This window comes from Bradyrhizobium diversitatis (genome assembly GCF_016031635.1).
GTDB classification, from domain to species: Bacteria; Pseudomonadota; Alphaproteobacteria; order Rhizobiales; family Xanthobacteraceae; genus Bradyrhizobium; species Bradyrhizobium diversitatis.
Genome location: NZ_JACEGD010000004.1, coordinates 1 through 113,376, shown reverse-complemented (window position 1 = coordinate 113,376; position 113,376 = coordinate 1). Strand labels below are relative to the sequence as shown.

At 64.0% G+C, this 113,376-nt stretch carries 109 protein-coding genes and 1 pseudogene (1 of these 110 only partly in view); 70 read left to right on the top strand and 40 right to left on the bottom strand.

Annotation, left to right across the window (positions count from 1 at the left end; genetic code table 11):
- Both H1B27_RS04825 and H1B27_RS04820 read right to left on the bottom strand, forming a co-directional pair.
- A protein-coding gene (locus H1B27_RS04825) for a Bug family tripartite tricarboxylate transporter substrate binding protein (protein ID WP_061883312.1) crosses the window boundary here: on the bottom strand, nt 1–93 show its 5' portion. The gene continues 915 nt to the left of window position 1, outside the view; only the first 93 of its 1,008 coding nucleotides appear in the window; its start codon is at nt 91–93; its stop codon lies beyond the left edge, outside the window.
- A 463-nt stretch (nt 94–556) separates the two neighbouring features.
- The gene (locus H1B27_RS04820; protein ID WP_197488824.1) at nt 557–694 is read right to left on the bottom strand and encodes a hypothetical protein; all 138 of its coding nucleotides are present in this window, start codon (nt 692–694) and stop codon (nt 557–559) included.
- A gap of 260 nt (nt 695–954) precedes the next feature.
- Between H1B27_RS04820 and zigA the strand changes: the two genes are divergently transcribed.
- Nucleotides 955–2,160, top strand: coding sequence for a zinc metallochaperone GTPase ZigA (gene zigA / locus H1B27_RS04815; protein ID WP_197965189.1), 1,206 nt, complete (start codon nt 955–957; stop codon nt 2,158–2,160).
- A 122-nt stretch (nt 2,161–2,282) separates the two neighbouring features.
- Nucleotides 2,283–3,596, top strand: coding sequence for an Hsp70 family protein (locus tag H1B27_RS04810; protein WP_197965188.1), 1,314 nt, complete (start codon nt 2,283–2,285; stop codon nt 3,594–3,596).
- Between the two features lie 41 nt (nt 3,597–3,637).
- On the opposite strand, the gene H1B27_RS04805 is transcribed toward H1B27_RS04810, so the two are convergent.
- From H1B27_RS04805 to H1B27_RS04790, 4 genes are all read right to left on the bottom strand, one after another.
- Entirely contained in the window at nt 3,638–3,976 is a 339-nt protein-coding gene (locus H1B27_RS04805) for a hypothetical protein (RefSeq protein ID WP_246515184.1), read from the bottom strand.
- 248 nt (nt 3,977–4,224) lie between these two features.
- Nucleotides 4,225–5,511: a serine hydrolase domain-containing protein gene (locus tag H1B27_RS04800; protein WP_061883308.1), complete on the bottom strand. Its 1,287-nt coding sequence runs from the start codon at nt 5,509–5,511 to the stop codon at nt 4,225–4,227.
- Between the two features lie 403 nt (nt 5,512–5,914).
- Nucleotides 5,915–6,358 carry an SRPBCC family protein gene (locus H1B27_RS04795; protein WP_061883307.1) on the bottom strand — a complete coding sequence of 148 codons (444 nt, stop codon included), beginning with the start codon at nt 6,356–6,358 and terminating at the stop codon, nt 5,915–5,917.
- Between the two features lie 118 nt (nt 6,359–6,476).
- Entirely contained in the window at nt 6,477–7,178 is a 702-nt protein-coding gene (locus H1B27_RS04790; RefSeq protein ID WP_197965187.1) for a hypothetical protein, read from the bottom strand.
- On the opposite strand from H1B27_RS04790, the gene H1B27_RS40955 reads away from it, so the two are divergent.
- Nucleotides 7,177–7,623 carry a hypothetical protein gene (locus H1B27_RS40955; protein WP_197965186.1) on the top strand — a complete coding sequence of 149 codons (447 nt, stop codon included), beginning with the start codon at nt 7,177–7,179 and terminating at the stop codon, nt 7,621–7,623. The two genes, H1B27_RS04790 and H1B27_RS40955, sit on opposite strands and share 2 nt — an antisense overlap.
- A 46-nt stretch (nt 7,624–7,669) precedes the next feature.
- Here the strand turns inward: H1B27_RS40955 and H1B27_RS04780 are convergent, their stop codons facing one another.
- Genes H1B27_RS04780 through H1B27_RS04755 form a run of 6 tightly spaced genes read right to left on the bottom strand, consistent with a single transcriptional unit; the run spans nt 7,670 to nt 12,180 of the window.
- The gene (locus H1B27_RS04780; RefSeq protein ID WP_197965185.1) at nt 7,670–8,731 is read right to left on the bottom strand and encodes an ABC transporter substrate-binding protein; all 1,062 of its coding nucleotides are present in this window, start codon (nt 8,729–8,731) and stop codon (nt 7,670–7,672) included.
- 5 nt (nt 8,732–8,736) lie between these two features.
- Nucleotides 8,737–9,060: a hypothetical protein gene (locus H1B27_RS04775; protein ID WP_246515182.1), complete on the bottom strand. Its 324-nt coding sequence runs from the start codon at nt 9,058–9,060 to the stop codon at nt 8,737–8,739.
- A 3-nt stretch (nt 9,061–9,063) separates the two neighbouring features.
- Nucleotides 9,064–9,822, bottom strand: a complete 759-nt coding sequence (locus tag H1B27_RS04770; RefSeq protein WP_197965184.1) for an ABC transporter ATP-binding protein — start codon at nt 9,820–9,822, stop codon at nt 9,064–9,066.
- Complete coding sequence (locus tag H1B27_RS04765) at nt 9,819–10,628, bottom strand: ABC transporter permease (protein WP_197965183.1); 810 nt, start codon at nt 10,626–10,628, stop codon at nt 9,819–9,821. Before H1B27_RS04765 ends, H1B27_RS04770 begins: the two co-directional genes overlap by 4 nt.
- The gene (locus H1B27_RS04760; protein ID WP_061883381.1) at nt 10,625–11,398 is read right to left on the bottom strand and encodes an ABC transporter permease; all 774 of its coding nucleotides are present in this window, start codon (nt 11,396–11,398) and stop codon (nt 10,625–10,627) included. The genes H1B27_RS04765 and H1B27_RS04760 overlap by 4 nt, the downstream gene beginning before the upstream one ends.
- On the bottom strand, nt 11,398–12,180 hold the full coding sequence (locus H1B27_RS04755) for a FadR/GntR family transcriptional regulator (RefSeq protein ID WP_197965182.1): 783 nt from the start codon (nt 12,178–12,180) through the stop codon (nt 11,398–11,400). The genes H1B27_RS04760 and H1B27_RS04755 overlap by 1 nt, the downstream gene beginning before the upstream one ends.
- A 156-nt stretch (nt 12,181–12,336) precedes the next feature.
- Here H1B27_RS04755 and gbd point away from each other — a divergent pair, with 156 nt between their 5' ends.
- Nucleotides 12,337–13,464 (top strand): 4-hydroxybutyrate dehydrogenase, encoded by a 1,128-nt coding sequence (gene gbd / locus H1B27_RS04750; protein WP_197965181.1) that lies wholly within the window; start codon nt 12,337–12,339, stop codon nt 13,462–13,464.
- Nucleotides 13,465–14,350: 886 nt separating this feature from the next.
- On the opposite strand, the gene H1B27_RS04745 is transcribed toward gbd, so the two are convergent.
- From H1B27_RS04745 to H1B27_RS04730, 4 genes are all read right to left on the bottom strand, one after another.
- A complete protein-coding gene (locus H1B27_RS04745; RefSeq protein ID WP_246515180.1) occupies nt 14,351–15,283 on the bottom strand; it encodes a hypothetical protein in 933 nt (310 codons plus the stop codon).
- Between the two features lie 546 nt (nt 15,284–15,829).
- Nucleotides 15,830–17,107: a formyl-CoA transferase gene (gene frc, locus H1B27_RS04740; RefSeq protein WP_197965180.1), complete on the bottom strand. Its 1,278-nt coding sequence runs from the start codon at nt 17,105–17,107 to the stop codon at nt 15,830–15,832.
- A gap of 154 nt (nt 17,108–17,261) precedes the next feature.
- Nucleotides 17,262–18,995 (bottom strand): oxalyl-CoA decarboxylase, encoded by a 1,734-nt coding sequence (gene oxc / locus H1B27_RS04735; protein ID WP_197965179.1) that lies wholly within the window; start codon nt 18,993–18,995, stop codon nt 17,262–17,264.
- Between the two features lie 73 nt (nt 18,996–19,068).
- Nucleotides 19,069–19,764, bottom strand: a complete 696-nt coding sequence (locus tag H1B27_RS04730; protein ID WP_162131044.1) for a GntR family transcriptional regulator — start codon at nt 19,762–19,764, stop codon at nt 19,069–19,071.
- 351 nt (nt 19,765–20,115) lie between these two features.
- Between H1B27_RS04730 and H1B27_RS04725 the strand changes: the two genes are divergently transcribed.
- The 11 genes from H1B27_RS04725 (at nt 20,116) to H1B27_RS04675 (ending at nt 33,392) form a co-directional block, all read left to right on the top strand.
- Entirely contained in the window at nt 20,116–22,245 is a 2,130-nt protein-coding gene (locus H1B27_RS04725) for an acetate--CoA ligase family protein (protein ID WP_197965178.1), read from the top strand.
- Between the two features lie 178 nt (nt 22,246–22,423).
- Nucleotides 22,424–23,266, top strand: coding sequence for an IclR family transcriptional regulator (locus H1B27_RS04720; protein WP_197965279.1), 843 nt, complete (start codon nt 22,424–22,426; stop codon nt 23,264–23,266).
- 104 nt (nt 23,267–23,370) lie between these two features.
- Complete coding sequence (locus H1B27_RS04715; protein WP_197965177.1) at nt 23,371–24,339, top strand: Bug family tripartite tricarboxylate transporter substrate binding protein; 969 nt, start codon at nt 23,371–23,373, stop codon at nt 24,337–24,339.
- Entirely contained in the window at nt 24,336–24,821 is a 486-nt protein-coding gene (locus H1B27_RS04710) for a tripartite tricarboxylate transporter TctB family protein (protein WP_197965176.1), read from the top strand. The genes H1B27_RS04715 and H1B27_RS04710 overlap by 4 nt, the downstream gene beginning before the upstream one ends.
- Nucleotides 24,821–26,320, top strand: coding sequence for a tripartite tricarboxylate transporter permease (locus tag H1B27_RS04705; protein ID WP_197965175.1), 1,500 nt, complete (start codon nt 24,821–24,823; stop codon nt 26,318–26,320). Before H1B27_RS04710 ends, H1B27_RS04705 begins: the two co-directional genes overlap by 1 nt.
- Nucleotides 26,321–26,373: 53 nt before the next feature.
- Nucleotides 26,374–27,174, top strand: coding sequence for an NYN domain-containing protein (locus tag H1B27_RS04700; protein WP_061883300.1), 801 nt, complete (start codon nt 26,374–26,376; stop codon nt 27,172–27,174).
- Between the two features lie 85 nt (nt 27,175–27,259).
- The gene (locus tag H1B27_RS04695) at nt 27,260–29,062 is read left to right on the top strand and encodes an adenine deaminase C-terminal domain-containing protein (RefSeq protein ID WP_197965174.1); all 1,803 of its coding nucleotides are present in this window, start codon (nt 27,260–27,262) and stop codon (nt 29,060–29,062) included.
- A 152-nt stretch (nt 29,063–29,214) separates the two neighbouring features.
- A complete protein-coding gene (gcl, locus tag H1B27_RS04690; protein WP_061883298.1) occupies nt 29,215–31,005 on the top strand; it encodes a glyoxylate carboligase in 1,791 nt (596 codons plus the stop codon).
- 11 nt (nt 31,006–31,016) lie between these two features.
- Entirely contained in the window at nt 31,017–31,802 is a 786-nt protein-coding gene (gene hyi, locus H1B27_RS04685) for a hydroxypyruvate isomerase (protein WP_061883297.1), read from the top strand.
- Between the two features lie 205 nt (nt 31,803–32,007).
- Nucleotides 32,008–32,895 carry a 2-hydroxy-3-oxopropionate reductase gene (locus tag H1B27_RS04680; RefSeq protein WP_197965173.1) on the top strand — a complete coding sequence of 296 codons (888 nt, stop codon included), beginning with the start codon at nt 32,008–32,010 and terminating at the stop codon, nt 32,893–32,895.
- A 113-nt stretch (nt 32,896–33,008) separates the two neighbouring features.
- On the top strand, nt 33,009–33,392 hold the full coding sequence (locus H1B27_RS04675) for a DUF1236 domain-containing protein (RefSeq protein ID WP_061883295.1): 384 nt from the start codon (nt 33,009–33,011) through the stop codon (nt 33,390–33,392).
- A 44-nt stretch (nt 33,393–33,436) separates the two neighbouring features.
- On the opposite strand, the gene H1B27_RS04670 is transcribed toward H1B27_RS04675, so the two are convergent.
- The 3 genes from H1B27_RS04670 to H1B27_RS04660 all read right to left on the bottom strand — a co-directional run bounded on the left by H1B27_RS04670 (nt 33,437) and on the right by H1B27_RS04660 (nt 35,062).
- Nucleotides 33,437–33,814 (bottom strand): VanZ family protein, encoded by a 378-nt coding sequence (locus H1B27_RS04670; RefSeq protein ID WP_197965172.1) that lies wholly within the window; start codon nt 33,812–33,814, stop codon nt 33,437–33,439.
- A 76-nt stretch (nt 33,815–33,890) separates the two neighbouring features.
- A complete protein-coding gene (locus tag H1B27_RS04665) occupies nt 33,891–34,487 on the bottom strand; it encodes a thiamine pyrophosphate-dependent enzyme (RefSeq protein ID WP_197965171.1) in 597 nt (198 codons plus the stop codon).
- 8 nt (nt 34,488–34,495) lie between these two features.
- Nucleotides 34,496–35,062 (bottom strand): thiamine pyrophosphate-binding protein, encoded by a 567-nt coding sequence (locus tag H1B27_RS04660; protein ID WP_197965170.1) that lies wholly within the window; start codon nt 35,060–35,062, stop codon nt 34,496–34,498.
- Nucleotides 35,063–35,303: 241 nt separating this feature from the next.
- Between H1B27_RS04660 and H1B27_RS04655 the strand changes: the two genes are divergently transcribed.
- From H1B27_RS04655 to H1B27_RS04645, 3 genes are all read left to right on the top strand, one after another.
- The gene (locus tag H1B27_RS04655; protein WP_061883291.1) at nt 35,304–36,353 is read left to right on the top strand and encodes a hydroxyacid dehydrogenase; all 1,050 of its coding nucleotides are present in this window, start codon (nt 35,304–35,306) and stop codon (nt 36,351–36,353) included.
- A 124-nt stretch (nt 36,354–36,477) separates the two neighbouring features.
- Nucleotides 36,478–36,927 carry a flagellar basal body rod protein FlgC gene (locus tag H1B27_RS04650; protein ID WP_197965169.1) on the top strand — a complete coding sequence of 150 codons (450 nt, stop codon included), beginning with the start codon at nt 36,478–36,480 and terminating at the stop codon, nt 36,925–36,927.
- 390 nt (nt 36,928–37,317) lie between these two features.
- On the top strand, nt 37,318–37,530 hold the full coding sequence (locus tag H1B27_RS04645) for a hypothetical protein (protein WP_028177182.1): 213 nt from the start codon (nt 37,318–37,320) through the stop codon (nt 37,528–37,530).
- A 3-nt stretch (nt 37,531–37,533) separates the two neighbouring features.
- On the opposite strand, the gene H1B27_RS04640 is transcribed toward H1B27_RS04645, so the two are convergent.
- The 6 genes from H1B27_RS04640 to H1B27_RS04615 all read right to left on the bottom strand — a co-directional run bounded on the left by H1B27_RS04640 (nt 37,534) and on the right by H1B27_RS04615 (nt 44,905).
- On the bottom strand, nt 37,534–38,109 hold the full coding sequence (locus H1B27_RS04640; RefSeq protein ID WP_197965168.1) for a GNAT family N-acetyltransferase: 576 nt from the start codon (nt 38,107–38,109) through the stop codon (nt 37,534–37,536).
- A gap of 5 nt (nt 38,110–38,114) precedes the next feature.
- Nucleotides 38,115–40,472 carry an Orn/Lys/Arg family decarboxylase gene (locus tag H1B27_RS04635; RefSeq protein WP_197965167.1) on the bottom strand — a complete coding sequence of 786 codons (2,358 nt, stop codon included), beginning with the start codon at nt 40,470–40,472 and terminating at the stop codon, nt 38,115–38,117.
- A gap of 100 nt (nt 40,473–40,572) precedes the next feature.
- Complete coding sequence (locus H1B27_RS04630) at nt 40,573–42,774, bottom strand: xanthine dehydrogenase family protein molybdopterin-binding subunit (RefSeq protein ID WP_197965166.1); 2,202 nt, start codon at nt 42,772–42,774, stop codon at nt 40,573–40,575.
- A gap of 7 nt (nt 42,775–42,781) precedes the next feature.
- A complete protein-coding gene (locus H1B27_RS04625) occupies nt 42,782–43,798 on the bottom strand; it encodes an FAD binding domain-containing protein (protein WP_061883286.1) in 1,017 nt (338 codons plus the stop codon).
- Nucleotides 43,795–44,286, bottom strand: a complete 492-nt coding sequence (locus tag H1B27_RS04620; RefSeq protein WP_197965165.1) for a (2Fe-2S)-binding protein — start codon at nt 44,284–44,286, stop codon at nt 43,795–43,797. Before H1B27_RS04620 ends, H1B27_RS04625 begins: the two co-directional genes overlap by 4 nt.
- A 139-nt stretch (nt 44,287–44,425) precedes the next feature.
- Complete coding sequence (locus H1B27_RS04615) at nt 44,426–44,905, bottom strand: Lrp/AsnC family transcriptional regulator (protein WP_197965164.1); 480 nt, start codon at nt 44,903–44,905, stop codon at nt 44,426–44,428.
- Nucleotides 44,906–45,049: 144 nt separating this feature from the next.
- On the opposite strand from H1B27_RS04615, the gene ald reads away from it, so the two are divergent.
- Nucleotides 45,050–46,165, top strand: a complete 1,116-nt coding sequence (gene ald, locus H1B27_RS04610) for an alanine dehydrogenase (protein WP_197965163.1) — start codon at nt 45,050–45,052, stop codon at nt 46,163–46,165.
- Between the two features lie 169 nt (nt 46,166–46,334).
- Here the strand turns inward: ald and H1B27_RS04605 are convergent, their stop codons facing one another.
- Genes H1B27_RS04605 through H1B27_RS04595 form a run of 3 tightly spaced genes read right to left on the bottom strand, consistent with a single transcriptional unit; the run spans nt 46,335 to nt 50,376 of the window.
- Nucleotides 46,335–48,248 (bottom strand): flavin-containing monooxygenase, encoded by a 1,914-nt coding sequence (locus H1B27_RS04605; protein ID WP_197965162.1) that lies wholly within the window; start codon nt 48,246–48,248, stop codon nt 46,335–46,337.
- The gene (locus tag H1B27_RS04600; RefSeq protein WP_061883282.1) at nt 48,245–48,886 is read right to left on the bottom strand and encodes a TetR/AcrR family transcriptional regulator; all 642 of its coding nucleotides are present in this window, start codon (nt 48,884–48,886) and stop codon (nt 48,245–48,247) included. The genes H1B27_RS04605 and H1B27_RS04600 overlap by 4 nt, the downstream gene beginning before the upstream one ends.
- On the bottom strand, nt 48,883–50,376 hold the full coding sequence (locus H1B27_RS04595; RefSeq protein ID WP_197965161.1) for an AMP-binding protein: 1,494 nt from the start codon (nt 50,374–50,376) through the stop codon (nt 48,883–48,885). Before H1B27_RS04595 ends, H1B27_RS04600 begins: the two co-directional genes overlap by 4 nt.
- A gap of 173 nt (nt 50,377–50,549) precedes the next feature.
- Here H1B27_RS04595 and H1B27_RS04590 point away from each other — a divergent pair, with 173 nt between their 5' ends.
- The 7 genes from H1B27_RS04590 (at nt 50,550) to H1B27_RS04560 (ending at nt 56,968) form a co-directional block, all read left to right on the top strand.
- Complete coding sequence (locus tag H1B27_RS04590; RefSeq protein ID WP_131870132.1) at nt 50,550–51,809, top strand: ABC transporter substrate-binding protein; 1,260 nt, start codon at nt 50,550–50,552, stop codon at nt 51,807–51,809.
- An 87-nt stretch (nt 51,810–51,896) separates the two neighbouring features.
- On the top strand, nt 51,897–52,799 hold the full coding sequence (locus tag H1B27_RS04585) for a branched-chain amino acid ABC transporter permease (protein ID WP_061883279.1): 903 nt from the start codon (nt 51,897–51,899) through the stop codon (nt 52,797–52,799).
- On the top strand, nt 52,796–53,815 hold the full coding sequence (locus tag H1B27_RS04580) for a branched-chain amino acid ABC transporter permease (RefSeq protein ID WP_061883278.1): 1,020 nt from the start codon (nt 52,796–52,798) through the stop codon (nt 53,813–53,815). The genes H1B27_RS04585 and H1B27_RS04580 overlap by 4 nt, the downstream gene beginning before the upstream one ends.
- Before the next feature lie 132 nt (nt 53,816–53,947).
- Entirely contained in the window at nt 53,948–54,703 is a 756-nt protein-coding gene (locus H1B27_RS04575) for an ABC transporter ATP-binding protein (RefSeq protein ID WP_061883374.1), read from the top strand.
- The gene (locus tag H1B27_RS04570; RefSeq protein WP_197965160.1) at nt 54,700–55,413 is read left to right on the top strand and encodes an ABC transporter ATP-binding protein; all 714 of its coding nucleotides are present in this window, start codon (nt 54,700–54,702) and stop codon (nt 55,411–55,413) included. The genes H1B27_RS04575 and H1B27_RS04570 overlap by 4 nt, the downstream gene beginning before the upstream one ends.
- 166 nt (nt 55,414–55,579) lie before the next feature.
- The gene (locus tag H1B27_RS04565) at nt 55,580–55,798 is read left to right on the top strand and encodes a hypothetical protein (protein ID WP_061883276.1); all 219 of its coding nucleotides are present in this window, start codon (nt 55,580–55,582) and stop codon (nt 55,796–55,798) included.
- Between the two features lie 111 nt (nt 55,799–55,909).
- Complete coding sequence (locus H1B27_RS04560; RefSeq protein WP_061883275.1) at nt 55,910–56,968, top strand: YeiH family protein; 1,059 nt, start codon at nt 55,910–55,912, stop codon at nt 56,966–56,968.
- 132 nt (nt 56,969–57,100) lie between these two features.
- Here the strand turns inward: H1B27_RS04560 and H1B27_RS04555 are convergent, their stop codons facing one another.
- The 5 genes from H1B27_RS04555 to H1B27_RS04535 form a co-directional block, all read right to left on the bottom strand.
- Nucleotides 57,101–57,973 (bottom strand): ABC transporter ATP-binding protein, encoded by an 873-nt coding sequence (locus H1B27_RS04555; protein ID WP_197965159.1) that lies wholly within the window; start codon nt 57,971–57,973, stop codon nt 57,101–57,103.
- A complete protein-coding gene (locus H1B27_RS04550; RefSeq protein WP_376708966.1) occupies nt 57,970–58,878 on the bottom strand; it encodes an ABC transporter permease in 909 nt (302 codons plus the stop codon). Before H1B27_RS04550 ends, H1B27_RS04555 begins: the two co-directional genes overlap by 4 nt.
- Complete coding sequence (locus H1B27_RS04545; RefSeq protein WP_197965157.1) at nt 58,875–60,296, bottom strand: ABC transporter substrate-binding protein; 1,422 nt, start codon at nt 60,294–60,296, stop codon at nt 58,875–58,877. Before H1B27_RS04545 ends, H1B27_RS04550 begins: the two co-directional genes overlap by 4 nt.
- Nucleotides 60,297–60,477: 181 nt before the next feature.
- Entirely contained in the window at nt 60,478–61,251 is a 774-nt protein-coding gene (locus H1B27_RS04540; RefSeq protein ID WP_197965156.1) for a Crp/Fnr family transcriptional regulator, read from the bottom strand.
- Nucleotides 61,252–61,441: 190 nt separating this feature from the next.
- Nucleotides 61,442–61,738, bottom strand: a complete 297-nt coding sequence (locus H1B27_RS04535) for a gamma-butyrobetaine hydroxylase-like domain-containing protein (protein WP_197965278.1) — start codon at nt 61,736–61,738, stop codon at nt 61,442–61,444.
- A gap of 205 nt (nt 61,739–61,943) precedes the next feature.
- Here H1B27_RS04535 and H1B27_RS04530 point away from each other — a divergent pair, with 205 nt between their 5' ends.
- The 17 genes from H1B27_RS04530 to H1B27_RS04450 all read left to right on the top strand — a co-directional run bounded on the left by H1B27_RS04530 (nt 61,944) and on the right by H1B27_RS04450 (nt 80,795).
- On the top strand, nt 61,944–62,717 hold the full coding sequence (locus H1B27_RS04530) for a ferredoxin--NADP reductase (protein ID WP_061883371.1): 774 nt from the start codon (nt 61,944–61,946) through the stop codon (nt 62,715–62,717).
- Nucleotides 62,718–62,819: 102 nt separating this feature from the next.
- Nucleotides 62,820–64,562: a fumarate reductase/succinate dehydrogenase flavoprotein subunit gene (locus tag H1B27_RS04525; protein ID WP_061883271.1), complete on the top strand. Its 1,743-nt coding sequence runs from the start codon at nt 62,820–62,822 to the stop codon at nt 64,560–64,562.
- Nucleotides 64,563–64,590: 28 nt separating this feature from the next.
- Entirely contained in the window at nt 64,591–64,824 is a 234-nt protein-coding gene (locus H1B27_RS04520) for a 4Fe-4S dicluster domain-containing protein (RefSeq protein WP_007593252.1), read from the top strand.
- Between the two features lie 2 nt (nt 64,825–64,826).
- Nucleotides 64,827–65,804, top strand: coding sequence for a HEAT repeat domain-containing protein (locus tag H1B27_RS04515; protein ID WP_197965155.1), 978 nt, complete (start codon nt 64,827–64,829; stop codon nt 65,802–65,804).
- A 111-nt stretch (nt 65,805–65,915) separates the two neighbouring features.
- Complete coding sequence (locus H1B27_RS04510) at nt 65,916–67,088, top strand: fumarylacetoacetate hydrolase family protein (protein WP_061883269.1); 1,173 nt, start codon at nt 65,916–65,918, stop codon at nt 67,086–67,088.
- A gap of 407 nt (nt 67,089–67,495) precedes the next feature.
- Entirely contained in the window at nt 67,496–68,461 is a 966-nt protein-coding gene (gene ytfQ / locus H1B27_RS04505; RefSeq protein ID WP_197965154.1) for a galactofuranose ABC transporter, galactofuranose-binding protein YtfQ, read from the top strand.
- A 119-nt stretch (nt 68,462–68,580) separates the two neighbouring features.
- Nucleotides 68,581–70,125, top strand: coding sequence for a sugar ABC transporter ATP-binding protein (locus tag H1B27_RS04500; protein ID WP_197965153.1), 1,545 nt, complete (start codon nt 68,581–68,583; stop codon nt 70,123–70,125).
- Complete coding sequence (locus H1B27_RS04495; RefSeq protein WP_197965152.1) at nt 70,122–71,114, top strand: ABC transporter permease; 993 nt, start codon at nt 70,122–70,124, stop codon at nt 71,112–71,114. Before H1B27_RS04500 ends, H1B27_RS04495 begins: the two co-directional genes overlap by 4 nt.
- Nucleotides 71,111–72,091: a galactofuranose ABC transporter, permease protein YjfF gene (gene yjfF / locus H1B27_RS04490; RefSeq protein WP_197965151.1), complete on the top strand. Its 981-nt coding sequence runs from the start codon at nt 71,111–71,113 to the stop codon at nt 72,089–72,091. Before H1B27_RS04495 ends, yjfF begins: the two co-directional genes overlap by 4 nt.
- Nucleotides 72,088–72,864, top strand: a complete 777-nt coding sequence (locus tag H1B27_RS04485) for a FadR/GntR family transcriptional regulator (protein WP_197965150.1) — start codon at nt 72,088–72,090, stop codon at nt 72,862–72,864. Before yjfF ends, H1B27_RS04485 begins: the two co-directional genes overlap by 4 nt.
- Nucleotides 72,861–73,787 (top strand): Gfo/Idh/MocA family protein, encoded by a 927-nt coding sequence (locus H1B27_RS04480; protein WP_197965149.1) that lies wholly within the window; start codon nt 72,861–72,863, stop codon nt 73,785–73,787. The genes H1B27_RS04485 and H1B27_RS04480 overlap by 4 nt, the downstream gene beginning before the upstream one ends.
- A 2-nt stretch (nt 73,788–73,789) precedes the next feature.
- Complete coding sequence (locus H1B27_RS04475; protein ID WP_197965148.1) at nt 73,790–74,866, top strand: aldose epimerase family protein; 1,077 nt, start codon at nt 73,790–73,792, stop codon at nt 74,864–74,866.
- Nucleotides 74,866–75,744, top strand: a complete 879-nt coding sequence (locus tag H1B27_RS04470; RefSeq protein WP_197965277.1) for an SMP-30/gluconolactonase/LRE family protein — start codon at nt 74,866–74,868, stop codon at nt 75,742–75,744. Before H1B27_RS04475 ends, H1B27_RS04470 begins: the two co-directional genes overlap by 1 nt.
- A 72-nt stretch (nt 75,745–75,816) precedes the next feature.
- Entirely contained in the window at nt 75,817–76,887 is a 1,071-nt protein-coding gene (chvE, locus tag H1B27_RS04465) for a multiple monosaccharide ABC transporter substrate-binding protein (protein WP_197965147.1), read from the top strand.
- Between the two features lie 170 nt (nt 76,888–77,057).
- A complete protein-coding gene (gene mmsA / locus H1B27_RS04460; RefSeq protein ID WP_197965146.1) occupies nt 77,058–78,635 on the top strand; it encodes a multiple monosaccharide ABC transporter ATP-binding protein in 1,578 nt (525 codons plus the stop codon).
- Nucleotides 78,632–79,822, top strand: coding sequence for a multiple monosaccharide ABC transporter permease (gene mmsB, locus H1B27_RS04455; protein WP_197965145.1), 1,191 nt, complete (start codon nt 78,632–78,634; stop codon nt 79,820–79,822). The genes mmsA and mmsB overlap by 4 nt, the downstream gene beginning before the upstream one ends.
- 142 nt (nt 79,823–79,964) lie before the next feature.
- Nucleotides 79,965–80,795: a helix-turn-helix domain-containing protein gene (locus tag H1B27_RS04450; RefSeq protein WP_246515176.1), complete on the top strand. Its 831-nt coding sequence runs from the start codon at nt 79,965–79,967 to the stop codon at nt 80,793–80,795.
- A 16-nt stretch (nt 80,796–80,811) separates the two neighbouring features.
- Here the strand turns inward: H1B27_RS04450 and H1B27_RS04445 are convergent, their stop codons facing one another.
- Together H1B27_RS04445 and H1B27_RS04440 are read right to left on the bottom strand one after the other, a co-directional pair.
- A complete protein-coding gene (locus H1B27_RS04445; protein ID WP_061883257.1) occupies nt 80,812–81,432 on the bottom strand; it encodes a response regulator transcription factor in 621 nt (206 codons plus the stop codon).
- Nucleotides 81,433–81,625: 193 nt separating this feature from the next.
- Nucleotides 81,626–81,781 carry a hypothetical protein gene (locus H1B27_RS04440; protein WP_085965373.1) on the bottom strand — a complete coding sequence of 52 codons (156 nt, stop codon included), beginning with the start codon at nt 81,779–81,781 and terminating at the stop codon, nt 81,626–81,628.
- A 172-nt stretch (nt 81,782–81,953) separates the two neighbouring features.
- Here H1B27_RS04440 and H1B27_RS04435 point away from each other — a divergent pair, with 172 nt between their 5' ends.
- The 15 genes from H1B27_RS04435 to H1B27_RS04365 all read left to right on the top strand — a co-directional run bounded on the left by H1B27_RS04435 (nt 81,954) and on the right by H1B27_RS04365 (nt 97,136).
- Nucleotides 81,954–82,529, top strand: coding sequence for a cytochrome c oxidase subunit 3 family protein (locus tag H1B27_RS04435; protein ID WP_197965143.1), 576 nt, complete (start codon nt 81,954–81,956; stop codon nt 82,527–82,529).
- A 2-nt stretch (nt 82,530–82,531) separates the two neighbouring features.
- A complete protein-coding gene (locus H1B27_RS04430) occupies nt 82,532–82,792 on the top strand; it encodes a cytochrome C oxidase subunit IV family protein (RefSeq protein WP_197965142.1) in 261 nt (86 codons plus the stop codon).
- Nucleotides 82,793–82,888: 96 nt separating this feature from the next.
- A complete protein-coding gene (locus H1B27_RS04425) occupies nt 82,889–83,341 on the top strand; it encodes a c-type cytochrome (protein ID WP_197965141.1) in 453 nt (150 codons plus the stop codon).
- A gap of 40 nt (nt 83,342–83,381) precedes the next feature.
- Entirely contained in the window at nt 83,382–84,728 is a 1,347-nt protein-coding gene (locus H1B27_RS04420; RefSeq protein ID WP_197965140.1) for a cbb3-type cytochrome c oxidase subunit I, read from the top strand.
- A 62-nt stretch (nt 84,729–84,790) separates the two neighbouring features.
- Entirely contained in the window at nt 84,791–85,600 is an 810-nt protein-coding gene (locus tag H1B27_RS04415) for a CbbQ/NirQ/NorQ/GpvN family protein (protein WP_197965139.1), read from the top strand.
- Between the two features lie 5 nt (nt 85,601–85,605).
- Nucleotides 85,606–87,522: a nitric oxide reductase activation protein NorD gene (locus H1B27_RS04410; RefSeq protein WP_197965138.1), complete on the top strand. Its 1,917-nt coding sequence runs from the start codon at nt 85,606–85,608 to the stop codon at nt 87,520–87,522.
- Between the two features lie 76 nt (nt 87,523–87,598).
- Nucleotides 87,599–88,261 carry an HAD family hydrolase gene (locus H1B27_RS04405; RefSeq protein WP_197965137.1) on the top strand — a complete coding sequence of 221 codons (663 nt, stop codon included), beginning with the start codon at nt 87,599–87,601 and terminating at the stop codon, nt 88,259–88,261.
- A gap of 7 nt (nt 88,262–88,268) precedes the next feature.
- On the top strand, nt 88,269–89,219 hold the full coding sequence (locus H1B27_RS04400; protein ID WP_197965136.1) for a sugar-binding transcriptional regulator: 951 nt from the start codon (nt 88,269–88,271) through the stop codon (nt 89,217–89,219).
- Between the two features lie 353 nt (nt 89,220–89,572).
- Nucleotides 89,573–90,883: an ABC transporter substrate-binding protein gene (locus tag H1B27_RS04395; protein WP_197965135.1), complete on the top strand. Its 1,311-nt coding sequence runs from the start codon at nt 89,573–89,575 to the stop codon at nt 90,881–90,883.
- A 93-nt stretch (nt 90,884–90,976) separates the two neighbouring features.
- Nucleotides 90,977–91,849, top strand: coding sequence for a carbohydrate ABC transporter permease (locus tag H1B27_RS04390; RefSeq protein WP_197965134.1), 873 nt, complete (start codon nt 90,977–90,979; stop codon nt 91,847–91,849).
- A gap of 3 nt (nt 91,850–91,852) precedes the next feature.
- A complete protein-coding gene (locus H1B27_RS04385; RefSeq protein ID WP_197965133.1) occupies nt 91,853–92,683 on the top strand; it encodes a carbohydrate ABC transporter permease in 831 nt (276 codons plus the stop codon).
- 15 nt (nt 92,684–92,698) lie between these two features.
- Nucleotides 92,699–93,706, top strand: a complete 1,008-nt coding sequence (locus H1B27_RS04380) for an ABC transporter ATP-binding protein (RefSeq protein WP_035669757.1) — start codon at nt 92,699–92,701, stop codon at nt 93,704–93,706.
- A gap of 31 nt (nt 93,707–93,737) precedes the next feature.
- Nucleotides 93,738–94,511, top strand: coding sequence for an SDR family NAD(P)-dependent oxidoreductase (locus H1B27_RS04375; protein WP_197965132.1), 774 nt, complete (start codon nt 93,738–93,740; stop codon nt 94,509–94,511).
- A 40-nt stretch (nt 94,512–94,551) separates the two neighbouring features.
- Complete coding sequence (locus H1B27_RS04370; protein ID WP_197965131.1) at nt 94,552–96,195, top strand: FGGY-family carbohydrate kinase; 1,644 nt, start codon at nt 94,552–94,554, stop codon at nt 96,193–96,195.
- A 5-nt stretch (nt 96,196–96,200) separates the two neighbouring features.
- Entirely contained in the window at nt 96,201–97,136 is a 936-nt protein-coding gene (locus H1B27_RS04365; RefSeq protein ID WP_197965130.1) for a carbohydrate kinase family protein, read from the top strand.
- 6 nt (nt 97,137–97,142) lie between these two features.
- On the opposite strand, the gene H1B27_RS04360 is transcribed toward H1B27_RS04365, so the two are convergent.
- Nucleotides 97,143–98,030 carry a LysR family transcriptional regulator gene (locus H1B27_RS04360; protein WP_197965129.1) on the bottom strand — a complete coding sequence of 296 codons (888 nt, stop codon included), beginning with the start codon at nt 98,028–98,030 and terminating at the stop codon, nt 97,143–97,145.
- 124 nt (nt 98,031–98,154) lie between these two features.
- On the opposite strand from H1B27_RS04360, the gene H1B27_RS04355 reads away from it, so the two are divergent.
- The 6 genes from H1B27_RS04355 (at nt 98,155) to H1B27_RS04330 (ending at nt 105,080) form a co-directional block, all read left to right on the top strand.
- Nucleotides 98,155–99,576: an amidase gene (locus tag H1B27_RS04355; RefSeq protein ID WP_197965276.1), complete on the top strand. Its 1,422-nt coding sequence runs from the start codon at nt 98,155–98,157 to the stop codon at nt 99,574–99,576.
- Nucleotides 99,577–99,675: 99 nt separating this feature from the next.
- A complete protein-coding gene (locus H1B27_RS04350) occupies nt 99,676–100,626 on the top strand; it encodes an ABC transporter permease (protein WP_197965128.1) in 951 nt (316 codons plus the stop codon).
- A complete protein-coding gene (locus H1B27_RS04345) occupies nt 100,623–101,510 on the top strand; it encodes an ABC transporter permease (protein ID WP_061883244.1) in 888 nt (295 codons plus the stop codon). Before H1B27_RS04350 ends, H1B27_RS04345 begins: the two co-directional genes overlap by 4 nt.
- 2 nt (nt 101,511–101,512) lie before the next feature.
- Complete coding sequence (locus H1B27_RS04340; protein ID WP_197965127.1) at nt 101,513–102,526, top strand: ABC transporter ATP-binding protein; 1,014 nt, start codon at nt 101,513–101,515, stop codon at nt 102,524–102,526.
- Nucleotides 102,523–103,533 (top strand): ABC transporter ATP-binding protein, encoded by a 1,011-nt coding sequence (locus H1B27_RS04335; protein WP_197965126.1) that lies wholly within the window; start codon nt 102,523–102,525, stop codon nt 103,531–103,533. The genes H1B27_RS04340 and H1B27_RS04335 overlap by 4 nt, the downstream gene beginning before the upstream one ends.
- Before the next feature lie 50 nt (nt 103,534–103,583).
- Nucleotides 103,584–105,080, top strand: a complete 1,497-nt coding sequence (locus H1B27_RS04330) for an ABC transporter substrate-binding protein (RefSeq protein ID WP_197965125.1) — start codon at nt 103,584–103,586, stop codon at nt 105,078–105,080.
- A gap of 319 nt (nt 105,081–105,399) precedes the next feature.
- Here H1B27_RS04330 and H1B27_RS04325 read toward each other — a convergent pair whose 3' ends face one another.
- A complete protein-coding gene (locus tag H1B27_RS04325) occupies nt 105,400–106,038 on the bottom strand; it encodes a cation efflux transmembrane domain-containing protein (RefSeq protein ID WP_197965124.1) in 639 nt (212 codons plus the stop codon).
- Between the two features lie 443 nt (nt 106,039–106,481).
- Between H1B27_RS04325 and H1B27_RS04320 the strand changes: the two genes are divergently transcribed.
- On the top strand, nt 106,482–107,456 hold the full coding sequence (locus H1B27_RS04320) for a magnesium transporter CorA family protein (RefSeq protein WP_197965123.1): 975 nt from the start codon (nt 106,482–106,484) through the stop codon (nt 107,454–107,456).
- A gap of 174 nt (nt 107,457–107,630) precedes the next feature.
- Here H1B27_RS04320 and H1B27_RS04315 read toward each other — a convergent pair.
- Together H1B27_RS04315 and H1B27_RS04310 are read right to left on the bottom strand one after the other, a co-directional pair.
- Nucleotides 107,631–107,771: pseudogene (locus H1B27_RS04315) on the bottom strand (alpha/beta hydrolase); the annotation flags it as partial.
- 20 nt (nt 107,772–107,791) lie between these two features.
- Nucleotides 107,792–108,661, bottom strand: coding sequence for a LysR substrate-binding domain-containing protein (locus H1B27_RS04310; RefSeq protein ID WP_197965122.1), 870 nt, complete (start codon nt 108,659–108,661; stop codon nt 107,792–107,794).
- A gap of 148 nt (nt 108,662–108,809) precedes the next feature.
- On the opposite strand from H1B27_RS04310, the gene H1B27_RS04305 reads away from it, so the two are divergent.
- From H1B27_RS04305 to H1B27_RS04285, 5 genes are all read left to right on the top strand, one after another.
- Entirely contained in the window at nt 108,810–109,823 is a 1,014-nt protein-coding gene (locus H1B27_RS04305) for a zinc-binding alcohol dehydrogenase family protein (RefSeq protein ID WP_197965121.1), read from the top strand.
- A gap of 54 nt (nt 109,824–109,877) precedes the next feature.
- The gene (locus tag H1B27_RS04300; RefSeq protein WP_197965120.1) at nt 109,878–110,399 is read left to right on the top strand and encodes a cupin domain-containing protein; all 522 of its coding nucleotides are present in this window, start codon (nt 109,878–109,880) and stop codon (nt 110,397–110,399) included.
- Between the two features lie 64 nt (nt 110,400–110,463).
- Complete coding sequence (locus H1B27_RS04295) at nt 110,464–110,901, top strand: GlcG/HbpS family heme-binding protein (RefSeq protein ID WP_197965119.1); 438 nt, start codon at nt 110,464–110,466, stop codon at nt 110,899–110,901.
- A 35-nt stretch (nt 110,902–110,936) separates the two neighbouring features.
- Nucleotides 110,937–112,142 carry an L-dopachrome tautomerase-related protein gene (locus tag H1B27_RS04290; protein WP_246515174.1) on the top strand — a complete coding sequence of 402 codons (1,206 nt, stop codon included), beginning with the start codon at nt 110,937–110,939 and terminating at the stop codon, nt 112,140–112,142.
- Nucleotides 112,143–112,195: 53 nt separating this feature from the next.
- The gene (locus tag H1B27_RS04285; protein WP_197965118.1) at nt 112,196–113,149 is read left to right on the top strand and encodes an L-dopachrome tautomerase-related protein; all 954 of its coding nucleotides are present in this window, start codon (nt 112,196–112,198) and stop codon (nt 113,147–113,149) included.
- 36 nt (nt 113,150–113,185) lie between these two features.
- Here H1B27_RS04285 and H1B27_RS04280 read toward each other — a convergent pair.
- Nucleotides 113,186–113,376, bottom strand: a 191-nt coding sequence (locus H1B27_RS04280) for a transposase (protein WP_197965117.1), incomplete at its 5' end; no start/stop codon positions are given.

Genomic DNA, 113,376 nt, shown 5'->3' with positions numbered 1-113,376 from the left:
ACGGACCGGCTCCCAGGCTGCCCGGCTTGCGGTGCTGCTCGCGCACGACATCGCGATTGCCGCCAAAGCGACACTCAGAACGGATGGCTTCATTTGCTTCTCTCCCTGTCGAACCCTCAACGCAGCCGCTCTTTGTCGACTTGCGTCAGCCCATCTCGATTCAGATGCCTGGTGTCACCCTTGCGGTCGATCTCCCATGGCAGTCCCGATAGAAACTGTATGAGGAGGGACGACGCGCGGCATCCGCTCCTTTCGGCTAAGGTTCCGCCAAGGCTCGCGGTGCGTGTGCCCTCGGCTGTTCCCGTCTTGCGTTATGTTTCCTCGCCTTACACCTTGGATTGTGCAATCGTTCCTGCTTGTCCAATGGTATGCGCGATGCCAGCAAACAAACAATCGGATCGGCAGCCAGTCCGGCGGACGAATCGTCGCAGCTGAGGTCGCAAGCCCGGGCAAGGAGGCAAAAGAAAATGGCCCCGAACGTGCGGGGCCATTTGACCGAACCTGGCGTCTGCGGGGTCTGTCAGCTCCGCCGTTAGGCGGGCGGACAAGGCCTTTCTTACAGGCCGAAACGCGGCAGGTCGCCGTTGTGATTGGAAATCTCGGCGCTCGCCATCAGGAAGCTGTCGATCGCGGCCATCAGGCGGGCGAACAGCGAAGTGGAGGGGGCGAGAGCGACGGAAGCGGTCTTGGACATCGGAAATCCCTTTCTGGAGACAGTCAGCCTTGCTGCCTCATTTCGAAGGGCAGTTTATGTATACCAGATGCCAGCGTCCATGCTTTTGTTTGCATAGCAGCATTCGTTCTTCCGCATTGCGGCATAGCCGGTAAGGCGCACAGGACAGAGCACCTTGACACGGCGCGCCGAACAGAGAATGTAATGTTATAACATTACATAGTGAGATGCCGTGTCTCGCCGCCCTCGACCCATCCCGCTCAAAAGGCTGTTCGATCTCCATGCCCAAACTCCCCGTCACCGTCTTGTCCGGCTTCCTCGGGGCTGGAAAGACCACTTTGCTGAACCACGTCCTGAACAACCGGCACGGCCTGAAAGTGGCGGTGATCGTGAACGACATGAGCGAGGTGAACATCGATGCGGACCTGGTCCGCGATGGTGGTGCCAACCTCTCGCGGACTGATGAGAAGCTGGTGGAGATGACCAATGGCTGCATCTGCTGCACCCTGCGCGACGATCTCCTGAGGGAGGTACGTGCGCTCGCCCAAAGCGGGCGCTTCGATTATCTGCTGATCGAATCGACGGGCATTTCGGAGCCGCTCCCGGTCGCAGCGACGTTCGATTTCCGCTCGGAGGACGGCGAAAGCCTCTCCGACATCGCCCATCTGGACACGATGGTGACGGTGGTCGACGCCGCCAACCTGCTCAAGGACTATTCCTCGACCGAGTTCCTCGGCGAGCGCGGCGAGGCGCTGGACGGCGACAAGCGGACGCTGGTCGATCTCCTCGTCGAGCAGATCGAGTTCGCCGACGTGATCATCCTCAACAAGGTGGACGATGCCTCGCCGCAACAGCGCGAGGCGGCACGCCAGATCATCCGCTCGTTGAATCCCGAAGCCGACATCATCGAGGCCAATCACAGCCGCGTGCCCTTCGACCGCGTGCTCAACACCGGCCGGTTCGACTTCGAGAAGGCCCAGCAGCATCCGCTCTGGTACAAGGAACTCTACGGTTTCGCCGACCACGTGCCTGAAACGCAGGAATATGGCGTGAGGAACTTCGTCTACCGCGCCCGCCGGCCGTTCGATCCGTCGAAGTTCGACAAGTTCGTCAAGGCATCCTGGCCGGGCGTGATCCGGGCGAAGGGTCATTTCTGGCTGGCGACGCGGCCGCAATGGCTTGGCGAGATCAGCCAGGCGGGAGCGATCGTGAGGACCGAAGCGCTAGGCTTCTGGTGGGCGAGCGTCCCGAAGGAGCGGTGGCCGAATGATGAGGCCTGGCGCAAGCGGCTCGGCCAGTATTGGGACAAGGTCTACGGCGATCGCCGCCAGGAGATCGTGTTCATCGGCACCGGCATGGACGAAGCCGAGATCCGCCGCAGACTCGACGCATGTCTCGTCCCGGAAACGTCGACGATGGACATCGCCGCATGGTCCGCTCTCGCCGATCCGTTTCCGGCCTGGCGTCGAGGCGATCAATCCAGCTGATCGGCGTGAATGTCAGAGTCTCGGCGTGAGGTCCGGGGGCGACCATTTCCGACCAGGTCTTGCAAGGGGACGACAAAGCCGTTAGTGCTCTGCCCCCTTCCAATCCTCCGTCAGAGTGGTTCATGTCGAGCGCCTCGCCCGCCGTCTCGATCGGCATCGATTTTGGGACCAGCAATACGGTCGTCGCGATTGCGGCGGACGACCGCCGGGTCGAGGCCATCCGCTTCGACCATGGCGGACAGCGCCACAGCGTCTACGTGTCGGCCCTGTGCTTCTGGGAGGACCGGCCCGGCGCCGGCGCCCAGGCCGAGGGTGGTCCGTGGGCGATCGAGCAGTTCCTCGAAGGCCGCCACGTCTACCGCTTCCTTCAGTCGTTCAAGACGTTTGCGGCGAGCAGCAGCTTCAACACCACGCAGGTGTTCCGGCAGCGCTACAAGTTCGAGGATATTCTGGCGGCCTTCCTGCGGACGCTGGCGCGCCATGGCGGCGGGAAGTTCGGCTTCGAGGCGGCGAATATCACGGTCGGTCGTCCGGTGCGCTTCGCCGGCGGCAATCCCGACGAGGCGCTGGCGATGCAGCGCTACCGGGCCGCGTTCGAACGGCTCGGCGCCGGTCACGCGCGCTATGTCTACGAGCCCGTGGGCGCGGCGTTTTCCTTCGCGCGCCGGCTGGAGCGGGATGCCACCGTGCTGGTTGCCGATTTCGGCGGCGGTACCAGCGATTTCTCCGTGATGCGCTTCTCGCGCGCGGGCGGCAGCCTTCGCGCCGAGCCGCTCGGCCATGCCGGCATTGGCATCGCCGGCGACACCTTCGACTATCGCATCGTCGACCACGTCGTCTCGCCGCGGCTCGGCAAAGGCTCCAGCTTTCGCTCGTTCGACAAGGTGCTGCCGGTCCCGAGCGGCCACTACACCAACCTCGCGCGCTGGCATCAGCTCGCGATGATGAAGAGCAACGGCGATCTGCGCGAACTCCGCGAACTTGCGCGCACTGCGCTGAAGCCTGACCTGCTCGAGGATTTCATCACCATCGTCGATCTCGACCTCGGCTTTTCGCTCTACCGCGCCGTGTCCGATGCCAAGGTCGCGCTGTCGGCGCAGGACGAGGTGGACTTCCGCTTCAAGGGCGGCGGCGTCGATATCGGCGCGGCCATCACACGGAAGAATTTCGAAGCCTGGATCGCCGACGATATCGCCCGGCTGGGGGCGACCGTCGACAAGGTGCTGGCGGAGGCCGGCGTCACCGCGCGCGAGATCGAGAAGGTGTTCTTGACCGGCGGCACGTCCTTTGTGCCGGCCGTCCGGAAGCTGTTCGCCGAGCGGTTCGGCAACGAACGGCTGATGTCAGGCGACCAGTTCGAGTCGATCGCCTATGGGCTTGCGCTGATCGGACATAGTCCCGATCCGGATCGCTGGGCGGCAAGTCAGGTCGCGTAGCAGGCGGCGAGCAGCCTCCCTGCGGCGACGCTGTTCGGTCGCTATTTCTGCTGAATTCGGTTCAGGTAATCGATCACGGCGAGAATGCGAGTCCGCACGACGACCTCCGGGCTTTGCTGCGGCCCGGCCTTTTGCCAATAAGTGGGATCGACAGCATGAGGCAGGCTGACGATGGGGTTGAACCGTTCGCCCCAGATCGGCATTTCGCGCGTGCCATGAGCCGGGACCGATTTCGACCCATACATGGTCTCGTAAACGGCGTTGGTGGGAACACCCCGTTGTTGTTCTTGGCCAACACGGTCAGGTCGGAAGGCGGTGTCTTGAGCTGGCCGCTGACCGGTCCTTTGCCCTTTGCATCTGCGCCATGACAACTCGCGCATGACGACAGAAACTCCGCCTTGCCGATATCGACTTCTTCGGCCTTGGCGGCAGCGGCGAAACCAGCGGCAAGACCGGCAACGATCAACCATCCGATAGCAGATCTCATCATCTCGCCTCCGAGGCCGGGAAGACTCCTGCTCCTAGCCGTTTTGCCCTTTAGACAGTTTGACGCACATCAAGACCGTACAGCCAGAACTGAAGCGCGCACATGGCCTTGCCCAGTCGCTCGCTCGCCGACGTGATGTCGTTAGTTCTCCATGGCCTCATAAATCAGCTGCTTCACGGTCCTTTGGATGCGCTGGCGCTCCGAGGGAGTCTGCTCGAGCAAGACGAAGAACATGTCCTGCTTGGGGTCGATCACGAAATAGCAGCCGCTGGCGCCGTCCCATTTCAGTTCGCCCAGATTGCCCGGCGGCGGCGGTTTGGCATTGCCCGGATCGGTGCGTACCGCGAGGCCGAGCCCAAAGCCGAAGCCGTCGCCGGGAAAATAGAAGAAGTCCCGTTCGACGCCCGACCCGGGCCCGACCTGGTCCGTCGTCAGCAGCTTGAACGCCTTGGGGCTGAGAATGGTCTTGCCCTCGTATGTGCCGCCATTGAGCAGCATCTGAGCGAAGCGCGCGTAGTCCGCCATCGTCGAGACCATGCCGCCGCTGGCGTACATCATCTTCTTCGGCTTGGTCGGATCGTTTTCGCGTCCCACCCGGAAATCGCTGTCGTTCGGCATCGGCTTGGCGAGCAGCTTCTGCTTTTCGGGGTCACCGACGAAGAAGCCGGTGTCCTTCATGCCGAGCGGATCGAGCAGCTTTTCCTTCTCGACCTCGATCAGGGACTTCCCGGACGCGATTTCCATGATCCGCGCCAGGATGTCGGTGGAATGGCCATACTGCCAGAGCGCGCCGGGTTGATTGTGCAGCGGCAGTTTTGCGATCCGCTCGGCGAACTCGGCGAGGTCGAAATCGCCGGCGTAGATATCGGCAGCCTTGTAGGCCTTGCGGACCAGGCTGTCGCCGTAGAAGCCGTAGGTGACGCCGGAGGTCTGGCGCATCAGGTCGAGCACCGTCGGCGGCCGGTTCGTCGGCACCAGTTCGAGCGTCTTGGTGCCGTCGCTGGCTGCCTTCTCGACGCCGACCTTCACATTTGCAAACGACGGAATGTATTTCGCGATCGGGTCGTCGAGGGAGAACTTGCCCTCATCGATCATCTGCACGGCAACCACGCTGGTGATGGCCTTGGTCATCGAGAACAGGCGGAAGATGGTATGGTCGGTGATCGGGGCCTTCGACTCCACGTCCTGCACGCCGAAGGATTGGTGATAGACCGGCTTGCCGTGCTGCTGGATGAGCAGGATCGCTCCGGGAATTTTCCCCGTCGCGACTTCGTTGCGGAAGAACGCGTCGAGTTTTGCCAGCTTGTCCTTGTTGAAATGTGCTCCCGCGGGAATTTCAAAAGTCCCTTCGGCCCGGGCCGAAGCTGCTGCGGCCGCAACGAGCAGCGCGCCACAGGCAATCATCCGCAACGCCTGGAATGGTTTCATCAACCCCCTCCCGATTCCTCCCGAGTGTAGCCTTCCGCTCGACCGGCACAAGGGGCATCGGACTGCAGGGAGCGCCTGCAACGCAGGCGGGAGGGCGCCTGACGCGCCGCCGTCGGATACCGCTTGGCGCCCAGGGCGATCGCATATGGCTTTGTTGAAAGACCTGAGCGCGCCTCGTCCTTCGAGACAACCGCTTCGCGGTCCCTCAGGATGAGGCTAAGCGGCACCGGTGCCCGTTGAAACTGGCGCAACGCACTCGCTCCTCATCCTGAGGGCCCGCCAACGGCGGGCGTCTCGAAGGATGGCCACGGGCGAAATCACTCCATATGCGATTGCCCTGGCGCGAAGCCGGTGGCGGTCTGCTCCGCATCAGGCCGAGCAGCACCGCTGCATCGGAGCCAGCCTATTGATTGATCTCGGGCTCGACGAGCCTGGCCAGATTCCGCAGCGATTCCTGCCAGCCGAGATAGCAGGCCTCCGGCGGGATGACATCCGGGATGCCCGACTGCGTGATGTCGATTTCGGTTCCGACCGAGACCTTCTTCAGGATCACGGTCACCTCGATCAGGCCGGGCAGATTGGGATCGTCGAACTTGTCGGTATAGCGGATGCGCTCGCCGGGCACGAGCTCGACATATTCGCCGCCAAAGGAATGGCTGTTGCCCGTGGTGAAATTCCGGAACGACATCTTGAACGTGCCCCCGACCTTGGGCTCGAAATGATGCACGGTGCAGGTGAACCCGTTCGGCGGAAGCCATTTCGCCATCGCATCGGCTTCCAGGAAGGCGCGATAGACTTTCTCCGGGCTGGTGGCGAGAACGCGGTGCAGGCGGACAGTATTGGGCATGTTTCGTTCATCCTCTTGCGTTGATGGGCCGACGTTGGCGTCTATGGCCCATTCATGTCACGAGGACGACGGGCAAGCCGCCGATCCGACAGGCGCCTTGGATTTTTTCGAGCCCTGTTCAGCCGGGTTGCTGGACGGCTGCGACATCCTGCGATGTCATCGTGAATGCCAGCCTGTAGCGGCCAATTCCAGGGTTTTCGCAAGCGCCGGCCGCGTGAAGCGAAGACGGCGAGAGCCGTCCGGCGATCACGTCCTCAACGGCATCGGAATCGTAGCCTGACAGCAGCACGATCCAGTCGGCGGCACCGTCCTTGCCGCGGATCTGTTGCTCGGTCGTCGGCCCGCTCGTGCGAGGCGTGTCGGTGAGCAGGAGGTGGGCGCCTGTCAGTCTCGGCTGCCGTGCCAATGCGGCGAGCGTGTCGGAAAGGTGCGCCTGCAGCGCCGCATCCCGCCCGACGTCTGGCGACAGCCTGATGGTCGCAAGCGAGACCGCCACGCCACCGCCAAAGCTCGCGATGATCCGGCATTGGCTGCGGACCATGCCGAGATGATGCGGCATCATCTTCCTCGACCACGGCGTCGGCGCGTTGAGCCGGTCGAGATATCCCTTCGACGTGAGCACCTCGTATTGCGCGAGCTCGTAGAGCACGAAGAAGCCCTCGGCATCCGTCATGCTGCTCCAGCGCGATCCCCGCCGGAAGCCGGGAATGCTCATCCGCTCCGGAAAATGCTCATGCGAGTGCCAGTCGCCGAACTCGCTGCGCTGCTCCGGGCGAACGCTCCACCACATCGCAACCGCGGCCTTGCCGAGCAGTGACATGCTGACCTCCCTGTTTGCGGACAGTTTGCCTCAACGCCAACAGCGGCGGCAAGGTGTGCCCGCCCGACAAGCCGAAGCCACAATTCCGCTCCCGTTCCCCGTTCAACTCCTGCGGGAGATCGGGGGACTTCCGTTGCGCAGCACGCTCTGGGCTTTGGCCATCACGCTCTGCTGTCTTGGTTCGCCGGCCGAGGCTGCGGGCATTCAACTGCTCGACGCCGATCCGGCGCTGTCAGGTGCGATCTGGTATCCTTGCGCGGCGGAGCCGACGCATGTCGCGCTGGGCCGTTTATCGGTCGGCGCGGATTTCGGCCTGAAAGGCGTGAAGGACTGCCCTGTCACGGGCGCAAAGCTGCCATTGGTGATCTTCTCGCACGGCCGGGGCGGATGGTTCGCCGATGCCGGCTTCATCGTTGCGGCTAAAAAACGCATATTTTGTGTGTGAGTCTGTTGCCGCGCACCGGCTTGAGGGCGCGCGGCAACACTCAGCTTCAGGGCGTGAACACGAAGCCCGGTTTAATTGCCACGTCTGCCGGAATGGACTGCAGATCGGAAAACAAGTCCGGATAGGTGTTCATCACGTTGAGGATGAATTTAGGCTCGATGTGCTTGTTCACATCGAACACCGACTTGATCACGCCAAGCCGTTGCAGCGTATCCTGCGCCTTCCACAACGCGCGATAGTTGTGGGCAGAAATGCGGCGGTCCACCTGCTGGATGTTGTACTGCATCGCGGTCTCCGCCACGTCAAGCTTCAACCCTGGAATCCAGCGCGTACCGATCCCGGCGGCCTGCTTGGGATTCTTGCGCATCCACTGGTCGGCCTCCGACACGGCTGCGAGGAATTTTTCGACCGTCGCCCCGTTCTTCTCCACCCAGGGCCGCAGCGCGACATTGAAGCCGAGATAGGAGATGACATCGCCGCCGCGGATGACCTCGACGGCGCCCGGCACGTCCTTCATGGCAATTACCGGTGCCGGGTCCCAGCACACGAATGCGTCCACGCCCTTGGCAAGCAACGCCACGCTCATCTCCGGAGGCGGCGTATTGATCAGAGTTACGTCGGTTGGCGTGAGGCCTGCCTTCTCGAGCAAGCCGAGAATGTAGAGATGGTTGATCGTGCCGAATGAAGTCGCTATTTTTTTGCCCTTGAGACTTTTCAAATCGCCTTTACCGATCCCAGAGTCCCCGTTGGCAATGAGGGCGAGCGTGGCATCGGATCCAAGCTTTGTGGCGTTGCCACTGAAGTTACCGAAGAAAACCAGGTCCATGTTGCGTAGAATGGCACCGATGGCTGGCACGCCAGCTTGCACCATGTCGGTTTCACCTGCCTGCAAGGCATTGAGCGCATCGACGCCGGTTGCGTACGGGCGGGCGATTGTCACGTCGAGCCCGTACTTTTCGAAGAAGCCGCGCTCCAGCGCAATAGGCAGCGCCAGCATGTCCACCGCGGCCACCATGCCGACCTTGAGTTTTATGGGATCCTTGGCCTGCGCCATTGCCAGTGACGGCAGCAGCAACAAGGCGCAGAGCAGCATCGCAAGTCGTCGCATCTGGGTCATCCCCCTGGTTGAAGCGGCTCGACGCGCGTAACCCAGTAAGGCCGGGCGACGGTCGTCAAGTCCGCTCGTTTCACTCCTCGGACTTCAACGGATTTTTCTTGTGTTCCGGATACCCGGCCGTACGTCTGCATCAGCTGAACGTGGAAACGTTCAGGTTCGAACGGCAGCACGACAAGGATATTCACCTTGTCCGAGCTGCCGGCGAAGTTCGCGATCTTTTGCGGTGCGGCGATGGTCAGCCAAAGCTGCCAGGCCAGATAGCCGACCGCCACCGCCATCAGGATGTACGCCTTTCGCGATCGAAGGGCATCTTTCAACATGACTCAAGCCGACCGCACGAGTTGAAGTACGCGTCCCGACAATTCCTTGAACCGCGCATCATCGTTGAGCGCGTCCCATGATCGCGGCCGTGGCAAGTCCACGGCAATGTCATCGAGCACACGCCCCTTCGACAGCGCGACCACCCGGTTGGCGAGAAACACGGCTTCCGCGACGTCATGCGTGATGAAGATGACCGTCGGCCGCTTCTCCTGCCAGATGCGCGTCAGTTCTTCCTGGAGCGTCATTCGGGTCTGGGCGTCGACGCTCGCGAACGGCTCATCCATCAGCAGCACGTCCGGCTCGTTCGCCAGCGCACGCACCACGCCGACACGCTGCTGCATGCCGCCCGACAATTCGGCCGGATAGCGCCCGGCTGCCTCGGTCAGTTTGGCGAGCGCCAGATATTCGTGCGCGATCTTCTCGCGTTCGACCTTGCGGACGCCGCGCATCTTGGGACCGAAGGCGACATTCTCGAGCACGGTTCGCCACGGGAACAGAGCAAAAGACTGGAACACCACGCCGCGATCAGGGCCAGGCCCCTTGACCGGACGGCCGCCAACCAAGATCTCGCCGCCCGTGTGCGGGATGAAGCCCGCGATCATGTTGAGGATCGTCGTCTTGCCGCAGCCAGAAGGACCGACGATGCAGACGAACTCTCCCTGTTCCACCTTCAGTGACACGTCATGCACTGCGGTGACGTTGGTGCCGACATAGGGGTCGAAGTACGTCTTCGACAGGTTGCGGATGGTCAGATCCTTCATCGCGTCACCAGCCCCCACCGCTGTCCCGTAGCCCGCTCGATCGGTGCCAGTATCCAGCTGTCGACGATGTACCAGAGAATTCCCAGGATGATCATGCCGAGCAGGATCTCGACGACGGACCCGGAGCGGCGCGGGTCGAACATGAGAAATCCGATACCGCTGGTGCCGACGATAATCTCGGTTGCGATCAGAGCGCGCCAGCCATAGCCGAGCCCGTTGCGCAGGCCGGTCACGATGTTGGGCAGCGCTCCCGGCAACACCACTTCCCACAACATGCGAATGCGTGAGGCACCCAGACTCTGGGCCGCGCGGTGCAGGGTGATGGGAATCGAGCGTACGCCCAGCACCGTGTTCAGGACAACCGGGAAGATGACTGTGTAGACGATGACGACCGTGATGGTCGTGAGCCCATAGCCGAACCAGATCACCAGGATCGGCAGCCAGGCGATATCGCCGATGGCCTGAAAGAACAGAAGCAGCGGCCACAGCGCCGTCCGCGCGCGCTGATTGAGGCCAACCAGGATTCCGAGAGGAATGCCGAGGGCGACGCCCCAAAAAGCTCCGACGGCCAAGCGCACGATGCTGTCCTGCAGGTACGCCGGAAGGATGCCCATATAAACCAGCGACCCGAATGAGCGCACGACCTCCGCCGGTCCAGGCAGAAACACGCGCGGGAATATTTGCAGCTCTGTGACGATCCACCACGCCGCGACCACCGGAATGAAAGGAGCGATGGAAGCGATCGACGGCCAGCGCGCCGTCAGGCGAACGCAGTGACTCCACATCTTGAGTAGAAACTGCTTCATGCGCGCTGCACCATGCCCCAGCGTTCGATGGTGGCGCGCTCGATTGGTGCCAGGACCAGCCGGTCGAGCAGTAGCCAAAGCACGCCGATCACGATCATGCCGAGCACGATCACTTCAGTCCGATAGAAGTCGCGGGCTACGAACAACATGTAACCAAGGCCAACATTGGTGGCGATCATCTCGGCCGCGATCAGCCCACGCCAGGCAAAGCCCAACCCGGTGCGTATGCCGGTGACGATGTTGGGAAGCGCCCCCGGCAGCAGCACTTCGGTCAACATCGCCCATCGTCCCGCACCGAGCGATGCGGCCGCATTACGCACCTGCAAGGGAATGGTCGATACACCGAGAAGCGTGTTGTACGTCACGATGAAAAACACGGCATTGAAGATCACAAAGGTGATGGCGCCGAAGCCATAGCCGAACCATAGCGTCGCGATCGGGATCCATGCGATGCCGGCCAGCACCGAGAAAAACCTGAACAGGGGCGTCAGAAAGCTCGAGATGATCGGGCTCACGCCCATCGCGATGCCCAAGGGGATCGCGATCAACAGGGCGAGCACTGTGCCAACGGCGACGCGCAACAGGCTTGCACCGATGTGTTGAATAAGGGTGCCATCTTTTATTCCCTCAATTCCAGCCTGGATCACAGAGGAGAGGTGAGGAAATAGCCGGGGATTGACGTCAAAATACGGGATGAAAACGGCCCATAGAATGAGGAGCACTACAAAGGGAGCGCAGAACCAGAGTGCCGAAGAGAGCCTCCACAGCATCACGCTTGCCTCAGGATACGGCTGCCGTTTGGCCTGGCATTCCGCCGAACGGCGCCTACACTTTTCTTGGACAATTGGGAGTGGGTCAAACCAAGAACTCGCTCCATGGCTTTGCGGGCTTTGTTTGCATCGCCATCGTCGATGGCACGAGCAACGGCGGCGTGGTTGGGAATGTTGTCCTCGAACCAGCCAGCGACGCTATCAACGGCGACGACGAACACAGCGCTCAGGATCGTATCGATCGCGCCGCGAAAGCCCTGCAGCACCGGGTTGTGCGTCGCGTCCAGAATGGCGAGATGAAAAGCCTTGTCCGCGGCCGTTGCGGCTGCCTGATTGTCCGATGCTTCCATCGCCATCAGCGCGGCATTGATCCGCTGCCGGTCCTGCCTGGTGGCGCGGGTCGCGGCGAGCGCAGCAGCGGCCGGCTCAATGATCGAGCGCACTTCCTGAATAGCAAGCAGCAGCTCACGGTCGAGTTGATCCTCACCGACGAGCCAGTTCAAGACATCACGATCGAGAAGACTCCAGTCGCGCCGCGGCAACACGTGAGTGCCGTGGCGCGGCCGTACGCTGACGAGCCCTTTCCCTGAAAGCATTTTGATTGCTTCACGGACGACGCCGCGGCCGACACCGAAACGGGCTTCGAGTTCGTTCTCGGGCGGCAATACCGCACCAGCCGGGATGATCTCTTGGGCGATCTCGCGGCCGAGCGTCGTTAGAACCGCGTGGATGCGGCCTGGCTTCAAACGCTTCTCGGCAGATTTGATGCCCTTGGCGCTCAACGACTGTTCACTCCCGGACCGCGGCTCTATGGCCTGCTGGCACACTGAAGCCATACACCGATTTTGTTGCCGTCGCAATCATCCGATGTTAAATGTCCGATGAATAAGACGTTTCGGCAGCGCAGCAAATGCGTCTTCGATTGGGAGGAGGCAACCGTGTCGACCATTGGCTATCTGACGACGACGATATTCGATTTCGGTGCTATCAAGAGCTTACCGATCGAGTTGGAAGTTCTCGGAATTCGTCGGCCGTTGGTTGTCACGGACGCCGGCGTACAGGCCGCCGGCATAGCAGCGCAGGTGCTGACCCACCTCGATCCGAGAACCGTTTCGGTGTTCGCCGGCACTCCGCCGAATCCGACGGAGGAAGCAGTACTTGAAGGCGTTGTCGCCTACCGCGACGGCGGCTGCGACGGCATCATTGCACTCGGGGGCGGTTCGCCCATCGACCTTGCCAAAGGCGTGGCTTTGGCCACAACCCACGAAGGGCCATTGGAGCATTACGCGGCAATCCGTGGGGGTGTCGGCAAGATCACCGCGAAGGTCGCGCCTGTGATCGCTATCCCGACTACTGCGGGGACCGGCAGCGAGGTCGGCCGCGGTGCTTTGATCAATCTGACCAATGGCTCAAAGCTGGCGCTGATCAGTCCACACTTGATACCAAAAAGGGCGATCTGCGATCCTGAACTCACGTTGGGACTGCCGCCTTTGTTGACGGCGGCAACTGGCATCGACGCGCTGACGCATTGTATCGAAACGTTTCTGTCGCCGTTGGTCAACCCGCCGGCGGAAGCGATCGCGCTCGACGGTGCGCAGCGTGCATGGCACTTTATCAAGCGCGCTGTCACAAATGGCTCCGACCGCGAGGCGCGTTGGGAGATGATGATGGCGGCGCTCGAAGGTGGGCTCACGTTTCAGAAGGGGCTCGGCGCGGTGCACTCGCTTTCGCATGCCGCCGGCGCGTTACGCTCGCCGACACTGCATCATGGTATGCTGAACGGCGTGTTCTTGCCGCACATTCTGCGTTTCAACGCGCAAAGCGTCGGAAACAAATACGAGAAGCTGAGCGATATATTCCGCATTTCGCGCGAAACCGATCTCGCCACTGCGGTGTCCGATCTCGTCCAATCGTTAAAGCTACCGGTAACGCTCAGCCAGATGGGTTTTGAGGCTCGGCATATTCCGCAAACAGTTATCCGAGCGTTGGCCGACCACTCGAATGCCACGGCTCCGCGAAAGGCGTCTGCGGAAGATTTCGAGAGTTTACTGCGTGCAGCTCTCTGAGAGTCCTTCTAGCTAAGTTCCGAATGTCGTTTTTGTGAAGGGTTTCGGATGCCGGCCGCTGGTGTGACGGCGCGGCCTATTCGGGCTGCCGGCGTCCGAAAGCCTCCAGGGGAGGAAACCGCGCATGACGGGCGGGATGGTGCGGCAAGCTCTATGGGGATTTGACCACTGCGGGCGAACTGGCGGATTGAGTGCAAACCGGTGCAGCGCGCGGCGCGTCGATGGCGTATTTGCTGAATGAGCGATGGTTGGGGGCGAACTTGGAGAATTGTCGGCGGGTTAGCGACGCGGGATGAACGCAAGGACGCATTTTGCCGTGGCCGGTCGACGAGCGGCGGACACGACGAGCAGCTTTGCAAACGGATTACAGTGACAGTGCACCTAATCTGCCGCTGGCGAAGTAAAATTGAGTGCACTGTCACTGTAATGGGAGCGCACTCACCGTAATCAGGGACGCCCCGTTGCGCTATCCTGTCAGCCGTGCTGCCGGCCGTCGTGCCCTACGGCGCGCGCGGTTTAGTCCTGTGGCCCTTTGCGGACATATCGAAATCAAGACAGACCGAAACAGTCGAGACGAGAAGCACTGCGGCCCGACTACGGAAGCCCTTTTGTCATCGTAAAGGGATTGAACCCACGTTCCGCGAGGGCAGCCCACGAAGCTGCGCCAAGATGTGACAATCGGAAATAGTTTCGCGGCTTGGTCGGGTCGGTGTCCAACACGAACCCCGTCGGTAACGCGCGGACAGTCGTGGCATAGAACCCACCATCGGGCGACCTCTGGGATTCGATGACAGCGATCAACGATTCTGCCCTCTCAGCCTTGCCGAGCAATTTCATCAAGAGAGCCATTTGGCCCGTACCTTCGGTCCACACACCGTCCCGGTCTTCACCGTAAGAAAAGCCTCCGCCGACGCTCATTCGCTGTTCGGCGGTCGTCATTGCCGGTGCAAATTTCCCGGCCGCTCCATGAAGCGCTGTTAAAGGCCAGATCTGGGCATCCAGAGCCAAAAATCGGATTATGCGTGACACCGTCTTCAGCGGTCCCTGCGGCGAAACAGGCGCACCCCGGATCCCACATCGTATTTACAAAGTACTCGGCAACCGTTGCCTTATCGCGCCAGCGCAACTCGCCTGTACGGATCGCAAGAAGGCCAAACACGGCGGCGAGGTCAGTATTATGTTCAGTCGATTTCCACGTCCGCACTTCCGGCGTCGGTTCGTGCCCAAACGTACCACCCGTGAAACCGCCAGTACCGCGCGTATCGGCCCATTGCGCGACCCAGGCGCCAAGCCGTGCTGCACCATCGCGGAACCGAGCGTCGGTGTTCACGTCATCGATGGACAGCAACGCCAACATGGCCCATGCCACGTTACCAACATCGCTACCCACCTGATATCGATCCTCTAACCATTTGTTTTGAGTATTGTCCCACCACCCTGGAAGTTTGACGGGGCCGTTCACCACCGCCCCCGCCGCGTAAGCGTTCCTGAGGCGGCCGTCATGCCAGGTGCGGTCGTTATCGATGGCCCACAGAATTGCCGAGCCAATTCGATACCCTTTGTCTCGCTCGCCGCAACCGACCAATGCGATGACGGCTACCGCATTGTCATAGAGGTAGGCGGCGGCATGGAGAGGCCCCGATTCGACGGTCGGATAGCTGGGCAGGAACAGTGGTCCAGATGGTGATGCCTTATCGATTAGGCCAGCGAGGTATCCGCACGCTGACGCTTCCGGTGTTGCTTGAGCCCGGAGTGGAGTGGCGACCACGATGATTGTGAAGGTCGCTACGATCCGGACGAAGGTTGCTATTCGGCTCACTTGCTGTTCTCCGGGTGGACGATGGTCTATGCCCAGCGGGTGATTTCTTGAAGTGGCCGATCTGTGAAGTTGCGCCTCGTGTGCCGGAGGCCCACTGATAGCTTTGTCGAAGAGATCTGAAAGTGATTGCCGGTCCATTGTAACGCCCACACCCAATCGTCACTCGGCTACTTTAGCGGATTTCGTCCGGCTCATCGCTGACGTCCTTGCGCCTCGCGCTGACGTCCGATAACCACCCTTGGACTCCAGACCTCTGCAGCCCCGTTCCGAGAATGGAGTGTGGTCGGGGAGCCGCTCCGATGTGTAACAGCCAGCGCCCGGATGTGCACTCCCGGCACGACATCCACGATGCCATACTACCCCTGTTTTGCCCGACGGGTCAGAATTTTTTCGTCGAATCAGAAATATCGTTGCGGCCCAATGGGATGGCTACTGTGCATGGGGTTGTTTTTCCAGTTTTGGTTTGAGGCCCGCGACGTCGCGCCTTCCCAAGCAAAAAGGGCCGCCCCTTCGGGCGGCCCTTTCGTTTGGTTCGCGGCGGTCCGCTCACTCAGCGGCCTGCTTCTGCGGCGGGTCGAGCGCGCCGGACTTGTGGATCTCGGCGACCTGATGGTCGCTGAAGCCCAGCACCGAACGCAGGATCTCGTCGGTGTGCTCGCCCAGCAGCGGCGAGCGCTGCACGTCGCTCGGGCTATCCGACAGCTTGATCGGGTTGCCGACCGAGACGTACTTGCCGCGGGTGGGGTGGTCGACCTCGACCACGGTGCCGGTCGCGCGCAGCGACTGGTCCTCGGCGATCTCCTTCATCGACAGGATCGGGCCGCAGGGGATGTCGTCCTTGTTGAGGATCTCCATCGCCTCGAATTTTGTCTTCGTCATCGTCCACTGCTCGATGCGGCCGAAGATCTCGTTGAGGCGCGGCAGGCGGGCCGCCGGCTTGGCGTAGTTCGGATCGGTCTTCCAGGTGGGCTCGCCGATCACGTCGCAGATCTTCTCCCAGACCGGGGCCTGGGTGATGAAGTAGATGTAGGCGTTGGGATCGGTCTCCCAGCCCTTGCACTTCAGGATGCGGCCGGGCTGGCCGCCGCCGGAATCGTTGCCGGCGCGCGGCACGGCGTCGCCGAACGGCACGCCTTCGCCGAACTGGCTGTACTCTTTCAGCGGCCCGTGGGCGAGGCGCTGCTGGTCGCGCAGCTTGACGCGGCAGAGGTTGAGCACGCCGTCCTGCATCGCCGCGGTGACGCGCTGGCCCTTGCCGGTGTGGGTGCGCTGGAAGAGCGCGGTGACGATGCCGAGTGCCAGGTGCAGGCCGGTGCCGCTGTCGCCGATCTGCGCGCCGGTGACGAGCGGCACGCCGTCGCGGAAGCCGGTGGTGGAGGCGGCGCCGCCGGTGCACTGGGCGACGTTCTCATAGACCTTGCAGTCTTCGTACGGTCCGGGGCCGAAGCCCTTGATCGAGGCGACGATCATCTTCGGGTTGATCGCCTGGATCTTCTCCCAGGGGAAGCCCATGCGGTCGAGCACGCCGGGGCCGAAATTCTCCACCAGCACGTCGCACTTCTTGATCAGCTCGGTCAGGACTTCCTTGCCCTTGGGGTTCTTGGTGTCGAGCGTGATCGAGCGCTTGTTGTGGTTGAGCATGGTGAAATACAGGCTGTCCACGTTCGGGATGTCCTGCAGCTGGCCGCGGGTGATGTCACCCACGCCCGGGCGTTCCACCTTGATCACGTCGGCGCCGAACCAGGCCAGCAGCTGCGTGCAGGTCGGTCCTGATTGAACGTGGGTGAAGTCGAGAATGCGAACGCCCTCGAGCGCTTTGGTCATCGTGTTGCTCCTGTTACCACTCTGTTTCCGTCATGCCCGCGAAGGCGGGCATCCAGTATTCGCTGTCGTTTCGTTTTGCCGCAGTGCTCGCCATCCAGGACGGTCCGGCGATTACTGGATTCCCCGCCTGCGCGGGGAATGACCCGGCGGGGACTTACTTCTTCTTCTGCAGAACGCTCTGCGGATTGAGGTTGCCGATGCGGCCGCTCTCCGAGCCTGCGGCTGGATCGATCACCGCGTTGATGAGCGTCGGCTTGCCGGATTTCATCGCCTCGTTCACGGCGCGCTTGAGCTCGTCGGGCGAGGTGGCATTGACGCCGACGCCGCCGAAGGCTTCCATCATCTTGTCGTAGCGCGCGCCCTTGACGAACACGGTGGTCGCCGGGTCGGCGTTGGCGTTGTTCACGTCCGTGCCGCGATAGATGCCGTCATTGTTGAAGATGACGACGCAGATCGGAAGGTCGTAGCGGCAGATGGTCTCGATCTCCATGCCGGAGAAGCCGAAGGCCGAGTCGCCTTCCACTGCGAGCACGGGGTGGCCGGTCTCGAGCGCGGCGGCGATCGCCTGGCCCATGCCGATGCCCATCACGCCCCAGGTGCCGACGTCGAGACGCTTGCGCGGGCGGTACATGTCGATGACGCCGCGGGCGAGGTCGAGCGTGTTGGCGCCCTCGTTGACCAGGATCGCCTCGGGATACTCCTTGATGATGGTCTTCAGCACGCCGAGCGCACCGTGATAATCCATCGGCGACTTGTTGTTCATGAGCTTCGGCGCCATCTTGGCGACGTTCTCTTCACGCTTGGCTGACACGGCCTTGGTCCATTCGGCGGGCGGTGCGGTCCAGCCCGACGCCAGCGCCTGGTTGAACGCGGAGACGACCGAGCCGATGTCGCCGACGACGGGCGCGACGATCTCGACGTTGGAGTCCATCTCCTTCGGCTCGATGTCGACCTGGATGAACTTCTTCGGCGCTTCGCCCCAGCTCTTGCCCTTGCCGTGCGACAGCAGCCAGTTCAGCCGCGCGCCGATCAGCATCACGACGTCGGAGTCTTTCAGCACGGTCGAGCGGGCCGCGCCGGCGCATTGCGGATGAGTGTCGGGGAGGAGGCCCTTGGCCATGCTCATCGGCAGGAACGGCACGCCGCTGTTCTCGACGAAATTCTTGATCTCTTCATCCGCCTGCGCGTAGGCCGCGCCCTTGCCGAGGATGATGAGCGGACGCTTGGCGCTCTTGAGCACGTCGAGCGCGCGCTTCACCGAAGCCGGCGAGGGGATCTGCGCGGGCGCAGCGTCAATCACCTTGACCAGCGACTTCCGGCCGGCCTCGGCGTTCATCACCTGGCCGAACAGCTTGGCCGGCAGGTCGAGATAGACGCCGCCCGGACGGCCCGAGACCGCGGCGCGGATGGCGCGCGCGAAACCGATGCCGATGTCCTGGGCGTGCAGCACGCGATAGGCCGCCTTGCACAGCGGCTTCGCGATCGCGAGCTGGTCCATCTCCTCGTAGTCGCCCTGCTGGAGGTCGACGATCTCGCGCTCGGAGGAGCCCGAGACCAGAATCATCGGGTAGCAGTTGGTGGTGGCATGGGCGAGCGCGGTGAGACCGTTGAGGAAGCCGGGCGCGGAGACCGTGAGGCAGACGCCGGGCTTTTTGGTGAGATAGCCGGCGATGCCGGCGGCGTAGCCGGCGTTCTGCTCGTGGCGGAAGGAGATCACGCGAATACCCGCGGCCTGCGCCATGCGGCCCAAATCCGTGATCGGGATGCCCGGCACATTATAAATAGTGTTGATGCCGTTCAGCTTGAGCGCGTCGATGACGAGATGGAAGCCATCCGTCAATTCCTGCTCGGTGCCCGGTGCTTCGGACTTGGTCGCGGTATTCAGCATGGGCCTTGTCTCCCTGGTCTCAGTACTGGGGCGAGTGCTTCGCCCTTCTGGTGAAGGTTCGCTAGATAAAGTGCTACGTGAACAGTTCCTGGCCGTGCGCTTCGACGTAAGCGGCGAGGCCGAGGGTGTGATCGCGGGCGCGCTTCTCGGCGAGTTCGGTGTCGCGCGCTTCCAGCGCTTCGATGATGCCGAGATGCTCGGGCAGCGAGGTTGCGGTGCGGTCCTTGCGGCCGATGGTCAGCTGGCGATAGCCGCGCACGTGCAGCAGGAGGTCGTTGGTGAGATCGACCAGCACGGGCGATTCCGACAGCGAGATCAGCGCCTGGTGGAAGGCGATGTTGGCGCGGGAATATTCCTCGACGTGATCCTCGGGCAGGCGGTCCTTGCTGAAGTCCTTGAAGAAGTCGCGCAGCGCCGTGATGTCCTTCTTGCGTGCGGTGGTGGTGATGAGGCGCGCGGCCATGCTCTCCAGCGCCGCCCAGGCGCGGATCATGTCGACGATCTCGCTCTTGGTCCTTCGCACCACCATGATGCCGCGGCGCGGCACCGTCTTCACAAAACCGTCCTGCTCGAGCATGGCGATCGCTTCGCGGATCGGCGTGCGGCTGACGCCAAGTCTCTCCGACAATGCGCGCTCGTCCAGCATCACCGGCTCGGGCGTCGAGTAGATATCCATCTTGAGGATGGCTTCCTTCAAGGCGTCATACGCCTTGTTCTTGAAGCTGCTCTCCGGGGCAATACGAACGATTGCGATGTCTGCCTCGGCCATGTTCGGCAACGCCTTGGTTGGTTTCCGTAGTGACACGACGAATCTCCTCCAGTGGGAGTCGTCTTTTACAGGAATATTGACGGGAAAGTTTTTGGCATACCACATGCCAGAATGTCAAGGCGGCGATTTTTTGCGGCGTTCTAAGACAAGCTCCGGCTTGACAAGTTGGCTTCTGGCATACCAAATGCCATCGCCAGCCATTTTTGATCCAAGCCGGCGGAGTAGTCTTTAGGTGTATGCCACTCCGTTCCGCCGCATGGAACAGAGCGCGGCGAATGGCAAGCATCACGGGCAGCCGCAAACCACGCGCGCGCTTTGCAAAGAACGAACTCAGGTCAAGGGAGAAGCCAGATGTCCAATTCCAAAGATGCCGTCCGCAAGGTGCTCGACCAGGTCAAGGCGGACAACCGCACCAGCCTGACGGCGCCGGAGGGTAAGCTGGTCTGCGACGCCTACGGCATTCCGGTACCGAAGGAGGGCGTGGCAAAATCGGCCGGCGAGGCCGGCAAGATGGCTTCGTCCATGGGCTTCCCGGTCGTGATGAAGATCGTCTCGCCGGACATTCTCCACAAGACCGAAGCCGGCGGCGTCATCGTCGGTCTCAAGACCACCGAAGAGGCTGAGAAGGCCTACGAGACCATTCTTTCCAACGCCAAGAAATATAAGTCCGATGCCAAGATCGAGGGTGTCCAGGTGCAGCAGATGCTGGCCGGCGGCACCGAGGTCATCGTCGGCTCGATCACCGACGGCTCGTTCGGCAAGCTCGTTGCCTTCGGCCTCGGCGGCGTGCTGGTCGAGGTGTTGAAGGACATCACCTTCCGCCTCGCGCCAGCCACCAAGGAAGACGCGCTCTCGATGCTCGACGGCATCCAGGCGCATGAGATCTTGAAGGGCGTGCGCGGCGGCGAGCCGGTGAACCGCAACGCCCTCGCCGAAATCATCGTCAAGGTGTCGCAGCTCGTCACCGATTTCCCCGAAATCGTCGAACTCGACCTCAACCCGGTGTTCGCGACGCCGAAGGGCGCGACCGCCGCGGATGTGCGCATCGTCGTCGACTTCGCCTTCAAGCCGAAACCCAAGCCGCGTCCGACTGAAGAGATCGTCGCGGCCATGAACCGCATCATGCAGCCAAAGGCGGTCGCCGTGGTCGGCGCATCCGCCGAGGACGGCAAGATCGGCAATTCCGTGATGAAGAACCTCATCAACGGCGGCTACAAGGGGGAAATCTATCCGATCCATCCCAAGGCCACCGAGATCCTCGGCTACAAGGCCTACAAGAGCGTCAAGGACGTGCCCGGCGTGATCGACGTCGCGGTGTTCGCGATCCCCGCCAAGTTCGTGGCTGCAGCGCTCACCGAGTGCGGCGAGAAGAAAATCCCGGGCGCGGTGCTGATCCCGTCGGGCTTCGCTGAAGCCGGCGCGCCGGAGCTGCAGGCCGAGATCGTCGAGGTCGGCAAGAAGTACGACATCCGCCTGATGGGGCCGAACATCTACGGCTTCTATTATACGCCCGCCAATCTCTGCGCGACCTTCTGTACAGCTTACGACGTCAAGGGCCACGCAGCGCTGTCGTCGCAGTCGGGCGGCATCGGCATGGCCATCATCGGCTTCTCGCGCTCAGCGAAGATGGGCGTCTCGGCGATCGTCGGTCTCGGCAACAAGTCCGACATCGACGAGGACGATCTGCTCGCCTTCTTCGAGCAGGATCCGAACACGAACCTGATCGCGCAACACTGCGAAGACCTCAAGGACGGCCGCGCCTTTGCCGAAGCGGCGAAACGCGTCTCCAAGAAGAAGCCGGTGGTCGTTCTCAAGGCCGGCCGCACCTCGGCCGGTGCCAAGGCTGCGTCCTCGCACACCGGCGCGCTCGCCGGCAACGACCGCATCTATGAGGACGTGTTCAAGCAGTCTGGCGTGATCCGCGCCCGCTCACTTCGTCAACTGCTCGAATTCGCCCGAGGCGTGCCGGTCCTGCCGACGCCGAAGGGTGAGAACGTGCTGATCATCACCGGGGCCGGCGGCTCGGGCGTGCTGCTCTCGGACTCCTGCGTCGACAACGGCCTGTCGCTGATGTCGATGCCTCCGGATCTCGATGCGGCCTTCCGCAAGTTCATCCCGCCGTTCGGTGCTGCCGGAAATCCTGTGGATATCACCGGCGGCGAGCCGCCGATCACCTACGTCAACACCGTGAAGCTGGGCCTGTCGGATGAGCGCATCCACGCGCTCATCCTCGGCTACTGGCACACCATCGTCACACCGCCGATGGTGTTCGCCCGCAACATGGTCGAGGTGAAGAAGGAGATGGAGGCCAAGGGTTTTGTGAAGCCGATGGTCGCGTCTCTGGCCGGCGACGTCGAGGTCGAGGAAGCCGCCGAATATCTCTACCAGAACGGCATTCCGGCCTACGCCTACTCGACGGAGCTGCCGGTCGAGGTGCTCGGCGCCAAGTACAAGTGGGCGCGCGGGGCAGGGCTGCTCTGAGCTTGCGTTCGCCTCTCCCCGCTTGCGGGGAGAAGCCGGAATTTGCGCAGCAAATTCCGGGTGAGGGGAGCTTCCGCGAGTCCAACTGCCACCGTCCTTGCGGAAGCTCCCCCTCACCCTGACCCTCTCCCCGCGAGCGGGGAGCGGGGAGCGGGGAAGAGAACCAATGCAGGTCGCGATGAGCAAGAACGTGATCCGGCGCAAATCGCTCGAGCCCAAATCGGCGGCGGAGGCCGATCACGAGGGCCGCGACGGTGGCGTGCAGTCGGTCGACCGCGCGCTGTCGATCATCGAGACGCTGGCCGAGGACGACGAAGGCTATCGCCTCAGCGATCTCGCGATCCGCACCGGCCTGTCGGCGTCCACCGTGCACCGGCTGCTCGCAACCCTCGAAAGCCGCCGCTTCGTGCAGTTCGACCGCGGCGAATCCAAATGGCATGTCGGCGTGCGCAGCTTCACGGTCGGCGCCAGCTTTGCGCGGCGACGCAATTTCTCCGCGCAGGCGATTCCATATCTGCGCAAGCTGCGCGATCTCACCCGCGAGACGGCTAATCTCGCCGTGGTCGACGACGAGTTCATCATCGTGCTGACCCGCATGGAAAGCCGCGAGATCATGCGCTCGCTGACCAAGGTGGGCGGCCGCGTTCCCATGGTGACCTCCGGCGTCGGCAAGGCCGTGCTGGCGACCTATTCGGACGAGGACGTCGGCGCCGTCATCCGCCATCACGGCATGCCCCGCCTGACCGAGAAGTCGATCGTTCGGCCGAGCGACCTGTTCAAGGAACTCGAAAAGATCCGCAAGCAGGGTTACGCCCTCGACGATGAAGAGGCCTGCATGGGCCTGCGCTGCGTTGCGGCCGTCGTCTACAACGACTGCGCCGAGCCGCTCGCGGCGATTTCAGTCTCCGGCATGACCGGCCGGCTGACCGATCAGCGGTTGCCGGAGATCGGGCAAATCGTGCGGGATGTCGCTGCCGAACTGACGGCCGCACTCGGCGGGGTGATCCCGGCGCCCCGCTGACCAAGACCCTGGGGGATGTCACTGGACAGTATCGGCCGTTTTGGCTGATATGCGACCAAACGACACAATGCGGCAAACGTCCGCATGAGCCTGGAGATGCCCCCATGTTTCGATTTCCCTCGCGCCTTGTCGGCGCAGCCGTCGCGCTGACCCTGGCGGCAGCCAATCCGGCCTTTGCCCAGCAACTCGAGCTCAAGCTGATGGCGCCGGCAGCTCCGGGCGGGGGCTGGGACCAGACCGCGCGCTCGATGCAGCAGGCGCTGGTGGCTTCGGGCGTCGCGCGCAGCGTGCAGGTCACGAATGTTCCCGGTGCTGGCGGCAGCGTCGGCATCGCGCAGTTCGTCAATGGCGCCAAGGGCGACGGCAACCAGATGATGGTCAGCGGCTTCGTCATGGTGGGCGCGCTTGCCATGAACAAGTCGCCGGTGACGCTGGAGCAGGTGACGCCGATTGCCCGCCTCACCGAGGAGATCCAGGTGATCGTGGTTCCCGCGAATTCGCCGATCAAGAATGCGCAGGATCTGGCCGCCGCGGTGAAGGCCGATATCGCCAAGGTCACCTTCGCCGGAGGCTCGGCCGGCGGTGTGGACCATGTAATGGCAGCGCTGTTCGCCGGCGCCGTCGGCGCCGACGCGAAGAAGATCAACTACATCCCGTTCTCCGGCGGCGGCGAGTCGCTGGCGGCGATCCTCGGCGGCAAGGTCACCGCGGGTATTTCGGGCCTGAGCGAATACGAAGGACAAATCAAGTCCGGCAAGCTGCGCGCGATCGGCGTGACCTCGGAGAAGCGCATTGCCGGCAGCGATATCCCGACCTTCAAGGAGCAGGGCATCGACCTCGTGATCGCAAACTGGCGCTCGGTGGTCGCGCCTCCCGGCCTCACGCCGGAGCAGCGCAAGACCTTGAGCGATGCGGTCGAGAAGATGGTGAAGTCCGACGCCTGGAAGGAGATCCTCAAGCAGAAGGGCTGGGAGGACGCCTATCTCGGCGGCGACGCTTTCGCCGACTTCCTGAAGAAGGAAACGGCGCGCGTCACCGACGTGCTGAAATCGGTCGGCCTCGTCAAGTCATGACCTCCGGCGATCCTGCGCAGCCGCCGCGGCGCGTCGACCGCGCCGGCCTCGTTGTCGCTGCGTTGCTCGCAGGTCTCGCCGCGGTGCTGGTCTGGGATGCACGCGGCCTGCAATCTGCCGCGATGTACGGGATGGGGCCTGAGGCGATGCCGGTTGTGGTCGCCTCCGGCCTCGCGTTGCTCGCGCTCGGCAATTTCATCGACGCGCTACGCGGCAATCTGCCGGCGCGCGAGAGCGCCGATCCCGTGCCGGTGGTCTTGATCCTCATTGGTCTTGCGCTGCTGATCGCGATCATCGGCTTCGGCGGCGGCTTCATCCTGGCGACGTCCGCGCTGTTCGTGACGACGTCGGCCGCGTTTGGGCGGCGTGCCATCCTGGTCGACAGCATCATCGCCCTCGTGATGTCGACCGTCATCTATCTCGCGTTCGACCGCCTGTTGACGCTGAGCCTTCCGGCCGGGCCTCTGGAGCGACTGCTGTGATGGACACTTTTGCCGCGCTGGCCCACGGCATGGCGGTCGCCGTCCAGCCGATGAACCTGCTTTATGCGCTGATCGGCGTGTTCCTCGGCACGGCCGTCGGCGTGCTGCCCGGCATCGGTCCGGCGCTGACGGTCGCGCTGCTGCTGCCGGTAACGTACAAGCTCGATCCCGGCGGCTCGCTGATCATGTTCGCCGGCATCTATTATGGCGGCATGTATGGCGGCTCGACCACCGCGATCCTGATCAACACGCCCGGCGAGAGCGCCTCGATGGCGACCGCGCTCGAAGGCAACAAGATGGCCAAGGCCGGCCGTGGCGGGCCGGCGCTTGCGACCTCCGCGATCGGCTCTTTCGTCGCCGGCACCATCGCCACCATCGGACTCGCCTTCCTTGCGCCGTGGCTGGTCGATTTCGCCGTGCGCTTTGGCCCGGAGGATTACTTCGCGCTGATGTGCGTCGCCTTCGTCACGGTGTCGGCGACCTTCGGAGATTCGCCGATCCGCGGCCTGACCAGCTTGTTCATCGGCCTGACGCTGGGCCTCGTCGGCATCGACAAGCTGACCGGCCAGGCGCGGCTCGCGTTTGGCATCCCCGAGCTGCTCGACGGTGTCGAGGTGACGACGCTCGCGGTCGGCTTGTTCGCGGTGGGCGAGGCGCTCTATGTCGCATCGCGCCGCCACCACACCGAGGAGAAGCTCGAGCCGGTGCGCGGCTCGCTGTGGATGACAAAAGAAGATTGGAAGCGATCGTGGAAACCGTGGCTGCGCGGCACCATGTTCGGCTTTCCGATCGGCGCCCTGCCTGCGGGCGGCGCCGAGATCCCGACCTTCCTGTCCTATTCGACCGAGAAGCGCCTGACCAAACACCCCGAAGAATTCGGCAAGGGCGCGATCGAAGGGGTGGCGGGACCGGAAGCGGCCAACAACGCCTCAGCCGCCGGCACGCTGGTGCCGCTGCTCACGCTCGGACTGCCGACCTCGGCAACCGCCGCGATGATGCTGGCGGGTTTCCAGCAATACGGCCTCAACCCGGGGCCGCTGCTGTTCGCCGAGCGGCCCGATCTGGTGTGGGGTCTGATCGCGAGCCTCTTCATCGCCAACTGCATGCTGCTGGTGCTCAACCTGCCGCTGGTCGGACTGTGGGTGCGCCTGCTCGCGATTCCGCAGCCCTGGCTCTATGCCGGCATCCTCGTCTTCGCGACCATGGGCACCATCGCCGCCAAGCCGTCGGTGGTGGAATTATCGATGCTGGCCGGCTTCGGCGTGCTCGGCTTTTTGATGCGCCGGTTCGATTTTCCAATCGCGCCCGTGGTCGTCGGCCTGATCCTCGGCCCGATCGCCGAAAGCCAATTGCGTCGCGCACTCGCGATCAGCCTCGGCGATCCCATGACGCTGGTCCAAAGCCCGATCTCGGCGACGCTGCTGGCCGTGGCGTTGATCGCACTGCTGGCGCCCTTCGTGCTGAAGGGGCTCGGGCGATTTAAGGCGAACGAGGATTAGCCGCTAAGACGCACGCATGTTCTAATGCTGCGTCCATCCTGTGGAGAAATGCCATGCCGTCCGAACTTCGCTCGCCTCGTCTGGCCGTCCTGATCGACGCCGACAATGCCTCTGCGAAGATCGCGGATGGACTTTTCGAGGAGATTGCCAAGATCGGCGAGGCCAGCGTCCGACGCATCTACGGCGACTTCTCCAATGCGCGTTCCAGGGCCTGGGCCGACATTCTGTCGAAGCACGCCATCATCCCGCAGCAGCAATTCGCTTATACGACGGGAAAGAATGCGTCCGACATCACCCTGGTCATCGACGCGATGGACCTGCTGCACAGCGGCCGCTTCGACGGCTTCTGCCTGGTGTCTTCCGACAGCGACTTTACTCGTCTCGCCGCCCGCATCCGGGAGCAGGGAGTCGACGTCTTCGGGTTCGGCGAGCAGAAGACGCCGGAAAGCTTCAGGCAGGCCTGCCGGAGATTCGTCTATACCGAGAACCTGCTTGCCGCCCCGGCGAACACCCAGGATGCCGCCACGAGGTCGCCGCTGCTCCAACCCCCTGACGCAGCGATTCCCATGATCAAGAAAGTCATCGCCCAGATGGAAAGCGAAGACGGATGGGTTTCTCTCGGGGAAGTCGGAAAAGGGCTTACCAACCTCGCCCCCGATTTCGATTCGAGAACCTACGGTTCCCGCAAGCTGAGCGATCTTGTGCGAAAGACAAATTCCTTCGAAATCGATGAATCCAAGGGCCGGTCAATGCGCATACGGGTCAAGCCCACTGCCGCACCATCGCCAAGACGGCGGAGCCCGCGCAGACCTGTAAGGTCGGGGTCGGCAGGAGGTTCGGCGCCTGGGGCTTGAGCAGGGCGTGCTGCTATATTTGCGCTTGCCCCGCTCGGCGCGGGGCGTAACCATCGCTTGGCCGTAACGCCACGCGAGGGTCACTATGACAAGACTTACCCGCTTCGCCGTCGCACCGCTGCATGCGATGACCCGGCGCCTCGCCGACGTCGCCTCGGCGCGCGTTGCGCCCGATCTCGTCGTCACGGGGGCCCGGGTGCTCTCGACCTATTCGGAGCGCATCCATCCGGGCCGCGAGGTCTGGATCACCGGCGGCCGCATCGCTGCGGTGAAGCCGGCCGGCACGGCGAAGAAGGTCTGGAGCGGCGTGCCGCTCTATGATGCGGCCGGCGGCATCATCGCGCCGGGGCTGGTCGATCCGCACATCCACATCGAATCCTCGATGGTGACGGCCTGTGCCTACGCGGAAGCTGCGCTGCTGAACGGAACCACCACGATCTTCTGCGACAGCCACGAGATCGGCAACGTCATGGACGTCGCCGGCGTCGAGGCGATGCTGGAGGACGCGCGCGAGGCGCCGCTCTCGATCTTCCTGACGGTGCCGAGCACGATGCCAGCAACGTCCGCGGAACTGGAAACCGCTGGCGGCGACCTCACGCCGGACAAGATCGCGGGCCTGTTCGATCGCTGGCCGGAGGCGGTCGCACTCGGCGAGAAGATGGATTTCGTGCCGGTCACGATGGGCGACGAGCGCAGCCATGCCATTCTCGCCGCGGCCCTGAAGCGGGGGCGTCCGGTGTCGGGTCATGTCTATGGCCGCGAGTTCGTCGCCGCCTATGCGGCGAGCGGCATTACCGATACGCACGAGGCGATCGACCGCGACATCGCCGACGATCTGCTCGATGCCGGCGTCTGGGTGTTCTTGCGTGGCGGCCCGCCGACGACGCCCTGGCATTCGCTGCCGCAGGCAATCCGGACGATTACCGAACTCGGGGCCTCGCACAAGCGCACGGCCGTCTGCACAGATGATCGCGATGCCGACGATCTGCTGCTGTTCGGCCTCGACTGGGTGGTGCGCGAAGCCGTGAAGGCGGGGATGTCGCCGGAGCAGGCCTGGTCGATGGGCTCGCTTCATGGCGCGACGCGTTTCGGGATGGAAGGCGATATCGGCGGGCTCGGTGGCGGCCGCCGCGCCGATCTCGTGCTGATGGACGACCAGCTCAAGCCGCAATGCACCTGGTATGGCGGCGAGCTCGTGGTCGAGCGCGGCAAGATCACTGACAGTCTCGATCAGGCGCTGTCGCAGCGCTATCAGTATCCGAAGGCGGCCTATGCGACGGTGAAGCTGCCGGAGAAGATGAAGTTGACGCCGGAGCTGCCCGCGAAGGCCTGCATCGTCAATGCGATCAAGACCGCGCTGCCCGGCATCACGCTGATTCACGAGAAGGTGGCGATCGAAGCCGCAAAGGATTGGCCGTCGCTGTTCGAGCGCTACGGACTTTGCTTCGTCACGGTCGTCGAGCGCCACGGCAAGTCGGCCGGCAATGTCGCCCATGGCCTTCTCAAGGATTTCGGCCTGAAGCGCGGCGCGGTCGCCTCCAGCGTCGGCCACGACAGCCACAACATCATCGTCGCCGGCACCAACGAGCCGGACATGCAGGTGACGATCGCTGCGATCAAGGAGCACCAGGGCGGCGTTTGCGTCGTCGCCGACGGCAAGGTGAGGGCGCTGGTTCCGCTGCCCATTGCCGGGCTGCTCTCCGACAGGCGCGTCACCGAAGTGGCGGAAGAAGTGAAGGTGCTGAAGAAGGAATGGGTGGAGGCCGGCTGCACCATCCCCTACATGGGCTTCAATTTGATTCCCCTATCAGTCATTCCGGAAATTCGCATCACCGACAAGGGCCTCGTGCTGGTGCCGCAGATGGAGCTGGCGCCGCTGTTCGAGTGATCCGCTTTCACGCATTCCTCGATATAACCGATTGAGACCGCCGCGATTTTTCGGCGGCTGCCGCATCGTGGAAAACAAAATCGATCTTGTTGAGATAGCTCCTTGCGCATCTGATGATCTCGCTCGCTGACTTGAACCGAGCGAGGTCCGATATGGCGAAGATGCGAGCTGTCGATGCGGCCGTGCGAATCCTGGAGAAGGAGGGCATCTCGACTGCCTTCGGGGTTCCCGGGGCTGCGATCAATCCGCTTTACTCGGCGCTGAAGAAGCGCGGTTCGATCCGCCACATCCTGGCGCGGCATGTCGAGGGCGCCTCGCACATGGCGGAGGGCTATACGCGGGCGAAGGCCGGCAATATCGGCGTCTGCATCGGCACCTCGGGGCCGGCCGGCACCGATATGATCACCGGACTCTATTCGGCGATCGCCGATTCCATCCCGATCCTCTGCATCACCGGACAGGCGCCGCGGGCGCGGCTCTACAAGGAAGATTTCCAGGCGGTCGATATCGAGTCGATCGCAAAGCCGGTGACCAAATGGGCGGTCACCGTGCGTGAGCCGGCGCTGGTGCCGCGCGTGTTCAGCCAAGCCTTTCATGTGATGCGCTCGGGTCGGCCGGGGCCGGTGTTGATCGACATGCCGCTCGACGTGCAACTCGCCGAGATCGAATTCGACGACGAGACTTATGAGCCGCTGCCGGCCTACAAGCCCGCCGCAACACGCAAGCAGGTCGAGAAGGCGCTGGAGATGCTGAACGCGGCCGAGCGGCCGCTGATCGTCGCCGGCGGCGGCATCATCAATGCCGATGCCTCGGATCTGCTGGTCGAGTTTGCCGAGATCGCCAACGTGCCCGTTGTCCCGACGCTGATGGGATGGGGCGCGATCCCCGACGACCATGTGCTGATGGCCGGCATGGTCGGGCTTCAGACCAGCCACCGCTACGGCAACGCCACGCTGCTGGAATCCGACTTCGTGCTCGGCATCGGCAACCGCTGGGCCAACCGCCACACCGGCTCGGTCGAGACCTACACCAAGGGCCGCACCTTCGTGCATGTCGATATCGAACCGACGCAGATCGGACGCGTGTTCAATCCCGATCTCGGCATCGTCTCGGATGCGAAGGCTGCGCTCGAGCTGTTCGTCACGGTCGCCAGGGAGTGGCGCCGGTCAGGCAGGCTTCGCGAGCGCCAGGCGTGGCCCGCTGCCTGCCGCGATCGCAAGAAGACGATGCTGCGCAAGAGCCATTTCGACGACGTGCCGATCAAGCCGCAGCGCGTCTATGAGGAGATGAACAAGGCGTTCGGCCGCGACACCACTTATGTCACCGTGATCGGCCTGTCGCAGATCGCCGGCGCGCAATTCCTCGGCGTCTACAAGCCGCGCAACTGGATCAATGCCGGACAGGCGGGACCGCTCGGCTGGACGCTGCCCGCCGCGCTCGGCGTGCGTGCGGCGTGCCCGGATCGCGACATCGTCGCGCTCTCCGGCGACTACGACTTCCAGTTCCTGATCGAGGAGCTCGCGGTCGGCGCGCAGTTCAATCTGCCCTACATCCACGTCGTCGTGAACAATTCCTATCTCGGCCTGATCCGCCAGGCCCAGCGCGGCTTCGAGATGGACTATCAAGTCCAGCTCTCCTTCGAGAACATCAACGCGCCCGAGATCGGCGTCTACGGCGTCGACCATGTCGCAGTCGCCGAAGGCCTCGGCTGCAAGGCGATCCGTGTCACCCGCCCCGAGGACACGCAAGCGGCGTTCGCCACCGCGCGTGAATTGATGGCCAGGCATCGCGTGCCGGTGGTGGTCGAGTTCATCCTCGAACGCGTCACCAACATCGCGATGGGCAGCGAGATCGACAACATCGTCGAGTTCGAGGAGGTGCTGGACCTCCCGCTCGACGAGGTCGAGCGGGCGCGCCCGGGTGTGCTGCAGCCGGCGGAATAGGGGAGAACATCATGCCGAAGTTTGCCGCCAACCTCACCATGCTCTTCAACGAGATGCCGTTCCTCGACCGCTTTGCCGCGGCGAAGGCGGCGGGCTTTGCCGGGGTCGAGTATCTCTTTCCCTATGATTTCGACAAGGCGCAGCTGCGCGAACAATTGGAGGCCCACGGGCTGACGCAGGTGCTGCACAATCTGCCGGCCGGCAACTGGGCGGCGGGCGAGCGGGGCATTGCCATCCTGCCCGATCGCGTCAGTGAATTCCGCGACGGCGTATTCCGCGCCATCGACTATGCCAAGGCACTCGATTGCGAGCAGCTCAACTGCCTCGTCGGCATCGCGCCTGCCGATGCGGAACGGCGCGAGCTGAATGAGACCCTGCTCGGAAATTTGCGCTTTGCCGCCTCGACGCTGGCGCGGGAGAACATCAAGCTCCTGGTCGAGCCGATCAACACGCTCGACATTCCCAGCTTCTTCCTCAGCGGCACCGAGCAGGCGGTGCAGCTGATCTCGGACGTGCGGTCGAACAACCTCTTCATCCAGTACGACATTTATCACATGCAGATCATGGAAGGCGACCTCGCTCGCACCATGCAAGAATACCTGCCTGAGATCGCCCACATCCAGCTCGCCGACAATCCCGGCCGCCACGAGCCCGGCACCGGCGAGATCAACTATCCCTTCCTGTTCCGGCATCTCGACGCGATCGGCTATCGCGGCTGGATCGGCTGCGAATACAAGCCCCGCACCACGACGCTCGAAGGCCTGTCCTGGCACGCCGCACAGACGTTCGAGACTTGAGACTTAGCCAAGGCGACGGTGGGGCTCCCTCTCCCGCTTGCGGGAGAGGGTTGGGGAGAGGGTACCTCCGCGGTGGGGTTCTTGCGGAGAAGATCTCAACGCGGACAGAACCCTCACCCGGCACTGCGTGCCGACCTTTCCCGCAAGCGGGAGCACTGAGCAGGTGGATAGACTTACCAGAAACTTTCGCGGAGGAAACGAAGACATGATCGACATCGGTTTCATCGGACTTGGGACCATGGGACGGCCGATGGCCGGCCATCTCCTGGCCGCGGGCCATCGCGTTTTCCTGCATGACGTTGGGCCCGTGGCGCCGGAGCTGATTGCGGCCGGCGGCATTCCCTGCAACTCCGGCAAGCAGGTGGCGGAGGAGGCGGATGCGGTCATCATCATGGTGCCGGATACGCCGCATGTCGAAGCTGTGCTGTTCGGCAAGGACGGGGTGGCGAGCGGCATTTCCAAGGGCAAGATCGTGGTCGACATGAGCTCGATCTCGCCGCTGGCGACGAAGGAGTTTGCGAAGAGGATCGAGGCGCTTGGCGCTGACTATCTCGATGCGCCGGTGTCGGGCGGGGAGGTCGGAGCGAAAGCTGCGAGCCTCACCATCATGGTCGGCGGGCCGGAGCGGGCTTTTGGCACCATGAAGCCGATCTTCGACAGGATGGGCAAGAATGTCACGCATGTCGGCGCCAATGGCGACGGGCAGACGACGAAGGTCGCCAACCAGATCATCGTCGCACTGACAATCGAGGCCGTGAGCGAAGCGCTTCTGTTCGCATCCAAGGCCGGCGCGAACCCGGCGCTGGTGCGCAAGGCGCTGATGGGCGGCTTCGCCTCGTCGCGGATTCTCGAAGTGCATGGCGAGCGCATGGTGAAGCGCAATTTCGACCCGGGCTTCCGCATCGAGCTGCACCAGAAGGATCTCAACCTCGCGCTCGAAGGCGCTCGCTCACTCGGCTTGTCGCTGCCGAGCACGGCAGTGGCGCAGCAATTGTTCTCGTCCTGCACGGCGCATGGCGGCAAGGCGTGGGATCATTCGGCGATGGTGCGGGCGCTGGAACTGATGGCGGGGCACGAGATCGCCGCAGCCTGATGTGTTACGGCGTAACAGTCTCCGGATTCTGGCGCTTCTTCGCAGTAGGGAACCGGAACAATGCCTCCGCCCCGCGGTTGAAGGCGCAGGACAATCACTGGAGTGATAAGCACATGAAAACCCGTCTTGCGATTACGTTCGCCGCCGCCTCGCTGCTGGCGTCGAGCGCAGCCTTCGCCCAGTCAACGACCGAACAAGGCGCCAGGGACGGCGCGCGTGCAGGTGGCGACATCGGCGGACCGATCGGCGCAATGGTTGGCGGCACCGTTGGCGCGGCCGTCGGCGCCGGCCTCGAAATTCCGAATGCCGTGCTGGGCGGAATCCCGCGCAGCGATTCGGTCGTCGTGGAGGAGCGCGTTGTCGTCGGCGAGCCGCTGCCGCCCAGCGTTGTGCTCCGTCCGGTGCCGAACTACACCGAGTATCGTTATGCGGTCGTGAACGATCGCCGCGTGATCGTCGAGCCGCGCACCCGCCGCGTCGTCAAGATCATCGACTGATCGGCGGCAAACCCGGGCGCTGACAAGACAGGCCCTGCGGAGTCTCACTCCGCGGGGCCTTCGCTTGTCAGGGCAGCGCTGGTGCGAAAGCGCGCGAGCAGCCAATCGGCCGCGGCGGCGAGCGCAAAGCCGAGGCAGGCGGTGGCGGCATCGACCAGAAAATCCTCCAGCCGCGCATGGCGGCCGGGTGCCCAAAATTGCATCAGCTCGAGCACGCCAATCAGCACGACCGCGGCGGCTGCGACCAGCAGACGTCGTCGCCGATAGGCGAGGCCGAACGCCAGTCCCACCAGGATGAAGGCGAGCGCATGTTCGCCGTCCTGGCCGAGGTCGGAATGGGGCCGCAGGCCGGGGGGACCGAGGGTGGCGAAAGTGACGGCGGCCGCGAGCAGCCAGGCAATGCTACGAATGAAAAAGGACATCCGGATCGCTTAGCACGGATCTGGCGGGGTTGTCGCGAGGTCGGCATCAGATCGCCGTGTAGTTAATGACAAAATGTTAAAGTGGCTCGCGCACGCCGAGGCCGTGCATGAAGCGTTCCCGGATCTGCACGGGGTCGCGGCGGGTGGTGCCCACGCCCGGCTTGTCGTCGATCCGGACTGCGATCAGGCCCGGCTCGGTTGTTGCCATCGCCTCGTCGACCAGTCGCTCGAAGTCCTCCTCGTCGGCGGCCCAGGCGCTGTTGGCGAGGCCGGAGCCGATGGCGATGGCGACGATGTCGGCGATACCAGCTGCCGGTGTCGGTTGCGCGCCGGTGATTTGATAGACGCCGTTGTCCATCACGATCATCGTCAGGTTTTTCGGCTTCAGGGCTGCAATCGTCGACAGCGCGCCGAGCTGCATCAGCAGCGAGCCGTCGCCTTCGAGTGCGAAGACGCGACGGCCGGGCTGCGCCAGCGCCACCCCGAGCGCGATCGGAAAGGCGAGCCCCATGCTGCCCAGCATGTAGAAATTCTGCGGGCGGTGGCCGGCGGCCCAGAGATCGAAATTGGAGTTGCCGATGCCGCCGATCACGGCTTCCTCGTGCTTGAGCTTCGCGATGAGGCGCGAGGTGACGTCAAAGCGGTTCATGACCTTGGTGTTGCGCGTGTTCATGACCGGCCTCACTTGTCGAAGACCTTGCCGCCCGTAAGCAGCGGGTTGAGGATCAACGCCACCGGCGCCTGCGTGGTGACGGCCTGCTTGATCGAGCGGTCCGTGATGAATTCGAGCTCGTCGAGCCGGGTGATGGTGTGGTGCTCCAGCGCCAGCGAATCGAGCACCGGGCGCATGGTCCGGCAGACCAGCGACTGGCCGTAGTTGAACTCGCCGAGCGTGCCGCGCTCGGACACGAACATGATCAGCGGGATCTGGTAGGGCACCGCGAGCGAGGCCAGCACGTTGGCCAGCGTGGCAAAGCCGGAGGTCTGCATCAGCACCGCCCCGCGTCGTCCGCCCATCCAGGCGCCGGAGACGATGCCAACCGCTTCCTCCTCGCGGGCGGTGGCAAAGGTGGTGAAGAAGGGATCGGCGTGCAGGTTCTTGATCAGCGGCGTCAGCACGCGGTCGGGCACGTAGGGAATGAGGCTGATCTCGTTCCGCTTCAACGTTTGCAGGACGATGCCGTGCCAGTTTCCTTCACCGGAGCCTTGCGCCGCCTGGGGCGAGGTCCGTTGTTCCGCAATCGCCATTGCGTTCTCCCTTCAGCCGCGCCTGCTTCTTTCTGGCCGTCGCGGCGATCCGCCGAACTTGACGCAGGCAGTGGGATTGTCAACATGTCCGCGCCGGCACCGTGATCTGCGCCAGAAGGCCTGCCGTGGCCGGCTCCGCCATGTCATAAGTGCGGCAATGAAGAAACGGGAGGAAGCACCGGAGGCAGCGCGTCGCGCCGACCTTGTCGAGCTCCCTCGCGAGCGAGCCTGAAGGGTCCTGATGTCCGTCAACAACAAGCGCGTCTTCTACGTCAAATACCTCGCCAATCCGATCTACATCGACATTCTGAAGGCGCGGCCCGACGTCCGGCTCGATCGCATCGAGAACGAGAGCCCTGAAGATTTCTATGCGCCGATCCTGAGCGCGGCCCATGTCTACCAGATCGGCGCGGCCCGCGACGAACTGGCGCCGCATTTCCACGTCGATGCCGCCTTTCTGAAGCGGACGCCAAAATTGCTGCTGGTCTCCAGCAATGGCGCGGGCTTCGACCCTGTTGACGTCGAGGCCTGCACGGACGCGGGGGTGCTGGTCGTCAACCAGTCCGGCGGCAATGCCCATTCGGTTGCCGAGCATGCGCTGGCGATGATGTTGACGTTGTCCAAGCGCATCATCCAGTCGGATCGCCGCCTGCGCCGCGAGCGCGACGTCAACCGCAACGAACTTGTCGGCAATGAGGTCGAGGGCAAGACCATCGGCATCATCGGCCTCGGGAATGTCGGCCGGCGCATCGCCGCCCTGTGCAAGGGCCTGCTCGGCATGACGGTGCTGGCCTACGACCCGTATTTGTCGGCCGAAGTGATGGCGGAGCGGGGCGGGGAGAAGGTCGAGCTCGACGAGCTCCTGCGCCGCGCCGATTTCGTCTCGATCTCCTGCCCGCTGAACAAGGGCAGCCGGAACATGATCAGCGTGCGTGAATTCGCGCTGATGCAGCCGCATGCCTATTTCATCACCACGGCGCGCGGGTTCATCCACGACGAGGACGCGTTGCTTCAGGCGCTGCGCGACAAGCGCATTGCGGGTGCCGGCCTCGACGTCTGGTCCAAGGAGCCACCGCCGCCGGAGCATCCGCTGCTCCAGTTCGACAACGTGCTGGCGAGCCCGCACACGGCAGGCGTCACCATCGAGGCACGCCAGAACATGGGCCGCATCGCCGCCGAGCAGGTGCTGGATGTGCTCGACGGCAAGCGCCCGCCGCGCGTGATCAATCCCGAAGTCTGGCCGCGCTATGCGGAGCGCTTCAAGCAGGCTTTTGGTGTGATGCCCGGGTAAAGGGGCCGGCCGCGCCAGGTTGGATTGCGCTCCGATCATTGGTTACCACGATAGAAAGCCAAAGCGCCGCATCTTATCGATCGGGTAAGTGAACGCGTATCACTTGTCCTGTAGTTGAAAGTCCATGAGCATCTTTTCGATCGCGACATCCGGACTTTCTGCGGCAAGTTTGCGCGTGAACGTGGCCGCGAGCAATATCGCCAACGTCCGCACGACCGGGCCGCTGCCAGCATCAGGCGGATCGGACACGTCGGCCGGTGCAGCCAGCTCGAGCACGAACTCGACTTATCCCGCGGCTTATGTGCCGTTGCGCGTCGATCAGGTCGACCAATCGAGTGGCTCGATGCCAGGCGGCACGAAAGCGGTCGTGTCGACGGTTTCGCCGAGCTATATCGCACAATCCGACCCGGGCGCCCCCTTCGCAAACCAGGACGGCTTGGTCGCGGCGCCGAATGTCGATATCACCCGCGAATTCGCCGAGCTGGCGGCCGCAAAGTACAGCTTCATCGCCAATACGAAGGTCATTCAGGCCTACTCGGAGACGACGGAGTCGCTGCTCGACATCACGACGTGATGGTTTGATGTCGGCTCTGTCCCGCCTGCCTTCGCTCGTCCACCTCTACCGGCGAGATGGATGCCAGGGCACAGGAACGCGGGCGGTGGCCATCTCGACCACATGACGTGCGAGGCCGTGTTCAAGTAGCTCGGCACCAAGTTCGGGTAGACCGGCGATGGGCCTCGTGCAGCGCGGCATGAGGATCGGAAACGTCGGAACTTTCGTGACTTCGGTGTCGGAGACGAGGTGCAAGGCAAGATCCTCGCGGGGGGCGGCCGGTATTCCGGCGTATCCCCGGCCGGCAGGTTCCGCAATGGATTGTCTGTTCCGCCTTGATCCGCGTCAAAATCTCCTTCCCCGCTCCGCCCTAAATGGGACTAGAGTGCTGCGAGGGCAGCAGGAGGTCCCATGGCTACTTATGTCGTCAGGTTCATGAAGAACGTGCTCGGCGAATACGGCCGACAGAGCGAGGTTTGTCAGGGTACGCTCGAGATCGATGCCGCCGACGAGAATGAGGCCAAGGAGCGGGCGAAAGCAAGATTCTGCAAGGAACAGGCATTGCACGACTGGTCGTTGCATGCCGACCGCATCCATGTGAGACCGGCCGACTTTCCGTCGTAAGGCCTACCGGCCCGGCGTCATGATGGGCGGAGGTGTTGTCGTCCCGGCGCCGAGCGATCGTTGCACCATCACGGTGTCGGACCAGCGGCCGTGGCGATAGGCGACGCCGCAAAGCAGGCCGGCGCGCGCGAAGCCGAATTTTTCGTGTAGTGTCAGCGAGGGCGCGTTGTCGGCATCGATATAGCCGATCATCTGGCGGAAGCCGGCCGCCGCACAGGCATCGATCAATTCCTGGAGCAGCAGCCGTCCGACTCCGCGGCCGAGATGGGCGTGGTGGACATAGATCGAGTGCTTGGCCGTGTACCGATAGGCGGGACGCTTGCGGAACAGCACGGCATAGGCATAGCCGACGACCTCGCCGCGATAGGTCGCGACCAGATGCGGCAGGCGGGTCTGCTTCAGGTTCTTGCGCCGCTCGCGCAAATCATCCGGCTCCGGCGCACCGGTTCCCTCGACGTCGCGCGGCACACCATTGCGGGCGTGGTGGCGATAGATCGCCAGCATCGCTTCGACATCGCTTTCGCGTGACGGCCTGACCAGGACGGGTTCATCACTCGTGCGCGCAGCTGTTTCGTTCATCGGCACTACTCGGCGACCACGTAAGTGTAGAGCCCGATGCGCCCGTTCGCATCGACCTCCTTGTAGACCCCCTGGATCTCGACGTCGAAGCCCGGGAACGTGTTGAAGCAGGTCTCGAACATCTTGAGATAATCGATCATGGGTTTGGCCCGCTCCGTCAGCCGCTCGCCGGGCACGATGGTGGCGATGCCGGGCGGATAGACCACGAACGGTGTGGTGGCGATGCGGCCGGCGATCGCCTCGATCGGCAGATAGTCGACATCGTTGCGGAATAGATAGCGCGCGGCATCGCGGGGCGACATTGCGATCTCGGGCATGTGCTCGGGCATGAACTGCCTCGCCTGGAGTGCGCTGACGTCGGCGGCGCGGAAGAAGCGGTGCATCTCGCCGCAGAGATCGCGCAGACGCACACCTGCGTAGCGCGCCCGTCGCCGCTGATGGAATTCCGGGATCGCGTCGGCCAGCAACGCATTGTCGTCATGCAGCCTCTTGAATGCGACGAGGCCGGAGATCAGCGTGCCGGCCTTGCTCGCCTCAACGCCGGGCGTGAGCAGGAAGAGCAGGGAGTTGAGGTCGTTCTTCTCGGGGACGATGCGGTTTTCGCGCAGATATTGCGCGACTACCGGTGCGGGGATGCCGTGCTCGGCATAGGCGCCGGTCGCACGATCGAATCCGGGGGTGAGCAAGGTCAGCTTGTTCGGATCGGTCATGGCAAAGCCTTCCGCGAGATCGGGAAAGCCGTGCCAGTTGGTGTCCGGAGAGAGCTGCCACAGCGCGGGATTGGTCGCGAGCTCGTCGGTGGAGAGCGTCTCCCAGGCGACATTGTGCGCGGCGCCGGGGCGGCTGACATCGGGAATGGCGACCCGATCGGGAACGAAGGGCTCGAAGAACCAGCGCCGCTCCGGATTTTGCTCCTTCTCCTCGAACTCCCGGCGCATTGCCCTGATCTTCTTGCGCAGCTCGATGCCGAGCCGGATCGTGTCGTCCCACAGCACTTCGCCGGAACGACCCTTCATCATCTGCGCACCGACGTCGAGCGAGGCGAACAGCGGATAGAAGGGGGACGTCGATGCGTGCTGCATGAAGCTTTCGTTGAAGCGGCGGTGCTCGACACGCCGCTTCTGGCCGCGGATGTGACGATCCTTGACGTGGATCTGCGAGGCTTGCGAGAAGCTCGCCAGCTGCTTGTGGGTCGACTGCGTCGCGATGATGCCGGGCGCCTCAGGAGGGAGATTGGCCAGGCCCATGGCGAAGCGCCCGGCATAGAGCGGATGGAATTTCATGAAGCCGGCCCAGGCCTCGTCGAACAGGATGTATTCGCAGAGATGGCCGATGCGCTTCAGGATCATCTCGGCGCTGTGGATCGAGCCGTCATAGGTGCACTGCTCGACCACGGCGACGCGGAACGGACGCTCCTTGCGCCAGGCGTCGCGGTCCCCGACCAGCGGATGGTTGCGGATGGCCTCGCGCAGGGCCTTCTCGTCGAGCATGTCCCAGCGCATCGGGCCGATCAGGCCCCAGGCATTGCGGACGGTCGGGACGTAGATGGGGACGCCGCCACTGATCATCAGAGCGCCGTGATGGGCGGCCTTGTGGTTGTTGCGGTCGAACAGCACGAGGTCACCGTCGGTGACGAGGGCGCCGAGTGCGACCTTGTTCGACGTCGAGGTGCCGTTGAGCACGAAATAGGTCTTTTCGGCGCCAAAGATCTGGGCCGCTTCCTTCTGCGCCTTCAGCGCCGGGCCTTCATGGGTGAGGAGGTCGCCGAGATCGAGCACGGAATTGTCGAGGTCGTCACGGAACACGGATTCGCCGAGATGCTCGACGAACACGCGCCCGATCGGGCTGCGGTTGTAGAACACGCCGCCGTTATGGCCAGGACAGGTCCAGAGCTGGTTGCCTTCCTCGGCATAGTCGACCAGCGCGCCGAAGAACGGGGTCTTCAGCGTCTCGGCATATTGCTTGAGACGGCTGATCAGGTTCTTGGCGATGAAGGGCGGCGTCTCCTCGGACAGAAAGACATAGCCATCGATGAAATCGAGCACCTCGACCGGCAGATCCTCGAACCGCTTGCGACGGATCAGGAGGATGATGGGGAAGTCGAGGCCCCGGCGGCGCATCAGATTGATCAGCGCCGAGGTCTTGCCTTCGAGACCCTTCTTGCCCCAGTCGACCACCATGCAGCCGATCGCCGCATCGGTCTGCACGGCCATCTCGGCATCCTCCAGCTTGCGGGCCCGGACCACCTCGAATCCGGAGCGCTGGATCTCCTCGATGATCTGGTTGAAGCGAACGCCTTCGAGGTCGTCGGCGTCGAACATTGGTGCTGCGAACAGGAAGTTGAAGCGCTTGAAATAGTCCATGTCGAGTCCCGAATGTGGCAGAGACACAGCTCTCGGCACATTCGATGACAGTTGGATGACACACCCGAGTGCCGCGGGAATGTTCGCGTGTTTGCGGCCCTCAGTCCAGCAGCTTGTCCAGCGTGATCGGGAAGCGGCGGATGCGCTTGCCGGTGGCGTGATAGACGGCGTTTGCGATCGCCGCAGGCACGCCGACGATGCCGATCTCGCCGAGACCCTTGATGCCCATCCTATTGATCCGGCTGTCGGGCTCATCGACGAAAATGACGTCGATGTCGTGAATGTCGGCGTTCACGGGAATGTGGTATTCGGCGATGTTCGCATTCATGATGCGGCCGAAGCGGTGATCCATCATCGTCTCCTCGTGCAGCGCCATCCCGATCCCCCAGACCACGCTGCCCATGATCTGACTGCGGCCCGTCTTGGTGTTCAGGATGCGGCCGGCAGCCACCGCGCTCACGACCCGCGTGACGCGGATGACACCCAGCTCTTCGTCGACCTTCACCTCCGCGAAAACCGCCGAATGCGTGTTGCGGGCATGCGATTTGTCCTCCGTGAACTGGTTGAGCTTCTCCTTTTCGATCCGCTCGAGCTTGCTGTGGCGCATCACATCCGCAATCGAGACGGCAGCCCCGTCCTTGCCGTCGCTGGCGATCATCCCGTCAACCAAGGTCACGTCGGCGGCGTCGAGGTTGGCGAGCGGCGAGCCTGGCATCGCCTTTGCAAGACGTGCGAGCTCCTGGCGAATGTCTTCGGCCGCTCCCAGCACAGCATGCGCGCTGGACGCCGCCATCCAGGAGCCGCCCTCGACGGGGGCCTGCGGCAAGGTCGAATCGGCGAGCCTGACGCTGATGTTCTCGATCGGCAGCCCGAGAGCATCGGCCGCGACTTGCGCCACGATGGTGTACGTGCCGGTGCCGATATCGGAGGCGGCGCAGGAGACCTCGGCATGGCCGTTGGCCGTCAGGACGATCCGGACGGCGACCGGCATCTGCAGCGCCTCCCACACTCCCGTCGCCATGCCCCAGCCGATCAGTTCCTTGCCGTCGCGCATGGAGCGCGGGGCGGGGGCGCGCCGGGCCCAGCCGAAGGCTTCCGCGCCGCGGGCGTAGCATTCGCGCAACTGCTTGCTGGTGTAGGGGAGGTCTTCGCTTTGGTCGCGATCCGAATAGCACTTCAGGCGCAGCTCGATCGGATCCAGCTTAAGCGCGACGGCCAGTTCGTCCATGGCGCATTCGAGCGCCAAGACGCCCGTTGCCGCGCCGGGCGCGCGCATGTCGCAGGGCGTCGAGACGTCGAGGTCGACCAGCTTGTGGGAAAAGTGGCTGTTGGGGCTCTTGTAAAGCTGCTCGGCCCAGCCGGTGTCATTGCGCGAAAAATCCTCGTAGCGTGAGGTAACGGCAATGGCTTCGTGGCTGACGGCATCAAGGGTGCCGTCGGGCCTTGCCCCGAGCGCGACATGCTCGATGGTCATCGGGCGATAGCCCAGCCCATACATCTGCTGCCGTGTCAGCACGACGCGGACGGAGCGCTTAAGTGCGAGGGCGGCCAGTGTCGCCAGCACCACCTGGTATTGCGGTCGCAGGCCGGAGCCGAATGCGCCGCCGACATAGGGCGAAAGCACGCGGATCTCCTCCGGTTTCTTGTCGAACACACCGCAGAGGAACTTTTGAACGTTCTGGACGCCTTGGGTCTTGTCGTAGACCGTGAGCTTGCCGTCGCTTTCCCAGACCGTCGTCGTCGCATAGAGCTCCATCGGATTGTGATGCTCGGTCGGAATGAGGTAGTCCGCTTCGTGCCGCAGGGGTGCGGCCGCAAGCGCTGCTTTGGCGTCGCCGCGGGGCTCGTGCGGCTTGTCCATCTCCCGGGCACTGCCGCGCTCGGCCTCGAGATCGGTTGCAAACCCATCCTGCTCGTAGTCGATCCGCACCAGTGTTGCGGCGAACTTCGCGGTCTCCCATTCTTCGGCAACAACGAGAGCTATCGGCTGTCCGTTGAACCTGATCAAGTCGTCATATAGCGGCCGGAACGGCGAACCTTCCGGGGCCACCTCGTCCTTCCAGGCCTCGTCCTTGTCGGCGAGGGAAGGACGATTGGTGTGCGTGAGCACGTCGAGCACTCCGGCCACCTTCAGCGCCTCGCCGGTGTCGAGCCGCACGATACGACCGCGGGGTATGGTGGCCTCCACCACGAAACCATGGACCAGGCCCTCGGCGGTGAACTCGCCGGCATATTTCGCAGCTCCAGTGACCTTGGCCCGGCCGTCGACGCGCGACGTTGGTGTTCCGACATAGGCGTTCATCGGGCCCTCATGCGATCTTCTTGTGAGCTTGGGATTGCGGTGTGGCGTTTGTGGCCTGGATCAGCGCCCGCACGACGGCTCGGCGCGCGAGCTCGATCTTGAATCCGTTGTGCGAGCGAGCGGTTGCTCCCTGCAGCAGCAGGTCGGCGGCGCGCCCGAAATGATCCGGTGTTGCCGCCTGGCCGCGCAGTGCCGCTTCGGCTTCGGGACTTCGCCAGGGCTTGTGAGCAACGCCGCCGAGCGCCAGGCGCGCTTCGCTGATCGCGTTGCCTTCCAGCTCGATCGCGGCTGCGACCGAGACCAGGGCGAAGGCGTAGGACAGCCGGTCGCGGATCTTCAGGTAGCTGTAGTTCCGGGCAAAACCCTGCGGCGGCAGCTCGATTGCGGTGATGATCTCGCCGCTGCCGAGATTCGTATCGAGGTGAGGCTTGTCGTCAGGAAGCCGATGGAAATCAGTCAGCGCGACGGTGCGCTCGCCCGTGCGGCCTGCAATGTGGACGAGCGCACCGAGTGCCGCCAGCGCCACGCTCATGTCGGAGGGATTGGTCGCGATGCAGGACGTGCTGGTGCCGAGGATCGCATGGTTCCGATTGAGGCCATCGCGTGCCGAGCAGCCCGTACCGGGACTTCGCTTGTTGCAAGGCGTCGTCGTGTCATAGAAATAGGCGCAGCGCGTTCGTTGCATCAGGTTGCCGCCGACCGAGGCCATGTTGCGCAGTTGCGCGGAGGCACCTGCCAGGATGGCGCTGGCGAGCAGGGGATAGCGCTGCTCGATCAGCGGATGATAGGCGAGATCCGAATTCGGCACCAAGGCGCCGATGCGCAGGCCGCCATCGGCAGTCTCCTCGATGTCGCGGAGCGGCAGGCGGGAGATGTCGATCAGCCGGGAGGGCCGTTCGACGTTCTCTTTCATCAGGTCGATCAGGTTGGTGCCGCCGGCGATCAGCTTCGCGCCTGGATCGGCGGCGAGCAGGCGAATGGCGTCGGCAACGTCGCTTGCGCGGGAATATTGGAAGTTGTTCATGACCGGCTCATTGCCTGTTCGATCGCAGCCACGATGTTGGGGTAGGCGCCGCACCGGCAGAGATTTCCGCTCATCAGCTCCCGGATCTCGTCGGCATCCCGCGCACGGCCTTCGGCCAGCAGGCCGGCCGCCGAGCAAATCTGTCCCGGCGTACAATAGCCGCACTGAAAGGCGTCATGGTCGATGAAGGCCTGTTGCAGGGGATGCAGGGTGCCGTCTTTGGCCAAGCCTTCAACCGTCGTGATCTCAGCACCATCCTTCATGACAGCGAGGGTCAGGCAGGAATTGACCCGTCTTCCGTCGACCAGCACGGTGCAGGCGCCGCATTGGCCGTGATCGCAGCCCTTCTTGGTGCCGGTCAACTCCAGGCGGTCACGCAGGGCATCCAGAAGCGTGGTCCACGGCGCGACCTCGAGTGTGCGCCCTGCGCCATTGACGACGAGGTTGATCGGAATGCGTTCGGGGGTCTGATCCGCGATGTCGGCCATGGTCTGTTCCCTGCGGAAGGGCCGAGCCGGGCAATCGTGGCTGTGACGCGAGGATGCATTGCCGGCGCTGGCCAATAGCGCCCAACGGATGACGGGCCGCTTGGTTCCCGACCGGTTCTCTGGTTGGGACAGACGAGGTTCAGCGCTTCGTCTCCCCGAACACCACGGTCGGTACCGCGCGGTTGACGATCTCGCGCAGCGCGAAGCTCGATTGCACCCGCGCGACGCGGGGCAGGCGGGACAGCTCGGTGCGGTGGATCCGCTCGAAATCCTGGATATCGCGGGCAAGCACGATCAAGATGTAGTCGTCGGTGCCCGACATCAGGAAGCAGCGCACGACCGAGGGGCATTTCACCACCTCCGCCTCGAACGCCTTCAGCGCATCGTCGCTCTGGCTCTCCAATGCGATGCGAACCAGCACGGTGGTGGTGAGGCCGAACTGGGCGAGGTCGAGCGCGGCCTGGTAGGCCTGGATGTAGCCGTCGTCCTCCAGCGCCTTCTGCCGCCGCGCCAGCGCCGTGCTCGACAGGCCGATCTTGTTGGCAAGCTCGGTGTGGCTGGCCCGCGCATTGGTCGTGAGTTCCGCGAGGATCGCGAGGTCTTTCCGGTCGAGGGCCAAGGTTTCGTTTCCAGCGTGAAAGGGCACTTCTGCGCCGGAAACCGGCGCGAGCGTGCCGAACCTAGCGGATATTTGCACGAAACCAAACGGGCGCCGTCGCTACGATGAGCGAGCGGAATCAGTGCGTTGGCAAGGGAGCTCGGAATGCGCGTCGGTGTGCCCAAGGAGATCAAGCTGCAGGAATATCGCGTCGGGCTCACCCCGGGCGCCGTCCGCGAGTATGTCGCCGCCGGGCACCAGGTGACGGTCGAAACCGGCGCCGGCAGTGGCATCGGCGCGTCCGACGAGGTGTATCGGCGGGCAGGGGCGTCCATTGCGGAGACCGCCCGCGAGATCTTTGCCAGGTCCGAGATGATCGTGAAGGTCAAGGAGCCGCAGAAGAGCGAATGGGCCCAGCTCTGCGAGGGCCAGATCCTGTTTACTTATCTTCATCTTGCGCCGCATCCGGAGCAGGCCAAGGGCCTGATCGACTCCGGCTGCACCGCGATCGCCTATGAGACCGTCACGGATGCGAGCGGTCACCTCCCGCTGCTCGCCCCGATGAGCGAAGTCGCCGGCCGCCTCGCCATCGAGGCCGCCGGCGCCGCGCTCAAGCGCTCGGCCGGGGGCCGCGGCTTGCTCCTTGGCGGTGTACCGGGCGTGCAGCCGGCGCGCGTCGTCGTGCTCGGCGGCGGCGTGGTCGGAACCCAGGCTGCGCGCATGGCCGCCGGCCTCGGTGCCGAAGTCACCGTGATCGACCGCTCGATCCCGCGCTTGCGCGAACTGGACGATCTCTTTGCCGGACGCGTGCGCACGCGTTTCTCGACCATTGAATCGGTCGAGGACGAGGTGTTCGCCGCCGACGTCGTGATCGGTGCAGTGCTGGTGCCGGGCGCCAGTGCGCCGAAGCTCGTCACGCGCGCCATGCTGAAATCGATGCGGCCGGGGGCCGTGCTGGTCGACGTCGCGATCGACCAGGGCGGTTGCTTCGAGACCTCTCATCCGACCACGCACGCCGAGCCGACCTACGAGGTCGACGGCGTCGTGCATTATTGCGTCGCCAACATGCCGGGCGCGGTGCCGGTGACCTCGAGTCAGGCGCTGAACAATGCGACGCTGCCGTTCGGACTGATGCTCGCGAACAAGGGGTTTGCGGCGGTGCTGGAGAACCCGCATTTGCGCAACGGCCTCAATGTGCATGGCGGCCGGATTACGAACAAGGCGGTGGCAGAGAGTCTCGGGCTGGAGTTCGCTCCGGTGGAGAGCGGGCTGGCGGCGTAGTTTGCTTCCCTTCTCCCCTTGTGGGAGAAGGTGGCGCGTCGCGCCGGATGAGGGGTTCTCGCGACTGGCCAGACTGCTCGCGGGGATAGATACCCCTCACCCGGCTTCGCCTTCGCGAAGCCACCCTCGTCCACAAGGGGAGAGGGTGCACTGGTGTTGCCGCTCCAGTTCAGTCAGCCTTCGTCAGCTTGTACTGCCCCAAATCGGGGTCATGCGTCATGCGCCAGTAATCCACGAACCGCCACGGCATCGCCGAGAACACGCGGCCACTGCTGTTGCGGTAGTAGGTGCTCATGCCCGGATGGGTCCAGATCATCGACTCGTGCTCGGCATCGACCTTGCGGACGTACTCGTCGAGCACGTCCTGGCGGACATCGATCGCGGCGATGTCCCGTTCGATCATGTCGACGAGACATGCCGTGATGTAGCGGCTCTGGCATTCCGACTGGAAGATGACGCTGCCGCCATGGGCCGGTCCTGAGTTCGGGCCGAGCATGCAGAAGAAGTTCGGAAAGCCCGGCACGGTGAGGCCGAGGAACGCGGTCGGATTGTCGTTGGTCCAGGCTTCACGCAGATTCGTGCCCCCGCGCCCGCTGATATTGAGGCGCGCAGCCATCTCCGTCACCTTGAATCCGGTGGCGACAACGATGATTTCGGCCGGGCGCTGCCTGCCGTCGGCGGTGACAATGCCGCTCTCGTCAAAATGGCTGATCGTCTCGGTGACGAGCTCGACGTTGTCTCGCCTCAAAGTCTTGAACCAATTGTTGTCGAGCAGGATGCGCTTGCCATAGGGCGGATAGGTCGGCACGCATTTCTCGATCAGGTCGGGGCGTCCCTGCAGCTCCGACAGGATGAAGTCCGTCAGCTCCTGGCGGTGCCGGTCGTTGCCCTTGTTGACGGCGCGCTCGGGATGCGGCCAGGCCGGGTCCTTGCGCAGGAAGGGCAAGAGGCCATCGCCGTAGCGCCAGAACATGTTGAAGCGGTACCACTGCACATAGAACGGCAGATGCGCCAGCAGCCAGCGTGCGCCTTCGCTGATCGGGTCGGCATAGCCTTTCACCGGGCGAGCCCATTGCGCGCTGCGCTGGTAGACCGTGACCGAGGCTGCGCGGCCGGCAATCGACGGCACGAGCTGCATCGAAGTGGCACCGGTGCCGATCACGGCGACGTGCTTGCCCTCGACGCTGATGTCATCGGACCACACGGCCGAATGCAGGATCGTTCCCTTGAAGCTGTCCTCGCCTTCGAAGCGGGCGCGTGAGGGATCGTTGAGCTGGCCGATGGCCGAGACAAGCGCGGTGGATTCGAAAGTCTCTTCGCCATTCTCCGTTTTCAGCGTGGAGATCCAGCGCCGCCTGCCTTCGTCCCAGCGCGACGAGGTCAGCTCGGTGTTGACGCGCAGATGCTTGCGGATGCCATATTCGTCGGCGACCTTCAGCAAATAGCCGAGCAGCTCCTCGCGCTGGCAGAAGTAGCGCGTCCAGGCATTGCGCGATCCGAATGAATACGAATAGGAGTGGTTCGGCGTATCGACGCCGCAGCCGGGATAGCGGTTGATCCACCAGGTGCCGCCGAGTTCTTCGTTCTTCTCGACGATGGTGTAGGGGATGCCGAGATGGCCGAGCGCCACGCCGAGCGCGATGGCGCAGACGCCGGCGCCAACGATCAGCACGTGCTGGTCCGCAAGCTTCTCGTCGGAAGGGCGCGTCGCCCAGCGTGCCTCGCGCGCCACGAAGCCCATCTCTTCGCGCATCAGCGGGGCATATTCGGGCGCGACGTTCTCGCCGAGGCAGGCGCGCATCATCCTCAGCAGCAATTCCTCGCCCGGGTCGGTGATCACGGGCTTCGGTGTGCCGTCGGCGAAGAGCTTGACCACGGCGGCGCGGATCTCGTCCTGGATCTCCCGGGTAACCCCGGCCTCGGGATCGGGGATGAGGCGGATATCGCGCTTGGGCAGGTATGGGGGGGCCAGCCACTTCTCGTCGCCGGTCATGTGCACCAGCACCATTAGCAGGCAACGGATATCGCCCTCGGCGATGGCCGAGGCGAGGTCGAGCGGCTTGTGCGGAGATTCGATGTTCATGGCGTGTCCTGATCTCCGGGGGCAGTGAAGAGGCCGCGCGTCATCAGCTTGCGATAGGCGGAGATGACGTGATCGGGTACGGTGGTGACGCCGCCTTCCGAATAGGAATAGCGGCGGCTGAGATAGCCGCGCGCCCCCATCAGCATGTGGACGATCGCCTCGAATTCATCATCGCTGTAATCCTCGATCGCGCCTGCAAGACGAGCCCGGCGCAGGATACGGACATAGGCGACCGAAATGTTGTCGAGATGCTTCTGATACCCGGTTGGTGCGAAGAACTCGGCCTCGTTGAGGATGCGCAGAAATTCCGGCACCTCGCGGATGAAGTCGAAGAAGGCGGAGAAGCGCGCGATCTCCTGCCGTGCCGCATCCGCCGTGCCGGTGCGAGCGCGGATGAATTCAACCATGTCGAGACCGATCTTGGGCAGGAGCTGGTCGAGCAATTCCTGGCGGTTCTCGAAATGATTGTAGAAGGTGCCCTGCGCGACGCCGGCCTGTTCGGTGATGCGGGCGACCGAGGCTTCGGCATAGCCGTATCTGCCCACGACCTTGGTGGCGGCCTCGAATATCTTCTGCTTGGTCCAGGCGTTGCGCTCGACGCGGTTGAGCTTCGTCACCTTGGCGTTCACTTGCGTCATTCAGACGTCTCCAGCTCGGCGCGCAGCACGCGCTTGAGGATCTTTCCGCTTGGATTGCGCGGCAGGCTATCGCGGACGACGAGCTGTTTCGGCACCTTGAAGCTCGCCAGCCGTGCACGGCAATGTTCGGTGAGGGCAGAGAGGTCGAGGCTGGCGCCGTCAGCCAGCACGACGATGGCGACCGGCCGCTCGCCCCAGCGCGCATCGCGCAGGCCAATCACGGCGACCTCGCGCACTTCGGGCAGATCGTAGATGACGCGCTCGACCTCGGAGGAGGCGATGTTCTCGCCACCGGAGATGATCATGTCCTTCTTGCGGTCGGTCAGGTACAGAAAGCCCTCGTCGTCGAGATAGCCGACGTCGCCGCTGCGGAACCAGTCGCCGAAGAAGGCCGAGGCCGTCTTCTCCGGATCCTTCCAATAGCCGCGCGTGATTTTCGGCCCCCGCAGGCAGATTTCGCCGTTGACGTTCGGCGGCAGGACCTTGCCGTCCTCGTCGCGGATCTCGATCTCGACATGGGCAATGGCGCGGCCGGTGGAGCCGATCTTCTCGATCTCGCGGCCGGCTTCCATGAAGGTGTCGCCGCCGACGGTCTCGGTGAGGCCATAGGCGTCGATATAGCGCGCGTTGCGGAAGTATTCGGAGAAGGCGCGGATGCGCAACTCCGGCGTCTTCTCGCCGCCGCCGATAGCCCATGTCAGGCTGGAGACGTCGTAGCGATCGCGGGTGGGACAGGTGAGCATCGCCGTGGTCATGACCGGCGCGAACCAGGCGGCGTTGAGCCTGTCCTCGGCGATCGCCGCAAGCGCCGTCTCCGGCTCGAAATTGCGTTCGATGCGGATGAAGCCGCCATGCCAGAGCACGGCGATGCCCGGCAGATCGAGTGCACCGACGTGATAGAGCGGACCGACGACGAGAAGCCGCGTCTCGGCACCGAGGCCGAGCGCAATCGCCTGGTCGGCGGACTTCCAGTACAAATTATCGTAAGAGAGCATCACGCCCTTGGGGCGGTCGGTCGTGCCCGACGTGTACATCAGCCGCATCAGGTCCGATGGCTGGCGCGGATGCATCGGCGCGGGTGCAGCGCTGCTCGCGAGACGCATGACGCTGTGCTGCGCGGCTTCATCGAGCACGACACTCTTGGCGCCCGCGGCATTCGCTGCCAGCTCTTCATCGACGATCAGCAGGCGCGCGCCGGCATTGCCGACGATGTAGCCGACCTCGTCGCGCGAGAGACGGAAGTTGATCGGCAAGAAGATTGCGCCGAGATGACTGGCGGCAAACACCAGTTCCAGGAACGCCGCGCTGTTCTTCATCAGTACGGCCACGACATCGCCGGGGCCGATGCCCTGCGCGGCGAGCCACCCGGCGACCTTGCGGACGCGTGCATCAAGGACCGCGTAGGAAATCTCTTCGCCGCGATATTTCAGCGCGGGCCGCGCCGGCGTGCGTCGGGCATGAAAGACGATGAAGCTCGATAGATTGATCATTTTCGCTGGCTTCGGGCCGATTCCTAGCCTCGTCTCCTTCCCTGATGAATTCTGACTCGTAATTCATCTTTGGCTTGACGTCACCCCCCTACCTCTGAAATCCTTCGAGAGACGGAGACAAGACGATCTCCGACAGGGATCAGGAAACGCCGACCCGAAAGAGGGAGGGGAGAATGACGAGGACCCGCACGCCGGGCATCAGCCGCCGTTCAACACTGGCGCTGATGGGCGCCGGTGCGATGAGTGTTGCCGCGCCCTGGGTGGCGCGTGCGCAAGCCAAGACCATCAAGATCGGAATGCCGACGATCCTGTCGGGCCGCGTCGCGCAGCTCGGCACGTCCTCGCGCAATGCCGTGATGCTCGAGGTCGAGAAGGTCAACGCCGCCGGCGGGCTCGCCGGCCGGCAGATCGAGATGGTGATCCGCGACTCCAAGGGCCAGCCGCAGGAAGCCGCCCGCGTCGCGCGTGAGCTCGTCAACACCGACGGCTGCGAGCTCGTGATCGACGCCGAAGCCTCCTCCGGCGCCTTCGCGGTGCACGAGGTCGCGCGCGATCTCGGCGTCTTCTGCATTCACACCAATTCGGAGACCTCGGCGCTGACCGCCGATCCCAAGCAGCGCATTCCCAACGCGTTCCGTACCGCGCGGCAGGGCGTGCACGACTCCATCGTCGGCGGCAGCTATGCCGCGGCGATCGCCAAGGCGAAGGGCTTGAAGAAATGGGCGACCTGCTCGCCGGATTATGCCTATGGCCGCGACACCACGGCGGAGTTCACGCTGTACCTGAAGCGCTTCGCGCCCGAGGTCGAGATCATCAGCGAGTCCTGGCCGAAGCTGTTCCAGCCTGACTACACCGAGGTGGTGACGAAGATCCTGCAAGCCAAACCCCAGGCGCTCTATTCCTGCCTGTGGGGCGGCGATCTCACCTCCTATATCGACCAGGCCAACATCTACGCGATGTTCGGCCAGATGGAAGTGTTCGCGGTCAATATGGCTGACTACACTGCGCTCACCGTGGTGAAGAACCTGCCCAAGGGCATCCACTCCGGCAACCGTTACATCAAGACCTTCCCGACCACGCCGGAGAATGCTGCCTGGGGCGATGCCTACAAGGCAAAGTTCAATGAATATCCGACCAACTGGTCGTGGGAGAATGCCACCGCAATCATGCTGATGGCGGAAGCTGCGAAGAAGGCGAACTCGGCCGACGGCAAGAAGATCGCCGAAGTCCTGAAGGGCCTCACCATCAAGTGCCCGTTCGGTGCCGACGGCACCGTGACCATGCGCGGCGACGATCACACCCTCGTCGGCTACGCCATCGGCTGGGGCACGACGATCCCACAGGAGCCATACGTGCCCGAGGTCAAGGCCGGGGACTGGAAGACCATCTTCGAGCTGGAAGCCGAGTGGAAGAAGAGCAAGGGCTATACCTGATCGCGCAAACGGCGGGGACGGACGACCGTCTCCGCCGTCGTTTCCTCTTCGGCGCCGTGTCAGGCGCGTCGCAATGAAAGTGCTCCCGTGGATCTCGATGCGCTTGCCGGCTGTCTCTCCAGTTCCGCGTGCCTGGTGACGCAAACCACCAGCGGCCTTATCATAGGCATGCTGCTGTTCCTCGTCGCCGTCGGGCTGACGCTGATTTTCGGCGTGCTCAAGGTGGTCAATTTCAGCCACGGCGCCTTCTATATGTTCGGCGCCTATTTCGCGATGACGGCCTATCAGCTCACCGGCAGTTTTGCGCTGGCGATGCTCGCGGGCGCGGCCGGCACCGCGGTTCTCGGCCTGATCTTCGAGCGTGTCTTCATGAGCCGCGTCTATGGCGCCGACGTCTTGATGCAGCTCCTCGTCTGCTACGCCTTCGTGCTGATCTTCGACGACGTCGTGCGCATCATCTGGGGGCCCGAGTTCAAGGCGATGGGCATGCCGGCGGCCTTCCAAGTGATGCCGCTGTTCATCGCCGGCGGCGTGGTGCCGCCTTACTATCTGCTGCTGATCGGTGTCGCGCTTCTCGCCGCCATCGTGCTCGGCATCGGCCTGTCGCGCAGCCGCATCGGCAAGGTGATCCGCGCGGCCGCGCACAATCCCGGCATGGTCTCGGCGCTCGGCATCAACACCGGCCTGATCTATGGCGGCGTGTTCGCACTTGGCGGCATGCTGGCGGGCCTTGCCGGGGCGCTCGCAGCGCCGGTGCGCTCGCTGACTCCCGGCATGGGCTTCTCGGTGTTGATCGAGTCTTTCATCGTCACCGTGATCGGCGGCATGGGCTCGATCCTGGGCGCGCTGATCGGCGCGCTGCTGCTCGGCCTGATCCGTTCTTTCGGGTCGCTCGGTTTTCCCCTGTTCACGGAAGGCCTGATGTATCTGTTCATGGTGATCGTGCTGGTCTCAAAGCCCACCGGCCTGTTCGGCAAGGAGGCGGCATGACCGAGCTGGAGGCCGGACGCGCGCAAACCCTGGTGCCGGTGCGCAGCGGTGCCGTGCTGCAACGCTATCGCGACGTGCTGATCGCGCTGATCGCTTTCGCCGTGCTGGCGAGCCTACCATTGTTCACCGGCAGCAAGGCGCTGCTCGATTTCGTCATCCGCTGCTCGGCCTATGGTCTGTTCGCGACCTCGCTTAACCTCCTCGTCGGCTACACCGGGCTGACTTCGTTCGGGCACGGCATGTTCTTTGGCCTTGGTGCCTACAGCTTCGGCCTGATCATGCAGAAGCTCGGCGTGCCGATCCCGGCGGCTTTCGTCGCGACATTGGCCATCACGGCGGTCTTTGCGACAATCATCGGCGCGATCTGCGTGCGGCTGAAGGAGATCTATTTCGCCTTCGTCACGCTCGCCTTCCAGATGCTGATCCACTCGACCATCCTGTCCTGGGCCTCGTTCACCGGCGGCGATCAGGGCCTGCGCGGCGGCATCCCGCGGCCCGTCTTTCTCGGCATCGATCTGTCCAATCATGTCCATCTCTATGTCACGAGCTGCGCGCTGCTCATCCTCGGCCTGCTCGCGATGCGCCAGATCGCACAATCGCCGTTCGGCTACACGCTGCGCATGATCCGCGACAACGCCGCGCGCGCGAGCTTTCTCGGCATCGACGTCTGGCGCGCAAAACTCACCGTGTTCGTGCTGGCCGCGCTGTTCGCGTCGATGGGTGGCATGGTGATGGCGCTGTTCGTGTCGGGCGCCTATCCGGAATTCGCCTATTGGACGATCTCGGGCGAGGGCATCTTCATCAACATGCTTGGCGGCGTCTCTACTTTTCTTGGTCCGATGGTCGGCACGGTGCTGTTGCTGCTGCTCAACGATACTGTCACGCGGTTCACCGAATACCACGGCATCGTGCTTGGGGTCGTCATCCTGTTTTTCGCGCTCGGTTTGCGCAAGGGCCTCCTGGATTTCGTCGCCGAATGGTACGCGCATCGGCGCGAGACGGGCGAGGAGCGCTAGCGATGTGCGATGGACCTATCGAGCAGTCATTCCGGCGCGCACGAAGTGCGAACCCGGAATCTCGAGATTCCGGGTCTGGTCCTGACGGACCATCCTGGAATGACGCTGCCGGACAACGGCGCGAGGCGCACCATGCTTGAGATCCGCAACCTCGCAAAATCCTTCGGCGGCGTGAAGGCGACCAACGACGTCTCGCTCGACTTCCCCGACGGCTCGCTCACTGCCGTGATCGGGCCGAATGGCGCAGGCAAGAGCACCTTCTTCAACCTGATCACCGGCGCCTTGAAACCGGATTCCGGCCAGGTTCTGCTCGACGGCGTCGATCTTGCCGGCCGCTCACCGCCCGAGATCGTGCGACACGGTATCGGCCGCGCCTTCCAGGTCGCGAGCATCTTTAAGTCGCTGACGGTAGAGGAAACCATGCTCGCCGCCGTCAGCGCCGATCAGCGCACTTCCGCGGTGCTGCACAAGCGCTTTCCCTTGCCCGAAGCGCGCGACCGCGCTGAGCACGTGATGGAGCTGCTGGGTTTGGCGAGCAAGCGTCATCGCACCGCGGCGACGCTATCGCATGGCGACCAGAAGCTGCTCGACATTGCGCTGGCGCTCGTGCTCGAACCGAAGGTCCTGCTGCTGGACGAGCCGACCGCAGGCATGGGGCCGGAAGAGCGCTGGCGCATGATCGACAAGGTTCGCGAGCTCTGGGAGATCCAGAAGATCACCGTCGTCTTCATCGAGCACGACATGGACATCGTGTTCAAGATCGCACCCAAGATCGTCGTGCTGTGCTACGGCCGCATCCTCGCCACCGGCACGCCGGACGAGATCCGCAACAACAGCGCCGTGATCGACGCCTATCTGGGCACCGAGCATGCGGGAGCCGCCGCATGAGCGCCCCCGTCATCGAAGTCGCCGATCTCGATGTCTATTACGGCACCAGCCAGATCCTGTTCGGCGTCGGCCTTTCGGTGCGGCAGGGCGAGACGATGGCGCTGCTCGGCCGTAACGGCGCCGGCAAGTCGACGACGATGAAGGCGATTATGGGGCTGGCGCCGCCGCGACGGGGCAGGGTGAGCCTGCGCGGAACGGTGATATCCGGTCTTAAGCCGCACACCATCGCGCGCGCCGGCCTCGGCTTCGTGCCGGAGGACCGCCAGATCTTTCCGGAGCACACGGTCGAAGACAATCTCGTCATCGGGAAAAAGAAGGGACCGGGCGGCCAGGACGAATGGCCGATCAAGCGCATCTACGAGGTCTTTCCGCTCCTGGAACCGCTGCGTCATCGCATTGCCGGGCGCCTCTCGGGCGGCGAGCAGCAGATGCTGGCGATCGCGCGCACGCTGATGGGCAATCCAGCGCTGCTGCTGCTGGACGAGCCGAGCGAGGGCCTCGCTCCGATCATCGTGCAGCGGATCGGCGAGCTCCTGCGGCAGCTCCGCTCGCTCGGATCGACCGTGCTGATCGCCGAGCAGAACATGCATTTCTGCCTGGGGCTCGCGAGCCACGCCACCGTCATCGACAAGGGCCAGATCGTCTATGCCGCCGGGATCGACGAACTCAGGGCCAACGAGGCAATCCGGCGCCGCTATCTGGCTCTGTAAGTCGGGTGCCAGTGTCCAAATAGGCCGGAAGAAGAAAACTATCGTTCCGCGCCCGTCCGACGGAAGGAGATTTCCTCCGCAAGGACAAAAACGCCAATCGCTTCCATTGCTGTTTGCGGCCGAAACGACGACATTCCCATCAGAATTTGATGGATTGGCCAGAGCCATGGAACGTACCGGATTTGAACCCTTCGGCGAGCAAATGGTGTCCGCGACGGACACCCAGCCGCGGTCGCGCACGTCGAAGCTCTTGCTGCGTGCCGGCACCGGACTGTTCTGGTCGCTGGTTGCTGGTATCGTGCTTGCCCGCGCCGCCTTCTTCGAGCCCGGCGTCTATGACGGCTTCAGCCGCGTCGCTTCCCTCGCCAAGAGCCTGATCTTCTGAGGCTGGTTGTCCGGGCTGAGGATAGAACCTCCCCCGGGACCTGATATGTCGAAAACTTATTTCCCTCCCGGGCCGCGCTGCGTATAAATCCTTCTCCTCAGGGAGAAATTTGTGTCGCAGAATCAAGCATCCAGCCCGGCCGACGCCAAGCCGGCCACAGCCGCAAGCCGCATTGCGGCACTGATTCCCGGCATTCTCCTTTGCGTTCTGATCGCCGGCGTCTCCGCCCTGCTGGAGCGCGCCGAGTTGGGTATGTTCGAGCATCCCTATGTCGAAGCGCTCGTCATGGCGATCCTGCTCGGCATGGCGCTCCGCAGTTTCTGGAAGCCGGCGCCCCGGTGGCAGACCGGGATCGCCTTCAGCGCAAAACAGCTGCTCGAGGTCGCGGTCATGCTGCTGGGAGCCTCGATCAGCTTCGCCGCGATCGCCGCCTCGGGCATCGCGCTCCTCGTCTCGATCGCGGCCGTCGTCGTGATCGCGCTATGTGTCTCCTTCGGCCTCAGCCGTCTGTTGGGTCTGTCGACACGCCTGTCGATCCTGATCGCCTGCGGCAACTCGATTTGCGGGAATTCGGCGATTGCTGCCGTGGCGCCGATCATCGGTGCCAACAACGACGAGATCGCATCCTCGATCTCCTTCACCGCCATCCTTGGCGTGATGATGGTGCTTGGCCTGCCGCTCCTGATCCCGCTGCTGCAATTGTCGGCCACGCAATACGGCATCCTCGCGGGCCTCACCGTCTATGCTGTGCCGCAGGTTCTGGCCGCCACGGTGCCGGCCGGACTCGTCGCGACCCAGATCGGCACGCTGGTCAAGCTGATGCGCGTCCTGATGCTCGGGCCCGTCGTCGTTGGCTTGTCGCTGGTCGCCTCGCGCTGGCAGGCCGATGCCAAGAAGACCAATGTCGGCTTTTTCCGCCTGGTCCCGTGGTTCATCCTCGGCTTTCTCGCGTTGGCGACCCTGCGCTCGCTCGAGATCGTGCCGGCGACGGTGGTCGGTCCCGTGACGAAGATCACCGGTTTTCTCACCGTGGTGTCGATGGCCGCACTCGGGCTAGGTGTCGACGTCCGTGTGCTTGCCAATGTCGGAGGCAGGGTGACGGCAGCCGTCACGCTCTCGCTGCTGCTGTTGCTCGGCATCAGCCTCGCGCTGGTGCATTGGTTTAAGTGATTAGAACAAAACAGCCCTACGGTGGGCAAAGGCGCGAATGCATCGTGCCCGCCCGTGGATCCACATTCGTGGTGAGGATGGTGGGCACGCTTCGCTTCGCCTGCCCTGCGAAATCTAATGTATCGGCGGCGCCTAGATCACATCCGCGAGCGAATGCCCATGCAGCTCGATGTTCAGCCCCTGCATGCCCATGTCGTTGATCTCGCCGCCCATCGCTTTCAGGCTTTCCTCGCGGATCAGCGACATCAGCCCGCGGCGAAGCGCCAGGAACTCCGACGACATCATCATCGATTGCTGCCGCGGCCGCTCCAGCGGGATCGGGATTTCCGCCTTGATCGAGCCGGGCCGCGCGGTCATGCAGTAGACGCGGTCGGAGAGGAAGATCGCCTCGTCGATATCGTGGGTGACGAACAGCACCGAAATCTTCAGCCGCTGCCACATGTTGGTGAGGATCTGCTGCATGATGACGCGGGTCTGCGCGTCGAGCGCGCCGAAGGGCTCATCCAGCAGCAGGACCTTCGGTCCCGTAGCGAGCGCGCGGACGATGCCGACGCGCTGCTTCATGCCGCCGGACAGCTTTTCCGGATAGTGCTTCTCGAACGCCTCGAGCCCCGCGAGCCCCAGCAGCGTGCGCGCGGCGCGTTCGCGCTGCGAGCGTGGCATGCCGCGCATCTTCAGGCCGAACTCGACGTTCTCCCGCACGGTCTTCCAGGGGAACAGTGAATATTGCTGGAACACCATGCCGCGTTCGGCGCTGGGGCCGTTGACGCGGTCGCCATCGACGGTGACGATGCCCGTTGTCGGCTTGAGGAAGCCTGCGACCGCGTTCAGCAGCGTCGATTTTCCGCAGCCGGAGGGGCCGACGATCGAGACGAACTCGCCGGGCCTCACATGGATTTGCGTATCAGTGACGGCCTGAACGGGTCCCTCGATCGTCTCGTAGGCGAGGGAGAAGTTCCTGACCTCGATGTGGCCTTTCGACGTATTCGCAAGCACCTCGCTCATGTCGACCTCCACGGCATCACCAACTGGCCCGCGCCCCTGATAAGCAGGCTCGATCCGAGACCGAGCACGCCGATTGCGATCATGCCGAGCGCGATGTCGGCATACTGGACCAGCGAATACGCCTCCCAGGTGAAGTAGCCGATACCGTACTGACCGGAGATCATCTCGGCAGCAATCAGCGACACCCATGCGACGCCCATGCCGACGGTAAGGCCGGTAAAAATGTGCGGCAGCGAGGCCGGAAAATACACCTCGCGGAAGATCGACCGCTCGCGCGCACCGAGACATTGCGCGGCGCGAACCAGAACGGGATCGACCAGCGACATGCCGTGCAGCGTGTTGACCAGGACTGGGAAGAACGAGCCGAGGAAGGTGATGAATACGATGCTCTGCTCGTTGGTCGGCCACAGCATGATGGCCATCGGCACCCAGGCGATCGCCGGGATCGGCCGCAGCACTTCGGCGACCGGGAAGATCACCTCGTGCACCAGCTTGAATCGCCCCATGATCAGGCCGAGCGGCACGCCGACGATGGCTGCGAGTGAGAAGCCGATGAAGATGCGCCGGCAGCTCAGCAGGATATGCATCAGGAATTTGGGGTCGTGGATCGCCGTGGTGAAGCTCGCATAGACCGCGAGCGGCGAGGGCACGTTGGTGAAGCGCACGAAGAACACGACGCGATAGGTCGTGAGCAGATGCCAGACCAGGAGGAAGGCGATCAGCGAGGCGATGCCGATCGCGGTGGCGCGCAGCCGGCCCTGGTTGAGCCGGTACCAGCGCAGCGCGATCGTACCGAAGGAGGCCGGGGTTGCGAGCGGCGTGGCGGCGGGCGCGCGGCTCGCCTCTGCAATGGCTGTTGCCGGCATGCTATCCTCGGGATGTCTGACGAGGGCGGGACTGCTCACGTCTTGCCTCCGCCGACTGCCGCCTTTACCGCGTCATCGAAGCCGAGCACCTTGCCGCTGATCTTGGCCGCGTATGCCTCGGCGTCCTTCTTCAGCAGGAACGGTGCGACATCGCCATTGCCGACGGCGAAGAAGGCCTGGTCGGCGAACAGCTTGATACCCCGGGTCGTATCGAAGACGTAAGCGACGTTGATCTTCTTGCCCTTGGCCTTGTAATCGGCATAGGCGCCGAGCGTGCAACTGGCTGACGAGAAGGGCATGATTCCGGCATCGTCGACCCAGACCTCGCCGGCCTTACGCGGGTCGGCGATCGGCTTCTTGCAGAAGGCGTCATCGCCGGAGACCTCGTAGTTCCTGGTGCTCGCAAGCTGCGCGTCATAGTCGAGCTTCATCTCGGCATAGGCCTTGCGGACGTAGCTGTCGTCGACCCACTTCCTGGGATCGAATTCCTTCATGCGACCGAGGTTCTGCAGCACCTTGACGTCGGCGGTTGCGGCGTCGATCAGCACCGGCTTGATCGAGGGATCGGTGGTCATGTTGCCGCCGGGGCCGAGGAAGATGTAGACGACTTCCTTGTTGATGCCGGTCCACTGTTGGATCTTTTCCGCGGCGAGCTTCGGATCCTCGCGCAGCCACTGATTGGCGGCAATCAGCGCCTTGAAGTAGGCGACGACGACCTCGGGATATTTGTCGGCGAAGTCGGTGCGGACGACGATACCGTGGAAAGTCGGCAAGTTCGTCTCGACGCCGTCAAAGATCTTTCGCGCGAAGCCGCGGAAGGGCAGCAGCTCGGCGAAGGGGACGAAGTCGGCGTGCGCGTCGATCTTCTTCTCCTGGAGATTGGTCGAGCCGACCTCCGGGCTCTGGCTGACGAGCTGGAAGAAGTCGGATGCATAGCCGCGGTCCTGCATCGCCTTCAGAACCATGCCGTGCGCGGCGGAACCGAAGGGGACGCTGACGAGCTTGCCCTTGAGATCGGCGAGATCGTAGTAGGACGAGTCCTTGTGGACGACGAGGCCATTGCCGGACCCGGACAGGCTATAGGCGGCGATGCCGACCAGCCGGCTCTTGCTCTCCGGATTGCTCTCGAAGGTGAAGCCGTTCACGATCAGCGGATAGTCGCCCATCATGCCGATCTGCAGCTTGTTCGCCATCATCGCGTTGGTGACGGGTGGGCCGGAGGTGAAATTCTGCCACTCCAGCTCGAACTTGATGTTGGCGTATTTTCCGTCCCTCGGCAGGTATTTTTCAAGGAGACGCAACTGGCGGATGACGACGCCGGCGGTCACCGTGTTGGTCGTGGTGTCCTGCGTGCCGATGCCGAGCGTGACGGTTTCCGCCGAGGCCGGTTGCGTGACGAGTAGCGCCAGCGACGTCACCGACATCGCGATCGAGAGCGTGGGAAGATGGCGGACCATTCTCATCCTCATTCGGTTGGATGTGCTGTGGTTGCCATGATTGGGTGAGGGCGTGGACAGGGCAAATCCGGAGTGGCTTTCGCAGTCGATTAGTTGCCGGGAAAGGCTGATTGCATACGCCTTGGGCAGTCCTGCACTATAAAGCCGCTTGCCTGTGCATTCGCCTTGGCCGCAAATTTGTCTAGTCAGTTGCGTGACCGCGCATCTCCTCCAGCACGTCGGTCCGGCAGATCACGATCTGCGACCGCTTGGTCACCACGATTCCCTTCTCCTGCATGCGCTTCAGACTGATCGTGACCCATTGCCTTGTGGCGCCAACCATGTGGGCGATGTCGGCGTGGGTGAAGGCTGCGGCGATCACAGTGCCGTCGGCGTCGTCGACGCCATAGAGCTCGACGAGGTGTAGCAACAGGTGCGCAAGACGCTGCGTGATCGAGCGCGTTCCCAGCATCTGGGCCAGGGCCGAATAGCATTTGCCCTTGAACGTGAGGCCTTCGATGAGGCCGATCGCGAGGTTCGGGATCTCTGCGGCAAGCGACCGCAGCTCCTTTCCGGGCAGGTGCACCACGCTGCAATTGCTGGACGCAACGCCGGACCATTGGTGCACGGTGCCCTCGAACACTTCGGGCCCGCCGACGAAATTGCCGACATGCCAGTAGGCGAGGGTGATCTCGCGCCCTAGCGGCGAAGTGTAGAACACGCGGATGCGGCCGCTCTCGATCAGCCAGATGCCGTCATGCTTGCCGCCCTGGCTGAACAACGTCTGGCCGCGGTTGAGCACCTTGCGGCGGCCCTGCTTGAGCACCAACTCCCGCTCGCGTGGAGAGAGCTTGTCCATCAGCGGCGGCGGCCCGCCGATCCATCGTTGGTTTTCAGTGAGCAGCAGCGAGGAGCTGCCGGCAGGCCGGACTGTCGGGGGAATGGGCCCACGAACCACATTGGCGGCCTGCAACATCGTCTGCCTCCGGAACGTTCAAATCGTTCTAAAGAGGAGCAATGTCCGTGCCAGATGGGGAGCGATTTACTTGCTGCGTCATTCCGGATGCGCGCAAAGCGCGCAGGCCCGGAACCCATAACCACGAGCCGGGGCTATGGATTCCGGGCTCGCCCTTCGGGCGCCCCGGAATGACGACTAAGTTATGGGGTCAACACCCCGCCAGGCTCAGCAGATACGGCTTCGGGTAGATCCCCCGAGCATGCCCATCCGAGAACGAGATGTTCAGCCCGTAACCGAGATCGCCGATCTCGGTGATGGCGATGCCGGGAAACCTGTCGGGGAAGTGGCCGTCGAAGCGGGCACGGGTGCAGTGGGCGCATTTGCAGGAGAGGCGGAGTGTTTCGGCAGAAACGCTGAGCGCGTCGTCCTGTGTCGTGCGGACCAGCAGCGCGGCGAGATCGGCGCTGGCTTCATAGTCGGCGATAGCAGGTGCCACCAAGGTCATGGTCATGACGAACCTCCGACTTCAATCTATGTCGGTGCGGGCGCGCACGAATAGCAACTAATTGCCGGCGTAGGCGTGATCGGGCGCCTTGCCTTCAGTCATAGCTCGCGAAATGTGAAACTAATCGACCAGGAATTTCACTTCCACATTGCCGGACTCGTCCCTCTCCGAAATCTTCTGCGCCATCGATCGCGAAGGAGAGAGCATGAGTGCATTTCAGAAGGAAACGGTTCTGTCGGTCAGGCACTGGACCGAGTCCCTGTTCAGCTTCACCGCAACGCGCGATCCCGGCTTTCGTTTCCAGAACGGCCAGTTCGCGATGATCGGCCTGGAGGTCGAGGGCAAGCCGTTGATGCGGGCCTACAGCATGGCCAGCGCCAACCACGAGGAGGCGCTCGAATTCTTCTCGATCAAGGTGCAGGACGGTCCGCTGACCTCGCGCCTCCAGAGGATCAAGGAAGGGGACATCATCCTGGTCGGCCGCAAGGCGACGGGGACGCTGATCACCGGCAATCTCATTCCGGGAAAGCGTCTGCTGCTGCTGTCGACCGGAACGGGCCTGGCGCCGTTCGCCAGCCTGATCAAGGACCCCGACGTCTACGAGAACTACGAGACCATCGTGCTTGCCCATGGCTGCCGCCAGGTCTCCGAGCTCGCCTATGGCGAGCACGTCGTCGCTGGTCTGCACAACCACGAATTCTTCGGCCCGCAGATCCGCGACAAGCTGGTCTACTACCCGACCGTCACCCGCGAGCCGTTCCGGAACCGCGGCCGCATCACCGACCTGATCGCCTCGAACCAGCTTTTTGACGATATCGAGCAATCCGGCCTCGATATCGAGACCGACCGTATCATGCTTTGTGGCAGCCCCGCGATGCTGGAGGAACTGCACGACATGTTCTCCGCGCGCGGCTTCGTGGAGGGCAACCATAGCGAGCCCGGTCATTTCGTCATCGAAAAGGCCTTCGTCGAGCGCTGAGGCGCAAATCGCATCCCGGCGACAACTAATTGCTATCGCCCGGACGCCGCCTGAACAAATCTGACGCAAAGGCGCCGACCATCGGCGAACCAGGAGCAAGTGATGGCACTAGATCAGATCGTCGACGGACTTTCGGAGGTTTCCTGCGATGTGCTGGTGATCGGCGGCGGCACGGCCGGCCCGATGGCGGCGCTGAAGGCGAAGCTGAAGAACCCGAAGGCCAATGTCGTTCTGCTCGAAAAAGCCAATGTCAAGCGCTCCGGGGCGATCTCGATGGGCATGGACGGGCTGAACAACGCCGTCATCCCCGGTTATGCGACGCCGGAGCAATACACCAAGGAAATCACCATTGCCAACGACGGCATCGTCGACCAGAAGGCGGTCTATAAATACGCGCAGAATTGCTACAAGATCATCGAGGAACTGGACAGCTTTGGCATCCGCTTCCTGAAGAACGAGAACGGCGACTACGCCGTCAAGAAGGTGCACCACATCGGCACCTATGTGCTGCCGATGCCGAACGGCGAGACCGTGAAGAAGGCGCTGTACCGCCAACTTCGTCGGGCCCGCATCCTGATCTCCAACCGCTACATGGCGACGCGGCTGCTGAAGTCCGCCGATGGTCGCATCGCGGGGGCCGTCAGTGTCAACACCCGCACCGCCGAGATGCTGGTGATCAAGGCCAAGGCCGTGATCCTCTGCATGGGCGCCGCCGGCCGCCTGGGCCTGCCAACCTCCGGCTACATGTTCGGCACCTATGAGAATGCCGCCAATTCCGGCGACGGCTACGCCATGGCCTATCACGCCGGCGCCGCGCTCGCGAACCTCGAATGCTTCCAGATCAACCCGCTGATCAAAGACTATAACGGCCCGGCCTGCGCCTATGTCGCCGGTCCGTTCGGCGCATATACGGCGAACAACGAAGGCTCGCGCTTCATCGAATGTGACTATTGGTCCGGCCAGATGATGCTGGAGTTTTACAACGAGCTCCTGTCCGGCAAGGGCCCGGTGTTTCTCCAGCTCAAGCATCTTCACCCCGACACCATCTCCGAGATCGAGTCCACGCTGCACAAGGTGGAGCGTCCGACGCGCGGGCTGTTTCAGCAGGGACGCGGGGTCGATTACCGCAGCGAGTCGATCGAGATGCACATCTCCGAGATCGGCTTCTGCTCCGGTCACAGCGCCTCCGGCGTGTTCGTCGACGATAATGCGCGCACAACCGTGCCCGGCCTCTACGCCGCCGGCGACATGGCGAGCGTGCCGCACAACTACATGCTTGGCGCCTTCACCAACGGCTCGGTCGCTGGAATTGACGCGATGGAGTTCGCCGACAGCCATGACTTCGCGGAGTTCGACGCCGCCGACGTCGCACTGGAGCGTGAGCGCGTGATGGCGCCGACCAGGCGAGAGGACGGCATTCCGCCGAACCAGATCGAGTACAAGACCCGGCGCCTGGTCAACGACTATCTCCAGCCGCCGAAGGTCACGCGCAAATACGAGCTCGGGATGCGCCGCCTCGCCGAAGCGCGGGAGGACATGCAGGAGCGCATGATCGCGCGCAACGCGCATGAGCTGCTCCGCGCCCTCGAAGTGCAGTCGATCATGGACTGCGCCGACATGGCCGCGCACGCCTCGCTCTATCGTGAGGAAAGCCGCTGGGGCCTCTATCACTGGCGCACGGATTTTCCGGAGAAGGACAACGAGAACTGGTTCTGCCACACGCTGCTGTCTAAGTGCGACGGCAAGATGACCAGCGAGAAGCGCGCCGTCGAACCCTATGTCGTGCCGATCGCCGACGACGAGAAGGATCTGTACGACAAGCAGCGCATCCGCGCCTCGGCCTGACGCACCAGAACACAACAGGAGACATCAAATGCCTCTCGCATCCTATCAGACATCGGTCCCGGTGGTCGTCGACGACGCCAAATGCATCGCTGACAAGGGTTGCACCGTCTGCGTCGACGTGTGCCCGCTCGACGTCCTGCGCATCAGCGACATGACCAACAAGGCCTACATGGCCTATGACGAGTGTTGGTATTGCATGCCCTGCGAAGCCGATTGCCCGACCGGTGCCGTCACCGTCAACATTCCCTATCTGTTGAGGTGATCATGTCGGGCCCGTTCGAGTCCTATGACGACCTCGACGACGCTGACGAGCGGCTGCAGGCGGCCGATCCCGCCGAGCGTCGCGTCGCCATCATCGCGCTCGGCCATTCCGGCGATCCCGCCGCGGTCGCGCATCTCGCCAAGCTGGTTGCCGATCCCGACAGCGGCGTTCGCCAGCAGGTCGCGATGGCGCTCGGCGAGTTCGACGGGCCGGAGGCGGCGAGCGCGCTGGTGAAGCTGCTGGTCGATCCCGAGAGAATCGTCGCAGCCGCGGCGGCCGACAGCATGGCCGAGTTCAAGGATCCGGCCTGCGCCGGGATCATCCTGCCGCTGGTCAAGCACGCACACGCCTTCGTCCGCATGGGCGCGCTGCGTGCGCTGAGGGAATTGCGCTGCAAGGACACGCTCAAGCCGGCGCTGGAAGCACTCCAGGATGCCGATGCCGCCGTGCGCGTGCAGGCGATCGGCGTGATCGGCTTCCTCAAGCTGGAAGAATCGATCCCGGCGCTGACCGCGCTGATCAACGATCCCGACGCCCATGTCCGCCGCGCCGCGGTCAGCGCGTTGGCTTTCTCGCAGATGAAGCCCGCGGCAGAGACGATCACGCGCGCGCTGAAGGACTCGGATTGGATGGTCCGCGAGATGGCTGCGGAAACGCTGGGTCTCAACGCCAACGGTTCGCTCGCGGCCGATCAGCTCGTCGGCTCGCTCGCCGACGAATTCTGGCAGGTGCGGCTCAAGGCCATTCGCAGCCTCGGCAGGATGAAGGTCGAGCGCGCGGTACGCCCGATTGGCAATTGCATCAACCATGACCAGGCGAACTTGCGCAAGGAGGCGGCCGCCGCGCTCGGCGAGATCGCCCATCCTGACGGCGAGGCGTTCCTGGTGGTGATCGCCGACGATCCCGATCCCGATGTCCGCAAGAACGCACGCTGGGCGCTGCAGCAGATCGCAGCCCGCAAGGCGCGGGCAGGGGCATAGCCGCCTCGTTGCCACTCTGGACTTCCCCCGCCAGACGTTTATTGGTCTTCGCCAATGCGATCGGCCGTCTTCGAGTGCGGCCGGTCCTTAGAAACAGCGAGGACGCCGGCCATGACGACATTGACTGTGAAGGATCTTCTCCCCGAGGATGGCACGCGGGGAACATTGGCCGGCCGCGTCTGGCTGCCGCAGGTCAATGGTCCGGCCGTGGTCGCCGTGCGCGGCGACGGCGTGTTCGATGTCACCGCGAGATTCCCGACCATCAGCGCGCTCTGCGAAGATGACAATCCCGCCCAGGCGCTTGCTGCGGCCAAGGGTGAACGTATCGGCGATCTCGAAGCAATCGTTGCCAACACGGCACCCGACGGGCGTGACCCGAAAAAGCCGTGGTTGCTTGCACCGGTCGATCTCCAGACATTGAAGGCTGCGGGCGTCACCTTCGCCATCTCGATGCTGGAGCGCGTCATCGAGGAGCGGGCCAAGGGCAACCCGGCCTCGGCCGAGGCGATCCGCAAAGAAGTCACCCGGCTGATCGGCGACGATCTGTCCAAGCTCAAGCCGGGCTCGGACCAGGCGATGCACCTGAAGCAGGTGCTGATCGATCAGAACGCCTGGAGCCAGTATCTCGAGGTCGGCATCGGCCCCGACGCTGAAGTCTTCACCAAGGCGCCGACGCTGTCGTCGGTCGGCACCGGCATGGACGCCGGCCTGCATCCGAAATCGACCTGGAACAATCCCGAGCCGGAACTCGTGCTGTTCGTCTCCAGCCGCGGCAAGATCGTCGGCGGGGCGCTCGGTAACGACGTCAACCTCCGCGATTTCGAGGGCCGTTCTGCGCTGCTGCTGTCGAAGGCCAAGGACAACAACGCGTCCTGCGCAATCGGCCCGCTGCTGCGCCTGTTCGACGATACGTTCTCACTCGACGACGCGCGCAAGCTGGACATCGGCTTGAATGTCACGGGCACGGACGGCTTCGTCCTCGACGGCCATTCCTCGATCAGCAAGATCAGCCGCGATCCGACCGATCTGGTTGCGCAGACCATCGGCAAGATCCATCAATACCCTGATGGCTTCGTGCTGTTCCTGGGAACGATGTTCGCACCGGTCAAGGATCGCGATGCGCCGGGGCAGGGGTTCACCCACAAGCGCGGCGACATCGTCACGATCTCCGCGCCCGAGCTCGGCAAGCTCGTCAACCGCATGCGCACCAGCGACGAGTGCGAGCCGTGGACGTTTGGCATCGGCGCGCTGATGAAGAACCTGGCGCAACGGAAGCTGATCTAGTTTCTGCGCCTCTCCCGCTTGCATGCGAGGAGAGGCCGACACGCGAAGCGTGGCGAGTGAGGGCCTGCCACTGGTCGCTCTGGCTGACATACGCAGAACTCTCGCTGTGCTCGCAATGACGCGGAGGAGATTGCGAGGCTGTCGGTCACCGTCCTCGCGGAGACTCCCTCATTTTGGCCGCCTCATACTTTTTCATCTCCCCGTTGCAGGGCTGGAACAAAATCGCTCTGAGCGTGTCGTAAGACCATCCATCCCGCCGACGTCCGTCCTCCGTCTAATAGTCAAATAATATGACTAGTCGGAACCCATCTTCCGTGAAATAGTGCCTCCCGCCGGCTCAAAGCTCGGCTTACAGGTGCCATGTTACCTATCTGGCGCCTCAGATAACATCTTGGGAGACACGCCTGATGACCCCTAAAGTCCTCCTTGCGGCCAGCGCCGCGGCCGCCTTGTTGCTCGCGCTGCCAGCCAGCGCTGCCCAGCTCACCATCGGCTTCTCGCAGATCGGATCGGAATCCGGCTGGCGCGCGGCCGAGACTTCGGTCTCCAAGCAGGAAGCCGCTAAGCGCAAAGTCAATCTCAAGATCGCCGACGCGCAGCAGAAGCAGGAGAACCAGATCAAGGCGATCCGCTCCTTCATCGCGCAGAACGTCGATGCCATCTTCCTTGCGCCTGTCGTCTCGACCGGCTGGGATTCGGTGCTGAAGGAAGCCAAGGAAGCCAAGATCCCGGTGGTGCTGCTCGACCGCGACATCGATCCTTCCGGCAAGGACCTCTATCTCACCGCCGTCACCTCCGACAGCGTGCATGAGGGCGCCGTCGCGGGCGACTGGCTCGCCAAGACGGTGGGGACGAAGGCCTGCAACATCGTTGAATTGCAGGGCACGGTCGGCGCCAGCGTCGCAGCCAACCGCAAGAAGGGCTTTGATACCGCGATCGCCAAGCATGCGAACCTGAAGGTGCTGCGCAGCCAGACCGGTGACTTCACCCGCGCCAAGGGCAAGGAGGTGATGGAGAGCTTCATCAAGGCCGAAGGCGGCGGCAAGTCGATCTGCGCGGTCTACGCCCACAACGACGACATGATGGTCGGCGCGATCCAGGCCATGAAGGAAGCCGGCCTCAAGCCCGGCAAGGACATTCTCACGGTCTCGATCGACGCCGTGCCCGACATCTTCAAGGCGATGGCCGCGGGCGAGGCGAATGCCACGGTCGAGCTGACGCCGAACATGGCCGGCCCCGCGCTCGATGCCATCGCGGCGTTCAAGGAGAAGGGCACGGTTCCGCCGAAATGGATCCAGACCGAGTCCAAGCTCTATACCGCGGCGGACGATCCGCAGAAGATCTACGACAGCAAGAAGGGCCTCGGTTACTGAGGCGGGCACGCCTCGCCGGGCCGCTTCTTGCGGCCTGGCGGTCCCCCTCGAAACCGCTGCGCGAACGAATAGGCTGGGCATCCGCATCATGAGCGGACGCCGGTGGGAGTGACGTTGCGATGGAAAACAGCCCCGATCCTGCTCCGCCGCTCCTTGAGGTGCGCGGGATCAGCAAGAGTTTCGGCGCCGTGCGTGCACTGCAGGAGGTCGACTTCACGCTGCGCGCCGGCGAGATCCATGCCCTGCTCGGCGAGAACGGCGCCGGCAAGTCCACACTGATCAAGGTGATCACCGGCGTATTCCCGCGCGATGCCGGCATCGTCAGGATCAGTGGTGAAGAGGTCGCGCCGCGCTCGGCCAAGGCGGCGCTTGGCGCCGGCATCGCCACCGTCTACCAGGAGGTCAACCTGCTGCCGAACCTGTCGGTGGCGCAGAACCTGTTCCTCGACCGCCAGCCGATGCGCTTCGGCATCGTGCGCGAAGGCGAGATGCGCCGCCGCGCCAAGGCACTGCTCGCGGATTTCGGTCTCGATATCGATGTCGCCGCGCCGCTCGGCAACTATTCGGTGGCAATCCAGCACGTCACCGCGATCGCGCGCGCCGTCGATCTCTCCGCACGCGTGCTGATCCTGGACGAGCCGACTGCCAGCCTGGACCGCCATGAGGTCGAGATTCTCTTCGGCATCATGCGCCAGCTCGCGCAGCGCGGCATCGGCATCGTCTTCGTCAGCCACTTCCTCGATCAGGTCTACGAGATCTCCGACCGCATCACGGTGCTGCGCAACGGCCGTCTGGTCGGCGAGCGTGAGACAGTCTCGCTGCCGCGCCTCGACCTGATCCGCATGATGCTCGGTCGCGAGCTTGCAGAGACCACCAGCGCGCGGGCTTCTGTCACCGAGCACAAGGCGCGCGAGATCTGCGCGAGCTTCGAAGGTTACGGCAAGGCCGGTTACGTCGCGCCGTTCAATCTCGAGCTGCGCCATGGCGAGGTCGTGGGACTTGCTGGACTGCTCGGTTCGGGCCGCACCGAGACGGCGCGGCTGGTGTTCGGCGCCGAACGCGCCGATCTCGGGCAGGCCAAGGTAGAGGGCGTCCCGGTGCGGCTGCAGTCGCCGCGCGACGGTGTGCGCCACGGTTTTGGCTATTGCCCGGAGGAACGCAAGACCGACGGCATTATTGCCGAGCTCAGCGTGCGCGAGAACATCGTGCTCGCGCTCCAGGCCAAGCGCGGCCTCTATCGCCCGCTGTCGCGCCGCGAGCAGGACGAGATCGCGCGCCGCTACGTCAAGATGCTCGACATCCGCCCGCCTGATCCGGAACGTCCCGTTGGACTGCTTTCCGGCGGCAATCAGCAGAAGGTGTTGCTGGCGCGCTGGCTCGCGACCTCGCCGCGGCTCCTCGTGCTGGACGAGCCGACCCGCGGCATCGACGTCGGCGCGCATGCCGAAATCATCCGACTGATCCGCGAACTGTGCGACGAGGGCCTGGCGCTGTTGGTGATCTCCTCCGAGCTCGACGAGATCGTGACCTATTCGGATCGAGTCGTGGTGCTGCGCGACCGCGCCCATGTCGAGGAGCTCGCTGGAGAGGCGATCGACGTCGGCCACATTCTCGCGGCGATCGCCGCCGATGGCGCCGCGACTGCGCATGAGGGCCGGGCATGACCGCACTGTTGCCGCGCCGCGGCCTTGCCCAGGTCCTGGCGTTGATCGTCATCCTGGCGGTCGATCGCATCGTATCGCCTCAGTTCTTCGACCTGCGCCTGCAGGACGGGCGGCTGTTCGGCAGCCTGATCGACGTGCTCAATCGCGGCACGCCCGTGGCACTGCTCACGCTCGGCATGGTGCTGGTGATCGCGACGCGCGGTATCGATCTCTCAGTCGGCGCCGTCATGGCGATTTCGGGCGCCATCGCGGCCGGCCTCGCCGACAGCCACGGGCTGCCGATCGTGCTGGCGGCCGCGCTTGGCGCCGGACTCGTCTGCGGCTTGTGGAACGGCTTCCTCGTCGCCGTGCTCGGCATGCAGCCGATCGTGGCCACGCTGATCCTGATGGTGGCGGGACGCGGCATCGCCCAGCTGATCACCGAGGGGCGCATCGTCACCTTTTCCTCACCGGACCTGGTCTGGCTCGGCAATGGCTCGGTACTCGGCCTGCCGGTTCCGGTCGTGATCGCCCTGGGCATGCTGATCCTCACCGCCGCAGTGGTGCGCGGCTCGGCGCTCGGGCTGCTGATCGAGGCAACCGGTGGCAATGCGCGGGCGAGCGAGCTCGCCGGCGTCGGCACCCGCGCCATGATCCTTTCGGTCTACGTCTGGTGCAGCGTCTGCGCCGCGCTCGCCGGCGTGATCGCGGCGGCCGACATCATGGGTGCCGATGCCAACAATGCCGGCCTCTGGCTCGAGCTCGACGCCATCCTCGCGGTCGTGATCGGTGGCACCTCGCTGTTCGGCGGCCGTTTCAGCCTCGTGCTCGCCGTGTTGGGGGCGCTCATCATCCAGACCATGAACACCGGCATCTTGCTGTCGGGCTATCCGCCGGAGTTCAACCTGCTGGTCAAGGCCGTGGTGGTGCTCGCGGTGCTGCTGCTGCAATCGCCGAAGCTGTCGGGGCTCGCCGGAATTGCCATGCGGCTGCGGAGGACCAAGGCATGAAAGGCCTGCCGCCCGTCCTCATCACGGCCATCGTGCTCGTTGCGGGCTTCGCGCTCTGCGCGATGCAGTTTCCCAATATTGCTTCGACGCGCGTGGTAGGAAACCTCCTCACCGACAACGCCTTCCTCGGCATCGTCGCGACCGGCATGACATTTGTGATCATCTCCGGCGGCATAGATCTTTCGGTCGGATCGGTGATCGGCTTCACCACCGTGTTCGTCGCGCTCGCGATCGAGCGCTGGGGCATGCCGCCGCTGGTCGCCTTCGTCGCCATTCTCGTGCTCTCGGCGGCCTTCGGTGCGGCGATGGGCGCGGTGATCCATGTCTTCGATTTGCCACCGTTCATCGTGACGCTTGCCGGCATGTTCCTGGCGCGCGGTGCGAGCTTCCTGCTCTCGACCGAATCGGTGCCGATCACCGCCCCGGTCTATTCCACCGTGTCGGACTTCGCGCTGCGGATGCCCGGCGGGGGGCGACTGACCGCGATCGCGATCGTCATGCTCGCGATCGTGATCGGCGGCGCCTTGCTTCTGCGTCTCACCCGGTTCGGCGCCAACGTCTATGCGCTCGGCGGCAACCGAACCACCGCAAGCCTGATGGGCGTTGCCGTCGGCAAGATGACGATCAAGATCTACATGCTGTCGAGCCTGCTCGCGGGGATCGCCGGCATCGTCTTCTCCTTCTACACCAGCGCCGGCTATTCGCTCTCCGCCGTCGGTGTCGAGCTCGACACCATCGCCGCCGTCGTGATCGGCGGCACGCTGCTGACTGGCGGCCAAGGCTCGGTGATCGGCACCTTCCTCGGCGTGCTGATCCAGGGCCTGATCCAGACCTACATCAATTTCGACGGCACATTGTCGAGCTGGTGGACCAAGATCGCGACCGGCGTGCTACTGTTCGCCTTCATCGCCTTGCAGCAGGGGCTGGTCGCGCTGGCGCGCAGGCCGGTGGTCAAGAGCGCAGGAGCGGCGTCATGACCTCTCGCATCCTCGTCATCCCGACGCGGCGGGCCCACTCCAACCATGCGGAGGTGGCACGTTCGATCGGCGTCGACATCATCGCCGGCCGTTATGCGGAAGGCACACGTCTGCCGGGCGATGCCGAGATGATCGCGATGTTCGGCGTGTCGCGGCCGGTGCTGCGGGAGAGCGTGAAGACGCTGGTCGCCAAGGGCCTGCTCACCACCAAGGCGCGGGTCGGGACCGTCGTGCGCGAGCGCGGCGCCTGGAACATGTTCGACGCCGATGTGCTGGCCTGGCACCTCGACGCCGGCATCGACAAGCGCTTCCTCAACGATCTCGCCGAGATCCGACTTGCGGTCGAGCCGCGTGCGGCCATGCTCGCGGCGACGCAGCGGTCGGAGGAAGACCTTGCCGAGCTCCGGCGCAGCATGGAGCGCATGCGGCGTGAGGCGTCCGACTCGGCGGGCTTTGCCGATGCCGATCTCGCGCTTCACGTGGCCGTGGCGCGTGCCTCGGGCAATTTGTTCATGCGCTCGATCGGGCACGTCATCGAGGCCGCGCTGCGCGCATCGTTCCTGCTCAGCGCCCCGGTCGAGCCGGAGGATCGCGACACTGTGCTGTTGTGGCACCAGAAGATCGTCGATGCCATCGCGGTCGGCGATGCCGATGCTGCCGCCGAAGCGATGGTCTTCGTCATTCACAATGGAATGCATCGCCATGAGGGTGCCGCGATCGAGACCGCGCCGGCCGAGGCGCTGCCGTCAGCGGATACTGGAGAACGAGCGTGACAGACCTTCGCATCGCCATCGTCGGGTTCGGCAAGATCGCGCGCGACCAGCATGTCGGCGCGATCGCCGCGGTGCCGGGCGCGACACTGGCGGCCGTCGCCAGCCGCAACGCTTCGCTGCCGGAATTGCCGCATTTTGCCACCATCGAGGAACTGCTGGAGCAGGGGCCGCCGATCGATGCGGTGTCGCTCTGTACGCCGCCACAGGTGCGCCGGGCCCAGGCAGCGGCAGCCCTTGCCGCCGGCAAGCATGTCATGCTGGAGAAGCCGCCCGGCACCGGCGTTGCCGAGCTCGATCCGTTGATCGCAATGGCGGCGGAGGCGAAGCGCACGCTGTTTGCGACCTGGCATTCGCGCCATGCGCCGGCGGTCGAGCCGGCGCGGCAATGGCTCGCCGAGCGCCGCATCGCCTCCGTGCACATCAGCTGGAAGGAAGACGTCCGCGTCTGGCATCCCGGCCAGGCCTGGATCTGGGAGCCCGGCGGCCTCGGCGTGTTCGATCCCGGCATCAATGCGCTGTCGATCCTCACCAGGATTCTGCCGAAGCCCGTGTTCGTCACCGCGGCCGAGCTGGCCTTCCCGGCCAATTGCCAGGCACCGATCGCAGCGAACCTGACACTGACTGATATCAGCGGCCTGCCTGTGACCGCCGAGTTCGATTTCCGCCAGACCGGGCCGCAGAGCTGGGATATTATCGTCGAAACGGATCGGGGCCGGATGACTCTGTCCAGCGGCGGCGCGCGCATGTCTGTCGACGGCAAGGTGCTTGCCGAGGCGCCCGATGAGGAATATCGCGGCCTCTACCGGCGCTTCGTCGAACTCGCGGCGACCGGCGCAAGCGACATGGATCTGACGCCACTGCGTCTCGTCGCCGACGCCTTCCTGCTGGGCAAGCGCACGATCGTGGAGCCGTTTGTGGATTGAACATGGCCGCATCAAAAATCACTAGAGACGATTTTGGGACGCTGCCGGACGGCCGCAATGTCGAACGCATTGTGCTGCGCGGGCAGGGCGGCTTCGAGGCGCGGATCATCACTCATGGCGCCGTGCTTCAAGCGTTGATCGCCCCGGATGCGCGGGGCGGCCACGACGACGTGGTGCTCGGCCATGACACATTCGCCGGCTATCTGGCCGAACGAAAGTTCTTCGGCGCAACCGTCGGCCGCTACGCCAATCGCATTGCCAAGGGCCAGTTTTCGCTCGACGGCAACACGGTGCAGCTTGCCGTCAACAACGGCCCCAATGCGCTGCACGGCGGCCTCGACGGATTCGACCGCAAGCTCTGGGAGCTTGCGGACCTGGACGAGGGCGCTGAACCCGCGGTGACGCTTTCCTGTGTCAGCCCGCATGGCGAAGAGAACTATCCCGGCCGACTCGACGTGCGCTTGACCTATCGCATCACGGGGCCGGCCGAACTCTCGCTCATCATGGAGGCGCGGACGGACCGGCCGACCATCGTCAACCTGACCAACCACAGCTTCTTCAACCTCGAGGGCGCGACGTCGGCTACTTCCATTCTCGACCACAAGCTGACGGTCGCCGCAGACCATTTCCTGGCGATCGATCCCACCGCCATTCCGCTGTCGGAGCCGCCGCGCCGCGTTGCCGACACGCCGTTCGACTTCCGTGAGCCGCGGCCGGTCGGCGAGCGGATCCGCGAGAGCGATCAGCAATTGCAGAACGGCAGGGGCTACGACCACACCTACTGCCTCGCCCGCGACGGCAAGCTCGCGTTAGCTGCCCGGCTGGAGGCGCAGCGCTCAGGCCGCATCATGGAGCTGTTCACCGACCAGCCCGGGCTCCAGGTCTATTCCGGCAATTATCTCGATGGCACGATCTTGGGAAAGGGCGGTAAGCTCATTCGTCAATCGGACGCCATGTGCCTGGAGCCTCACATCTGGCCGGACGCGCCGAACCGGCCGGATTTTCCGAGCCCGCGCCTCGACCCCGGCGAAGTCTATCGCCATCATACGGTCTATCGCTTGTCAGTGAGGTCACCATGATGGAACAGGTGCCCACGACTGTGCTCTCGGGCCATCCCTGCCATCTGGGCGAAGGGCCGACCTATGACGCGACCACCGACACTGCCTGGTGGTTCGATATCCGCGAAGGACTGCTGTTCGAGGCGCAGCTCGACAGCGGCAGCATCCGCGTCCACGCGCTCGGCCGGATGGCGAGCGCGCTCGGACGCATCGATGCGGAGCGCCAATTGATCGTCGCCGAGGACGGTCTCTACATCCGCAAGCTCGCCGATGGCGCGATGACGCTGCTCTGTCCGCTCGAAGCCGACAATCCCGCGACCCGCTCCAACGACGCGCGGGTGCATCAATCCGGCACGTTCTGGATCGGCACCATGGGACGCCAGGCGGAAGCAGGCGCGGGCGCGATCTATGCGTTCCATCGCGGCAAGATCTCGACGCTGTTTTCCGGCATCAGCATTCCCAATTCGATCTGCTTCTCGCCGGATGGCGCCACCGGCTATTTCACCGACACCCCGCGCGCCGTGCTCTACGCGGTGCCGCTCAATCCCGCGACCGGCTTACCGCGCGGCGAGCCGGAGGTGCTGTTGCGCCACAGCGGCATCGGCGGCCTTGATGGCTCGGTGTGCGATGCCGACGGAAAGATCTGGAATGCCTGCTGGGGCGCGGGCCGGATCGATGTTTATTCGCCGCAAGGCGAGCGCCTGCGCTCACTGATCGTGCCGGCAAAGCAGGCGAGCTGTCCCGCCTTTGTCGGCCCGGATCTGTCGCGCCTGCTCGTCACCTCGGCCTGGCAGGACATGGACTCGACTGCGCGCGCCGCCGATCGGCAAGCCGGTTGCACTTTCTTGTTGGAGGTATCCGCGCGCGGACGCGCGGAGCCCGACGTCAAGCTCGCATAGGAGACCAGAGGCATTCCACAACCACGTTCTCGACGGCACGAAGAAACAGTCTGATACCCAAGGGAGTGAAACATGCTGAAGCTGAAGACGACATTCCTCGCGCTGGCGCTGGCCGGCGCTGCCACGATGGCCACGGGCGTGACCGCCTCCGCCCAGAAGGCGACAGTCGGCATCGCCATGCCGACCAAATCGTCGGCGCGCTGGATCGACGACGGCAACAACATGGTCAAGGTGCTGAAGGAGCGCGGCTACAACACCGACCTGCAATATGCCGAGGACGACATTCCGAACCAGCTCTCGCAGGTCGAGAACATGGTGACCAAGGGCGCGAAAGCGCTGGTGATTGCGGCGATCGACGGCACCACGCTGTCCGACGTGCTCAAGCAGGCGAAGGCAAAAGGCATCACGGTGATCGCCTATGACCGCCTGATCCGCGGCACGCCCAACGTCGACTACTATGCGACCTTCGACAATTTCCAGGTCGGCGTCTTGCAGGCGCAGTCGATCGAGCAGGGGCTCGGGCTGAAGGAAGGCAAGGGTCCCTTCAACATCGAGCTGTTCGGCGGCTCGCCCGACGACAACAACGCCTACTTCTTCTACAACGGCGCGATGAGCGTGCTGAAGCCCTACATCGACAGCGGCAAGCTCGTCGTTGCCTCGGGCCAGATGGGCATGGACAAGGTTGCAACCCTGCGCTGGGACGGTGCCACCGCGCAGGCGCGCATGGACAATCTGCTCAGCGCCTACTACGGCAACAAGAAGCTAAATGCCGTGCTGTCGCCCTATGACGGCATCTCGATCGGCATCATCTCTTCGCTAAGGGGCGTCGGATATGGCAGCGCCGACCAGCCGATGCCGATCATTTCGGGTCAGGATGCCGAAGTGCCATCGATCAAGGCCATGCTGCGCGGCGACCAGTATTCGACCATCTTCAAGGACACTCGCGACCTCGCCAAGGTGACAGCCGACATGGTCGACGCCGCGCTCGCCGGCAAGGAGGTCACTGTCAACGACACCAAGACCTACGAGAACGGCGTCAAGACCGTCCCGTCCTATCTGCTGAAGCCGGTGGTGGTCTACAAGGACAATTGGGAGAAGGTGCTGGTCGACAGCGGCTATTATAAGAAGTCGCAGTTCCAGTAACTTTCTCTTCCCTCTCCCCGCGTGCGGGGAGAGGGTTAGGGTGAGGGGGGCTCTCCACGAGGACGGTGATAGCTGCCCACGCGGATACTCGCCCTCACCCGATCGCTACGCGATCGACCTCTCCCCGCAAGCGGGGCGAGGTGAAGTTAGCGACCAAGGGACATGATGCCATGACCGCAATGCTGGAGATGCGCAACGTCAGCAAGAGCTTTGCCGGTGTGCAGGCGCTGCGCGACGTCAACTTTCAGGTCGAGGCCGGGCAGATCCACGCCCTCGTCGGCGAGAACGGCGCCGGCAAGTCGACGCTGATGAAGGTGCTGAGCGGGGTCTATCCGCATGGCAGCTACGAGGGCACCATCATCTTCGAAGGCGAGGAGCGGCGCTTCCGCGACATCAACGATTCCGAGGCGCTCGGCATCATCATCATTCACCAGGAGCTGGCGCTGATCCCGCTGATGTCGATCGCGGAGAACATCTTCCTGTCGCATCCGCCGTCGAAGCTCGGGGTGATCGATCGCGACGAGGTCTACCGGCGCACGCGCGAGCTGCTGGCGCAGGTCGGCCTGAAGGAGTCCCCCGATACGCTGATCACGGATCTCGGCGTTGGCAAGCAGCAGCTCGTCGAAATTGCGAAAGCGCTGTCCAAGCGTGTGCGCATGCTGATCCTGGACGAGCCGACGGCGAGCCTCAACGAAGCCGACAGCGCCGCGCTGCTCGAACGCCTGATGACATTCCGTGAGCAGGGCATCGGCTCGATCCTGATCTCGCACAAGCTGAACGAGGTTGCCAAGGTCGCCGACCACATCACGGTGCTGCGCGACGGCCGTACCGTCGACAGCATCGACTGTCACGCCGAGCCGATCCAGGAGGATCGCATCATCAGCAGCATGGTGAACCGCGATCTCGCGCACCGCTTCCCGGAGCGCAGCGCGAAGATCGGCGAACCGGTGCTCGACGTCGAGAACTGGTCGGTCTATCACCCCATCCATCCCGAACGACAGGTGATCAAGAACGTCAATTTCAGCGTCAGGCGAGGCGAGGTCGTGGGCATCGCGGGCCTGATGGGGGCCGGCCGCACCGAATTCGCCATGAGCCTGTTCGGCCGCTCCTGGGGCACAACGATCAGCGGCTCTCTCCGGCTCGAAGGCAGGGAGATGGTGCTGCCGAGCGTCGCAGCCGCGATCGACGCCGGCCTCGCCTATGTCACCGAGGACCGCAAGCAGCTCGGCCTGATCCTCGCTGACGACGTCCGCAAGAACATCACGCTCGCCAGCCTCGACCAGATCGCACCCAGGAGGGTGATCGACGACATCGCCGAGCTGAAGGTCGCCAGCGACTACCGCAGCCGCATGCGCATCCGCTGCTCCGACGTCTACCAGGAGACCGGCCAGCTCTCCGGCGGCAACCAGCAGAAGGTGGTGCTGTCGAAATGGCTGATGACCGACCCTAAGGTGCTGATCCTGGACGAGCCGACAAGGGGCATCGACGTCGGTGCCAAATACGAGATTTACTGTATCATCAACGAGCTGGCGGAGGCCGGCCGCGGCGTCGTGGTGATCTCCTCGGAGATGCCCGAGCTGCTCGGCATCTGCGACCGCATCTGCGTCATGAACGATGGCGCCTTCGTCGGGGAATTCAAGGGACCCGAGGCGACGCAGGAAAAGATCATGCGCGCCATCATGCGCAACCAACGAAGCAATGGAAGCGGCGTGCCTGAGGCCGCGGAGATGGGAGGATCGCAGCCATGACCGACAAGACGGTGTCGCTGTCCGAGGAGCGCCGGCACGGCAGCTTCATCAAGAACAATCTGCGCAATTACGGCATGCTGATGTCGCTGATCGCGATCATGCTGTTCTTCCAGGTCGTGACTGGCGGCACGCTGCTGCAGCCGCTCAACCTCACCAACCTGGTGCTGCAGAACAGCTATATCGTCATCATGGCGCTCGGCATGCTGCTGGTCATCGTCACCGGCCATATCGACCTCTCGGTCGGTTCGGTCGCGGGCTTCATCGGCGCCGTGGCCGCGGTGCTGATGGTGATCTACAAGGTCGACTACACGCTTGCGTTCATCGCCTGCCTTCTGGTCGGTGCCGCCATCGGCGCTGCGCAGGGCTATTGGGTGGCCTATTTCAAGATCCCGTCCTTCATCGTCACCTTGGCGGGGATGCTGGTGTTCAAGGGTCTTGCGCTCGCGGTGCTGCAGGGCCAGTCGCTCGGGCCGTTCCCGGCCACCTTCCAGAAATTGTCCTCCGGCTTCATTCCGGAACTGCTGCCCGAGGCCGGCACGCTGCATCCGACATCCATGCTGATCGGCGCCGTGCTGGCGCTCGGGCTCGTCTATACCAGTGCCAAGGGAAGGTCGCGCGAGCAGTCGCACGGCATCGAGGTCGAGCCCTATGCGTTCTTCCTCGGCAAGAGCATTTTGCTCGCCTGCGCCGTGCTCTATTTCACCTATCTGATCGCCTCGCATCGCGGCCTGCCCAATGTGCTTGTGATCATGACTGCGCTGATCGCGCTTTACGGCTTCGTGACCCGCCGCACCGTGATTGGGCGGCAGATCTACGCGGTCGGCGGCAACGCCAAGGCGGCGAGCCTGTCGGGCATCAAGACCGAGCGACTGACGTTCCTGACATTCGTCAACATGGGCGTGCTTGCCGCGCTCGCTGGCCTCGTCTTCGCCGCGCGCCTCAACACCGCGACGCCCAAAGCGGGTCTCGGCTTCGAACTCGACGTCATCGCGGCCTGCTTCATCGGCGGCGCCTCGGCCTATGGCGGCGTCGGGCGCGTCGGCGGCGCCGTGGTCGGCGCCATGATCATGGGCGTGATGAACAACGGCATGTCCATTCTCGGCATCGGCATCGACTATCAGCAGGTGATCAAGGGCCTGGTGCTGCTGGGGGCAGTGTGCATCGACGTGTACAACCAGCGGCGGTAGCTCGTCGAAGCTATCCGGAAGGTTGCGATAGGCGCGCGCATTCGCGTCGCCCGAAGCAAGCGATATCTCTTGGAGGAAGATCTTGGAGCCACCCGGTAAGCTCGAATGGCATCAGCGACACGCTGGGACGCGCTCTCGCGCCTTGACCAAACGGACGTCGTGGACCTGGTTCTCTGCCGAACTCCACCGCTTTTGGCGCACGGAGCTGGAGTTTCGCGTCGGGGGAGATTCGGCTTTCCTGGCGTTGCATGATTCTGTTCGCTCCGACGGAGAGACGACGATTGATGGAGGGAGCCGGTCAACACGAACTGACCTTCGCGACAGGCTGACCTTCGCACCGATCGGATCTTCGGTGCAGGGCTGGAATCGTTTCGAGGGCGGCACCTCGTCTGTCTTTGCTGTGCATCTCACCCCGCCCAATTCAGTTGTGGATGTCGATGGAATCTCGAAAATGCCTCCGTCGCTCTATTTCGAGAACGACAATATCAAAGCGACGCTCCGAAAGCTTCAAGGAGTCGTCGATGGCTCCGGCATAAACGACCATGCCTATGCGGAGACACTCGGGCTTTTGCTTTTGTGGGAACTGCGACACGCCGCCGACACGGGGCGATCGCGTCCGAACCGGGTTCGGGGAGGTCTGACTGCACGTCAGCTCAGGCTGGTTCAGGAGTTTGTCGATGCCCAGATCGCGAGCGAAATTTCGATATCCGACTTGGCGGGCGTGGCTGGGCTGAGCCCCTATCACTTCATCAGGGCATTCAAGGAAGCGGTTGGGCTTCCACCCTACCAATATGTCCTGTCCGAGAGGATTCGCCGTGCGAAAAGGCTGCTGTCGACGCGCGGGCTTTCGCTCGGAGACGTGGCACTTGCGGTAGGGTTTAGCGATACGCCTCAATTGAACCGGGTCTTCCGGAGGTTCGTTGGTGTTGCACCGACGGTTTTCCGGCGGGAAACCGGTTCGGGCTTGCCATAGCGTTGCATCAGATACATCAGTCGTCATGCGTGCTGACGCCCAGCCGTTCGCCGAACGATACAAGTTCAGCCAGACTTCCAGCTCTCATTTTCTCCATCACCTTCTTGCGGTGCGCCTTGATCGTCCGTACCGACGTTCCAAGCTCGTAAGCCACCTGCTTGCTGAGCTTGCCGCCAACAACAAGGACAAACACCTGTCGTTCGCGCGGGGTCAGGGTTGCAAGCCGACTTCGCAGAGTGTCGAATTCACGATTGGCCAAGAGCGATGACCAGTGACGCGCGAGGGCACGCTCGACTGCGGGAAGGAGCTGGTCCGACTGGACACTCTTGACCAGGAAGTCTTCGGCGCCAGCCTTGATGGCCTTGACGATCGTGCTGACGTCGAAATGGTCGGCTAGAAACACGATCGGGAGAGCTGAGCCGTCTTCCAGCAAGCGGCTTTGGAGCGCCGGTCCGCTCAAGCCGGACATCCGAACATCGAGGAGAATGCAGCCGGGTTCGTTTTCGTCGGGCCGCTGCTCCAATACGCGCTCCGCCGATTCATAGGCGACCACGCGGTATCCGCTCTTCTCCAGTTGGCGTTGGATCTCTGTCCGAAACGAGGCGTCCTCATCGACGATGTAGACAATTCCCGACAACTGCTCTCCTGACAAGCTGGCCTTTGCTTGCTCTTGGCTGCGTCAGGCGCTCCTGGATTTGGAGTTTTGAGTTCCCGCCGTGGAAGTCAATGGTTTGAATTCGTTTCGCAGCAAGAAAAGCTATTTGGCGCAATTTCAATGATCTGTGGACGACGCCGCGCTCCATCCGGGCTGCGGTCCAACATCGATGTCGTTACTGTGTCGTGAACAGGACCGTCGCGATCGCGACGGAGAGGCTCACCGCCGATACGGTTGCCACCGTCGACAGCACCCCCATTCGCCGGAGCGCGATGGCGAAGGCGATGATGATGGGAGTCGCCGTCATCAGTCCGATTTGTGCGTCGCTCATATCGTCACTCGCCACTCCCTGGGGAACCCTGAGCCGGTTCGTACCGCGATCCGGCCGGCCGGACGTTGCGTCGGCGCAAACAGACGCCCGGCAATTCGCGAGTTTGTCCTCCGACAAACTCCGAACTGGACGGGTCAGCTAAGCCTTTCCGGTGCCCTGATCCGGAGAGACGATGTCGACGGCCGCGTGCGAACAGCAGGAAACAGGCTGGGGAATTCTGCAGGATCTCCCCGGCGATCCCATGATCTGGGTGCTGATCTTCAGCGAGCTCGTCGCCTTCGGCTTGTTCCTCGGCGCCTTCTCTGTCACCCGCGCGATTCACCCCGCGGAGTTCGCGGCCGGGCAAGCCATGCTGGATTCGCATCTCGCCGGCCTCAACACCATCGTGCTGGTGACGAGCGGTTGGGCGGCGGCGCGGGCGACCCGGGCGGCGCGGAACAGACAGCGGTCAACGACACGATATTGGCTTCTCGGCGCGATGGCGCTCGGCGGCCTCTTCATCTCGATCAAGCTCGCCGAGTACGCCGAGGAAATCGGGCGCGGGGTTGGGCTCGAGACCAGCCTCTTTTTCACGCTCTACTTCCTCCTGACCGGTTTTCATCTTCTGCACGTCGGGCTCGGCATTATCATCCTCGCCGTGGTCTGCGGCCGCGCCGGGATATCGGGCGTCGAGACGGCAACGGCCTTCTGGCACATGGTCGATCTGGTCTGGATCGTCATGTTTCCGATTCTCTATCTGGTGAAATGACGATGCCGGATCGTATCGACGTGACCTGGATCATGCTGATCGGCCTCGCGCTCGCGACCATCCTGCTGCCGCCGCTGGTGCCGCGGCCGCTGTTCGGAAACACACTGCTGCTCGCTTTCGCCGCACTCAAGGGCCACCGGATCGCGCTCGACTTCATGGATCTACGCGCCGTGCCCGCACTCTGGCGGGGCCTCGTCGTGAGCTGGATCCTGATCGTCCTGCTGCTTGCCTGGCTCGCCTCGGCCATCGTCGCCCTGATCTGATGCGCTCATTGCGCCCTGACAAAGAACGGGCCGGGCAGAGCGGCAATAAATCACACCATCGCGATTTCGCAGGAATCAAACCGGAAAGGATTGGCAATGGCTGAACGCCTGACCAAGTCGGCCGCTCGAAATGTCTTCTACGGCGGCTCGGCCTTCTTCTTCGCCATTTTCATAGGGCTGACGGCACACAGCCACTACTACATGGCCACGACGTCGACCGACGCCACGACGCTGACGTCGTCGGTCGCCCGCGGCAAGCATGTCTGGGAGAAGAACTCCTGCATCAACTGCCACACTCTGCTGGGTGAGGGCGCCTATTTCGCCCCCGAAATTGGCAACGTCTGGGATCGTTGGGGCGGCAACGAGGACCCGGCCGCTGCGCGCGAGACACTGAAGGCCTGGATGCAGTCGCAGCCCTCGGGCGCGCCGGGCCGGCGGCAGATGCCACAGTTCGACCTCACCGACCAGGAGCTCGACGATCTCGCCGACTTCCTGCAATGGACCAGCAAGATCAAGCGCCAGGAATGGCCGCCGAACAAGGCCGGCTGAGCACGCTGCTTTCCCTCTTCCAAGACAGAGAGAATCCGAGATGAAATACCAAACCCAGAAAGTCGCGATGCTGTATTTCTACGGCGCGCTGACCCTGTTCCTCGCGCAGGTCCTGTTCGGCCTCGTCGCCGGAACCATCTACGTCCTGCCCAACACGCTGGCGACGCTCCTGCCGTTCAACATCGTCAGGATGATCCACACCAACGCGCTGATCGTGTGGTCGCTGATCGGCTTCATGGGCGCGACCTATTTCCTGCTTCCCGAAGAGACCGAGACCGAGCTGTACAGCCCGCTGCTGGCAAAGATCCAGTTCTGGATGTTCTTCGGCGCCGCAGGGGTGGCCGTGGTCGGCTATCTCTTCCACTACCATGAGGGCCGCGAGTTCCTCGAGCAGCCCTTCATCATCAAGGTCGGCATCGTCGTCGTCTGCCTGATGTTCCTGTTCAACGTCACGATGACGGCACTGAAGGGCCGCAAGACCACGATCACGAACATCCTGCTGTTCGGCCTGTGGGGCGTTGCGATCTTCTTCCTGTTCGCCTTCTACAATCCGGCGAACCTCGCGCTCGACAAAATGTACTGGTGGTACGTCGTCCATCTCTGGGTCGAAGGCGTCTGGGAGCTGATCATGGCCTCGGTGCTGGCCTATCTCATGATCAAGCTCAACGGCATCGACCGCGAGGTCGTGGAGAAGTGGCTCTACGTCATCATCGGCCTTGCGCTGTTCTCCGGCATTCTCGGCACGGGCCATCACTTCTACTGGATCGGCGCGCCCGGCTACTGGCAGTGGATCGGCTCGCTGTTCTCCACGCTCGAGGTGGCACCGTTCTTCACGATGGTGATCTTCACGGTGCAGATGACATGGAAGGCCGGCCGCAAGCATCCGAACCGCGCTGCGCTGCTGTGGTCGGTCGGCTGCTCGGTGATGGCCTTTCTCGGCGCCGGCGTCTGGGGCTTCCTGCACACGCTGTCCTCGGTGAACTACTACACCCACGGCACCCAGGTCACCGCGGCGCACGGCCATCTCGCCTTTTTCGGCGCCTATGTGATGCTCAATCTTTCCGTCATGGCCTATGCGATCCCGCAGATCAGGGGACGCGCGCCCTACAACCAGTGGCTCTCCATGGCGAGCTTCTGGATCATGTGCACGGCCATGATGGTGATGACCTTCGCGCTGACCTTCGCCGGCGTGGTCCAGGTCCATCTCCAGCGCGTGCTCGGCCAGAGCTACATGGACGTGCAGGACCAGCTCGCGATGTTCTACTGGGTCCGGCTCGGCTCAGGCGTATTCGTCGCGATCTCCGCGCTGATGTTCGTCTGGGCCGTGCTGGTGCCCGGTCGCGCCAAGCAGGCGGTCATCCCCGGCGCGCTGCAGCCGGCTGAATGAATGCAATCGGCGGCCGCGGTTCGCCGCGGCCGCCAGCTTCCTGGAAGGTCCGGAGAAACATCATGAAAGCTGCCCTTCACACGGTGACGTCGGCGCCCGAGCTGCCGGCCTATGTCGCAAGCGGCAACGAATGCGCGCTGTTTGAGCACGCCTGGCGGCATCAGCTGCCGGTCCTGCTGAAGGGGCCGACCGGCTGCGGCAAGACGCGCTTCGTCGCGCATATGGCGGCGCGGCTCGGATTGCCGCTCCACACCGTCGCCTGCCACGACGATCTCACCGCCGCCGATCTCACCGGTCGCTATCTGTTGCGGGGCGGCGACACGGTATGGACCGACGGTCCGCTGACGCGCGCGGTGCGCGAGGGCGGCATCTGCTACCTCGACGAGGTCGTGGAAGCGCGCAAGGACGTCACGGTGGTGCTGCATCCCCTGACTGACGATCGCCGCATCCTGCCTCTGGAGCGCACCGGCGAGGAGCTCGCGGCGCCGAAGAGCTTCATGCTCGTGGTCTCCTACAATCCCGGCTATCAGACGCTGCTGAAGGCGCTCAAGCCCTCGACGCGGCAGCGCTTCGTCGCCGTCGAATTCGGCTTCCTGCCGTCCGAGCAGGAAATCGCCGTCGTGTCCACCGAAAGCGGGCTGTCGCCGGAGCGCGTGCGGCCGCTGGTCGGGCTGGCCGGCCGGCTGCGCGCGCTGAAGGGCCACGATCTGGAGGAGGGCGTCTCCACCCGGCTGGTCGTCTATTGCGCGACGCTGATTGCCGCTGGTACACCGATCGCCGACGCCGTGCTGGCCGGCATGATCGAGCCGCTGACCGACGACGTCGATGTGAAGGCGGCGCTTCTCGACGTCGCGCGCGCCATGATCGGGTGAGGCCCATGCTCGACTTCCTCGAACTGGAGGAAACGGTCGGTCGCGCCTGGCACCGGATGGTCGGCGGCACCGCGAGCTATCCGATTCATGCCGATTACGCGGTCTCGCTTGCAGAGGTGAGAAGCCGGCTCGCGGTGATGTTCCGTGCGCTTGGCGGCGAGACCGGCGTTCAGATCGCGAGCGCAGGCGCGCGCAGGGCGGGCCATCGTCTCGGCTGGCGGCAGCGTATCGGCCTCGGAGACGAGCGACTCGAGCAGCCGGGCCGCGACGCCGCAACCATCTTCCTGCCCGATCGCATCGCGATCTTTCCCGACCGGGACCTGAACGCAGCGCTCTATCGCTGGCTTGCGGCGTGGTTCGCGGCCGCGCCGATCGAGGCGGTCGCGGAAGCCGATCCGCTGCGGCGCGATCTTCTGGTATTACGCTGGGCGAGCGAGACCGCGGTCTGGGTGCTCACGCAATTCCCAGGGCTCGTCGCCGATTACGCGCAGCTTGCCGCGGCCACCGCCGAGGCCCGGCCCCGTCGTCTTTTGCCGCGCATCGAGCAAGAGATCGAGCAGATCGTCTTGGCCCTGCTCGGAACCGGAAGAGCGCCTGCAGGCAGGCTGTGGCCGGCGATGATGGGGACGGGCCCGCTGCCGGAAAGGGCGCCGCCGGGCTATCGCTCGATCCTGCCGTGTCCGCTCTGGGGCGATTGCTGGACGCGCGAGCTCTCGCCCGCACATGCGGACGAAGACGAATGCGCACCGGGCGCAGCGGCCGCGGCGAAGGACGATCGCAAGCGCTTTGCCGTCCGCGAGCGCGAGGACGACGCCAATCGGCGCGATCCGTTCGTGCTGAACCGCTTCGAGAAGATCCTCGCGATGGCCGAGATGGTCAATGTCGACCGCCCGGCTGACGACAGCGAGGACGAGGATGCGCAGAAAGCAGCCGACGATCTCGAGGAGATCACGCTCAGCCGCCGCGTTGGCAAGCCGGCGAGCCGCTTCAAGTTCGATCTCGACCTGCCGCCGGAGGCCCTCGACGCCTCGCAGCTGAATGCGGACCTGACCTATCCCGAATGGGACTATCGCAGCGGCTCCTATCTGCCGGATCATTGCCGCGTGCTCGAGGCTGCGGCGTCCGAGGAAGGCGAGAACTGGACGGCGGATGACGCGATGCGCCGACGCATTCGCCAGGTGCGTCGCCGCTTCGAGGTCATGCGTCCGCGTCACGAGATGATGCGTGCCCAGAGCGACGGACATGATCTCGACCTCGACGCGCTGGTGCGCGCGCGGTGCGATCTCAGTGCCGGCAGCGGCGGCGGTCTCGATCGCATCCATGTCGCGATGCGCCCCCAAGGGCACGATCTCGCCGTCACGCTGCTGGTCGACGTCTCGCTGTCGACCGATGCCTGGGTCGACGGCTATCGCGTGCTCGACGTCGAGAAGGAAGCGCTGCTCGTGCTCGCGCACGGGCTGTCGGCTTGCGGCGACCACCACAGCATCCTGACCTTCACCTCACGTCGGCGTTCCTGGGTGCGACTCGAAACGATCAAGGCGTTCGGCGAACCAATGAGCGGGGTGGTGGAGCGCCGCATCGGGGCGCTCAGGCCCGGCTATTACACGCGGATCGGCGCGGCGGTGCGCCACGCCGCGGCCGGGCTCGCGCGCCAGCCGCAGCGCAAGAAGCTGCTGCTCGTCCTCACCGACGGCAAGCCGAACGACGTCGATCACTATGAAGGGCGCTTTGCGGTCGAAGACACCAGGAAATCCGTGCAGGAAGCACGCCGGCTCGGCATTGCGGTGTTCGGCGTGACGATCGACGCGACCGCGCAATCCTATTTTCCGACGCTGTTCGGCCGCGGTGGCTACGCCATCGTCGGCAACATCAAGCGGTTGCCGGGGGCACTGCCGGCGATCTACCGGCAGGTGGCGCATTGACCCGGCCGAACTGAACCGCGGGTCGTCTTGTGTGTGAGCTATTGCTCAGCGATTGGGTATATGATCGAATGGCTGGATGAACGAAGGCCAGCCACAACCCGATCTGATCATCTTCGACTGCGACGGCGTGCTCGTCGACAGCGAGCTTTTGAGTTGCCGTTGTCTGTCCGAAGCGCTGGCCGAGGTCGGTCTCGCGCTCAGCGAGGCGCAGGCGCTGGAACTGTTTCTCGGGCGCAGCACCAAGGCGATCGAGCAGCATTATCGTGATCTCGGGCAGTCGCTACCGGACAGCTTCCTGCCGGGATTGAAGTCGCGCGTGCTCGAGTCGTTTGCCGCCTCGCTGGAGCCGATCCCGGGGGTAGGGGCGGTGATCTCGGGGTTGACCGTGCCGGTCTGCGTGGCCTCATCGAGCGACATCGATCGCGTCTCGCTCTCGCTCGACGTCACCGGTCTGCGGGCCCATTTCGGCGATCGGATCTACACCGCGCAGATGGTCGCGCGCGGCAAGCCGGCGCCAGATCTCTTCCTCTACGCGGCAGACAAGATGGGCGCGCAGCCCGCGCGCACGCTGGTGGTCGAGGACAGCGTCAGCGGTGTGCAGGCCGCCAAGGCCGCCGGCATGACCGTCTGGGGATTTGTCGGTGGCAGCCATTATCGCGCGCGCGACGGCCGCGCTATATTGTCCGCCGCCGGAGCCGATCGGCTCTTTGCGCATATGAGCGATTTCTGGGAGGCGTGAGGCCCGCATGGCCGCCGAGAACGACAAGTCGAGGCTCGACGATGCCGCCCGCGCCGGCTGGCTCTATTTCATTGCCGGCCATACCCAGGACGAGATCGCAAGGATGCTCCAGGTCTCGCGCGCCTCGGCGCAGCGGCTGGTGTCGCTGTGCCTGGCCGAGCGGCTCATCACCTTTCGGCTCGAGCATCCCATCGCCGCCTGCATGGAACTGGCGGCGCGCCTGAAGGAGCGGTTCGACCTCATCCATTGCGAGGTGGTGCCGGCCGATGCCGCCGCGCCGCAGGCAACCGCAGGCATCGCCGAACGCTGCGCCAACCTGCTGGATGCGACGCTGCGATCGGAGACGCCCGTCATCGTCGCGCTCGGCACCGGCCGCGCGGTGCGCGCCGCGGTCGAGCGCGTCACGCCGATCGACCGGCCCAATCACCAGATCGTCTCGCTGGTCGGCAACATCTCCGCCGACGGTTCGGCGAGCTTCTACGACACCGTCGGCCGGCTCGCCGACCGCACCGGCGCGCGGCACTATCCGATGCCGCTGCCGTTCCTGATGTCGTCGGAAGACGAGCGCAACAGGATGGTGCGCATCGAGCCGATCGCGAAGGTGAAGGCGGTCGCGGCCAAGGCCGATTTGCGCCTCGTCGGCATCGGCCAGATGGACCAGAAGGCGCAGGTCCACATCGACGGCTTCGTTACCCGCGACGAATTGTTCGAGATGATGCGCCTGGGTGCCATCGGCGAGATCACCGGCTGGGCCTATGATTCCAGAGGCCGTCTGCTCAAGGCCGGCACCAACAAGCGCGTCACCAGCATCCCGCCGGAAGTGCCGGCGAAGACCACGACGATCGGCGCGGCAGTGGGCGCGGCCAAGGTTACGGCGATCGCCGCGGCGTTGAACGGGGGCCTGATCAACGGGCTGATCACCGACGAAGCGACGGCAAGGGCGATTCTGGAGCGGTAGCGGGCGGTCTCGCCACTTGCGCCGCTGTCATCATCCGCGAAGGCGGATGATCCAGTGCGCCGCGGACCCTCTTGGGGCAAATCATTCGTTGCACGGAATACTGGATGCCCCGCGTGCCGCCTACGCTAAAGCTTCGGCGCCCCTAGACCTCGACCCCGGCGAAGCCTTGGCGTAGCCGGGTCGCGGAGCATGACAGCTGTGGGCTAGGCAACACTTTCGGTCCCCTCCCGCACCGCAGCACTCATAAGTTGCTGAAACACCCGCGCGGCTGCTTGACAAGCGCCGCGCCGCCATTGAACATACGCCCAACGCGTGGGCATATGCTCAAAAGCGCGAGTCCAAGGGAGGTCACCGTGAAACATGTCCTCGGCGCCGTCTGCGGCGCGTCTGTCCTGCTGGCCGTCCCTGCGATGGCCGAAACCATCCTCACGATCGCGACGGTCAACAATGGCGACATGATCCGTATGCAGGGGCTGACGGGCGAGTTCACCAAGAAGAACCCCGACATCACCGTGAAGTGGGTGACGCTGGAGGAGAACGTGCTGCGCCAGCGCGTCACCACCGACATCGCCACCAAGGGCGGCCAGTTCGACGTCCTCACCATCGGCACCTATGAAGTGCCGATCTGGGCCAAGAAGGGCTGGCTGGTGCCGCTCGCCAATCTCGGCGCCGATTACGACGTCGCCGACCTCCTGCCCAAGATCAAGGACGCGGTGTCCGCCGACGGCAAGCTCTATGCCGCTCCGTTCTACGGCGAGAGCTCCATGGTGATGTATCGCACCGATCTGTTCGAGAAGGCCGGCCTGAAGATGCCGGAGAAGCCGACTTGGGATTTCGTCGTCGATGCCGCCAGGAAGCTCACCGACAAGAGCGCCGGCACCTACGGCATCTGCCTACGCGGCAAGGCCGGTTGGGGCGAGAACATGGCGTTCCTTTCGGCGATGGCCAATTCCTTCGGCGCGCGCTGGTTCGACGAGAAGTGGGAGCCGCAGTTCAACACGCCGGAATGGAAGGCGACGCTGACGACCTACGTCAATCTGATGAAGGAGGCCGGCCCTCCGGGCGCAAGCTCCAACGGCTTCAACGAGAATCTGGCGCTGTTCAACGCGGGCAAATGCGCGATGTGGATCGATGCCACGGTCGCGGCGTCCTTCGTCACCAATCCCAAGGACTCCAAGGTCGCTGACAAGGTCGGCTTCGCGCTCGCGCCGAACACCGGACTTGGCAAGAACGCCAACTGGCTGTGGGCCTGGAATCTCGCAATCCCCGCCGGCTCCAAGAAGACGGAAGCAGCCGAGAAATTCATCGCTTGGGCAACGAGCAAGGACTACATCAAGCTGGTGGCCGCGAAAGAGGGCTGGGCCAACGTGCCGCCGGGCACGCGCACCTCGCTCTACCAGAACGATGAGTACCTGAAGGTTGCGCCGTTCGCGAAACTGACGCTGGCCTCGATCGACGCCGCCGATCCCAACAAGCCGACGGTGAAGCCTGTTCCTTACGTCGGCGTGCAATACGCCGCGATCCCTGAATTCCAGGGTATCGGCACGCAGGTGGGCCAGCAGTTCTCAGCCGCGCTTGCAGGATCGATGACGGTCGATGCGGCCCTGACCGCCGCGCAATCCGCAACCGAGCGCGAGATGAAGCGCGCCGGCTACATCAAGTGAACCCGGGCTCTTCCTCCTGAGCTCAGACTGGCGGCCATCCACCCATCCCCGGATGGATGGCCGCCTTCTTCCCCCGAAAAGGAGAAGCCAGGGATGGCGACCCGGCAAACGCAGCTTCTTGCGCGCTCGCTCCTGACGCCGGCGGTCGGGCTGCTGTTCATCTGGATGATCGTCCCGCTCGCGCTGACGCTCTACTTCTCGACTCTGCATTACAGCCTGCTCGATCCCGGCTCCGAAGCCTTCGTCGGGCTGGAGAATTTCCGCTACTTCCTCTCCGATCCCGCCTTCCTCGCTTCGCTCCAGAACACGCTGGTGCTGGTCGGCTCGGTGCTGGCGCTGACCATCCTGCTCGGCATTCCCCTGGCGCTGCTGATGGACCAGCCCGTGATCGGCCGCAATATGGTGCGGCTGATGGTGATCGCGCCGTTCTTCGTGATGCCGACGGTGAGCGCGCTGGTCTGGAAGAACCTGTTGATGCATCCGGTGTCCGGCCTGTTCGCCTGGCTCGCCCAGTTGTTTCACCTGACGCCGATCGACTGGTTCAACGATGTACCGTTGTTTGCGGTGATCCTGATCGTTGCCTGGCAATGGCTGCCGTTCGCGACGCTGATCCTGCTCACCGCGCTACAATCGCTCGACGAGGAGCAGAAGGAGGCCGCAGAGATGGACGGCGCCAGCGCTGTGTCGACCTTCATCTACATCACGCTGCCGCATCTGGCGCGGCCCATCACCGTGGTGATCCTGATCGAGACCATCTTCCTGCTGACGGTGTTCGCCGAGATCTTCGTCACGACCGGCGGCGGGCCTGGCCTGCAGACCACCAACATCGCCTTCCTGATCTATTCGCAGGCGCTGATCCAGTTCGACGTCGGCACAGCCTCCGCGGGCGGCCTCGTCGCCGTTGTGATTGCCAACATCGTCGCCTTCTTCCTGGTCCGCATCGTCGGCCGCAATCTGGAGGCCTGAAGCATGGCGCGGATGGCGACGACGCGGCGGGTGGTGATCTCGACGGCGGCAGCCTGGCTGTTCGGCTTCCTGATTTTCTTCCCGATCCTCTGGATGGTGCTGGCGAGCTTCAAGACCGAGCTCGAGGCGTTTGCGATACCGCCATCCTTCCTGTTCTTCCACTGGACCACGGAGAACTACGCGACCGTGCAGGAGCGCAGCGACTATTTCCACCACGCGATGAACTCGATCATCATCGCCGGCGGCTCGACGCTGATAGCGCTCTTGATCGCCATTCCCGCGGCCTGGTCGATGGCGTTCTCGCCGACCAGGCGCACCAAGGACATCCTGCTCTGGATGCTCTCGACCAAGATGATGCCGCCGGTCGGCGTGCTGGTGCCGATCTATCTGATCTACAAGTCCTTCGGCCTGCTCGATTCCCGCATCGGCCTCGTCTTCATCCTCTGCCTCGGCAATTTGCCGATCGTGATCTGGATGCTGTTCACCTATTTCAAGGAGATCCCGCGCGACATCCTGGAGGCCGCGCGCATGGACGGTGCCACCGTCGGCCGCGAGCTGGTCTATGTCCTGACGCCGATGGCGATCCCGGGGCTCGCATCGACCCTGCTGCTCAACCTGATCCTGGCCTGGAACGAGGCGTTCTGGACGCTCAATCTGTCGACCTCGAACGCCGCGCCGCTCACCACGTTCATCGCGTCCTATTCGAGCCCGGAAGGGCTGTTCTGGGCGAAATTGTCGGCGGCGTCCACGCTGGCGATCGCGCCGATTCTCGTCCTCGGTTGGTTCAGCCAGAAGCAGCTCGTGCGCGGGCTCACCTTTGGCGCGGTGAAGTAGAGGGGCTGGCGGATCATGGGTCAGATCACACTCCAGGGCGTGCAAAAATCCTTCGGCCCCGTGCACATCATCAAGGGCGCCGACCTGGACATCTCCGACGGCTCCTTCGTGGTGTTCGTCGGTCCCTCCGGCTGCGGCAAGACCACGCTGCTGCGCCTGATCGCGGGCCTCGAGGACGTCTCCGGCGGCAAGATCCTGATCGACGGCAAGAATGTGGTCGATACGCCCCCGGCCAAGCGCGGACTGTCGATGGTGTTCCAGTCCTATGCGCTCTATCCGCATATGAGCGTGCGCGGCAATATCGGTTTCGGCCTGAAGATGGCAGGGCTGCCGAAGGACGAGATCAATCGCAAGGTCGAGGCGGCCGCCGCGACGCTGAACCTCACGCCCTATCTCGACCGCAAGCCGCGCGAGCTCTCCGGCGGCCAGCGCCAGCGTGTCGCCATCGGCCGCGCCATCGTGCGCGAGCCCAAGGCCTTTCTGTTCGACGAACCGCTCTCAAATCTCGACGCCGCGTTGCGCGTGCAGATGCGGATCGAGGTAACGCGGCTGCAGAAGCAGCTCGGCACCACCGCGATCTATGTCACCCACGATCAGGTCGAGGCCATGACCATGGCCGACAAGATCGTCGTGCTCAACAGCGGCAAGATCGAGCAGTACGGCTCGCCGCTGGAGCTTTACGAGAAGCCCGCCAACCTCTTCGTCGCCGGCTTCATCGGCTCGCCCAAGATGAACTTCGTCACCGGCGAGCTCGCCTTGCAGCGTGGCGCCGCCACCATCGGCGTGCGGCCTGAGCACCTCAGGATCGAGCGTGACGGCGGTGGCGGCTGGCAGGGGACGATCGCGGTCGCCGAGCATCTCGGCAGCGACACGTTTCTCTACGTCGATGCCGGTCCGCTCGGCATGCTGACCGCGCGCTACATCGGCGAATTGAGCCTGCATGCCGGCGACCGCGTGTCGCTGTTGCCGGATCCCGCGCGCATCCACCGCTTCGACGCGAGCGGCAACGCTCTTCGGGGCTGACAAGACACGACGAGACAACGGAAAGACGATCATGTACCTCGAAAAATTCAAGCTGAACGGCAAGACCGCGTTCATCACCGGCGGCGGCCAGGGCATTGGCCTTGCCTGCGCCGAAGCGCTGGCCGAGGCCGGCGCCAGGGTCGTGATCGGAGACCGCGACGGCAAGGTCGCCGACAGCGCCAAAGCCGGCCTGAAGGCGAAGGGCTTCGACATCGAGACCGCGATCATGGACGTCACCGACACCAGGCGTGTGGCGGAGGTCGCGAACGACCTCGTCGCCCGCCATGGCAAGGTCGATATCCTCGTCAACAATGCCGGCATCGCGCGGAGCGAGACCCCGGCCGAGACCGTGACCGACGAGCACTGGCTCAACGTCATCGACGTCAACCTCAATGGCACGTTCTGGTGTTGCCGCGAATTCGGCAAGCACATGCTCAAGGCCGGGAGCGGCGCCATCGTCAACGTCGGCTCGATGTCCGGCTTCATCGTCAACAAGCCGCAGGAACAGTGCTTTTACAACGCCTCCAAGGCCGGCGTGCACCATCTGACCAAGTCGCTCGCCGCCGAATGGGGCACGCGCGGCATCCGCGTCAACGCGGTGGCGCCGACCTATATCGAGACGCCGCTGAATGCCTTCGTGAAGAGCAATCCGAAGATGTACGACGCCTGGATCGGCGGAACTCCGATGGCGCGGATGGGGCAGGTCGAGGAGATCGCCTCCGTCGTGCTGTTCCTCTCCTCGGAAGCCGCGAGCCTGATGACCGGCAGCATCGTGCTGGTGGATGGCGGCTACACTTGCTGGTAGGCTCACCGTCAAAACTGGCGAGAAGCGACCGGGAGCGACAATGCCGCGAGCGTATATCGGCGTCGACGTGGGGACCACGAGCACGCGGGCAGGGGTGTTTGACGAGGCCGGTATCCTGCTCGCCACCGCCAGGCATCCGATCCGGATCTGGCAGGAGGCCGGCGACATCGTCGAGCAGTCCTCCCAGGACATCTGGCAGGCGTGCTGCAAGTCGGTGCGGGCGGCGATGGCGGAGGCCGCGATCGCACCCGACAGCATCGGCGGCATCGGTTTTGACGCCACCTGTTCCCTTGTGGTGCTTGATCCGCAAGGCGAGCCGCTCACCGTCAGCACGTCCGGCGAGGCGCAGCGCAACGTCATCGTCTGGATGGACCATCGCGCCACGGCAGAAGCGCGGCTGATCAACGAGACGGAGGATGCCGTGCTGCGCTATGTCGGTGGCTCGATCTCGCCGGAGATGGAGATGCCGAAGCTGCTATGGCTGAAGCGGCATCTGCGCGCGAGTTTTGACGGCGCCGGTCACTTCTTCGATCTGGCCGACTATCTGACCTGGCGTGCGACCGGCGCACTGCAGCGTTCGACCTGTACCGTCACCTGCAAGTGGAACTACCTTGCCCATGATGGCGGCTGGAGTGCGCCGTTCTTCAGGCGCATCGGCCTATCCGACTTCGTCGCCGAGAACTACGCGCGCATCGGCACCGAGATCGTCGCACCCGGCACGCGGCTCGGCGCAGGTCTCACGCCGGCAGCCGCAGCCGAACTCGGCCTGACCCCGGGCACGCCGGTCGGCGCGTCGCTGATTGACGCGCATGCCGGCGGTGTCGGCGCGATCGGCGGCCGCGATGGGGCGGGCGGGGCGGGCGATGTCAGCGACCGTCTTGCCTACATCATGGGAACGTCGGCCTGCATCATGGCGACGACGAAAGAGCCGTGCTTCGTCCCCGGCGTGTGGGGGCCTTATTATTCCGGCATGGTCCCGGAGTTCTGGCTCAACGAGGGCGGCCAGTCGGCCGCGGGCGCGGCGATCGACCATCTCCTCAAGTCGCATCCCGGGTTCGGCGAGGCGAGCGCGGCGGCACGCCGCGAAGGCCTCGACCTCATCGACTTCCTGGAGCGCCGCATCATGGCGCGCGCCGGCGATGCCAGCCGCGCGGCGCTGCTCGCGCGTGACGTTCATGTGCTGCCTGAGTTCATCGGCAACCGCTCTCCTTATGCCGACCCTGACACGCGCGCGGTGATCGCCGGTCTCGATCTCGACACCGACATCGCCTCCATGGAGCGGTTGTTCGTCGCCGGCCTCTGCGGGCTCGCTTATGGTCTTGCCGAGGTGATCGAGGCCTTTGCCGCTCATGGCGTACGCTCGAACATCATGATCATGGGCGGCGGCGCCAGCCGCAGTCCTCTGGTGCGGCAGATCATGGCGGATACGACCGGTCTCAGCGTCGCGCTGCCGCAGACGAAGGAGCCGGTGCTGCTGGGCGCCGCGATGCTGGGGGCGGTGGCCGGCGGCGCCTATGCCACCATCGCCGAGACCATGGCCAAAATGTCGGCGCTGGGGCGGAAGAGCGAGCCGACTGCGCCTGATATGACCGCGTTTCACGCCCGCAAGCGCGAGGTCTACAAGCTGCTGCGCGAGGTCGATCGCGGCAGCCGCGCGGCGATGCGCAGCGTCGAACGAGGTTGAAGGACATGCTGATTGCCTGCGGCGATGCGCTGATCGATTTCGTACCGACGCGAAACATCGACGGGCGCGAGGCCGTGATGCCGGCGGCCGGCGGTTCCTGCCTCAACGTCGCGATCGGCATGGCGCGGCTGGGCGCGCCGACCGGTTTCGTCGGCGGCGTCTCGACCGACCTGTTCGGGCGAATGATCGCCGATCACGCCGCGGCCTCCAATGTCGATATCAGTCTCGCCACCCGCAGCGATCACCAGACCACGCTCGCCTTCGTCCGCATCGTCGCGGGCGAATCGCACTACGCGTTCTACGATGCCGAGACCGCGACGCGGAACTGGACCTACCGGCGCGGATCCATTCCATTCGCAAGCGTCGAAGCTCTTCATGTCGGCTCGACCACGCTCGTCAACGACCACGGCGCGGCCGAGACCAAGGCGCTGATCGCGGACGCGCGCGCGTCGTCCACGATCTGCTTCGATCCGAACTGCCGCCCGAACCTCGTCAGCGACAAGCCGGCCTATCTCGCGCGCATGGCCGAGTTCGCGGGAAGCGCCGATCTCATCAAGATGTCGGACGTCGATTTCTCCTATCTCTTCGGCGACGAGCCGTATCAACAGCGCGCCAGCACGCTGCTCGCGCAGGGCACAAGCCTGATCGTCATCACCCGCGGCAACGACGGCGCGATTGCGTGGCACGCGGGGGCAGGGCAGATCGAAGTCCCCGCGCCGAAGGTCGAGGTTGCCGACACCATTGGTGCCGGCGACAGTTTTCAGGCGGCGCTGCTCTTCGCCCTGCACAAGCAGGGCTGGCTGGTGCGCGAGAAACTGAGCAAGATCGGAGCGGACGAGCTCCGCCGCGCACTGTCCTTTGCCGCCAATTGCGCAGGCCTGACCTGCACCCGCCCGGGCGCCGATCCACCCTGGAGCCATGAGATCAATTGGAGTTGGTAGTCCGCGTCACATTGGTGCGACCACCTTCTCGGCGCACTTGAGGAAGGTACGGATCAGCGGGCTGTGCGAGTCGCGCCGCCAGCATACCGCGACGTCGATGGAGTCGGTTGCGTCCCGCAACGGCCGGAACACGATGCCCTGCGGCGCGCCGAGCTTGGCGCAGGCGGGCAGGATCGCGAACCCCTCGCCAGCCAGCACGAGGCTCATCGCCGAGTGCACGGTCTCCACCCGGCTGGCGATCGGCATCACCACCTGATGTCGCCGCAGCAACGCCGTCACCGCAGAGGAGGCGGGGTCCTGCTCCGGCCGCGGCAGCGCGATCAGCGGCCGGCCGTGCAATTTCGCCATCGGCACCGCGCCTAGGCGGGAGAGCGGAGATCGGATCGGCATCGCCAGCATGAGAGGTTGCGCGCCGACCCGCGCCACCTGGATTTCGGGATGGTTGATCGCCGGCATGCACAGCGCGACCGTGACGCTGCGGTCGAGCAGCCGCGCCTCGCGCGTCGAGGCGCTGAGCTCGGCAAAATGAAGCTCGACGCCGGGAATGGAGCGTCGCAACTCGGGAATCAGGCGCGGCAGTACCGCGTTTGCCAGCGCGAACATGTAGCCGATCGATATCCGCCCGCGCCGTCCGGCCGCGACCGCGCGCGCGGCTTCGACGCCGTCGGCCGCCAGGGCCAGCGCCTCGCCTGCGCGCGCCAGCAGGGCCTGGCCGGCCTCGGTCAGGTCCATGCCGCGCGTGCCGCGGCGGAACAGGGGCGCGCCGACTTCGGCCTCGAGCTTGCGGATCTGCACCGAGAGCGGTGGCTGCGCCATCCGGAGCCGCTCGGCGGCCTTGCCGACGCTGCGCGCCTCGGCGACGGCGACGAAATAGCGGAGCCGGCGAAGATCCATTGGCATACCGAAAATATATGGGCTGACGGCAAAATTCGTATTGGACGGCGAGTTAACAAGGCTGTCATTCTTGCTGTCAATGTCTTCGGGCCAATGGCGGCCCGCTTCGGAGCGCGATGTGACCATGAACGGCGATCCCTGTCGCTTGTCCGCAACCCAGCTGCGCGGCCTCATCGCCGGAAAGCGGATTTCGCCAGTCGAGATCGTCCGAGCCGTTCTCGCGCGCGCCGAGGCGCTCCAGCCCGCGCTCAACTGTTTCATCACCCTGTCCGGCGATGAGGCGATTGCAGCGGCGCGCGAAGCCGAGCGCAAGGTGATGGCCGGCGAACCGCTCGGCCTGCTGCACGGCATCCCCGTCACCGTCAAGGACATCGTCAACACCAAGGGCGTCAGGACCACCTTCGGCGCCGTTCCCTACAAGAACAATGTGCCGAACGAGGACGCTGTGGCGGTGGCGCGGCTGCGCAGCGAGGGCGCGATCCTGATCGGCAAGACCACGACGCCGGAGTTCGGCAGCAAGTGCCTGACCGACTCGCCCTTGTTCGGTCGCACCCGCAACGCGTGGGATGCGGGCCGCTCCTCCGGCGGCTCCAGCGGCGGCGCGGCGGTCGCCGTTGCCAGCGGCATCGCACCGCTCGCGATCGCGACCGACGGTGGCGGCTCGACGCGAATTCCGGCCGCCTGCAACGGCGTGGTCGGGCTGAAGCAGAGCAACGGCGTCATCCCGCACAGCCAGGCGCTGGATGCGTTCGGCAACCAGACCTATGTCACACCGACCACCCGCACCGTCGCCGACACCGCACTGATGATGCAGGCGATGGCCGGCGAGGATGCCTGCGACCCATGGTCGATTGGCGTACCCGTGCCCGATTTTGTCGGTACGGCCGCCCCACGCGGCGATCTGCGCGGGCAGAGGGTCCTGTATTGCCTGACGCCGCCGGGCCGGCCGGTGTCCACTGAGGTCGCCGCCAATTTCAAGGCGAGCCTCGACCGGCTGGCCGGGCTCGGTGCCGAGCTCGAGGAGTTCTCCGGCGATGGTTTCGACATCGAGCCGATCTGGCGCGCCATCAACCACACGGTCTGGCGCACGCGTTTCGCGAGACTGGCGGCCGAGCACAGGGACCAGCTGAGCGAGGCCTTTCTCAAGCAGCTCGCGCTCGCCACCGAAGTCAGCGGCGTCGACTACCAGGAGGCGATGTTCGCGCGCACCGCGCTGTTCCGCCGCGTACAATCGCTGCTTGCGCGCGGGCACTTCCTGGCGATGCCGACCCTCACGCGCACCGCGCTGCCGATCGAGCAGGATCTGTTCGGCAGCATCGAGATCGATGGCCGGCATTTCGACAGCGTCCGGCCGCACTGGTTCCCCTGGACCATGCCCTTCAACATGACCGGCCATCCCGCGATCAGCCTGCCCTCGGGCTTTGCCCGCGACGGCCTGCCGACCGGGATCCAGCTCGTCGGCCGCTTCCGCGCCGATGCGGAATTGCTGCGCGTGAGCGCAATGTTCGAGGCTTCGAGCGATCTTCTGTCCCGCTGGCCGGCTTGAGGACATGGGCATGCAGCAGGAGGCGTGTGTGCAAGGGACTTGCCTCCGGGGTCAAGACATGTTGATCGTGCCGCAGGTGAGCCCTGAAGCCGAGCGCGCATGAGCGTCTTTGTCCTCCGACGTCTGTTGACCTTGCTCGCGACGCTGGTCGGCGCGTCGCTGATCATCTTCCTGGTGCTCGACGCGCTTCCCGGCAATGCCGCGCAGATGCTGATGGGCGCCGATGCCTCTGCGGATGCGGTTCGCGCGCTCACCGTCAAGCTCGGGCTCGACCAGCCGCTCGCGGTCCGCTATCTGCACTGGACCAAGGGGCTGCTCGTCGGCGATCTCGGCAACTCCTATGCCTACGGCACGCCGGTCGCCGGCCTGATCGCGGAGCGGCTGATGCTGACCATTCCGCTCGCGATCATGGCCATGACCATCACCGTGACGCTGGCGCTCTCCGCCGGCATCTACACCGCCGCCAATCACAACAAGCTCGGCGACGTCGGCGTGATGTCGCTGACCCAGGTCGGCATCGCGCTGCCGAACTTCTGGTTCGCGATCCTGCTGGTGCTGCTGTTCTCGGTGCGGCTGCAATGGCTCTCGGCGGGCGGCTTTGCCGGCTGGGACGACGGCATCTGGCTCGGCGTGAAGTCGCTGCTGCTGCCGGCAATCTCGCTCGCAGTGGTGCAGGCCGCCATCCTCGCGCGCGTCACGCGTTCGGCCGTGCTCGAAGTGCTGCGCGAGGATTTCGTCCGCACCGCACGCGCAAAGGGCCTCGGCAAGCGCGAGGTGCTGTGGAGCCACGTGCTGCGCAATGCCATGATCCCCGTGATGACGGTGATGGGGCTGCAATTCGCCAATCTGCTCGCCGGCACCATCGTGATCGAGAACGTATTCTACCTGCCGGGCCTCGGCCGGCTGATCTTCCAGTCGATCGCCAACCGCGACCTGATCGTGGTGCGCAACTGCGTGATGCTGCTCGCCGCCATGGTCGTCATCGTCAATTTCGTGGTCGACGTGCTCTACGCCTTCATCGATCCCCGCATCAAGGTCCACGACCTGTGAGCGCGCCCCTGACCATCGATGCGCCGATCGCAGCGCGGCCTCTGCCGGCCCGCACGTTCTTCCGTCGAGCACTGCGCCATCGCAGCTTCGTGCTCGGCGCTGCGCTGAGCCTGCTGGTGCTCGCCTCCGCGCTGCTGTCGCTGGTGTGGACGCCCTGGTCTCCTTACGAGATCGATATCGCATCGAAGCTCCGGCCGCCCTCGGCGGCGCATTGGCTCGGCACCGATTCCTTCGGCCGCGACATCGTCTCGCTGCTGCTGGCCGGTGCCCGATCCACCATCATGGTCGGCGTCATCGCCGTCAGTATCGGTCTCACCTTCGGCGTCACGCTCGGCCTGATCGCCTCGGCCCGACGCGGCTGGACGGAAGAGATCATCATGCGATTTTCCGACTTTACCTTCGCCTTTCCGGCCGTGCTCTCCGCGATCATGCTCGCCGCGGTGGTGGGGCCAGGCATGGTGACCTCGATCATCGCGATCGGCATTTTCCAGATCCCGACCCTGACGCGGCTGACACGCGGCTCGGCCAATGCGATCTGGGCGCGCGAATTCGTGCTGGCCGCGCGCGCGGCGGGGAAGGGACGCTTTCGCATCACCATCGAGCACGTGCTGCCCAACATCCTGTCGATCCTGATCGTGCAGGTCACCATCCAGTTCGCGCTCGCCATCCTCGCCGAAGCCGCGCTGTCCTATCTCGGCCTTGGCACGCAGCCGCCACAGCCGTCCTGGGGGCGGATGCTGAACGATGCGCAGACGCTGCTGTTCCAGTCGCCGATGCTCGCGGTCTATCCGGGTGCGGCGATCGCGATCGCGGTGCTCGGCCTCAATCTGCTCGGGGATGGGCTGCGCGACCTGCTCGATCCCAGACTGGCGCGGGAGCGATAGTGATGGGTGCGCGCTCCAACATGCCGCTGATCGAAGTCAGCGATCTCGGCGTCCGCCTCAACACCGGCCGCGGGCCGGCGCAGGCGGTGCGCGGTGTCAGCTTCTCGCTCGAGCGCGGCGAGACGCTCGGGCTTGTCGGCGAATCCGGCTGCGGCAAGTCGGTCACCGCGCTGTCGTTGATGGGCCTGCTGCCGGACAGTGCGGCCGTCACCGGCAGCATCAAGCTGGATGGCGAGGAGCTCGTCGGGCTTTCGGATGCCGATTATTGCCGCCTGCGCGGCAACCGCATCAGCATGATCTTCCAGGAGCCCATGACCGCGCTCAACCCGATGCACACGATCGGCCATCAGGTCGCCGAGCCGCTGCGCCGTCACAAGAAAGTTTCGGCGGCGCAGGCACGGAAAGAGGCGATCGCCTTGCTCGACCGCGTCGGGCTGCCCGACCCGGCGAGGCGCGTCGACGCCTATCCCCATCAATTCTCCGGCGGGCAGCGCCAGCGCATCACCATCGCGATGGCGCTCGCCTGCGAGCCCGACCTGTTGATCGCGGACGAGCCGACCACCGCGCTCGACGTCACCATCCAGGGCCAGATCCTCGACCTCATCGCCGATCTCGTCGAGGAGCGCGGCATGTCGATGATCCTGATCTCGCATGATCTCGGTGTCATCGCCGAGAACGTGCAACGCATGATGGTGATGTATGGCGGCACCGTCGTCGAGAGCGGGCCGACCGACGAGGTATTCCGCCGCATGGGCCATCCCTACACGCAAGGTCTGTTCCGCGCCCGGCCGAAGCTCGGCGCGCGCAAGGGAACGCGGCTGAAGACGATCTCGGGCACGGTGCCGGAGCTCGCCGATTTGCCGTCCGGCTGCACATTCTCCGATCGGTGTCCGCTCGTGATCGATCGGTGCCGCGCTGCGCTGCCGCCGATGGTGGACGTCGGCCCCGGCCACCTCGTGCGCTGCATCAGGACGGATATGTCGATGGCGGAGCGCGTCGGAGCGCTGACCGCATGACCGCCGCAGCGGAGCCGCTTCTCCACGTGAAGGATCTGGTGCAGCGTTACGCGCTGCCGCGCGAAAGCCTGTTCCGGCCGCCGGGACAGGTGCGTGCGCTCAACGGCGTGAGTGTGCAGGTCGCCGCCGGCAAGAGCCTCGGCGTCGTCGGCGAGTCCGGATCGGGCAAGTCGACTTTCGCGCGGCTGGTGATGGCGCTGGAGCGGCCGACGTCAGGGGAGGTCGCGCTGCTCGGCCGCGATCTCAACCGCATCCCGGCCGACGAGCTCCGCCGCGCAAGGCGCGATTTCCAGATGGTGTTCCAGGACCCCTATGGCTCGCTCGATCCGCGCCAGACCATCGCTCGCATTGTCGCCGAGCCGCTGACCGTGCTCGAAGGTGCGGACCGCACCACGTTCCGCGAACGCGTCGCCGTGGTGCTGCGGCAGGTCGGCCTGCGCGATGCGGACATGGACAAGTATCCGCACGAATTCTCCGGTGGCCAGCGCCAGCGCATTGCGATCGCGCGTGCGCTGATCACCCAGCCGAAGCTGATCGTCGCCGACGAGCCGGTCTCCGCGCTCGACGTCTCCGTGCAGGCGCAGGTGCTGAACCTGATGCAGGACCTCCAGGAGCAGTTCGGCCTCAGCTACATCCTGATCAGCCACGACCTCGCCGTCGTCGACTATCTCTGCGACGAAGTCGCGGTGATGTATCTCGGCCGGATCGTCGAGCGGGGGCGGCCGGAGGATCTGTTCGAGCGCTGCGCCCATCCCTATACGCGAGCACTCCTGGATGCCGTGCCGCGGGCGCGCCCCGTCGGGGGCCGGCGGCGGCGCGGAGCGCAGGCGATCGCCTCGCAATCGGCGGCGGCGACCGGCTGCCCCTATGTCGCGCGCTGTCCGCTCGCCGACCAGCATTGCCGCGAGGTTCTGCCTGAGTTACGCAAGGTCGGCGAGGGGCACCTTGCCGCCTGCCACAAGGCCGAGGCCGTGATGGCGTTGCCGACGGCGGCCATGGAAGGTTAGTGTTCGCAACAGGATTGGCGTAGGCTTAAGCACAGGCCGGGGAGTCACGCATGTTCAGGAAACTGTCGATCGTCGCATTCGCCCTCACACTTGCCGCAGCGCCTTTGCCGGTGCTGGCGCAGGGCAAGAAGGACAGCGTCGTCATGGCGATGGCGCTGGAGCCGCCGGGGCTCGATCCCACCAATGCCGCTGCGGCTGCGATCGCCGAGGTCACGCTCTACAACATCTATGAGACGCTGACCAAGATCAACGAGGACGGCTCGGTCGCGCCGCTGCTGGCCGAGAGCTGGACCGCTTCGCCCGATCTGAAGACCTATACGTTCAAGCTGCGCAAGGGCGTCAAATTCCACAATGGCGAGCCGTTCAATTCCGCCACGGTGAAGTTCTCGTTCGAGCGCAACGCCGCGCCGACCAGCACCAACAAGGACAAGAGCCTGTTCCAGGCCATCGACAAGGTCGATGCGCCCGACGCCGACACCATCGTGATCACCATGAAGTATGGCGAGCCGAATCTGCCGTTCCTGCTCGGGCAGGCGAGCGGCTCGATCGTGGAGCCGAAGAGCGCGGCCACCAATGTCACGCAGCCGGTCGGCACCGGGCCCTACCAGCTCGGCGCCTGGGCCAAGGGCTCCTCGATCACGCTGACCAAATGGGCCGACTACCGCAGCGCCGCTGCGGTCAAGCTGTCCAAGGTGACGATCCGCTTCATCTCCGAACCGGCGGCGCAGACCGCCGCGCTGCTCTCGGGTGACGTCGATGCGTTCCCGCGCGTTGCCGCCCAGCGGACGATCGCGCAGTTCAAGGCCGATCCGCGCTTCAACGTCATGGTCGGCGGCTCCAGGGCCAAGACCATCGTCGGCATCAACCACCGGAAGAAGCCGCTGGACGACGTCCGCGTTCGCCGCGCCATCCTCGCCGCGATCGACCGCAAGGCGATCATCGAGGGCGCCGTCGATGGTTTCGGCACGCCGATCGGCAGCTTCTACGTCCCGGGCGCGCTCGGCTATGTCGACACCACCGGCATCAATCCCTACGACCCCGAGAAGGCCAGGAAGCTGCTCACTGAAGCCGGCGTCACCACCCCGCTCGAGCTCTCGCTCAAGCTGCCGCCGCCGTCCTATGCGCGGCAGGGCGGCGAGATCGTCGCAGCCCAGCTCGCCAAAGTCGGCATCATCGCCAAGATCGAGAACGTCGAATGGGCGCAGTGGCTGTCGCAGGTGTTCGCGCCCAACGGTCCACACAATTTCGATCTCACCATCGTCAGCCATGTCGAGCCGTTCGACCTCGTCAAGATCACCGAGCCGGACTACTACCTCGGCTACAACAACGAGAAGTTCAACGCGCTCTACAAGCAGATCGTCTCGACGCCGGAGGAGGCGGCACGCGCCAAGCTGCTCGGCGACGCCCAGCGCATGCTCGCGACCGACGCCGTCTCCGCCTACCTCTTCCAGCCGCAGCTGATCATCATTACCAACAAGAAGCTCAAGGGTGTCTGGAAGGACGTGCCGCAATACGAGAACGATTTCTCCACGTGGTATTGGGAGTAGGCGGCGTCCGCCGCTGCGCCCTCTCCGCTCGCGGAGAGGCAGCTCTGGACAAAAACGAAAAACAACCCCATGCACAGTAGACCGGTCGAGTTATTTCAAGGGCTTGCGCGTTGCGCCCCGCGTGATCTGCGCGAAGGGGCGACGTTGACCCGTCGGGCAAAACACTGGCATGATGTGATCGTCGACGGTCTGGTGGTTCGGGACACGCCATCAGGCGGGGCAGCCGTGAAGAAGCCGTGGCACGGCGATACCGTTATAGCGGATACGCAGCCCACCCCTGGATTCCGCCCGTGATCAAGCCGCACGTCGGGGCCGGAAATTACTCGGCGGTAACGCCGACCGGAGCGCGCAACTCCGCGAGCGATTGGCGAAGAATCTGGAATGCGGAGGACAGGAAAAGTCCGGCCATCAATGCCGCAACGATGAGGTCGGGCCACTTTGACACCGTGAGCCACACGGCCCCCGCCGCAACCATTACGGCAACGTTGCCGATGGCATCGTTCCGTGAGCACAGCCAGACGGAGCGCACATTGGCGTCGCCATCCCTGTATTTCATCAACAGCAAGACACTCGATACGTTGGCACACAGCGCGAGAAAGCCGATTGCGCTCATCAACTCGGCCCGGGGGACGTCCAGAACAATGACGTGATATGCCGTCGATCCAAAGACCCACAGGCCCATTACGAACAGCGTGAAGCCCTTGAAGAGGGCCGCCTTGGCCCGGATTGCCACCGTCGCCCCGATTGCTGCGAGCGTGATCCCATAGGTCAAAGCGTCGCCCAGGAAATCCAGGGCGTCAGCCTGCAGCGCCTTCGATCCCGCCAGATGACCGCCTGCCGTTTCGACGATGAACATGCCGGCATTGAGCGCGATGACCGTCCACAGCCGCCGCTTGTAGTCTGAGGAAAGGCCCTCAAATTTTACATTGCTGCCGCAACAGCCACCGCAACTTGCCATGCCCACCTCCGTCGAGGCTTCGTCATCGTGGTTTGTCTGCCCGAAACTCTCGTCGCTTCAATCGTCTTTGCCGCAAATTCGCTTCACCAGAAGCCATGGGTTGCCATGTCCGCATGAGTATCACTGAAAAGCCGGGCAGAGGCAATGCACAGGGAACAAGCGCAAGGAACGCTGTTGCGGTCCTTGCGGAGATGAACACCCAGAAAAGTCGTCATGTCGGGATGCACTACGCGTATCCATGGATCACCTGTGCGTCGGTTCAACGTGGATCGGTTGTCGGTGTTCCGATCTGGTATCGACGATGTCCCCGGAAGCGTCGGTGAGAGCGGCTTGGATCGTGCTGTCACCTCAGAGGTCTTGAACGTTCGGAACTCTCATGCGTTAGTCGGCGGATGACGGCCATGCGCCATCAGGCACGGCGATGCGGCCAGGGAGTTCGGTTCTTGCTCAGGCTTTACAGGTGGCCGTCCGACGACTGGCGCGGCATTGGCGCGGAGATGCCCTCGGAGATCATCTGGGCCGATCTCTTGAATGGGACCGACGAGGAAAAGCGGTTCGTCGAGCGGCTGCTCGGCATCCGCATTCCCTCGGAAGACTCGCTCAGCGAGATCGAGGCGTCGAGCCGCCTGATCTTCGACCACGGCACGCTCTATCTCAGCTCGCCGGCGGTGCGGGTCACCGAGGACAACGAGGCCGAGATCACGCCGGTAGGGTTCGTCATCGGTCCACACGTGCTGGTGACGGTGCGCTTTGCAGAGCTGCCGATCTTCGACGACATCGGCAAGCGCGTCGGTTTCGACGACAGCCTTGAGAACGGCATGTGCGTGTTCGTCAGCCTGCTCGAGGCCATGATCGATCGCGGCGCCGATGTCCTGGAGCATCTTGGCGCCAAGGTCGATCAACTCTCGCGAAGTGTCTTCAAGGGCGCGCTGGTGCGTACCCAGCGCCCTGTGCGCTCCAGCCGCAGGATGCACGAGGCCCTGGAGACCGTCGGCGAACTGGCCGACCGGCTCGCCAAAGCGCGCGATGTCCTGCTCGGGGTGGGCCGCATCGCCGCGTTTGCCGGCGACGTCGGCAGCGAATGGATCACGGCATCGTCGAAGAAGCGCCTCGAGGCCGTGTCCAAGGACGTGGTCTCGCTCAGCGATTACGAGACGCGATTGTCGGATAAGATCCAGCTGCTGCTCGATGCCGTGCTCGGCTTCATCAACATCCAGCAAAACGAGCTGTTCAAGATCCTGACGATCGTGTCGGTCGTGGGCGTGCCGCCGACGATCATGGTCGGCATCTGGGGCATGAACTTCAAGCACATTCCCGAACTGGATTGGACCTTCGGCTATCCGCTGGCCTGGCTTGCGATCATCGCCAGCGGCGTGCTGCCGCTAATCTGGTTCAAGCGGCGCGGCTGGTTCGAGTGATGGCCGGTGTCGTAGGGTGGGTTAGGCTCGCGGCTGCGCGAGGCGCATCCGCGAGACGTAACCCACCGTCGCTCTCGGCGCAGTGACCGCAGCGGTGGGTTACGCCTTGCCGACCGCGCGTTGCGCGGCCGCCAACGCTAACCCACCCTACACATTGCCGTGGCACCTCAAAGATCATGCCGCTTTCGCCTCGACGCCGGCGACCCAGTCGCGGGCCAGCGTCACGTCGGCCTGCGACAATTGGTGGCCTGCGGGCAGCACCTTGTGGGTCACGTTCGCGCCGGCTTGCGACAGCAGCGCCGCGAGCCGTGCCGTACCGCGGCACTCTTAGCGGTCTAGTCAATTCGCGCAAGTGGGGGCATCTGCATTCCCTCTATGAGAAATTCCAACAGAGGTTGAGCAAGCGATTTTTCGGCTGTGTCGTCGCCGAGTACGATGATCTCCGTCATCGGCGGGGGAGGCCAGTGCTTCGGCACATCGATGATCTGCATTCCCTGCTGAATGAAGGAGCGACCCAGGAGCGTGATGCCAAGTCCTCCGGCAACTGCGGCCTGAACGCCCATCAGGCTGCTTACGGTGCATGCCGTCACCCAGGCCTGCCGCGCCGCGTCGAGCGTCGTGAACATGAGCTCGCGATAAGTGCAAGGCGGTTGGAGAAGAACAAGCGGCACCGGCCGTTCCGGATCAAGCCGGAAGTCGGAAGCAGCGAACCAGACCATCGGTTCGCGCCATATGACGCGACCTCGCTCCTTGAACTCGCGGGTTGCGATAACGAGGTCCAAATTGCCCGCTTCAAACTCTTGAAACAAGCCGTGGGTCAAGCTCGTGTTTACGTCGAGTTGAATGCCGGGATGAAGTCGAAGAAAGCGTGCCAAAAGCCTGGAGAGCTGGAGCGGCACGAAATCCTCGCAGATCCCCACGCGCAGGCGGCCTGTCGTCTGTGGGGCCTGAATCGAGCGTAGGACGTCGTCGTTCAGGTCCAGCAGCCGCCGCGCTCCGATCAGCAATTGGCCGCCTGCACCCGTCAGTGCCAGCGATCGGCTGTTCCGGTCAAAAACCGGATATCCGATCAGATCTTCAAGCCTCCGTATTTTCTGACTCACGGCGGATTGTGAGCGGCTGACCATGTCGGCGGCGGCGGTGAAGCTTCCGGCGTCGGCGACCGCGACAAACGCACGTAGCAAGTCGAGATCGAGGTCGCGCATACCGCACCTATTAGGTTCGCTACTGGACCCATTCAAACTATGCGTTTTTCTTCTCAGCGCCAAGCGGCGATAAGCCCGGTGAAGCCATACGCCGCGGAGGATGAATTCTGCAGCGCTGCGTCGGTCAGGTTGGCGAAAGGAATCCTTGATGAAGGCAGTCGGCTATCGGGTGGCAGGACCCCTCTCGGCGGATGACTCTCTTGTCGATCTCGAACTGCCGGCTACGCAGCCCGGTCCGCATGACCTGCGTGTCGCCATCAAGGCGGTTTCGGTCAATCCGGCGGACGTGCAAATGCGGGCGAAAATGTCGCCGCCCGAGGGGAAGGTCCGGATTCTCGGATTTGACGCCGCTGGTGTCGTCGACGCCGTCGGCTCGGATGTAACGCTGTTCAAGCCGGGAGACGAGGTCTTCTACGCCGGCGCGATGGATCGACCGGGCACGAACAGCGAGCTCCATCTCGTTGACGAGCGCGTTGTCGGCCGCAAGCCAAGGGCGCTGAGCTTCGGTGAGGCGGCGGCGCTTCCTCTGACCTCGATAGCCGCATGGGAATTGCTGTTTGAGCGCCTTGCCATCCCATATGGGGTGAAGACCCAGTCCGGCGTGCTGCTGATCATCAACGGCGCGGGTGGTGTGGGATCGATACTGACGCAGTTGGCGCGGCGACTGACGGGACTGACCGTAGTCGCGACCGCGTCACGGCCGGAAACAGAGGCGTGGTGCCGCAGCATGGGTGCCCATCATGTCATCAATCACCATCATCCTCTGGGCCGGGGATTGAACGAAATCGGCATCCAGGAGGTCAGATATGTTGCGGGCCTCACGGATACCGACAGGCATCTGCCTGCGATCGCGAAAGCGATCGCGCCGCACGGCCGGCTGGCGCTCATCGACGACCCCCACGTTCTCGATATCGTCAGCCTCAAGCGCAAGAGCGTCTCGGTGCACTGGGAACTGATGTTCACACCCACGCTGTACCAGACGCCTGACATGATCATGCAGCACCATTTGCTCAACGAGGTCGGGGCGCTCGCCGACGCCGGGTTATTGCGCACGACTCTGACGGAAGAGGCCGGCCCCATCAACGCGTTCAATCTCAAGCGCGTACATGCGAAAATCGAAAGCGGCGGGAGCATCGGCAAGACGGTTCTATCGGGATTCTGACGCCATGCTCCGGCCGTAGCCGGTCGCAATCATCCATCACCTCAGGAAAGACTAATGAAGTTCAACCCCGCTGCCATTGCGCTGCTTCTCTCGGGATCAGCCTTGATCGCGCCTGCAAGCGCCCAGAACCGCCCCGCGCCTTCACTATCAGGAGCGCCCGTCGTCACGGACGCGTCTGGAAGCGGGATTCAGCCGGGCGTCAGCGGCCATTCGGCGATGCTTCCGGTTCTCTACCAGCTCGACCAGCAGCCAATCGAACAGATATCTCCCCTGGTGCAACGGCAATATCTGGTTGGCACGCAATCCACGTTCGTCAAATGGACCGTGAAGAAGGGAGGCGTCTTTCCGCTGCACCATCACGCGAACGAGCAAATCACGTGGATTACCGAAGGGCGATGCGAGGTCAGCTCGCAAGGCAGGAAGTTCGTCATGACGGCGGGGACCGTCATGATCATTCCACCGAATACACCGCATGAGTTTGTCTGCACCGAAGACACGATCGATATCGATTTCTTCTCTCCGCAACGCCAGGACTGGATCGACGGGGTTCCTTCGATCGCGGCGTCGTCGAAATGAGATGGCGACCCGATCGCAACGTGCATCCGGTCTCATCATTGAAAGCCAATCGGGAATTCTCGCAATGTCAAGCTACCCCCTCACGCACAGCAAACAGCAACTCACCTATGCGGCGGCCGCGATAGCGATCGAGGCCGCCGTCGCGAAATCCAGGGAGATCGCAGCGCCGGAATCCATTGCCGTCGTCGATGCGGGAGGCAATCTCCTGGCGTTCGCGAGGGTCGACGGCGCAGCCGTTCTTGCCCGCGATCCTGCGATCGCCAAGGCCGCAACCAGTGCGTCGATCGGCGCGCCGACAGGGGCAATTCCGTTCGAGTTCGGAGCTAACCTGGCATTCGCAAGTCACGGCGGCATTACCAATCTCGGCGGAGGTCTTCCGATCGTCTTTCGCGGCGAGTTGGTGGGGGCGATTGGCGTCGGCTCTGGAACCACCGAACAGGATGTTGCCGTCGCAGAGGCAGGGCGCGATGCGATATTGGCGGCGCTCTCCGCTTCCGCATGACGCACCCCGCTTGCGTTGATTGGCACGGAAATTTGATGATGACCCTGCGCAAGGCGGCCGAAATCGCCTGTCTCGCTGCTTACTTCGCTTCAGGAACGGCGGCGATGGCTCGAAATCAGGAGGACACCACGATGGTTTTATCGGCATCCGGCAGGCAACTCGCCAGCGATCGTTCGATCGGGACAATCGAGCCGGTCTTCGAGTTCCACGATGCCATGCCGACCGGGGTGTCCGTAGCCCCCGACGGTCGCATCTTCATCAACTTCCCTCGGTGGAGTGACGACGTGCCGTTCACGGTCGGCGAGATCCGGGACGGCAAGGTCGTTCCCTATCCGGATGCGACAACCAACATTTTCGATCCGGCGCGCCCTGGAGAGACCCTCGGCAGTGTGCAGAGCGTCGTCGTCGACGCGGCGGACCGGCTCTGGATTCTCGACACCGCAGCGCCCGGCTTTTCGCCGCCGGTCGCGGGCGGCGCGAAGCTGGTCGCGGTGGACCTGGCGACCAACATGGTGGTGAAGACCATTGTGCTGCCGTCGTCCACGGTCTTGCCCACGACCTATATCAACGATGTGCGCTTCGACCTGCGCCGGGGCAAAGCCGGCGTTGCGTTCATTACGGATTCGTCGATCAGCGGACCGGGCGGCATTATTGTTGTCGACCTCGATAGCGGCGAAAGCTGGAGGAAACTGACAGGGCACAGGTCGACCTCGCCAGACCCTGCATTTATTCCTGTCGTGGAAGGCGAGCGGCTGGCGATTCGTGAAAAAGGAAAGCCTCCCGCATCCTTCAACGTCGCCGCCGACGGCATCGCAATTTCTGCCGACGGCGCGACGCTCTACTACTGCCCCTTATCGAGCCGGCACCTGTATTCAGTTCCGACGGCCCTTCTGGTCGATCGGTCCGCATCGGAGGCAGCCCTCGCCGAGGCGGTTATCGATCTGGGCGAAAAGGGAGCCTCGGATGGTCTCGAGGCCGACGACAAGGGGCGTATCTATGCGGGCGACTACGAGCGCAACAGCATTCGCCAGCGTCAGGGCGATGGTGAGTGGAGGACGATCGCACACGATCCACGAATATTGTGGCCTGACACGCTGTCGGTCGCCTCGGACGGCTACCTGTACTTCACGGCCAACCAACTTCATCGGCAAGCCCAATTTCATGAAGGACAAGACCAACGTGTGAAGCCGTACACGCTCTTCCGCGTCCGGATCGACGCGGGACCCGTCTTGCTGAAGTGACACGATGGTCCGTGGCATTCAGAATCTGATCGAGCGGACGACTGGAACGCGCCATGCTTCGCACAATCGTTGTTCTCTTTCTAGCGAGTTCGGCCGCAATGGCGAAGCCTGTGAATAAGCTCGTGCCGGAATTCGCATCGGATGAGCTCGTCATGAATGGCGTTACGACATCGCTCGATGGACGGCGCTTCGTCGTTGTTCAGCCGCAAAAGCCGGGTCAGCCGGAGATCGCCGAGATCACAGCCGGGAAGGTCAGGCCCTATCCCGACGCAACCTGGAATGATTGGCGCGAGGGGCAGGACGGGCGGCGCGCATTCGTGGGTGCAAACTCTCTGCGCGTCGGTCCCGATGGAGCCCTATGGATTGTCGATCGCGGCGCGCCAGGGATCGGCAAACCGCTGGCGGAAGGTGGTCCGAAGCTCGTCCGCATCGATTTGGCCGCCAATCGGGTGACCCGCGTCTACGATCTGACCTCTGTTGCTCAGGGTGCGAGCTTCGTCGACGATGTCCGATTCCATGGCGGTGTCGCCTACCTGACCGACGCGGGCCGACCCGCGCTGATCGTCCTCGATCTGTCCTCTGGACAGGCACGCCGTGTCCTGGAGAACCACTCTTCCACGGTAGCCGTTCGGCCGCTGATAGCCGAGGGCCGGCAGTTGCTCGATTCTGACGGCAGGCCGGTCGTCGTGCACGCAGATCAGCTCGAGGTCTCCGGCGACGGGCGCTGGCTCTATTATCAGCCTTGCTCGGGTCCGATGTTTCGGATCGGCACGCGCTTCCTGAATGATGCGTCTCTCGACGAAGCGACCCTCTCCGGTCACGTCGAGCGATTTGCCGACACACCCTCGACCGGTGGCACTGCGATCGACGCAGCAGGTACGATCTATGTCAGCGACACCGATCGTTCGCGGATTCTGACGGTGTCGGCTACTGGCAGATATTGTTGCAAAAGTCATTGTAACCGACGAATGCCCCTTCGGCCATTGGGCAAAGTGGACCGGCTTTGATCCGCCGACCCTGACGCTCTCTACGCAACTCCTACGCTACGCGATGCAGAGAGCATGAGCGGGCGGAGGTCGTGCAACGAGCGACGCGAGGCGCCTCAGATTTTGCGCGATGGCAGCAAGAACAAACTCATCCTGTGCGCCTCGTGGTCCACGCAGTCGAAGCCGACCGAGCCTGAGAATGCGCTTCAGGTGTGCAAACCGCATCTCAATCTTCTTCCGCTCACGTC

Coding starts and splice junctions, on each gene's coding strand:
- H1B27_RS04820 (WP_197488824.1), bottom strand. CDS start 694: ATGTCCAAGACCGCTTCCGTCGCTCTCGCCCCCTCCACTTCGCTGTTC.
- zigA (WP_197965189.1), top strand. CDS start 955: ATGCCCAAACTCCCCGTCACCGTCTTGTCCGGCTTCCTCGGGGCTGGA.
- H1B27_RS04810 (WP_197965188.1), top strand. CDS start 2,283: ATGTCGAGCGCCTCGCCCGCCGTCTCGATCGGCATCGATTTTGGGACC.
- H1B27_RS04805 (WP_246515184.1), bottom strand. CDS start 3,976: ATGCGCGAGTTGTCATGGCGCAGATGCAAAGGGCAAAGGACCGGTCAG.
- H1B27_RS04800 (WP_061883308.1), bottom strand. CDS start 5,511: ATGAAACCATTCCAGGCGTTGCGGATGATTGCCTGTGGCGCGCTGCTC.
- H1B27_RS04795 (WP_061883307.1), bottom strand. CDS start 6,358: ATGCCCAATACTGTCCGCCTGCACCGCGTTCTCGCCACCAGCCCGGAG.
- H1B27_RS40955 (WP_197965186.1), top strand. CDS start 7,177: ATGCTGACCTCCCTGTTTGCGGACAGTTTGCCTCAACGCCAACAGCGG.
- H1B27_RS04790 (WP_197965187.1), bottom strand. CDS start 7,178: ATGTCACTGCTCGGCAAGGCCGCGGTTGCGATGTGGTGGAGCGTTCGC.
- H1B27_RS04780 (WP_197965185.1), bottom strand. CDS start 8,731: ATGCGACGACTTGCGATGCTGCTCTGCGCCTTGTTGCTGCTGCCGTCA.
- H1B27_RS04775 (WP_246515182.1), bottom strand. CDS start 9,060: ATGTTGAAAGATGCCCTTCGATCGCGAAAGGCGTACATCCTGATGGCG.
- H1B27_RS04770 (WP_197965184.1), bottom strand. CDS start 9,822: ATGAAGGATCTGACCATCCGCAACCTGTCGAAGACGTACTTCGACCCC.
- H1B27_RS04765 (WP_197965183.1), bottom strand. CDS start 10,628: ATGAAGCAGTTTCTACTCAAGATGTGGAGTCACTGCGTTCGCCTGACG.
- H1B27_RS04760 (WP_061883381.1), bottom strand. CDS start 11,398: ATGCTGTGGAGGCTCTCTTCGGCACTCTGGTTCTGCGCTCCCTTTGTA.
- frc (WP_197965180.1), bottom strand. CDS start 17,107: ATGACCAAAGCGCTCGAGGGCGTTCGCATTCTCGACTTCACCCACGTT.
- oxc (WP_197965179.1), bottom strand. CDS start 18,995: ATGCTGAATACCGCGACCAAGTCCGAAGCACCGGGCACCGAGCAGGAA.
- H1B27_RS04730 (WP_162131044.1), bottom strand. CDS start 19,764: ATGGCCGAGGCAGACATCGCAATCGTTCGTATTGCCCCGGAGAGCAGC.
- H1B27_RS04725 (WP_197965178.1), top strand. CDS start 20,116: ATGTCCAATTCCAAAGATGCCGTCCGCAAGGTGCTCGACCAGGTCAAG.
- H1B27_RS04720 (WP_197965279.1), top strand. CDS start 22,424: ATGAGCAAGAACGTGATCCGGCGCAAATCGCTCGAGCCCAAATCGGCG.
- H1B27_RS04715 (WP_197965177.1), top strand. CDS start 23,371: ATGTTTCGATTTCCCTCGCGCCTTGTCGGCGCAGCCGTCGCGCTGACC.
- H1B27_RS04710 (WP_197965176.1), top strand. CDS start 24,336: ATGACCTCCGGCGATCCTGCGCAGCCGCCGCGGCGCGTCGACCGCGCC.
- H1B27_RS04705 (WP_197965175.1), top strand. CDS start 24,821: ATGGACACTTTTGCCGCGCTGGCCCACGGCATGGCGGTCGCCGTCCAG.
- H1B27_RS04700 (WP_061883300.1), top strand. CDS start 26,374: ATGCCGTCCGAACTTCGCTCGCCTCGTCTGGCCGTCCTGATCGACGCC.
- H1B27_RS04695 (WP_197965174.1), top strand. CDS start 27,260: ATGACAAGACTTACCCGCTTCGCCGTCGCACCGCTGCATGCGATGACC.
- gcl (WP_061883298.1), top strand. CDS start 29,215: ATGGCGAAGATGCGAGCTGTCGATGCGGCCGTGCGAATCCTGGAGAAG.
- hyi (WP_061883297.1), top strand. CDS start 31,017: ATGCCGAAGTTTGCCGCCAACCTCACCATGCTCTTCAACGAGATGCCG.
- H1B27_RS04680 (WP_197965173.1), top strand. CDS start 32,008: ATGATCGACATCGGTTTCATCGGACTTGGGACCATGGGACGGCCGATG.
- H1B27_RS04675 (WP_061883295.1), top strand. CDS start 33,009: ATGAAAACCCGTCTTGCGATTACGTTCGCCGCCGCCTCGCTGCTGGCG.
- H1B27_RS04670 (WP_197965172.1), bottom strand. CDS start 33,814: ATGTCCTTTTTCATTCGTAGCATTGCCTGGCTGCTCGCGGCCGCCGTC.
- H1B27_RS04665 (WP_197965171.1), bottom strand. CDS start 34,487: ATGAACACGCGCAACACCAAGGTCATGAACCGCTTTGACGTCACCTCG.
- H1B27_RS04660 (WP_197965170.1), bottom strand. CDS start 35,062: ATGGCGATTGCGGAACAACGGACCTCGCCCCAGGCGGCGCAAGGCTCC.
- H1B27_RS04655 (WP_061883291.1), top strand. CDS start 35,304: ATGTCCGTCAACAACAAGCGCGTCTTCTACGTCAAATACCTCGCCAAT.
- H1B27_RS04650 (WP_197965169.1), top strand. CDS start 36,478: ATGAGCATCTTTTCGATCGCGACATCCGGACTTTCTGCGGCAAGTTTG.
- H1B27_RS04645 (WP_028177182.1), top strand. CDS start 37,318: ATGGCTACTTATGTCGTCAGGTTCATGAAGAACGTGCTCGGCGAATAC.
- H1B27_RS04640 (WP_197965168.1), bottom strand. CDS start 38,109: ATGAACGAAACAGCTGCGCGCACGAGTGATGAACCCGTCCTGGTCAGG.
- H1B27_RS04635 (WP_197965167.1), bottom strand. CDS start 40,472: ATGGACTATTTCAAGCGCTTCAACTTCCTGTTCGCAGCACCAATGTTC.
- H1B27_RS04630 (WP_197965166.1), bottom strand. CDS start 42,774: ATGAACGCCTATGTCGGAACACCAACGTCGCGCGTCGACGGCCGGGCC.
- H1B27_RS04625 (WP_061883286.1), bottom strand. CDS start 43,798: ATGAACAACTTCCAATATTCCCGCGCAAGCGACGTTGCCGACGCCATT.
- H1B27_RS04620 (WP_197965165.1), bottom strand. CDS start 44,286: ATGGCCGACATCGCGGATCAGACCCCCGAACGCATTCCGATCAACCTC.
- ald (WP_197965163.1), top strand. CDS start 45,050: ATGCGCGTCGGTGTGCCCAAGGAGATCAAGCTGCAGGAATATCGCGTC.
- H1B27_RS04605 (WP_197965162.1), bottom strand. CDS start 48,248: ATGAACATCGAATCTCCGCACAAGCCGCTCGACCTCGCCTCGGCCATC.
- H1B27_RS04600 (WP_061883282.1), bottom strand. CDS start 48,886: ATGACGCAAGTGAACGCCAAGGTGACGAAGCTCAACCGCGTCGAGCGC.
- H1B27_RS04595 (WP_197965161.1), bottom strand. CDS start 50,376: ATGATCAATCTATCGAGCTTCATCGTCTTTCATGCCCGACGCACGCCG.
- H1B27_RS04590 (WP_131870132.1), top strand. CDS start 50,550: ATGACGAGGACCCGCACGCCGGGCATCAGCCGCCGTTCAACACTGGCG.
- H1B27_RS04580 (WP_061883278.1), top strand. CDS start 52,796: ATGACCGAGCTGGAGGCCGGACGCGCGCAAACCCTGGTGCCGGTGCGC.
- H1B27_RS04575 (WP_061883374.1), top strand. CDS start 53,948: ATGCTTGAGATCCGCAACCTCGCAAAATCCTTCGGCGGCGTGAAGGCG.
- H1B27_RS04570 (WP_197965160.1), top strand. CDS start 54,700: ATGAGCGCCCCCGTCATCGAAGTCGCCGATCTCGATGTCTATTACGGC.
- H1B27_RS04565 (WP_061883276.1), top strand. CDS start 55,580: ATGGAACGTACCGGATTTGAACCCTTCGGCGAGCAAATGGTGTCCGCG.
- H1B27_RS04555 (WP_197965159.1), bottom strand. CDS start 57,973: ATGAGCGAGGTGCTTGCGAATACGTCGAAAGGCCACATCGAGGTCAGG.
- H1B27_RS04545 (WP_197965157.1), bottom strand. CDS start 60,296: ATGGTCCGCCATCTTCCCACGCTCTCGATCGCGATGTCGGTGACGTCG.
- H1B27_RS04540 (WP_197965156.1), bottom strand. CDS start 61,251: ATGTTGCAGGCCGCCAATGTGGTTCGTGGGCCCATTCCCCCGACAGTC.
- H1B27_RS04535 (WP_197965278.1), bottom strand. CDS start 61,738: ATGACCTTGGTGGCACCTGCTATCGCCGACTATGAAGCCAGCGCCGAT.
- H1B27_RS04530 (WP_061883371.1), top strand. CDS start 61,944: ATGAGTGCATTTCAGAAGGAAACGGTTCTGTCGGTCAGGCACTGGACC.
- H1B27_RS04525 (WP_061883271.1), top strand. CDS start 62,820: ATGGCACTAGATCAGATCGTCGACGGACTTTCGGAGGTTTCCTGCGAT.
- H1B27_RS04520 (WP_007593252.1), top strand. CDS start 64,591: ATGCCTCTCGCATCCTATCAGACATCGGTCCCGGTGGTCGTCGACGAC.
- H1B27_RS04515 (WP_197965155.1), top strand. CDS start 64,827: ATGTCGGGCCCGTTCGAGTCCTATGACGACCTCGACGACGCTGACGAG.
- H1B27_RS04510 (WP_061883269.1), top strand. CDS start 65,916: ATGACGACATTGACTGTGAAGGATCTTCTCCCCGAGGATGGCACGCGG.
- ytfQ (WP_197965154.1), top strand. CDS start 67,496: ATGACCCCTAAAGTCCTCCTTGCGGCCAGCGCCGCGGCCGCCTTGTTG.
- H1B27_RS04500 (WP_197965153.1), top strand. CDS start 68,581: ATGGAAAACAGCCCCGATCCTGCTCCGCCGCTCCTTGAGGTGCGCGGG.
- H1B27_RS04495 (WP_197965152.1), top strand. CDS start 70,122: ATGACCGCACTGTTGCCGCGCCGCGGCCTTGCCCAGGTCCTGGCGTTG.
- yjfF (WP_197965151.1), top strand. CDS start 71,111: ATGAAAGGCCTGCCGCCCGTCCTCATCACGGCCATCGTGCTCGTTGCG.
- H1B27_RS04485 (WP_197965150.1), top strand. CDS start 72,088: ATGACCTCTCGCATCCTCGTCATCCCGACGCGGCGGGCCCACTCCAAC.
- H1B27_RS04475 (WP_197965148.1), top strand. CDS start 73,790: ATGGCCGCATCAAAAATCACTAGAGACGATTTTGGGACGCTGCCGGAC.
- H1B27_RS04470 (WP_197965277.1), top strand. CDS start 74,866: ATGGAACAGGTGCCCACGACTGTGCTCTCGGGCCATCCCTGCCATCTG.
- chvE (WP_197965147.1), top strand. CDS start 75,817: ATGCTGAAGCTGAAGACGACATTCCTCGCGCTGGCGCTGGCCGGCGCT.
- mmsA (WP_197965146.1), top strand. CDS start 77,058: ATGACCGCAATGCTGGAGATGCGCAACGTCAGCAAGAGCTTTGCCGGT.
- mmsB (WP_197965145.1), top strand. CDS start 78,632: ATGACCGACAAGACGGTGTCGCTGTCCGAGGAGCGCCGGCACGGCAGC.
- H1B27_RS04440 (WP_085965373.1), bottom strand. CDS start 81,781: ATGAGCGACGCACAAATCGGACTGATGACGGCGACTCCCATCATCATC.
- H1B27_RS04435 (WP_197965143.1), top strand. CDS start 81,954: ATGTCGACGGCCGCGTGCGAACAGCAGGAAACAGGCTGGGGAATTCTG.
- H1B27_RS04430 (WP_197965142.1), top strand. CDS start 82,532: ATGCCGGATCGTATCGACGTGACCTGGATCATGCTGATCGGCCTCGCG.
- H1B27_RS04425 (WP_197965141.1), top strand. CDS start 82,889: ATGGCTGAACGCCTGACCAAGTCGGCCGCTCGAAATGTCTTCTACGGC.
- H1B27_RS04420 (WP_197965140.1), top strand. CDS start 83,382: ATGAAATACCAAACCCAGAAAGTCGCGATGCTGTATTTCTACGGCGCG.
- H1B27_RS04415 (WP_197965139.1), top strand. CDS start 84,791: ATGAAAGCTGCCCTTCACACGGTGACGTCGGCGCCCGAGCTGCCGGCC.
- H1B27_RS04410 (WP_197965138.1), top strand. CDS start 85,606: ATGCTCGACTTCCTCGAACTGGAGGAAACGGTCGGTCGCGCCTGGCAC.
- H1B27_RS04405 (WP_197965137.1), top strand. CDS start 87,599: ATGAACGAAGGCCAGCCACAACCCGATCTGATCATCTTCGACTGCGAC.
- H1B27_RS04400 (WP_197965136.1), top strand. CDS start 88,269: ATGGCCGCCGAGAACGACAAGTCGAGGCTCGACGATGCCGCCCGCGCC.
- H1B27_RS04390 (WP_197965134.1), top strand. CDS start 90,977: ATGGCGACCCGGCAAACGCAGCTTCTTGCGCGCTCGCTCCTGACGCCG.
- H1B27_RS04385 (WP_197965133.1), top strand. CDS start 91,853: ATGGCGCGGATGGCGACGACGCGGCGGGTGGTGATCTCGACGGCGGCA.
- H1B27_RS04380 (WP_035669757.1), top strand. CDS start 92,699: ATGGGTCAGATCACACTCCAGGGCGTGCAAAAATCCTTCGGCCCCGTG.
- H1B27_RS04375 (WP_197965132.1), top strand. CDS start 93,738: ATGTACCTCGAAAAATTCAAGCTGAACGGCAAGACCGCGTTCATCACC.
- H1B27_RS04370 (WP_197965131.1), top strand. CDS start 94,552: ATGCCGCGAGCGTATATCGGCGTCGACGTGGGGACCACGAGCACGCGG.
- H1B27_RS04365 (WP_197965130.1), top strand. CDS start 96,201: ATGCTGATTGCCTGCGGCGATGCGCTGATCGATTTCGTACCGACGCGA.
- H1B27_RS04360 (WP_197965129.1), bottom strand. CDS start 98,030: ATGGATCTTCGCCGGCTCCGCTATTTCGTCGCCGTCGCCGAGGCGCGC.
- H1B27_RS04355 (WP_197965276.1), top strand. CDS start 98,155: ATGAACGGCGATCCCTGTCGCTTGTCCGCAACCCAGCTGCGCGGCCTC.
- H1B27_RS04350 (WP_197965128.1), top strand. CDS start 99,676: ATGAGCGTCTTTGTCCTCCGACGTCTGTTGACCTTGCTCGCGACGCTG.
- H1B27_RS04340 (WP_197965127.1), top strand. CDS start 101,513: ATGGGTGCGCGCTCCAACATGCCGCTGATCGAAGTCAGCGATCTCGGC.
- H1B27_RS04335 (WP_197965126.1), top strand. CDS start 102,523: ATGACCGCCGCAGCGGAGCCGCTTCTCCACGTGAAGGATCTGGTGCAG.
- H1B27_RS04330 (WP_197965125.1), top strand. CDS start 103,584: ATGTTCAGGAAACTGTCGATCGTCGCATTCGCCCTCACACTTGCCGCA.
- H1B27_RS04325 (WP_197965124.1), bottom strand. CDS start 106,038: ATGGCAAGTTGCGGTGGCTGTTGCGGCAGCAATGTAAAATTTGAGGGC.
- H1B27_RS04310 (WP_197965122.1), bottom strand. CDS start 108,661: ATGCGCGACCTCGATCTCGACTTGCTACGTGCGTTTGTCGCGGTCGCC.
- H1B27_RS04305 (WP_197965121.1), top strand. CDS start 108,810: ATGAAGGCAGTCGGCTATCGGGTGGCAGGACCCCTCTCGGCGGATGAC.
- H1B27_RS04300 (WP_197965120.1), top strand. CDS start 109,878: ATGAAGTTCAACCCCGCTGCCATTGCGCTGCTTCTCTCGGGATCAGCC.
- H1B27_RS04295 (WP_197965119.1), top strand. CDS start 110,464: ATGTCAAGCTACCCCCTCACGCACAGCAAACAGCAACTCACCTATGCG.
- H1B27_RS04290 (WP_246515174.1), top strand. CDS start 110,937: ATGATGACCCTGCGCAAGGCGGCCGAAATCGCCTGTCTCGCTGCTTAC.
- H1B27_RS04285 (WP_197965118.1), top strand. CDS start 112,196: ATGCTTCGCACAATCGTTGTTCTCTTTCTAGCGAGTTCGGCCGCAATG.